We start from the raw sequence: 101,703 nt of genomic DNA, 5'->3' as shown, positions 1-101,703 counted from the left end.
CCAGCGGACAAAGAAATGGTTATGCCAGGCGATAACGTGTCGATCACCGTCAAGCTGATCAACCCGATCGCAATGGAAGAAGGTCTGCGCTTCGCGATCCGCGAAGGTGGCCGTACTGTTGGCGCCGGCGTTGTAGCAAAGATCATCGCCTAATAGCGATATCGCTGAAATCATTAAATTGCCACCGGGCGCGCGTCCGGTGGTAAAATAATCGATTCCACTGAAGTTTTACGTAGGGACGTAGCTCAATTGGCAGAGCGTCGGTCTCCAAAACCGAAGGTTGGGGGTTCGATGCCCTCCGTCCCTGCCACCGTTCTGGTGCAGGGCACCGAAAGTAAAAAAAGTATGTCTAATCAATCCGTGCAAACCGTCAGCACGTCGAACGACAAGATTAAAGTCGCACTGGCAGTAGTTGCCGCGATTGCAGGCGTAGTCGGGTTCTTTTACCTGAAAGGCCAGAATAAACCAGCTTTGATGTGCGCAGGCGCACTCGTGGCTGGTTTGGTTTTTGCCGTCCTGCTTTTGTGGACCTCCGCTACGGGCCGCGATTTCTTGAACTTCGCCAAAGAATCCGTGCGCGAGACCAAGAAGGTCGTTTGGCCGTCGCATAAAGAAGCCCGTCAGATCACCCTGATCGTGTTCGGCTTCGTGCTGATCATGGCGTTGTTCCTCTGGGGCACGGATCAGATTCTCCAAAAAGTGTTGTACGACTGGATCCTGGGCTGGAAATAAGATGAGCGAAAATGTGAAAGACGATGCAGCCGGTGACGACGTCCCGGCTCAAGACGCTTCCGCAGCGCTGAGCGTGCCAGTCAGCAATAAGCGTTGGTATGTCGTGCACGCCTATTCCGGTATGGAAAAGAGCGTCATGCGTGCACTGACCGAGCGCGTCGAACGCGCCGGCATGCAAGACCAGTTCGGCCGCATCCTGGTGCCGGTCGAAGAAGTTGTAGAAGTCAAGAATGGCCAGAAGTCGGTCACCGAACGTCGTTTCTTCCCTGGCTATGTGCTGGTCGAGATGGAAATGACTGACGAAACCTGGCACCTGGTGAAAAACACCAGCAAGGTCACCGGTTTCATTGGCGGTAAATCGAACAAGCCGACCCCGATTCCTGCGCGCGAGATCGACAAGATCATGCAGCAAATGCAGGAAGGTGTCGAAAAGCCACGTCCAAAAGTGCTGTACGAAGTGGGCGAGCAAGTGCGTATCAAGGATGGTCCGTTCACCGATTTCAACGGCAATGTCGAAGAAGTCAATTACGAGAAATCCAAAGTGCGTGTTTCGGTCACCATTTTTGGCCGCGCAACGCCAGTCGAACTCGAGTTCGGCCAGGTAGAGAAAGTTTAAGTACAGCAGGAGCAGAGCCAACATCGTCCTCGCGAAAGCGGGGACCCATGCTGAGCTTGCATGCTATAGGCCGCGAGGCGTCGCACCGCCGCCTTCACGAGGGCGATGAATCAGAAGTCAACGCGTAATTAAGGCGTCGCAAGTAAGTAAGCGGAACTTAATAAGAGGAGCCCTGCCATGCTTGTACCGGCGGGGCGCTACTACTCATCCAAGATAGGAGCCATCATGGCAAAGAAAATCATTGGTTTTATCAAGCTGCAAGTGCCAGCTGGTAAAGCAAACCCATCCCCACCGATTGGCCCAGCACTGGGTCAGCGCGGTTTGAACATCATGGAATTCTGCAAGGCCTTCAACGCTCAGACTCAAGGTCAAGAGCCAGGCATGCCAATTCCTGTCGTGATCACCGCTTTCGCGGACAAGTCCTTCACCTTCGTGATGAAGACGCCTCCTGCGACCTACCTGATCAAGAAATTCGCCGGCATCACCAAAGGTTCGCCAACGCCACATACCACCAAGGTAGGCAAGCTGACCCGCGCGCAAGCTGAAGAAATCGCAAAAATCAAACAGCCGGATCTGACCGCTGCCGACATGGATGCCGCAGTGCGCATCATCGCCGGTTCCGCTCGTTCGATCGGCATCACGGTAGAGGGTGTGTAATGGCTAAGATCTCCAAACGCGTAAAAGCAATGAAGGCCAAAGTTGACCGTAACAAGTCCTACGCCTTCGACAATGCAGTTGCTCTGATCAAAGAGTTCGCAACCGCCAAGTTCAACGAATCGATCGACGTGTCGGTTCAGCTGGGCGTGGATCCGAAGAAATCGGACCAGGTTGTTCGTGGTTCCGTCGTGCTGCCAGCTGGCACCGGCAAGACCGTTCGCGTTGCTGTGTTCGCAACGGGCGACAAGGCTGAGCAGGCTAAAGCTGCTGGCGCCGACATCGTTGGTATGGAAGACCTGGCTGAGATGGTTAAAGCCGGCAACATGCCTTTCGACATCGTGATCGCTTCGCCAGACACCATGCGTATCGTTGGTACCCTGGGTCAGATCCTGGGCCCACGCGGCCTGATGCCTAACCCGAAAGTCGGCACGGTTACCCCTGACGTCGCTACCGCTGTGAAAAACGCGAAAGCTGGTCAAGTTCAGTACCGTACCGACAAGGCAGGTATCATCCACGCAACGATCGGCCGCAAGTCGTTCGCTGATGCGGATCTGAAAGCCAACCTGGTTGCGCTGATCGAAGCGCTGAACAAGGCCAAGCCAGCATCGTCGAAAGGTGTTTACCTGCGTAAGGTTGCCATTTCGTCGACCATGGGCGCCGGTGTTCGCGTCGACCAGGGTTCCCTGGCTGCTTAAGAATTAAGTCCTCGACGAAAGTCGGGGCGAATCTTTGGGATGTCCGGTTGCAAGACCGGGCAGACAATCAAAGACCGTTGGGCTGAAGGCAGCAGGCAGGCCGGAGGTTAATACATCACCCAACGCAGATGGTGCACCCGAACAAGTTTTGTTAGTCCCGCTGCGTGAATTCATCCGCCCAGTTGTACTTCTAAACTTCGGACGCCGTTGTTCGAACCGATGCAAGGCATTTGCCGCGCATCATTTTAGGAGGTTGACCGTGGGTCTCAATCTGAATGACAAAAAGGCCGTCGTCGCCGAAGTTTCCGCAAAAGTAGCAACTGCGCAAACCATCGTCGTGGCCGAATATCGTGGCATCCAGGTTGGTCACTTGACGCAACTTCGTGCCAAAGCGCGTGCTCAGGGTGTGTACCTGCGTGTTCTGAAGAACACGCTGGCGCGCAAATCCGTAGAGGGTACGCAGTTTGCCGGCCTCGCCGATTCCATGTCCGGTCCGTTGATCTACTCGATCTCGGATGATGCCGTTGCAGCAGCTAAAGTCATCGCTGACTTCGCTAAAACCAACGACAAACTGGTCATCACGGCAGGTAACTACGCAGGCAAGCAGCTGGATAAAGCAGCTGTTGTCGCGTTGGCAAGCATCCCGTCCCGCGAAGTCCTCATCGCCCAGATCATGGGTCTGATGCTGACGCCGGTATCGAGCTTTGCACGTGGTCTGGCTGCTCTGGCAGCCAAAAAGAGCGAAGGCGCTGCTCCTGCAGAAGCACCAGCAGAAGAAGCCCCAGCAGCTGCTTAATAGCGCTGCCGCTTTTTTAGTCAAAACCAATCTATACAAAAATCTTAGGAGTTTCAAATGGCAATTAGCAAAGACGACATCCTGGCAGCAGTTGGCGAAATGTCCGTAATGGACCTGAACGACCTGGTCAAGGCATTCGAAGAGAAGTTCGGCGTATCGGCAGCTGCAGTAGCAGTTGCTGGCGGCGCTGCTGCAGGTCCTGCAGCTGCTGCTGAAGAGCAGACCGAATTCAACCTGATCCTGGCTGATTTCGGCGCAAACAAAGTTGGCGTCATCAAAGCAGTTCGCGAAATCACCGGTCTGGGCCTGAAAGAAGCCAAAGATCTGGTCGATGGCGCACCGAAGACCCTGAAAGAAGCAATTTCGAAAGCAGACGCAGAAGCCGGCAAGAAAAAGCTGGAAGAAGCTGGCGCGAAAGCCGAAATCAAGTAATTCCGTTGTTGGCGCAAAGTTTCGCGCCGGAGTCAAAGCTTGCGGTCCACTCCCGAAAGGGAGTGGATGCGGCTTTGGCTCTTTTGTCGTCCCTGTAACATAAGTAACGCTTAAGTTCTAAGCGGTAGTATTAGCAGTTCTTCTTATCATCTGGCTGGAAGTTCGAGACTTGAGGGCTTGCGTGTGGTTGGTCGCACTGGCAATTCCTGAATTCTCATCCTTTCTGTCACTCACGGAGTGTCCATGCACTACTCATTTACTGAGAAGAAACGCATTCGCAAATCATTCGCGAAGCGCGCCAACGTTCACAACGTTCCCTTCCTTCTGGCTACCCAGCTCGAATCATACGAGAACTTCTTGCAGGCCGATACCGGTCCTTCGACCCGCAAGAATGACGGCCTGCAGTCGGCTTTCACCTCGATTTTCCCTATCGTGTCGCACAATGGTTTTGCGCGCCTCGAGTTCCTGTCGTATGTCCTGGGTGACCCGGCTTTCGATGTCAAGGAATGCCAACAACGTGGTCTGACGTTCGCGTCGCCACTCCGTGCCAAGGTGCGCCTGGTGATTCTGGATAAGGAATCGCCAACCAAGCCTGTGGTAAAAGAAATGAAGGAACAGGAAGTCTACATGGGCGAATTGCCGCTCATGACGACCACTGGCTCGTTCGTCATCAACGGTACCGAGCGCGTGATCGTCTCGCAGCTGCACCGTTCGCCTGGCGTCTTCTTTGAGCATGATCGCGGCAAGACCCACTCCTCGGGCAAGCTGCTGTTCTCGGCCCGTATCATTCCTTACCGTGGCTCGTGGCTGGACTTCGAGTTCGACCCGAAAGACATCCTGTTCTTCCGCGTCGACCGTCGCCGCAAGATGCCTGTGACGATCCTGCTGAAAGCCATCGGCATGTCGCACGAGCAGATCCTCGCGAACTTCTTCGTGTTCGACAATTTCAACCTGCGCTCCGAAGGCGCGGAAATGGAATTTGTCGCCGAGCGCCTGCGTGGCGAAGTTGCGCGTTTCGACATCGTCGACAAGTCCGGCAAAACGCTGGTCCTGAAAGACAAGCGTATCAACGCCAAACATGTACGCGATATCGAAGCAGCTGGCATCAAGCACATTTCCGTGCCTGAAGACTACCTGCTGGGCCGCGTGCTGGCCAAGAACATCGTTGACGCGGAGACCGGCGAAGTTGTCGCGTCCGCCAATGATGAACTGACCGAAGACGTGCTGGGCCGCCTGCGCGAAGCCAACATCACCGAAATCCAGACGCTCTACACGAACGACCTGGATCAGGGTGGCTACATCTCGCAAACCCTGCGTATCGACGATACCGCCGACCAGATGGCTGCCAAAGTGGCCATCTACCGCATGATGCGTCCAGGCGAGCCGCCAACCGAAGACTCGGTCGAAGCCCTGTTCAACGGCCTGTTCTACAGCCCTGAGCGCTACGACCTGTCGGCTGTCGGCCGCATGAAGTTCAACCGCCGCATTGGCCGCGATGAACTGACCGGCATGATGACGCTGTCGAACGAAGACGTCCTGGCTGTGATCAAGATCTTGGTGGAACTGCGCAATGGCCGCGGCGAAGTCGACGATATCGATCACCTGGGTAACCGTCGCGTCCGTTGCGTGGGCGAACTGGCTGAGAACCAGTTCCGCGCCGGCCTGGTGCGCGTTGAGCGCGCTGTCAAGGAACGCCTCGGCCAGGCCGAAGCGGACAACCTGATGCCGCACGACCTGATCAACAGCAAGCCGATCTCGGCCGCGATCCGTGAATTCTTCGGTTCGTCGCAGCTGTCGCAGTTCATGGACCAGACCAACCCGCTGTCGGAAATCACCCACAAGCGCCGTGTTTCCGCTCTGGGCCCTGGTGGTCTGACGCGTGAACGCGCCGGCTTCGAGGTACGTGACGTGCACCCGACCCACTACGGCCGTGTGTGCCCGATCGAAACGCCTGAGGGACCAAACATTGGTCTGATCAACTCGCTGGCTCTGTTTGCCCGCCTGAACGAATACGGCTTCCTCGAGACCCCGTACCGCAAGGTGGAAAACAGCGTGGTGACCGACAAGATCGATTACCTGTCCGCCATCGAAGAAGGCCGCTACATCATCGCCCAGGCGAATGCGACCATCTCCGAAAAAGGTACGCTCTCCGACGAGCTGGTTTCGGCCCGTGAAGCTGGCGAAACGATCCTGGTATCCCCAGAGCGCATCCAGTACATGGACGTGGCGCCTGGCCAGATCGTCTCGGTGGCAGCCTCGCTGATTCCGTTCCTCGAACACGATGATGCGAACCGCGCATTGATGGGTGCCAACATGCAGCGCCAGGCCGTACCTTGCCTGCGCCCAGAGAAAGCCTTCGTCGGTACCGGTATCGAACGCACCGTGGCCGTTGACTCGGGTACCACCGTGCAAGCACTGCGCGGCGGTGTGGTCGATTACATCGATGCAGGCCGTGTGGTGATTCGCGTCAACGACGACGAAGCGCAAGCAGGCGAAGTCGGTGTGGACATCTACAACCTGATCAAGTACACCCGTTCGAACCAGAACACCAACATCAACCAGCGTCCTATCGTGCAGGTTGGTGACCGCGTCGCCAAGCGCGACGTGATCGCCGACGGCGCATCGACCGACCTGGGCGAACTGGCTCTGGGTCAGAACATGCTCGTGGCCTTCATGCCATGGAATGGTCTGAACTTCGAAGATTCGATCCTGATCTCGGAAAACGTTGTAAAAGACGACCGCTACACCTCGATTCACATCGAAGAGCTGTCCGTCGTTGCACGCGATACCAAGCTGGGCGCGGAAGAAATCACCCGCGACATCTCGAACCTGGCTGAGAACCAGCTGGCTCGTCTGGATGAGTCCGGTATCGTCTACATCGGCGCAGAAGTGCAGGCCGGCGACACCCTGGTTGGTAAAGTCACGCCAAAAGGCGAGACCCAGCTGACCCCGGAAGAAAAGCTGCTGCGCGCCATCTTCGGCGAAAAAGCGTCGGATGTGAAAGACACCTCGCTGCGCGTGCCTTCGGGCATGGTCGGCACCGTGATCGACGTGCAAGTGTTCACCCGTGAAGGCATCGTCCGCGACAAGCGCGCCCAGCAGATCATCGATGATGAACTCAAGCGCTTCCGCCTCGACCTGAACGACCAGATGCGTATTGTGGAAGGCGATGCCTTCCAGCGTCTGGAAAAAATGCTGATCGGTAAAGTTGTCAACGGCGGTCCGAAAAAGCTGGCCAAGGGCGCCAAGATCACCAAGGATTACCTGGACGATCTGGACAAATACCACTGGTTCGACATCCGTCCTGCCGACGACGATGCTGCTACCGCTCTGGAAGCGATCAAGGAATCGATCGCCGAGAAGCGTCACCAGTTCGACCTGGCCTTCGAAGAGAAGCGCAAGAAGTTGACCCAGGGCGACGAGCTGCAGCCTGGCGTGCAGAAGATGGTCAAGGTCTACCTGGCCGTCAAGCGCCGCCTGCAGTCGGGCGACAAGATGGCAGGCCGTCACGGTAACAAGGGTGTGGTTTCCCGTATCGTGCCAGTTGAAGACATGCCATACATGGCCGACGGTACGCCAGCTGACATCGTGCTGAACCCGCTGGGTGTGCCTTCCCGTATGAACGTGGGGCAGATTCTCGAGACCCACCTCGGCTGGGCAGCCAAGGGCCTGGGCCTGCGCATCGGCGAAATGCTGAAAGCGCAAGCCAAGGTTGCTGAACTGCGCAAGTTCCTGGCGCAGATCTACAACGAGACCGGCAAGTCGGAAGACCTGGACAGCTTCAGCGATGACGAGATCATGACGCTGGCGGACAACCTGAAAAAAGGTGTGCCGTTCGCTACGCCAGTGTTTGACGGTGCGCACGAGTCCGAGATCAAGCGCATGCTCGATCTGGCTTACCCGGAACCGATTGCCAAGCAACTGGGCATGACGCCGTCGAAGAACCAGGTGACCATGTATGACGGTCGCACCGGTGAATCGTTCGAGCGCAAGGTCACGGTTGGCTACATGCACGTACTGAAACTGCATCACCTGGTGGACGACAAGATGCACGCGCGTTCGACCGGTCCATACTCGCTCGTCACGCAGCAGCCACTGGGCGGTAAAGCCCAGTTCGGTGGTCAGCGCTTCGGTGAGATGGAGGTGTGGGCACTGGAAGCGTACGGCGCATCGTACGTGCTGCAAGAGATGTTGACTGTCAAGTCGGATGACGTGAACGGCCGTACCAAAGTGTACGAAAACCTGGTCAAAGGCGACCATGTGATCGACGCCGGTATGCCTGAGTCGTTCAACGTGCTGGTGAAAGAGATTCGTTCCCTGGGTATCGATATCGACCTGGAACGTAATTAAGTAGCCGGTAACGGCACCGCTGCCGACATCGTTCCCGCGCAGGCGGGAACCCATAGCACATCAGATCTGCCGTGCCATGGGTCCCCGCCTCCGCGAGGACGATGTCAGGGGTGCTGTTAGAGTTAGACGTAATTAGAAATTCAATCACCTGGAGTGATACATGAAAGCTCTGCTCGATCTATTCAAGCAAGTGCAGCAAAACGAGACGTTTGACGCGATTAAGATCGGTCTGGCGTCGCCTGAAAAAATCCGTTCGTGGTCCTACGGCGAAGTTAAAAAGCCGGAAACCATCAACTATCGTACCTTCAAGCCAGAGCGCGACGGTCTGTTCTGCGCCAAGATCTTTGGCCCGATCAAGGACTACGAATGCCTGTGCGGCAAGTACAAGCGCCTCAAGCACCGCGGTGTCATCTGCGAAAAGTGCGGCGTTGAAGTTACCCTGGCAAAAGTGCGTCGTGAGCGCATGGGCCACATCGAACTGGCGTCGCCAACTGCGCACATCTGGTTCCTGAAATCGCTGCCGTCGCGTCTGGGCATGGTCCTGGACATGACCCTGCGGGATATCGAACGCGTGTTGTACTTCGAAGCATATGTCGTGACCGATCCAGGCATGACCCCGCTGAAGAAGTGCCAGATCATGTCGGAAGACGATTACGCCGCCAAGTACGAAGAGTACGGCGACGACTTCACCGCCTTCATGGGCGCGGAAGGTATCCGTGAACTGCTGCGCTCGATCGACATCCACCGCGATGCCGAAGCCCTGCGCGTGGAACTGAAGGAATCGAAGTCCGAAGCGAAGATCAAGAAATACGCCAAGCGCCTGAAAGTGCTTGAAGCGTTCCAGCGTTCGGGCATCAAGCCGGACTGGATGATCATGGAAGTGCTGCCAGTGTTGCCGCCGGAATTGCGTCCGCTGGTACCACTGGACGGCGGCCGCTTTGCGACCTCCGATCTGAACGATCTGTATCGCCGCGTCATCAACCGTAATAACCGTCTGAAGCGCCTGATGGAACTGCGCGCGCCGGAAATCATTACGCGTAACGAAAAGCGCATGCTGCAAGAAGCGGTTGACTCGCTGCTGGACAACGGCCGTCGCGGCAAAGCGATGACCGGCGCCAACAAGCGTCCGCTCAAGTCGCTGGCTGAAATGATCAAAGGTAAGGGCGGCCGTTTCCGTCAGAACTTGCTGGGCAAGCGCGTCGACTACTCGGGCCGTTCGGTCATCGTGGTTGGTCCGCAGCTGAAACTGCACCAGTGCGGTCTGCCGAAGCTGATGGCGCTGGAACTGTTCAAGCCATTCATCTTCAACAAGCTCGAACTGATGGGCCTGGCAACCACGATCAAGGCTGCTAAAAAGCTGGTCGAGATCCAGGAACCGGTCGTGTGGGACATTCTGGAAGACGTGATCCGTGAACACCCGGTCATGCTCAACCGTGCGCCGACGCTGCACCGTCTGGGTATCCAGGCTTTCGAGCCAGTCCTGATTGAAGGCAAGGCCATTCAGCTGCACCCACTCGTCTGCGCGGCATTCAACGCCGACTTCGACGGTGACCAGATGGCTGTCCACGTCCCGCTGTCGATCGAAGCACAGATGGAAGCGCGCACGCTGATGCTGGCGTCGAACAACATTCTGTTCCCGTCGAACGGCGAACCGTCGATCGTGCCTTCCCAGGATATCGTGTTGGGTCTGTACTACGCGACCCGCGAAGCGATCAACGCCAAGAACGAAGGTATGCTGTTCCCTGACGTGTCGGAAGTCATTCGTGCCTACGACAACAAGGAAGTGGAACTGACGACCCGCATCACGGTGCGTATCGTCGAGCATCCAAAAGATGCCACGACTGGCGAGTTCGTCCGTACGGTCACCCGTTACGAAACGACCGTTGGCCGCGCCATCCTGTCCGAGATTCTGCCGAAGGGCCTGCCGTTCAGCGTGCTGAACCGTGCTCTGAAGAAGAAAGAAATCTCGAAGCTGATCAACACGTCGTTCCGCAAGTGCGGTCTGCGTGCCACCGTCGTGTTCGCCGACAAGCTGATGCAGTCCGGTTTCCGTCTCGCGACGCGCGCCGGTATCTCGATCTGCGTCGACGACATGCTGGTACCACCACAAAAAGTGACCCTGATTTCGGCAGCGGAATCGGAAGTCAAGCAGATCGAGCAGCAGTACGCTTCGGGTCTGGTCACTGCAGGCGAGCGTTACAACAAGGTCGTCGACATCTGGGGCAAGACCTCGGACGAAGTCGGCAAGGCCATGATGGACCAGCTGAAAGTGGAAGATGTCGTCAAGCGCGACGGCACCAAGTCGACCCAGGAATCGTTCAACGCGATTTACATGATGGCCGACTCGGGTGCGCGCGGTTCGGCAGCCCAGATTCGCCAGTTGGCTGGTATGCGAGGCCTGATGGCCAAGCCGGACGGTTCGATTATCGAAACCCCGATTACCGCGAACTTCCGCGAAGGTCTGAACGTTTTGCAGTACTTCATTTCGACCCACGGCGCTCGTAAAGGTCTGGCCGATACGGCGCTGAAAACGGCAAACTCGGGTTACCTGACCCGCCGTCTGGTGGACGTGACCCAGGATCTGGTGGTCATTGAAGACGACTGCGGCACCACCAACGGCGCGCTGATGAAGGCGATGGTCGAAGGCGGTGAAGTGATCGAGCCATTGCGCGACCGTATCCTCGGCCGTGTGAACGTGCACGACGTCGTCAATCCGGAAACGCAAGCAACCCTGTACGAAGCCGGCACGCTGCTGGACGAAGACATGGTCGAAGAAATCGAACGCCTGTCGATCGACGAAGTCAAAGTACGTACCCCGCTGACCTGCGACACGCGCTTCGGCTTGTGCGCCAAGTGCTACGGCCGCGACCTGGGCCGTGGCCTGCTGGTCAACGCTGGTGAAGCAGTTGGTGTGGTGGCAGCGCAGTCGATTGGTGAGCCTGGTACCCAGCTGACCATGCGTACCTTCCACATCGGTGGTGCGGCATCGCGTGCAGCAGTGGCATCGTCGGTGGAAGCGAAGTCGAACGGTACCATCCGTTTCACCGCGACCATGCGTTACGTTACCAATGGCAAGGGCGCCCAGATCGTCATTTCCCGTTCCGGCGAAGTGCTGATCACGGACGACCACGGCCGTGAACGTGAGCGTCATAAAGTGCCGTACGGCGCGACGCTGATCGTCAAGGATGGCATGGTCATCAAGGCCGGTACGGCCCTGGCAACCTGGGATCCGCTGACCCGTCCGATCATCACCGAGTACGCTGGTACGGTGCGTTTCGAGAACGTCGAAGAAGGCGTGACCGTGGCCCGTCAGGTCGACGAAGTGACTGGTCTGGCAACGCTGGTGGCGATCGATGCCAAGCGTCGCGGTTCGCTGACCAAGACTCTGCGTCCACAGGTCAAGCTGTTGAACGAAGCTGGCGAAGAAGTCAAGATCGCCGGTACCGAGCACTCGGTGGCCATTGGCTTCCAGGTTGGCGCGCTGATCATGGTCAAAGATGGTCAGGCAGTGTCGGTCGGTGAAGTGCTGGCGCGTATCCCAACCGAATCGCAAAAAACGCGCGACATTACCGGTGGTCTGCCACGGGTTGCCGAGCTGTTCGAAGCGCGTTCGCCGAAGGATGCCGGTATGCTGGCGGAAGTCACCGGTACGGTTGCGTTCGGTAAAGAGACCAAGGGCAAGCAGCGTCTGGAAATCACGGACATGGACGGCAACAAGCACGAGTTCTTGATCACCAAGGACAAGCAAGTGCTGGTACACGACGGCCAGGTAGTGAACAAGGGCGAGATGATCGTGGACGGCCCGGCCGATCCGCAAGACATCCTGCGCCTGCTGGGTATCGAAGCGCTGGCGCGTTACATCGTTGACGAAGTGCAGGACGTGTACCGTCTGCAAGGCGTGAAGATTAACGACAAGCACATCGAAGTGATCGTGCGTCAGATGCTGCGCCGTGTGCAGATCGTGGAAGCAGGCGATGCCAACTACATCGTCGGCGAACAGGTCGAGCGTTCGGAACTGCTGGACGAAAACGACCGCGTGATCGCGCTGGGCAAGATCCCTGCGACCTACGAGAACGTACTGCTGGGTATTACCAAGGCATCGCTGTCGACCGATTCGTTCATCTCGGCCGCATCGTTCCAGGAAACCACCCGCGTGCTGACCGAAGCGGCGATCATGGGCAAGCGCGATTCGCTGCGCGGCCTGAAGGAAAACGTCATTGTCGGCCGCCTGATTCCTGGCGGTACCGGTCTGGCCTTCCATCGCGCCAAGAAGGAAAAAGAAGCGTGGGAAGTCGAAGAGCGCAAGGCACTGCTCGATGCGGAGAAAGCATCGATGTCGGCTGACCTGCAATCGCTCGAAGACAGCACCGCGATTCAGAACCACGGCGGCGACGAAGCGTAACTCGCCAGTCACGCACATGAAAACGGCACCGAGGAGCAATCCCGGTGCCGTTTTTGTTTGTCCAATCGCACGTTCCCAGCCTGCAGAGACGAAGCAAAAGGATGAAGGCTAGCAAATTTCACTTTAATAAATCGTTGTGTTAAATTGGGAATCTATATTTTCCCTGGATAACAAATGGCCAATCTAAGTCGCCCCGTAATTGCATTCGCACTATTGCGCCACTGCGGCGATTTAGTCCAGACAGATTTATTAGGGGGCGTCGCGGTTCTAATTCGTCCGTTAATATCAGATCTTACGGGGCAAATATACGACGCGGCAAACCTCGCAGAGCGACTTGCTAAAGCATATGGCATTTCGCTCCCCGCTTCCGCACTCGAGGACTTCACTTCGAGGTTGGCTAGTGCGGGGATCTTAACTATTGAGGAAGGCGGTGCTGGGCTCAGCCGAGCGATATACGCTCCGGTGCCTGAAAGTGATTCTGAGGATGAGAAGGATGAAACGCTTTTTCAGGGAATTATTGATGATTTCGTCGCACATGCGACTAATCGTTTAGTAGTAACTTCAATGCACATATCACAGGATGATTTGATCGGCGGTTTTCTTCGGCGGTTATGCACGTTGGATTTCTCTTCGTTGCGGGCGCGACCATTGATTGTAGAAGGACAGGGTACAACCACTCTACTCGGTCCCGCGGCGAAAGAAGCACGGGCGTTGAGTCAGCAGTTGAGCAGTGAGGCCGCACTTGATGCGCTTGTGGCGTCATATATTGGACATCTTCAGGCTAAAAATGCGGACTGGCTCAAGGTCCTTTCAGAGGTTGCGGATGGCGCGTTAGGCTTGGAACTCGTGCTCGATTTGCAGGCCCCGACTTCGGTGCCACGCCTGACTTCCACGACTGCAGTTATTGATACCCCGATTCTCCTATCATATTTGGACCTGTCTTCGAAACAACAGCATGACGCGGCTGTATCCCTTATCGAACAGTTGTCACAGTCTGGGATGAAAATTGCAGCGTTTCAGCATTCAATTGAGGAGGCAGAATCTGTCTTACATGCAATTGACACTGCGCGCCAACTGGGACACGCATACGGCCCTACTGTCGCACGAATGTCGAGCCCTACATATAGAGCGTTCTTTGAGACAATGCGGGGCCGAATTGCACATAGCTGGCAGCAAAAACATAACTTCGAATTGATTCAAGAGACTGCCGTGCAGTTCTACAAGAATTTCACCGAGGAGGACGAGGTTGAACTTATTCGACGAATCCGTACCAATATTGTCGATCGCTATCTAACAAGTGAACGCGACGCGAAGTCTGTCGCAGAGACAATGCGTCGGCTGGGCGGCAGCCATACTTCAATCGGAAACATCGCCAGCTGCAAGTATGTCTTCGTTACCAGTAATTCTAGCGTTCAGCGTCGGTCGGCCTCTTTCCTCCGAGACAATGGCTTTGTGAATCGAGGAGAACTAGTACCGATAATGACTGATAGGTATGCTGCAGGCTTGTGTTGGCTGATATCGGGGGGGCGTGCCGCGAATTCACCCACGACTGCGAGACTTCTCGCGAACTGCGCGGTCGCTCTGCGCTCGCGCCCCGAACTCATCGCACGGACAAAGCGGTTCCTTGCGGAGCTAGATGCAGAGAAGGCCCTCCACTTTGAGGCGCTGATGACAAATGAACGGGCATCGCAGTTTTTGATGGAAGTGACTTTGGGAAATCTCGACGTAATAACAGCGAATAATGTCGAAGAAATTTTTTCCGAGGCCCAACGTCGTGCTGCGGAAACGGTATCGAAAGAAAAAGATGCCCATTACGGCGCGCAAGTGGCTGACCTCGCAATGCAGGTTGAAGCCAGTGCGGAGGAACTTGCAAAACTTCAGGACCAGTTGCAGCAAGCCGCACTTGATAACGAAGCCAAACAAATAACTGAAGTGAAATTGCAACAGGAAACGGTTGCGCTCACGCAGCAAGTCGAAGAGCAAAGAATAGTTGCTGCGGCGCAGGCCGGCAAGCTCGCCGCAATGGAGGCAAGCATTGCTGCTCTGACGGAGGTCGCATCCAACGCAATTGTCGACAGCGCGGCCAAGAAGAATCAAGCGATTGCGATCGCGACACGGTTTGTAGACCGTCGGATGAAAATGCTACGAATTGGCGGCGCAGTTTCGTCGCTGAGCGCGATGCTCCTACTTGCCTTGGCAGATAAGTTCCTGGTTCCCTCGCTCCGAATAGAATTGCAATCCTATGCGAATCTTGTCTTGATCGGTATCCAACTCCTGCTCGGCGGGATTGGACTATCGTTGATTTCGGAAAAGATTTTCGAAATTCCAATGCAGCGGTGGGGGGCGAAATTGTATGCCGAAAAGCTTAGCGAATTGGGATACTCTTAAGGTCCGTCTTAAATGTCGTTAAGCACGAAATAACCGGCGAACTGCTGAACGTACGACGGGGTGTTAAATGAGCGAGATACGCTCTCGCACGGCCTTGCCACCTAAGATTCCACTGCGTTTGGCAGTCTAGCGAATTGTGGAGCATTCTACGCGGACAAATAAAGTCTAGCTACGAAGAAGGGGTATCATGCTTTGGACCGTCCCAAACTCGTCATTAACCATATTGGGGTCGGTTCATGTTTCGAACATTCCGTTGACACTGTCAGAGGCGGCACAGCGATCGATTGACGCGGCGAACGTTTTCGCGTTTGAAGCGAATTTCGATGCGGCGCTTGAGCTCGCGTTTACCCGCTATCCGGCCGGCGCCCAGCTCCGAGGCAATATAAACGAAGATCTGTACGACGATGCGAAGTCGCTTTGGACCCGCCTCGATTGTAGCGAAGATGACTTCGATGGGCATTTCCCATGGTGGATTGCATTTGTGCTGATGAATAAATTGTCTTCGCAGCGGGGATTTACGTCGACCAATGGGATAGACCGCAAAGTGCTAGAGATAGCAAAGCAAAAGAAGAAATCCCTTTTTTTTCTTGAATCACTTAGTGCTGGTCTAATGCCATTTGCGAATGCCCCAGTGCGGGAGCAAGAATTTTTTCTTGCTCGAATTGCTCAGCATACGGACGAATGTTTGGCCGAAATTGAAGCTTTAGTAGGAGCATGGCAGTGCAGCGACTTGCGAGCCTTTGCCCGGCTTTCTACGAAGTCCATTGGTTTGATGCCCAAGTCCTACGGGGCCGCTCTTGGTGGTCGGAACTATGCTTGGAGAAAAGGTCTCCTCCGGCTTGCAAGATCGAATAAAAAATCCATCGTTATTGTCGGAGCCCTCCATATGGTGGGAGTCGACAGCGTGCCGCAGCTGTTGGCAAAGGAGGGTTACGAGTGCATCTACGCCGGCGATTAATGCACGAAAGTCTGAAGAAGACCGAATTCCATTGAACTAGCAAGAAGCATCGCGGTCAGCTGACCAAGACCCTATGTCCACCGGTCAAGCTGTTGAACGAAGCTGGCGAAGAAGTCAAGATCGCCGGTACCGAGCACTCGGTAGCGATCGGCTTCCAGGTTGGCGCGCTGATCATGGTCAAAGATGGTCAGGCGCAGATGCTGCGCCGTGTGCAAATCGTGGAAGCTGGCGATGCCAACTACATCGTCGGCGAACAGGTCGAGCGTTCGGAACTGCTGGACGAAAACGACCGCGTGATCGCTCTGGGCAAGATCCCTGCGACCTACGAGAACGTACTGCTGGGTATTACCAAGGCATCGCTGTCGACCGATTCGTTCATCTCGGCCGCATCGTTCCAGGAAACCACCCGCGTGCTGACCGAAGCGGCGATCATGGGCAAGCGCGATTCGCTGCGCGGCCTGAAGGAAAACGTCATTGTCGGCCGCCTGATTCCTGGCGGTACCGGTCTGGCCTTCCATCGCGCCAAGAAGGAAAAAGAAGCGTGGGAAGTCGAAGAGCGCAAGGCACTGCTCGATGCGGAGAAAGCATCGATGTGGGCTGACCTGCAATCGCTCGAAGACAGCACCGCGATTCAGAACCACGGCGGCGACGAAGCGTAATTCGCCAGTCACGCACATGAAAACGGCACCGAGGAGCAATCCCGGTGCCGTTTTTTTGGGGTTGAAGCTGACTGAATGCGCCGGGGGAACATTGCAATGGATAGGGACTACCTGAAGAGGCGCGATGATCTTTGAAAGCGGTGGGCACGGTGTCACAGAATCCATGTCTTTTATCGCTAGACATTGGATCATTCTTTGCCGATAGTCTTGAACTTTCTTTAACATCTGGCGGAATCTGGGAAATTGGTCCCATGCGCTGAGCAAGGACTGTCCGAAATAATGGAAATTCAAACGACGGTGGGAATCTTTCTCGTGTCACTGGGCTCGGTGGCAATGCTCCTATGCCTGCGCGAAATGATGCTGGCCGTCAGGAGCAAGCGTTGGCAGCAAGTGGAAGGCGTCTTTCGCGAAGTGGACCTCGAGCCGGACGACGGCGACCAAGGCCGCTACCATGCGACGGTCACCTACGCCTACCGTATCAACGGCCAGGAGTTCTGCGCCTCCAGGCTACGTTTCGGTTCCGTGAGCAGTTTCGGCGAAAAGGCAGATGCACAACTGCATCTGGAACATCTGCGGATCGGTCATCCTTGCACCGTCTACGTCGATCCTGCGCAGCCGGCCCGAGCCGTGTTGCTGCCCGGGCTGACCGGCGGGTCGTTTGTCCCTCCCATCGTTCCATGCATTCTCATTGGCATGGGCGTCCAGGCTTTGCTTCAGATATCGTCGTGACGACATGATGACCCGATTCCGCATCCTCCTTTTCTTCGCGCTGTGCCTTGGCGTCCTCGGCGGTGCCCGTGCGACCTCATGTCGTGCAATGGATAACCGCTTTTTCTTTGCATGCGATGCCGAACAGTGCGTCGAGATGTTCAGCGTGCGCGATGTCGCCGCGTTCAGCGCTTGCGCGCGCCACCAGCAAGTCGAAGCAATTGATACCCGCGTCCTGGCCCGCGCCGCTGAACTTGTCGCGAAAGATCGACCAGTCGGATCGGCCGGAATTTTTGAGTTAAAAATGACGCAGGCATACTGGGGAGCCAGTAACGAGGACCCTCTGGACTGGATCGGTGCCAACGTGGTGGCGACAGTGAGCAAGATTGGCCCCGACGCCTCGCCAGCGGCGATTGCAGCGCTGCGTTTCCAATTCGAATCGGCGGCGCGCAAGGCATACTGGTCCGATCGATTGTCCCAGCTCGCTTATTGGGGCAGTGCCGCCACTGCGTTCCTGCTGCTGATCCACTCAGTACAACGGTTTTCAACTATCTTTATCGCGGAGCCGTGCCAAGAACCTGGGGACCGCTGCTGGTGCCCATGGCAGTCCAGTTGCTGTTGATGGGTGGCAGTGCTGCCCTGCTTTTCAGATCATTCATCGGCGAATTCTGGCCCGGCCTGCTGCTCGTCGAAGCGGTACCGCTGATCCTCGCTTGCGAAGGCTGGAGCTGGTTTCTTCTGGCGCGGGACGCGCGCCGCGCACGGCAATAGACCTCACGCGCTGCAAACGGCTCAGCGCTTCCTTGTGTGATAAGTCAGCGCAGCAGCCAGACACATACTCACGGCATCCTCGTGAAGTTAGTCCGCGACGTCAAAGACGATGGCGCGATTGCCCTCGTAATGAAATTCATCCGGCAGCGCAAGCCGGAACGAAGCAATCAAATCTGTCTGACAATTGAAGTACAGGGCGTACCGTGCTGGCATCTTGCTGTTCCAGCCAAGCCGGATGGTGCTGCCGCTTTTGCTGACCGCCGTCAGATACGCCGGTTCGCCCCATTTCAATGTCTCCTGCAGCGGGCCGACATGCTCCAGCGCAGCCGCTGTCGTGAAAATGAGCGCGCGCAGTTGCAGCAGCCGTGCGCGGGCCGGCGCCGGCATCCCGTCAAAGATGGCCTTCACAGCTGGATCGGAAAACGCGTGCATGCTCCCCCTCAGAAAACCGCGGATCGAAATCACCGCCATTCATATACACTGGGAACTGCGGTATGCGAATATTAAACCTTCAGGGAGCAAGGCAGCATGGGCGCATGGTCACACGAACCTTTCGGCAATGACACTGCGGCAGACTGGGCCTACGGCCTGCACGACAGCGAGGACCTGGCCTACGTCGAGCACGCGCTTGACGCGGTGCTAGAAGCCGGGGACGACTATCTCGATTCCGATCTTGCTACCGAGGCCATTGCCGCAGTCGATGTCATGGCCCGCACTCTGGGCCGAGGCTTTCCGTCCAACGCATATAGCGAAGCGGCAGACAGCTGGATTGAGCGGGTCAAGCCAGTGCTGTCCCCGGCGCTGCGGCAAAAAGCAATGCATGCTCTCACGCGGATTGGCGGCGACGATTCCGAGCTAAATGAGCTATGGGCCGATTCAGACCATTTCGCCGCCTGGCAGCAAACCCTGACCGTCTTGCGGCTGGCCATGCATGACTGAGGCTATCACGCGCAGTGCATCGTGCCAGTGCGGCCAGCTGCGTATCGAGGTCGAAGGCGAGCCACTCGGCGTGGGCGTGTGTCACTGTCTGGCATGTCAGCGCCGCACTGGCAGCGTGTTTGCGGCGCTGGCCCGCTTCGCCCCGCCGTATCACGTCGAGGGTACGGCCACCGAGTATTTGCGCCGTGGCGATCAGGGCGCACTGTTCCGGTTCCGGTTTTGTCCTCTGTGCGGCAGCAATCTTTTTCATACGGAAGAGGGCGTGGACAGCTCTGTATCGGTCGCAGTGGGCGCCTTCGCCGATCCGGCTTTTCCTGCGCCCAGCGTCTCGGTCTACGATTGCCGGCGGCACCCTTGGGTGGCATTGCCAAACGCGCTCAAAAGCTTCGATACCGATCCCGGCTAACCGTACAGGTGGCGTCTGGAGCAGTTTGCTTCTCCCTGGGCGCCTATGCATCATGCAAATAATTTATTTCTGAACAATGATTTTCGATTAACATGATTGCGATAAAGTTAATCGACCGCCGATAGCCGCTGATGGCGCGTGGTCTTGAATTCAGAAAGTTCGCAGCATGTTGACAGTGGCGCTGATGTTCTTGTGGTTGCTTGCCGGCGGATCTTGCGGCGTCTCCATTGTGTATAGCCGAAGAAATCAAGCTGCCGGGCCACCTTATACCGGCGCCTGGTTGGTGTACGCGCTGGCAATGCTATTGTGCATAGGCGCACTGGGAGTGATTTGGGAGATTGAACAACTGCTTGGCGACAGTCTGATCCGCAATGCCGCCAGTTTGACCATCTTTGTTGCTGCCTTTTTTACGCCCATCGTGCTCGGCTACAAGCGACAGCAGTAGGCGGGGCAACATGAAGTAATTCTATATCTATCTCATTGGCGTTGCCGTGCTCGGCGCGGTGTCGGGCTACTTTCCAGACATTTTCCGCGATCCGATGCGATTCGCTCTCGCCGCACTCTACTTGATACTGCTGCACCTGTTCGCGGAAAAATTCGGCAGGCCTTGAAGGGCTGCGTTTGTGCCGGAACCAATGCTGCGCAGTGCAGCGCTTTCCTCGCGTCCCCGCTATCAATTAAAGTACTTTAACCAGCGCATCGCAGCCTTTATGGAAAGAACTGGACCTGGCATAGTCAAGCGCGGTTTTTCCTTCTTCATTTCTGATATTGAGCGCGGCGCCGTGTTTCAGCAGCAGTTGAGCCGCAGCCACCTGGCAAAACTTGGCGGCCTTGATCAAGGCGGTATCGCCACGGCTCAAGTCGGTGACGTCGGTGCCTATCTTTTTACTCAGATAAGTCTGGAGCATCCCCAGGTCGCCGGTCGAGGCGGCATTGTGGAACTGCGTGATGTCCTGATCGCCGAATGACGCTTTGCTGCACTGGCCCTTCTTGAAGCGCATGGTGCTGCCGCGCTTGAGTTCCATCTCGCTCGCGCCGAGGTGCACCACAGTGTGTTTCCCGACTTTGCTCATTTCCAGCACTTGATCGGACAGCGTCCAGCCGCCTGTCTGTTCGAATTCGCCTTCGCGCCAGACGTAGCTGCGATCTGGCATAAACGTGATATCCACTTTTTCCTTGACCGTATTGCCGCCATCGCTCTGCTCATAAAAGCACCAGGCGCCAATCAGCGCATCCTGCGGTGCGGCAAGCGCGGACGTGGTGCAGGCCACCATGGCGGCCAGAACGATGAAGCGCGCGCTTTGAATTAAGTTGCTCATATTTTCTCCAGTTCTCGTCGGCAAGGTAGGCATTCATGAGCGGCTTGTCAAGCCGCGAGACGACATCAGCAGCAATCCTTGCCGTGCCGCTCTTACTCTATACTGGCTGATATGTCTTCCAAGTCACCAGTCAGAATAGAATCAATCGGCGCGACGCTGATGGCAAGGGAGCACCGCGATTGAACTACCTGGCGCACATATTTCTAGCTCGTTACAGCGACGACGCCATGCTGGGCGCGTTGCTGGGTGATTTCGTCAAACCACACAGCGCTCTTGCGTTCAGTGCTGAAGTGGAAAGGGAAATTGTGATTCACCGGAAGGTGGACGCTTTCACCGACAGCCACCCGCTTGTGTTGCATGCCAAGACGCTGTTTCCAGGTCCCAGCCGGCGCTTTGCCGGCATTTTGCTCGACGTGTTCTACGACCATCTGCTGGCGGCCAACTGGGCACAGTATGCCGAAGTGCCGATGGCGCCATTTATCGATCAGTTTTACATGACGCTCCAGCGTAACATCGATATATTGCCACCCCGGCTGGCCCAGGCAGCACCCTACATGATCAGGCAGGATTGGCTGGGCTCATATGTTCAATACGCAGGCGTGGAAATTGCCATTCGCCGGATGTCGACGCGCTTGTCGAAAAATGGGGACCTGATGTGCGCTGGCCTGGACGACCTGGCGGCCAACTACGAAGCGCTGGCATCCGGCTTCCATGCCTTTTTCCCGCAACTCATCGCGTTTACGAATCAGACGCGCGCGCAATCAGGCGGCTAGGCGTTCATCGGGGAGTCGTTCTCAGTGTGGCCCTCGCCTAGCCAGAATCGTGGATCCCAGGGGTAGCTGCGTTCCAACGGCAAGAGCGCTTGCGCTTCATCGAACCGGCCGTCCAGCACAAGGGCATGAACCGCATGCGCCAGCGGGGTTACATCCTCGATCTTGCAAATCCAGTCGTGCACATAGCGCTTGACAGCTTCGCCAGAAATGCCAATCTGGATCGCGCGGTAATCGAGCCGCTGCAGCTGCAAATCACGCTCCGGATCCCATTGAATTCGAACTGGCGCGGCCGCCTTCATGGTCTTCCATTGCGCCGCCGTGAGTGCTGCATCCGGGTGGCTGAGGCAGCTGTTTGCCAGCGCCCATTCAAATCCTTCGCGCGTGATGTCGATGGCGAGAATGCGCTTCTGGCCTTGATCCTTCAATCCCCATCCGGCCCGGTACATCATCCACAGAAAAGAGGGCTTTATCCAGGTCATGCGTGACATCGAAAATGGTGGTGCGACGAAGGTGCCCTGCGCCAGCGCAGTGTCCGCGATTGGGTCGGAATAAGCCTGGTACACGCGGATCGTGGTGGCGTCGTAGACGGCGCGAATTTCGTGTTGTGCTTGTATTGTGTTCCTCATGTTTGTTCTTGTTTGGTGTTAGTTGTAAGGGCGCTTACTTATCGAGCGCACCAGTTTTTATTGCCTGTACATGACATCCGTACGCAGTACATATTTGGTCCCGCTGCACACTGCCGCGCCCTGATGCAGCAAACGGTGCGGAAAAATCAAGGCCATGCCGGCCGCCGGTGTGACGACCCCGGATTTGAACTCGGTGTCCCCGCCTTCGAAGCCGTCATTCAGATAGATCATGAAGGTAAGCAAACTGGCCACCTCGGGCGAGGGCGCGAATGAACCGTCCCGATGCCATTTGAAGTACTCGTTCGGCCCGTAACGATAGAAACGCATACGCTCGTTAAATCCATGCAGCCGGCAATCGCCTATCTGTTCGGGCAATAGCGGACGGGCGCGCTCGAACAAGCGGCTTGCCAGTGTCGGGTCATCGTAAAGGACGCGGTCATTGTTGCGGATTTCCTCGGCACGGCGCGAGCCGCCCGGCAGATTGACTTCAGACGGTACGTAACCGATCGTCTCGCCATGGTCGATATAGCGCTGGCACTCGGCCGCCGTAAGAAAATTTTCGATTGTGATGACGCCGGAATCGAGCCGGGTGACGTGCAAGGCGGTGGTCATATCAAATACCGTAATTAGATGAAAAAGCGATTGCTGCCCAAATCATATTCTACTTAGTGTTTAATCACAACTAACTTAGTTCTCAATTGCCATTAACTCGCTGATGGACGTACAATCCAAGCCTGACGTAGCGAGAGCGAACATGCAAAAGAAGGCGGCAAGCGAACAGGAATTCCTGCGCACCTACAATATCCACGACTTCGACGTGCCCCTGACCAGTGTCGATCTGGTGATTTTCACTTTGCGCGATCAAGCCCTGCATGTGCTGTTGATTGAGCGTGGCGAACACCCGTCCAAGGGCAAGTGGGCGCTGCCAGGCGGATTTATCGATATGCGTCAGGATGCCGATCTCGACGCCACGGCATTACGCAAGCTGCGCGAAAAGACGGGCGTGGCCGCGCCTTACATCGAGCAATTGCAGGGCTTCGGCAGTGCGACCCGCGATCCACGGGGCTGGTCCGCAACATTTGCCTATTTCGCGCTGATCGATTCGGCAGACGTGCAACTGGTGCCGGGAAGCGGCAGCACCGCTGCCGTGTGGCAGCCTGTGGCGGGCCTGAGCGAGGCAGTCGATCTGGCCTTTGATCACGCTGTGATTATTGAAACCGCCTTGCAACGCCTGCGCAGCAAGGTCGAATATACGTCGCTGCCCGTGCACTTGCTGGCCCCCGAATTTACCCTCTCCGATTTGCAGCAGGTATTTGAACTTATTCTGGGCCGCCAGGTAGACAAGAGTGCTTTCCGCAAGCGGATCAAGGAAGGCGACTTTCTGGAGCCCGTAGCGGGCAAACAGCGCCACGGCAGCAACCGGCCAGCGCAGATTTACCGCATCCGGCAAGACCGGCCCCTGGTGTATTTCAATCGGGCGATGGCCGCACCCATCTAAGCGCGCGGCTTGTCTCAAGCAGAAAGGAAGACATGAAGTCGTATCTCAAAGGTGTTGTAAGCACCTTGGCGGTAGTTGCCGTGTGTGCGGTGTTCGCCCCCTTGTATACCGATTTCCGCGCGCGCGCGGAGACGGTTGCGTGGCTGGCCCAACTCGAACCAGTTCAGCGCGCGATCGAAAAAAATGAAGCGATTTCTCAGCCCGAATTCAAGGATAGCAAAGTCACCCTATACAGGGCTGATAAACGGGGGCTGATTTTGTTAAAAGGCGGGAACAACGGACGCATGCTCGTGTTAACCCTGTCGGTCAATTCGGGAAAACCGGTATGGGAGTGCGTCGGTGCGCCTGCCAGGGATATGCCCATCAAATGTCGCAGCTAAGCTTTGAACTGAAAGACGTAATGACCCAAACCGTGATCCCACAACTGCGCATTACCAATGCCAAGCGCAGCCGCGCTTTCTATATCGATGGCTTAGGTTTTACTGTCGATTGGGAGCACCAATTCGAACCTGGCTTCCCGCTGTTCCTGCAAATAACGCGCGCCGGCCAGACCTTGTTTTTGACCGAGCATGCAGGCGATTGCCAGGTCGGGGGCGCGGTTTACTTGTTAATACCGGATGCCCTGGCTTGCTATGCCGACTTCGCCAGCAAGGGTGTGGTGGCCGATCAGCCGCCGACGCCGACGCCCTGGGACACAATCGAGTTCGTGCTCACTGATCCGGACGGCAACCGGCTGCGCTTCGCACAAGAACAATAACGCACCCTACCAACCTGAAAATTCCCATGTCCCCATCCATGCAGCCTACGTCGTCAGCGACGTCCGCATCCTCGCGCGTACCGCGCATTCTTCTTACCTGCTTAATTTTTTTCGTCGGGTTGGCCCTGTCGGTTTTTGTGGCCTGGGCTCCACCGCATGTGCTGCCCGCTTTTCAGGAAGTGCAATCGGGTTTTGGCATGGATCAGCCGCTGCTCACGCGGCTGGTCATGCAATACCACTCCGGCTATTGGCTGCTGCCAGTGCTGGTGCTGCTGATGGCCCTTGTGCGCGGCCCAAGACAAGGCGGCTGGTTCGGTATGGCCGGCGCCTTGCTGGTGTTTTTGTTGACCGCGATTGCCGCATATTGGCCCGTCATCGCCGCAGGGACGGTCGTGTGATTAATCTGCCGGCTTCCTGCTGGCCCGTGCGGCTGCAATATTCAAGCCCGTAATAAAGGCATCGAGCCGCGCCCGCATGAATGCGGGGCGCAAGCTGTCTTCGGTGCCGATTTCAAGCGCCATGGCGCGCAGGCGGCCATCCTGTTCCCACCCGATCGCGCCGTCCGGTTTTTTACTGGCCGCGAACTGAAACCAGCGGTTCCCCACGCGTTGTTCCACCGCCAGATCAGCCGCCGTGGCAGGACCGCCAAGACAATCGCACGCGGCGGTCGTACCCATCACGAATGGCACCTCACCGCCGTGGCCAACACCATCGGCGTTTGGTGAGGCGGTGGCGCCGTGACTAAAATAGTAGCGCCAGGTGGGCGACGTTTTGCTGTGCAGATAAGCGATGCGGCGCGCAAACGCGCTGAACACGACATCGCGCGCGACTTCCCGCCCCAATTGGCGATCATCATTGACGCCGGGATACAGCGGCTTGACCAGCACACGTGCCTTGCCCAACTGCTTGATCAGGTCCGCCGGGTCGATGCCAAAGGCCAGCGCGACGCTGGCATCATTGCTGGTATTGCCAATGATAAGCGGCACCTTCGCTTCGCGGCCTTGCTGAAACGCTTGCAAGATGGGGACCGGTACCGCGGCATCGCCGACAATAAAGCCGGGCGCCAGCGACAAGCCCTTGCCCTCCAGGGCCGCCAGGCGTTCGGCCGGGATCGCCTTCAGTGCGGCGACGCTGGTTTGCGCGCCAGGCAAGCCAAGCGCGCTGGCAACAGCATTGCCGCTGGCGAGCGCTTTCGCACGCTTATTGCTGGGAACGCCGTACGGGCTTTGCGCAATGGCGCCACTGAACAAATTCTTTGCCAGCGGCGAGGCCATCAAGGCCAGCACACTCTGCGCGCCTGCCGACTGGCCAAACACGGTCACTCTGGCCGGATCGCCGCCAAAGGCGGCAATGTTCTTCTGTACCCACTGCAGCGCCGCTATCTGGTCGAGCAGGCCGAAATTGACCGAACCGCCAGGCCGCTGACGCTCCAGGGCAGGATGGGCAAAAAAGCCCAATGGGCCCAGGCGGTAATTGATGGTCACGACGACCGCACCACGGCGCGCCAGCGCACTGCCGTCGTACAGCGGCAAACTGCCGGCCCCGAAGATCAGCGCACCACCATGGATCCAGACCATGACAGGCATCCTGGCAGCCGGATCGGGGTTCTTGCTGAACACGTTCAGATAGAGACAATCTTCAGAGAGCTGACCGGGGTCGCCGCCCCCTTCCAGTGACAGACCAGGCTTCTGGTAGCAAGCGGGGCGGGACGTTCCCGCCTCGCGCACCGCGGTCCATGGCGCGGGCGGCTGGGGCGCTTCCCAGCGCAGCGCGCCCACTGGCGGGGCCGCAAAGGGCAGGCCGCGAAAGATTGCGATCTCGTTCTGCAGTACGCCTTGCACCGGGCCGCTGCCGGTGTCAATCACGCCTGTCTGGGCAAGGCTGGCAAGCGGCAGGGCCAGCAAGGTCAAGAGCGGCAAGGCACTCCGGTTCGGCACGCGAAACATCAGTCACCTCCAGGACGATTTGCGCATTACGGCCAAGGACAGATTCTGCCCTGCTGCCAATGTTGTTCAAATATAATGAACACGGCAGCTCTTGTCCAATGCATTCCAAGGATCTCATGTCGATCACCCCCACGCTGGCAGACCGGCTGGCGCAAAACCGTGCGAACGGCCAAGTGTCAGTTAGCAAACAGGCCCTCTTTTCCCGGCGCGCCTTGCCAACCTGGGCACAGCTCGGTCTGACGCCTTATCTCTGCGTTTTTGGCGCTTGTTTTAGCTTGTATCTGATTTCGCTGGTCCTTGTATGGGACCAGTTCATGGCGGTGCGCCCCTTCTTCAGCGGTGACCTTAGACATCTTGGACTTGCCATCGCACTCAACTATTTGGTGCTGATGTGGAGCGCCTGCATCATCCAGTACAAATTGCAGAGCGCGGGCTTGCAACGGTCCGGCTGGGGCGTGACGGTCATTTGTTTTATCCTCCTCAATCCGCTGATACTCGGCTGGGCAGTCGCCATCGTTGTTCTGTGGCGCGCCGTCGCCGCCTACCATTTGCTGCAAGCGGAGGCGACAGAAAAAGCACAATGAGGCTTGGCATTCGCGCGTCGGAAGCAGGAAACTGCTGCTGTAAAATGGCAACTATCATTTCCATATTTGCATGAATCGACTCGCACGCACATGATCGAAAAAAACGAAAAGTTTCCCAACGCCTTAGAAGGCGTGATGCTGATGGCGGCGCTGATGCTGGTCGAGTACATCATCGGCAGCGCCATGTACGATATGCGCGGCGCGATGGGGCTGGAACCCCGTGATATCGCGGGGATGATGATGATCGTCAGCAATGGGCTGATTTTCACCTTCCTCATGGAATACAAGGGGCTGAGCTACCGCGAACTGTTTCACTCATCGGCGTCCCAGGCTGGCGCATCGCTGGCGCTGATAGTGCCGGCCATCCTGCTGACGGTGCCGGCCCTGATCATGGTGGTCGGCTTTCTGCTCGAGATCGTGGTCCGGCTGTTTCCCCTGTCGCCATCCCAGATGGACATGTTCAAGGAGATGGGGTCGGGCAGCGTCGGTTCCATCATCATCACCTGCCTGCTGGCGCCGGTTCTTGAAGAGATGCTGTTTCGCGGCATCATCTTGCGCAGCTTCCTGTTGCAATATCCGCGCTGGATTTCAATTTTTGCTTCGGCAGCCATTTTCGGCGCCGCCCACATGAACGTGTACCAATTCACGGCCGCCTTCATTCTGGGTCTGTTCCTGGCCTGGCTGTATCAACGCACCAAATCGCTCGTGCCTTGCATCGTGCTGCACGCGGTCTACAACAGCTTGCTGCTGGCAATTGGATTAACCGGGGCAGAATGGGCCGATGCAGCCATCAGCGGCAACGCCGCGTTCACCCTGGCTGCCTGTTTCCTGTTGGCGGGCGCGGGTATGTACGTGCTGCGGCGCGTGTTGCCGGCCAAATGAGCGACATTGTCGAGCACTGGTTCGGCACCGCTTTCCAGCAACTGCATCCCTTGCTGCAGCGCTTGCACCGCACTGGTGGCGTGCTGTCGGGCCCGGTTCAGATCCGCTTCGGCAGCGGTCTTGCAGGCATGCTGGGACGGCGCATCGCGCACCGCACAGGCGTGCCCACGTCCGGTGCGGACCATCATCTCCGCGTCGCGATCCATGCCCGCGATGGCGTGCTGCACTGGGAGCGCAGCTTCGATGGGCAGTCGAGCTTCAGTTCGCTATTTCTTCCGGTCGGGCACTATCCAACAGGCCACTGGCTCGAACAGACCGGGCCAGTGGCGTTGCGGCTAGGCGTGGACATTGTCGACGGCGGCTGGCACTGGCAGCACCGCGACAGCCGCATTCGTGGCCTGCCGCTGCCAGCCTGGTGTCTGCCCCGCCTGATCGCCAGCAAGTGCGTTGAGGGCAGCGGCTACCGGTTTGCGGTGTGCATGTCGCTGCCGCTGCTCGGCTTCGCGTTTGCGTATGCCGGTACGCTGGCACTGTCGCTTGACGAGGCCGCCTAGGACCGCTTACTGCGCTTTCAGATACGCGCGAATGGCCTCACGCACTTGTTGCGGCTGATCGATCATGGCGAAATGCCGCGCTGGCGACACCGTCACCACCTGCAGCTTCGGCGTACCTGCCAGCAAGCCTTTGTAGTACGCAGCCTTGTCGGCCGCGCGCATGGGCATGCCGGCAGCGATCATGTCCGCCTCGTGAAACGGCGCAATCATCAACACCGGCACGCGAATCTTCGGCAAGCCGCTGCGCAGGTCAAGCGCCACGACTTGTGCCATGTATTCGGTCACGGCGGCGGGATCGCTGAGCGCGCTGCTGGCGGCGAGACGGTCGGCATTGGCACTGTCCATCACCCCGAACGGGCTATGCATGAACGACTTCTGCTGCGCTGCAAAGCTGTCGCGGGTGACGCCGGCCATGCGCGCGCGCATGCCGTTGGCCATGGCGGGGCGCTGTGCCAGCTGCAAATTCTCTGTGCCCGGCATGACTGGCAGGCCGTCAATGGCGATCACGCCGCCGATTTGCTCAGCATGATTTTCTGCATAGGCAAACGAGAACGTGGCGCCCAGGCTGTGACCGACAAGAATTGGTTTGACGAGTTTGCGGGTCGCAATCAATTCGCCCAACCAGGTATCGACGCCAGCAACCAGGTCGCCGCCCACGGCGCTCTGACCGTGAAAGCCTGGCAGCGTGACCAGATAGAGCACATGTTCCTTGCCGAATTCGCGCACCAGATCGTCCCACACGTAAGGGCCGCTGGACAGGCCGGGAATGAGAATCATCGGACTGCCGGTGCTGCCGTGGCGTTCGACCAGCATGGGGCCAACGGTAAATTTTTCCGCTGACTTAGCGCTGGCGCTGGCAGTCACTGGCGGGATCGCTTCAGTGGCGATGCCAGACAGCGGTGCGAACAGGGCGAGCATGGCGGCAATCAAGATGGTGCGGTGCATACAGTCTCCTTGGGTGGTCTTATTTTGAATCGGAAAAAATCGCTTCGATCGGCTGGGCAAACAGCCGGGCAATACTGAACGCCAGCGGCAGACTGGGGTCGTACTTGCCGGTCTCGATCGCATTGATGGTCTGGCGCGACACTTCCAGCAGGTCGGCCAGGTGAGCCTGGCTCCAGCCCCGTTCGGCGCGCAATTCGCGGACGGTGTTTTTCATCGGTTCAGCACGCGGCGCAGAATCACCACCACACCCCACACTGCGCCCATCAGGGGCCAGACCGTGAACATCGATAACCTCGGCATGCCCGTGTTTTCCAGAAAGCCGTAGGTAAAGGTCAGGCCGGCCGTCACGGCGGCGGCAATGGCGACCGCCTCCAGCGTGCGCAGCCGAATATATTCGTCGCTGCGGGCCAGCTGGCGTGCAATGGCGCGCACGCCCAGGCCGAAGCCAATCATCGGGCTCACCATCAGCGCGATGCGCAACATGCCTTCGGGCAGGGCCGCGCTGTAACGCAGCGCCACCACCAGCAGCACGGTATAAATCGCCAGCCCTGAAAACAATTCAATGTGATACAGCCGGTAGGCTTCCTTTTCGCGCATTGCATTTCTCCTGTGTGTAAAGTATGCTTGACATGGTAGTCAGGCGAATTCGCAATGTCAAGGAAACTTTACAAGTATTTTTGAACGCGGGTGCTACCATCGTTCTCCCAGCTTATTGTCAGGAGAATTGCGATGAAGATCTTATTTGCCGCTGCATGCGCCGCCTTGGCCTGTTCCACTTCGATCGCGGCAGCCCCGCCGCAGTCGCTCGACATGAAGGTGGCCACTGCCACCGGTGCCGGTGCAGCGCTGGGCACGGTGACCATCGAAGAAACGGCGTATGGCGTGGTGTTCACACCGGCCCTGAACGGCCTAGAACCTGGCATCCACGGCTTCCACGTGCACGAAAAAGGCAATTGCGGCCCTGACATGAAAGATGGCAAACCGGTGCCAGCGCTGGCCGCGGGCGGACACTACGATCCCGATAACAGCAAGCAGCACGGCCTGCCCTGGGGCAGCGGCCACCGTGGCGACTTGCCGCCGCTGGTCGTCGATGCCAAAGGCAATGCGACGCTGGCGGTGCTGGCGCCGCGCCTGAAACTGGCTGAACTGAGCGGCAAGGCCTTAATGATTCACGTCGGTGGCGACAACCATTCTGACCATCCCATGCCGCTGGGTGGTGGTGGTGCCCGCATGGCATGCGCAGTCATTAAATAGTCGGGTATGTATTGAATTTTGGATAAGTTGGCTTGCTATAATCGATAGATGATTTTCGCTAAGCAAGCCGCATGACGGCCACTGGCCGCCAGGCGGCCTTTGTGCTGATTCTGGCGTTCCACATTCTTGCAATCTGGCTGCTGCCGCAGCGCACGCGGCTGGACGATGTCCGCACTGCCGCCACCCCGCTGCAGATCACCTTTGTGCGCCCTGTCGCGCCTGCGCCGGCGCCGGTGGTCAGCCTTCCTTCTCCGGTACGCAACAGCAAGAGCGTGCCGCGCCAGCCCAAGCCTGTGCGCGCAGTGCCAGAATCGCCGCCAGCCATGGTGCTGATTCCCGCGCCGCCAGTCGATCAGGCACCGGCAGCACCAAGCGCCCACGACATCCTGCAGCGCGCGCGTGCCGATCTGGGCAGGATTGACCGCGCCATACGCATACAAAGTCCGGACCCGGGGGCGCGCAGTATCAGGGCGCAGACACCCAGGCTGGAGGCGGCCATGGCCAGTGCGTTTCGCGAACGGGGCCCTGCCCGCATCGAAGAGCTGGTGCTGGCCGACGGCACCCGTGTAAGCAAGGTGGGCAATATGTGTGCATTCAAAGAGTCCAACAGCCTGACCGGCGGCCGTGACGTGTTCAAGGACGGCATCAAGACACGCTGGCAAACCTGCCCTAAATGAAAGTGATTCCAAGGTGAAGAAAACCACCGCGCTCCTCCTGGCCCTTGCCACCGCCGCCCTGGTGGCTGGCGTAACGATCAGGTTGAACCAGCCAGCCAGTAACGCTGTCAAATTTGTGCAGGGAAAAGCACGGGGCGGCTACACCATCGCCGAGCGCCTCAACGAGTTCGGCCCGCTCGTGCAAAGCCGCATGCAGCCGCACTTCCGCGCCGCAGGCGTGGCCTATCCACCGCAAGACCTGGCCTACCTCGCGTTCAAGGACCAGCGCGTACTGCAAGTTTATGCGCGCAATCAGGGCGATGCAGCCTGGCGCTTCGTAAAGCAGTATCCGGTCTTGCGCGCCAGCGGTATGCCCGGGCCAAAACTGATGGAAGGTGACAAGCAGGTGCCGGAAGGGGTCTACCGCGCCGAGTCGCTCAATCCCAATAGCCGCTTTCACCTGTCAATTCGGCTCGATTACCCGAATGCCTTCGACCGCCGCATGGCGCAACAGGACCAGCGCAGCCGCTTGGGGGGCGACATCATGATCCACGGCAGCGACGTGTCGATTGGCTGTCTGGCCATGGGCGACGAGGCCGCCGAAGATTTGTTCATCATGGGGGCGCTGGCAACAAAAGAACGGGTGCGCATCGTCGTCAGCCCGACCGATTTTCGGGTACCCCATGCGCTAGCACCCAAGCTGAGCTCAGCCTGGGCGGGCGCCTTGTACACCAGTCTGCGCGATGAACTGCGGCAGTTTCCCGCCGCACCGGCAGCGCACTAGCTTAGTGTTGCGCCTTCCTGCCGCCGTCGTGGTCGGGAATCATCACCAGCTTGCACGTGCCTTTCACCAGATCGCCGCGCGGTGTTTTCATTTCCACAGCGGTGCCAGGGGCTTTGCCTTTGCACACTTCCAGTGCTTCCGGTGGCGGACCTCGGCGCTGTTCGCCATTGCCGGGGCCGCCCTCACCGGGCCGCTGATTGGGCGGCGCGGCCATGGCGGCTGCGCTGCTGACTATGAGGGTAAGGATCAAAGTGGTTCGCATGGTTCCTCCTGTTAAAGTGAACCCATGATGCGCCGCAATTGTGCAGGAAGTTTGAAGGCGGTGAAAAAACTGCACCGCCGCCTGCAGCAGGGCGGCGGTGGCGCGGTATTTATTTGGCCGCGCGTACTTTGCCGAATGCATCGCCTGGTTTCCAGCCAGGCAAGCGCGGCGCGTCTGCAATCTTGCGGCCCAGGTTCAGGGTGAACTGGGCCTGCTGCACCATGCCCGATAAATCCCAGCTCGGGTCGTATTCGTCACCCACCTGGTGGTATTTGGCGCGATAGCTTGCCGCCTTGACCTTGGCCCCGTCCGGATCTTTGGTGTAGTCCTTGCCCCCCTTGATCGAGAACGAAGGTACGCCCGCCTTGGCGAAACTGAAATGATCGCTGCGGAAATAGCCGCCGGCCAGATCCGGTTCGGCTGGTGTGACTGTCATGCCCATGCTCTTGGCAGAGGCAGCGGCCATGTCGCCCAGGTCGCTGCGCTCGGCGCCGCGGGTGTCGATATCGCGCGTGGTGCCGATGAAATTGAGGCTGTCGAGGTTCAGGTTGGCTGCGGTTTTGTCCAGCGGCCACAGGGGGTTGGCCGCATAGGCTGCGCTGCCCAGCAAGCCTTGCTCTTCCGCCGCCACGAACAGGAACATTTGTGAGCGCTTGGCGGGCGCCTTGACCGCTTCCTGTGCCATTGCCAGCAAGCCCGCGATGCCCGACGCATTGTCCACCGCGCCGTTGTAGATATTGTCGGCACCGTTGCCCTGCTTGCCGAGATGGTCCCAGTGACCGGTGTAGACCACCAGCTCGCTCTTGAGCTTGGGGTCGGTGCCTGGCACGATGCCGGCCACATTGAATTGCTCGAGGTTGCGGACGGTCGCCTTCATTTCGCCTTTGACGCGGGCGTTCAGCGCCACGGGCTTGAACCCCTTGACTTCAGCGGCGGCGCGCAGCGCGTCGAGATCCTGGCCGGCGGCCGTGAACAGCTTGCGTGCGGCGGCGTCGGTCAGCCAGCCTTGCATGCCGGCGCCCAGTTTGTCTTCGGACAGCTGGAACGTTTCGTTGACCCAGCTGTTTTGCACCACGCTCCAGCCGTATGAGGCGGACGCGTCGGTATGGATCAGCAGGACGCCGGCCGCACCCTGGCGCGCTGCTTCCTCGAACTTGTAGGTCCAGCGGCCGTAGTAAGTAAGGCCCTTGCCGTTGAAGCGCGCCGGCTCCGCCGCCGTGGGCGCCGGATCATTGACCATCACCACCACGACTTTACCTTTGACGTCGAGGTCTTTGTAATCGTTCCATCCTTCTTCGGCCGCCACGATGCCGTAGCCGACAAACACCATCTCCGCATCGAACTGGTGGGCTGCCTTGGCGTCGCCCGGTCCCCACACCCAGTCACTGCCGAAGGCGAGCGTCTGCGCCTGGCCCGCGGCCACCACACCAATGCTGCTGGCAGCCGGATCGGCTTTGACACCGGCAATCTTGACCGCCTGGCGATAGCTGCTGCCATTGGCTGGCTGCAGTCCGATGGCCATTGCCTGGGTCTCGAGATACGCCACCGTCAGGTCGGCGCCGCGCTGGCCGGTGCCACGGCCTTCGAGTACATCGCTCGAGAGGAAGGCCAGATGGGCGCGCAAGGGCGCTTCCTTGACCACGGGAGCGGCGTTGGCTGCTGCGACAGCTTGTGCCGGAAATGCCAGGGCCAGGCTGGTCGCCAGTGCCGTGACGGTGATGGAGGAAAGCATCTTTTGCATGGGTTCCTGTTTCAATGTCGGGTTGGATAAATACCGTGCGCGCGGGTAGGCGGCCCGAGCATTGTATGCCATGCGCCGCGCGGCGCTACAGTGGCTGCAGCTCGAACACGCGGCGCTTGCCGCTGTCGATGTCGGCCTGGGCCTGGCGAAAAGCGGGGATGCTGTTGAACAGCTGCTGAAAGCTGCCGTCCTTGATGGCGCGCCGCAAGCCACGCTCGACGCGCTTGCCCAGGGCCGCGTTCTCCTTGCTGACGAAAAAGTAGAACGGCACGTGATAATGCAGGAAAATGGTTTGTTCCACGGCCAGTGCCTGTTCCGGATTGGCGCGCGCTTCGTTGGCAGCTTCGTACACGCCGCGCGGCAGGTAGTCAAAGCGTTTTGCGCGCAGCATCGGGAACAGATATTCGTAGGCGATGGATGTGACAACCGGCAGCTGATTGGCGCGCAGAATGTCCGTCGATGGCCAATTCACGCCAGCGCCTGCCTTCAGCGCGCGCAGCTCGTCGAGGCTGCGAATGGCGGAAAACCGGGGCTGGTCTTCAGCGCGGATCAGAAATAGCCGGTAATCATGCAAGTGGCGCAGCAGCGACACCCGCACCGGCCATAGATCTGCCTCGCGCTGTTTATCCGAGCCATCCCACATCAGGTTGATGATGCCGTTATTCTTGATCTCGGTGGCCTGGCGCGGGCTGGTCAGCTGCTGGTCGATCTGGACGATCTCGAACGGCCCCTCGTTCCGGGTTTTTTCCAGCGCCAGGCGCAACAGACGGGGAAAGTAAATGGCGTGGCTGGCGGCGCTCGGATGCAGGCCGGGCGTGACCACGCGCAGCGTCACCGGCGCGGCCGGGGCAGCCGTGCAGAACAGCAGGGCGAAGGCAACTACAAGCAGACGCATGCGGAGAAGGGCGGTGGCAGCAATGGAGCCCATACTACCGCAGTGCTGGTATCGCAACAATATCCTGGGGGCGGCAGTCTAGCGCACACACACGGCGCGAGCGGGCAGCGGTGCCGACCAGCGGTACCACCAGCTGGCAAGCAAGGTGCCGCCCGTCGCCAGCGCTGCCGCCATGGTCAGCATCAGCACGGCGCTGTGCTGCGGCGTTGACCAGCTGGCCAGCTGCGCGAGTGCGGGCGCGAGCAGCAGTGGCGCCGGTGTGCCGCCCGCTGCCAGAATCAGCAGGCGCGCCGGCGCGCCGCCGTTTGCCAGAGACAAGCGATACAGCGCGCCGTAGGCGAACAGAGCGCCCAGCAAGGGCCATGCCAGCAAGTAGCTCACGCCAGGCAGCACGGCGCTGCTCAGCAGCAAGGTCAGTACCAGCACGAGTTTGGCGCCGAGCACAGTCGCCGGCAAGCCGATGCGCGTGACGAGCTGGCGCTGCGCTGCGGCAAACAGCGCGCTACCCAGCGCCATGCAAGCGAGCAGATACCAGCGCTCCCAAGCTTGCGCCTCGGACATGGGCAGCTCGCCCGCACGCAAGAAAAGCAGTTGCTGATGCATGCCCACGGCAATCAGCACCATCGTCGCGGCAACGGCGACAAACACGAGCGCACCCACGCCCAGCGAGCGCAAGGGCATGCCTGAGCGGCGCATTGCCAGCGCGCCCACCACCACGAACAAGAAACTGGTGAACAGCGTCAGCAGCCAGGCGAACTGGGCACTGTAGCTGAGCTGGCCCAGCAACGGCAGCTCGAAGTGGACGCTATCGCCGTCCCTGAGCGATGCCAGCGGCACGCTGCCGAAGTGACGCACCAGCGCCAGCATGCGCTCACCCACCTGCTGCAAGGTGGCCGCATCGATCTGGCCGGGTGCGTCGCCGCCCGGCGTGGCAAATTGCAGCCGCGCGTAGTCAAGCTGGTCCGGCGGTGCGGACCGTTCAAGATCCGGTGTGAGCGCAGCCACAAGGGCCAGCGCGGCGTTGCCAGGCGGTGGGGGCGGCGCGGCGTTCGAGGCGTCCATCAGCGCGCCATTGCCGCCGCGGCTTGTGCTCAGCAGGAGCGGACCACGGTTGCCGATCGCATCGAACTGCAGCACGAGGCCGACTGTGCTAGCCCAGGGATGTTGGTGCACAAATGCCCGCGCACCTGGCGGCCTCGCCCTGTCTGCGCCTGCAAACAGGAACACCATGTCGTTCTCCTGCGGTGCGTGAAAACGCAATGCACGCAGGGTTTCCAGCATGGCGGCCACAGCGAGCTGCTCACCCGGCCTGTCGTAATGTACAGCGAGGAGCAGGGCGGGCCGGCGGCGGCGATCAATCGCGCTGCCCTTGATGCGTACCAACACATCGTGTGTCGTGGCCAGCGCCGCACGGGACGCGGCGCGCACGCTCGGAACGGTCAGCGCGGTTTGCGTTGCCGCGCCGGTCTGCATGTCGGGTGTCAGGCCCAGTTCATGCAAGCGGGCCACGATCGCGGCGCGCCCGATTTGCTTGGCGCCGCCAGACACCGTCCGCAGCGCGCGCAGGGCGGAAAACTGGGCGGGCGCTGCGCTGGCAGTCCGTGGTTCGGGTAGGGGCGCAGTTTGCAGAGAAAGCCAGGCCAGGCCAGCCAGCACAAGCGTGGCAATGGCCAGACCCGCCAGGCTGGATCGTTCCAGCTGGTGGGGCAAGGTTGACATCAGGTCGTCCCGGTAGCGCCTGCGTGCTGGCGCCGCGGCGTCGTTCTAATGAGGCAAGCGGCGCAGGTCAGTGCCCGCGCCGCTTGCAAGTGGGTACAAACTCAGTCCAGGCGCCAGACGTAGGCGATCTGTCCCCAGGCTGGCTCTGCCACGCCATTGCTGGTCGCTGGCTTGAACTTGCACATCCGCAAAGCGTCGATGGCGGCGCGATCGAGTTCGCGGTGGCCGCTCGATTTTTGTACCCGGCTGTCGCTCACTTCGCCGTTGGCGCCAATCAGCAATGCCAGGCTGACGGTGCCGGTATAACCATTGCGGGCAGCCGTCGCCGGATAGTCGGGCAATGCGCAGTCCTTGGCATTGGCCAGGGCGGCGACAAACACCTTTTCCTTTTTGATGTCGCCGGTGCCGCCACCGGCGCCAGCACCACCGTCATCTTTTTTCCCTTGCACGACGGTTTCGCCCGGCACGGTTGGCTCGGACTTTTCCTCGATCTTGCGGCTGACCACGTCATCTTGCTTGATGTCGACGATTTCCGTGAAGGGCACGACGATCTCCGGCGGTTTCGTCCTGGTCGTGAGGTCGGGATCGGTTCTGATCGGCGGCGGCGGCAGCGGCAAGGGCGGCACGGCAATCGTCGGCCCCGGCTTTTCCGGCGGCACCACGATTTTCATGTTGAGCGCCGCAATGGCGAACGCAAGATGTAATCCCGCGACGATGGCAATTTTGCCGAACTTGCTGCCCTGGTCTCCAAACTGTGCTGCATGCATATTGTTCTCCCGGTTGTAATGTGTTTTTGCACTGCCGTGGAGTTAATATATGCTAGGACATAGCAAAACAAAAGCTATTTGATAGTACTTTCGAATGCCTGTTGTTTTTCGCAACACGCCGAGAACTGCCTGGAAAGAAAAACGCCCCGCCTGGCTGCAGCCGGGCGGGGCGTCGATGAGGGTGACTGGCGTTTATTCGAGCGTCCACACGTAGGCAATCTGACCCCACGCCGACTGCGGCGCGCCATTTGCCATGGCCGGCTTGAATTTGCACAGGCGCAATGCCGCGACAGCTGCCCGGTCCAGCTCGCGGGAGCCGCTCGAGTGCTGAATCTTCGAGTCGCTCACGCGGCCGTCGGGCCCGATCAGCAATGCCATCTTGACGGTACCGGTTTCGCCATTACGCGCGGCGCTGGCAGGGTAATCCGGCTTGGCGCAATCGCTGGCGTTGGCCAGGGCCGCACTGAACATTTCGCCGGTATTGGTCGAGTTCGATGGAGGCGCTTCCGGCGCGACCGGGCCTGGCTCTGCTGGCACCGGATCGGCAATGGTGGTGGCCTGGACTGCTTCCGGCGGTGGCTCTTGCGCCACTTCAACTTCCACTGGGGGTGTGAATACTTTTGGGGGCGTCACGGCCTTTTGTTTCGGCTGTGGCGGCTCCGGCGGTGGTGGCGGCGGTTTTGGCGCTTCAATATTGAACATGATGATTTCTTCCACCGCTTTCGGCATCGGGAACACCTTGGCATCCATGTTGTGGATCAGGGCGGCGCCGACGGCCAGGTGCAGCGCGCTGACGATGGCGATCTTGGTAAATTTTGTGCCTTGGCCTTCCTGCATGTCTGAGAAATGCATCGCGTTCTCCTGGTTGGTTTGTCTTTTTCGCACTACTTGAGAACCACTATATGCTATGTCCTAGCAATTTATAAGCGATTCAGTAGCAAATCTTGTTGCCAAATGTATCTGGCGAGGGGCGCTGCGTCCTGCTGGCCCGAGAGGGCGGGGCGCTCGCGTCGCGCTCCGATGTGTGAAATAATCTCATTCGACCCTGCTCACTTCCGTTCGCTCCCACACATTGATGCCATTCAATGGTAAGCAGATGTAAGCGAGCGCAGCCGTATCCACTGGAGAATCAAACGTGCAGACTGAGCAAAAAACGATTCGCGTCATGCTGGCCGACGATCATCCGATCGTGATGACCGGCTTTGCCATGTCGCTGGCCGGTGAGGGAATGGATGTGGTGGGCCAGGCCAAGACGCCGGACGAAGCAGCTGCCATGTTTGCGGAGCTGCGGCCGGACGTGATGGTCATCGATATTCGCTTTGGCACCGAACTGACCGGGCTGGACGCCGCGGAGGATATCCTCAAAAAATTCCCTAAGGCAAATATCGTCTTCCTCAGCCAGTTCGATCAGGACAGTTTGATCAAGGAAACCTACCGCCTCGGCGCGCGTGCCTTTGTCACCAAGGATTGCGATCCGGCCGACCTGGCCACTGCCGTGCGGCATGCTGCTGAGGGCAAGCTGTATTTCCTGCCGCAAATTGCCGAGCGGCTTGCGAATCTTTCCGTCCGCGGCGACGCTTCGCCCCAATCCCAGCTCGACCAGCGTGGCCTGGAAATTTTCAAGCTGATGGCCGAAGGCTTGACCAATGCCGAAATTGCCGAAAAGCTGAACCTGTCGACCAAGACCATCAGCAACATCAGTCAGTCGGTCAAGGAAAAGCTCGGTGTGCACCGTCAGGCCTACATCACCAAGCTGGCCGTCAAGCACGGTCTGATCGAGCCCTAGTGATGCAGCCGCGCAGCCCCTGGCGGCGGCGCCTGTTCGCGCTGGCCATGCTCTGTCTGCTGGGCGGGCGCGCCGGCGCGGCGCCAGACGATTCCCCAGAAAGCCTGGGCTTTCGCTTCCAGATTGTGACGGGCGACGAATCGACCGTCACGCGCCATATCGCCGAAGACCTGTACAAGCGTCTGGTGCCTATTTTCAGCGGCTTTCGCACCGAGCTGGCGCAGCGCCGCCGCATGGTGTACGTGACCATTGGTCCGGTGGCGCTGCGCAATACCGCCGCGCGCAAATGCGATTGCGTGATCATTGCCGCATATACGTCCAGCCAGGTGTGGCGCACCATTACGTCCGAGCTGCCGCGTTCGCGGGTGCTGAACATGACGGCCATTTACGCCGAGCCGGCGCCGGCCGACCAGCTCAAACTGGTCTCGCTGCTGTACAAGCGCCCGGTGCGCGTGGCTGCCATCGTGAGCCGTGAAACGGGCTTTCTCAAGCCCCTGCTGGACGGCGCCAATCCCGTCGAGATCGAGGACTACACGGCCGGCGCCGACATCAACTACGCGCTCAACCGGGTGGGCCAGGCGCAGGTGCTGCTGGCCATGCCCGACCGCACCGTGTATTCGGCTGAAAATTTCCGCAATATCCTGCTCTCGACCTACCGCCACAACCAGGGCGTGATCGGTTTTTCGGCCGACATGGTGCGCGCCGGCGCGCTGGCAACCACCTATTCGAACATCGAACATATCAACGCCCACGTGGCCGATCTGGCCAACGACTTTGTCGCCACTGGCGAATTGGCGGCGCCGCAGTTTCCGCGTTATTTCCGCACCATCGTCAACGAAGGCGTGGCGCGCTCGCTGCAAGTGGCAGTCAGCGACGACGCGCGCAAATTCGGACGTGACCCACATCCAAGGCGGCCATGAAAAAACTACGATTCTGGCAAAGCTGGAGCATCGGTACCCGCATGGCCTTCATCACCATGCTGCCGGTGGCGTTTCTGTTCACGTCCTTCGTGGGCTACTCCTGGTATTCGCACCGCGCCCAGGTGGCCGAGGAACTGGCCGAACGGGGCAAGATCCTGGCCAAGGCGCTGGCCGAAACAAGCGAATACAACGTCATCTCCGGCAATCTGGCCGACCTGCGCCTGACCATCAATGGCCTGGTCCAGTCAGACAAAAGCATCTACCGCATCGACGTGGTCGACGCCAATCAAAAAATCGCCATCACGGTGGCGTCGCAGGCGGCGGTCGACGCCGAGAATCGCTATTACGAAGCGCCCATCATGAAGCAGGTTACGTGGATCAACCTGTTTTCGGATAACGGGGTGCCCCACGTGACCGGTTCGAGCGATACCAAGCCGCCCACCTTCCCGACCGAGCTGGTAGGGTATGTGCGGGTGACGATGTCGCCTTCGAACATGCTCGACAAGCAGGCGCGCCGCTTCCAGATCGAGCTGGCCATGGCGGCGCTGGCGCTGATGGTCTCCGGTGCCCTGGCGTACTTCCTGGCGCGCAGCCTGACCATGCCGCTCAATTCTTCGATCGGCGCCTTGCGTGAAATCCGTGGCGGGAATTACCGCGTGTCGCTGCCCGTCACCACTGGTGGCGAGGTAGGCGAGCTGCAGGAGTCGATCACCGAAATGTCGGTCGCTTTGGGCCAGTCGCGTGAGGAACTTGAGAACAAGGTTGCCGAACGCACCAAGGACCTGGTCGAGTCGCGCAATGAGGCGCTGCGCGCCGATGCCGACAAGCGCAAACTGATTCAGAAGGTGAACTCGATCGTGGAAGATGAGCGCAAGAGCATCGCCATTGAAATTCACGATGAGCTCAATGCCTCGCTGATTGCCGCGCGCCTTGAATCGCAAAGTATTCTGCACCTGGCGAGCAAGGCCGAGCCGGGTCCGGCGGTGGAAGAAATCAAGCTCAAATCGCAGGCGATCACCAAGCTCACGCTCGACCTGTATGCCAGCGGGCGGCGCCTGGTGCGGCGCCTGCGTCCGGAAGTGCTGGACATGCTGGGCCTGCACGGCGCAGTCGAGGAAATGATCCGTCACTACGACACCAGCCACCCGGAGTGCCACTTCGAATTCCATTCCGAAGGCGACTTTTCCGGCCTGGGCAACGAGCTGGCCATTTCCGCCTACCGCATCATTCAGGAAGCGCTGTCGAATGTGCTCAAGCACGCTGGCGCCACGCACGCCGAGGTGTCGCTCATGCTGTCCGACGCGGGCGACATGCTGCACATCGAAATCGACGACGATGGCGCCGGCTTCAGCACCGGTACCGCATCGAGCGGCATCGGCATTATCGGCATGCGCGAACGCGTGTATGCGCTGGGCGGCAAAATCGCCTTCAGCTCCGAGCCAGACCATGGCACCGTGATTTCGATCACGCTGCCGATTGAAACCGAAGTCACGACTTAAACAACACCACCATGACCCAAGAACTGCGCACGCCCTACGAGCAGGGCAACAAGAATCAGACCACCACCCTGGCCGAATGCATCGCCTGGTACCAGGATCTGGCGCAACGCTATCCGAGCGTGCTGCGCTTCGAAGTGGTGGGCACCTCCGACGCCGGCTTGCCGATTTATGCCGGCGTGGTCACGGCCGATGGCGTGTTCGATCGCGCCCAGCTCAAGCGCGAAGGCCGGCCGGTCTTCTTCAACAATAACGGCATCCACCCTGGTGAACCGGAAGGCGTGGACGCCTGCATGGCGCTGGTGCGCGACTTCTGCCTGCAGCCGGCGCGCCTGGCCGCACTGGGCAAGACGGTCTTCCTGTTCGTCCCCCTGTACAACGTTGACGGCAGCATCAACCGCGCCAATACCTCGCGCGTGAACCAGGACGGGCCGGAGCAGTTTGGCTTCCGCGGCAATGCGCGACACCTGGACTTGAATCGCGACTTCGTCAAATGCGACACGCTGACCGCCCAGGTATTCAACAAGCTGTTTACCGCCTGGGACCCGGACGTGATGGTCGACACGCACACCTCCAACGGTGCCGACTACCCCTACACCATGACCCTGATCCACACCCAGACCGACAAACTCGGTGGTGCGCTGGGCAGCTTCCTGCAGCAGACCATGCTGCCGCATCTGTTTGCCGAGATGGCAAAACGCGGCTGGCCCACCTGCCCGTACGTCAATCCGGTCAAGGACAGCCCGGACCACGGGATCGCCGAGTTCCTCGAAACGCCACGCTTCTCGACCGGCTTCGCGGCCCTGCACCACACGATCGGCTTCATGCCCGAGACGCACATGCTCAAGCCCTTCGCCGACCGCTATGAGTCCATGCGCGCGCTGGTCGAGACGGTGCTTGACTTCACCATCGCCAACGCCACCACCATCCAGGAACTGCGCCGCGCCGCGCGCGAGGCAGGCAAGGCGCGCCACGAATGGCCGGTGCACTGGTCCATGGACGAGAGCAAGCCGTCCAGCTTCCGCTTCAGCGGCTATGCAGCCAAATACAGCGCCAGCGTGCTGGGGAACTATCAGCGTCTGTCATACGACCGCAGCGAACCCTGGGAACGAGATATCGCCTACTTCAACCACTTCCCGGCCGATATTCACGTAACTGTGCCGCGCGCCTACGTGGTGCCGCAGGCATGGCGTGAAGTCGTCGAGCGTCTGCAGTGGAATGGCGTGGCGATGGAGCGTATCGACGCCGACAAGGTCGTCGAGGTCCAGTACTACCATATCAAGTCGGTGGTATCGCGCCCGGGTGCCTATGAAGGGCACATGTTCCATGACGACGTACAGCTTGAAAAACGCACAGCGAATTTGCTGCTGCGCGCCGGTGACTGGTGGGTGCCACTGGATCAGGATCAGGCGCGCTACGCGATTGAGACGCTGGAACCGCAGGGCCACGACAGCTTCTTCCGCTGGGGCTTCTTCAACAGCGTGCTGGAAAAGAAAGAGGCGTATTCGGATTACGTGTTTGAAGACCACGCCGTCGAATTGCTGCGCGATGAACCAGCCTTGCGCGAGAAGTTCGAACAGTGGAAGACGGCCAATCCGGCGCTGCTGTCGAACCAGGAAGCCGTGCTTGATTTTATCTTTGCGAACTGCCAGCGCTATGTCGAACCGGAATGGCGCCGCTATCCGGTGCTGTCGGTCATGTAAAAGCCACCCTACATCGTCCTCGCGAAGGCGGGGACCTATTCCACGTAAAACAACTTCGGTAACGTGGAATCGGTCCCCGCCTCCGCGCGGACGATGTCGGTTTACTGCACCTGCGCCTTCACAATCCAGCGATCCACTTCTTCTCCAGCAGTGCCAATGGCAGCGTGCCATTTTCCAGCACCACTTTGTAAAAGTCACCACCACATCGTCCTCGCGAAGGCGGGGACCTATTCCACGTTACCGAAGTTGTTTTGCGTGCTATGGGGCTGGCGCATGCGCCAGCACCTCCGCGAGGACGATGTGTGGTTTACTGCACCTGCGCCTTCACAATCCAGCGATCCACCTTCTTCTCCAGCAGCGCCAATGGCAGCGTGCCATTTTCCAGCACCACCTCGTGGAACTTCGGCAGGCTGAACTTGCTGCCCAGTGCGGTCTCCGCGCGCTTGCGCAGCTCCGCGATCTTCAGCGCACCGATCTTGTAGCCCAGCGCCTGACCCGGCCACACCATGTAGCGTTCAATCTCACTCCGGGCCAGTGCTTCCGGATAGCCCAGCGTATCGCGGTAATACTGAATCGCCTGTTCACGCGTCCATCCCTTGGCGTGCATGCCCGTATCGACCACCAGACGCGCCGCGCGCAGCATCTCGTCGTTCAAGTGGCCGAAATAATCTTCCGGCTTGTCGAACAGGCCCATCTCCTTGCCCAGCGTTTCCGCGTACAGCGCCCAGCCTTCGGTATAGGCGTTATTGCCGCCAAACTTGCGGAAGTCAGGCAAGTTCAATTCCTGCAGCAGGGCGATATGGAAGTGGTGGCCAGGCTGGCCTTCGTGCAGGAACAGCGTCACCATACCGGTGCTGCCGTACTGGGTTGGGTCATTCACCACTGACCAGAACACGCCGGGGCGCGAGCCGTCAGCCGCAGGCGCAGTGTAATGGTCGGACGCGGTGGCGCGGCTCAGCTCAGGCTCCAGGCGCAGGTCCAGCGGTGCTTTCGGCGTCAGGGTAAACAGCGCGGGCAGCTTGGTGCGCAACACGGCGTCGAGCTTCTTGTACACGTCAATGACTTCCTGCTCGGTCTTGAACGGGCGGTATTTGTCTTGCGCTGCCACCCAGGCTGGCAAACCGGCGGCAGGACCCGTGTAACCCATCTTCGGTCCCACGATCGCGTACTCGCCCTGGATGCGTGCTACTTCCTTCAGGCCGATCGCGTGGATCTGCTCGGGCTTCATGTCAGTGGTGGTTTGCGCTGCCACGTTCAGCTGATACCAGGCGGCGCCGTTCGGCAGCGCACTCCAGCCGGTGCTGGTGCGGGCCTTGGGCAGGTAATCCTGCTCCAGGAAGGCGGCCAGACGTGCCAGCGCCGGATTGAGCTTGATGTCGATCGCGCTGCGGTAGGCCTTGGTCAGCGCCGCCTTGTCCTTCGCGCTGAAGGCGGGCGGCAGCTTTTTGATCGGGGTGTAGAAGATGTTCTCTTCCGCTGTTTTGCTGACCAGCTTCTGGAACTGCGGCAGGGCAGACACCAGCGGCGCCTTTTGCATCACCACGCCAGTGCGCATCCCTTCGCGCATGTTCACGATGGCCTGATCTATCCAGGCCGGCAACTGGTTCAGCCGGTTCAGGTACGCCTTGTATTCCTTCACCGTGGTGAGGCGCTGGCCGGCTTCGCCACCGGCGTAGTTGGCCAGGGTGACGGGCATGCTCGACATCTGATTGATCGGCAGCAGGTGGTCTGGAATGTGTTCAAAGCTGAGCGCTGAATTGAGTTCGAAGTCCAGCACGTCGTAATTGGTTTGCGCACCCAGGTCCAGCGTCATGCGGTCGATTGCGTGCAGGCGCTTCTGGAAGCTGCGGTACAGCGCGAACTGGCGCGCACGCATGGTCGGCGAAATGCTCATGCCGATTTGGTCATCGAAGCGGTTGTCGCCATTTTCGGTGGCGCCCACGGGCTCGAAACGCGCCAGGGCCTGGTAATACTGGTCGGCGATCTGGTCCAGCTGCTGGCGGGCCTGGTCGGCCACGGCGCCAGAGACCTTGCCCGCCGGCGGCGCGCTGGTGGCGGTCGCGGGAGCAAATGCAAAAGTCAGGGCCGCGCACAAGGCGCTCAGGGTAAGGCTTTTCTTCATGCGGTTTTCCGGGTTGAGTAAGGAAGCGGCCACTAGGATACGCGATTCCGCGCAAGTTGGAATGCGATAGCCTTGGCTTATGGAATCGGGGCGGTCCGATTGATATTTTCGCTGTCGAACAGCCAAAACGAGGCGTATTATTTGCCAGGTATTTTTGTATTAACTTCTTCCTAGCCGGCAAGCTTGTTTAAACATGCCGTCAGGACCCGGCAAGCCGGGCTTTGTAGCGCGCCGCGCTGAAGCCATGCGCCTCTGCCATTAAAGCCGCTCCCTTCTGGGGCGGCTTTTTTATGTGCAGATTAATAGAAGCGCCAGCCAGGCTTGAAATCGCGTGGGATGGTCTCGCCTTTCAAGCGCGCCCGGACCAGTTCCTGCGGCAGCATGCCGCCCATCAGAATCTGGTCATGGAAGTCAAGCAGGCTCATCTTGCCTGTATCGACCAGCTCGCGCTTCATGGCACGCAGCTGCAGCGCGCCAATCATGTAGCCGGCCTGGTACAGCGGCGGGTAGTCGCCATTGAAGGAGCGGCGCACTTCGGCGCGGGCATTGTCCGGCTCGTGCCCAACCCGCTTGATCAGCATGTCCACCGCCTGTTCAGGCGTGATTTTGCCCATGTGGAAACCAAGCGAGAACAGGATGCGTGCGGCACGGTGGTTGCGCCAGAACATCATCCCGATGCGGTCTTCCGGCTTGACCGCAAATTTGCGCTCGTACAGCAGCATTTCCCAGTACACGGCCCAGCCTTCGACAAAGAAGGGGGAGTCGAAGGCGCGCCGTTGCGGCTGGTAGCGGTCAGCCATGAACATTTGCAGGTGGTGGCCGGGAATCAGTTCGTGGTGCACGGTCGCGCGCGAGAAGTGCGGGTTGTTGCCGCGCATCGTCATCAGCTTTTGCTCGTGCGTCATGCCGTCGGTGGGGTAGGACACCAGAATCGTGTCGCCGCCCAGGAAGAAGGGGCTGATCAGCTGCGCTTCGGGCGACAGCATATCCATGCGCCAGCTGCGCCGCGCCACTTCCGGAATCGTCACCAGCTTGTTCGCATCGAGGTAGTCGACCGCCTCTTGTGCCAGTCCGCGCACCATGGCGGTCTGCTCGCCCGGCGCCACGTACATGGTCTTGACCTTCTCCATGGCCGCGTGCCAGTCGTTCCCGTATCCCATTTCGGCAGCGGCCGAACGCAGTTCCGCCTCGCCCCACGCCAGTTCCTTCTCGGCCAGCGCCATCAGTTCTTCCGGCGTGTACGGGATCATTTCGCGCTGCAGTGCGCTGACCAGGCCATCGCGCCCAATCGGATCGCCCGTCACGTTCAGGCGCTGCGCGCTCTCTTTGCCGACCAGCCTTTCCTTCAGGCTGGCCGCATAATCGGTCATGGCCTTGTCCAGGTCCGCATACGGCCGCTTGACCCACCAGCTCAAGGTCGGATCGTAACCCTCGTAATAGGTATGCCATTCCTTCAGGTCGCGCGACAGGGTCGCGATGATCTGCAACGCGCGGTTGGCCACGCTACGCGAGGCCATCGGCTTGGCCGCGTTGATGTCGGCGCCGGCCAGCAAAGCATCGTGCGCCTGCTTGACGGTGGCCAGGCTCGCTTGCAGCAGGGCTGCGGCCTGCTGCCCGTTCTGCGCGCGCATCATGCGGCGCGCCTCGGCCAGTTCAATCAGGGGTCGCGCAAATGGCACCAGTGGCGCCGCCTCGGCATAGCGCTTGGTGCGCGCGCTGAGTTCGCGCAGTTCGAAGTCGATCTGGTTGCGCAGCATGACGTAGTCGATGCGGTCTTCCACGCCATAGCTGTCGAATGGCAGACCGTCGAGCGCCTTGCGCCATTGCTGGTAAAACTCGCCCAGCTCCGCTTCGCGCGCAACGCCGTTGGCGACGGTGTACTTGTGATCCAGGCTGGCGTAATCGAGCTGGTAGCGCTGGATCACGGCTGGCATGGCTTGTGCCTGCACCGCGAAATGCGCCAGCGGCGGAATCATTGAGGTGTTGGCCGCCGGTGCGGCAAGCGCGCACGGGAAGGCGGCGGCCAGTGCGGCCGCAAGCAGCAGGGGCGCGCGCATCAGTAGGTCGCCAGGGCGACCGGGGCGCCATTCTTGAAGGTGTAAATCGTCACCGCCGACTTAAGCATGTTACCGGCCGCGTCGTAGGCATAGTTGCCCACCACGCCCTTGTAGCTGCTGGCGTGCATGGCGGTGCCAACGACAGACGGGTCGATCGAATTGGCCGACTTCATCGACTGCGCAATGAACATGGTCTGGTCGTAGAACACGGCGGCATACACGTCCGGCGCCTGCTTGAAGCGTTCCTGGTAGCGTTTCTGGAAGGCCGGGCCGGCAGCCTGGCGTTCGAGGATCGCACCGCCTTGCGCGCACAGGACGTTTTCGCCCACGGCGTCGCCACCCAGCTTGACCATCTCCGGGCTGCACAGGGTGTCGCCGCCGAGCAGTTTGACATCCTTCAGACCCAGCGCGCGCATCTGGCGCACCATGGGCGCGCCTTGCGGCGCATAGCCGCCGAAGAAAATCGCATCGACTTTCTTGGCCTTGAGCGCGGTCAGGATGGCGGCAAAGTCAGTCGCCTTGTCGGTTGTGAATTCATGGCCCGCCACGGTCAGCCCGGCCGCCTTGGCCTGCTTGGCAAACTCCATTGCCACGCCCTGGCCGAAGGCGGTGCGGTCGTCGATCACGCCGACCGTCTTGAGTTTGAGCTGCTTGACGGCGTAGCCTGCCATGGCGCCGCCCAGCTGGTTGTCGCTGGCGACCATGCGAAATACATTCTTGTAGCCGCCTTGTGTCACCTTGGGATTGGTGCCCACCGTCGACATGATGATGCCGGAATCGTTATAGATGCGCGAGGCGGGAATCGCCACACCCGAGTTGTATGGTCCCAGCACAAAGCGCACGCCGGCATCGGCCAGTTTCTGCGCCACGTTCACACCGGCTTTCGGATCGCCCTGGTCGTCCTCGGACACCAGTTCGAAGCGCAGCTGCTTGCCGCCCACCGTCATCTTTTTCGCATTGAGCTCCTCGACTGCGAGGCGCACGCCGTTTTCGTTGTCCTTGCCGGCAAACGCGTTCGCGCCCGACAGCGGTCCGCTCACGCCAATCTTGACCACTTGCTCCTGCGCGCTGGCAGCCTGGGAAGCCAGCAGCATGGCAGCTGCGGCGATCGTCATTACGGTTTGATGCGACGGCATACGAGGTCTCTCCTGTGATCTGTACCAAAGGGCAATCATCGCACGATTTCCGGGTTCTTTTGTGCGGTTTTAGGCACCCGCGCCATGCGAAATCAGTTCAAGCGGCAATGCTGTAGTGAACTTTATTTGCTCCATAGAAAACGCCGAGGATACGCCCGACAGGTTGGCCGCCTTGATCAGCTTCTTGTAAAAGCGGTCGTAGCCGCCAATGTCAGTGGTGACCACCTTGAGCAGGTAGTCGACATTGCCGCTCATGCGGTGAAACTCCTGCACTTCGGGCAGGGCGACCACAGCCGCAGCAAAGCGGTTTAGCCATTTCTCGTCATGTTCGGTGGTTTTGATGCTCACGAAAACGGTGACCGGCAGCCCCACCTTGTGGCGGTTGACGATCGCGACCCGGCTTTCGATATAGCCATCGTCCTCCAGCCGTTTCAGGCGTTTCCAGCACGGTGTGGAGGATAAACCTACTTTCGCACTGAGCGCCGCGATGGACAGCGTGCCGTCGCTCTGCAGGGCGGCCAGGATGGCGCAGTCAAACTTGTCGAGATCGTGCATTCTGTTTTTGTGCAGTATAGGGAATGAATGTGCTGAATATACCCATATTGGAAGGAGATTTGGTAACTATTTTCCCTTTCCGGCCATTACCATATTGGCCATGATGAATGAAATTTACCTCGACGCCAACGCCACCTCGCCCGTGCTGCCCGCCGCCATTGCTGCTGCCGAGGCCGCAATGCGCGAAGGCTTTGGCAACCCCAGCAGCAGCCATTGCACTGGTCTCAAGGCCAAGGCCATGCTGGCTGCAGTGCGCGCCCGTGCCTGCCGCCTGCTGGGCGTGGGCGATGGCCAGCTGACCTTTACCAGCGGCGCCACCGAAGGCATCCAGACCGCGGTGCTGTCGGCACTGTGCGCGATTCGCGAGCGGCGCGCGCGCGGCGAAGCCACCGGCGACCTGCTCCTATATGGCGCCACCGAACACAAAGCCGTGCCGGAAACGCTGGCGCACTGGAACCGCATTCTTGGCACCGGGCTGGAGCTGCGCGTGCTGCCCGTGGATGGATACGGGCGCCACCAGCTCGATGTGCTGCGCGAACTGGCGCCGCGCGCCGCCATGGTCTGCACCATGGCCGCCAACAATGAAACCGGCGTCATCTCCGATCTCGATGGCATCGCTGCCGTCCTGTGCGCCTCGGCCAGCCCGGCCTACTGGATGGTTGACAGCGTGCAGGCGCTTGGCAAGCTGCAGCTCGACCTGGCCACCACGCGCATCGATTACGCGCCGTTCTCGGGGCACAAACTGTATGCGCCCAAAGGGATCGGCATGCTGTATGTGCGGCGCGGCGCGCCCTACACCCCCTTGATGTGTGGCGGCGGCCAGGAAGCGGGCCAGCGTGCCGGCACCGAAAACATGGCGGGTGTGGCGGCCCTGGGCGCCGTGCTCGAAGCACTGGAAGCAGGCGGCGTGTTGCGCACCCACGAAGAACTGTTTGATTTCCGGGCACGCCTGGCCGACGCCCTGCGCGCCGCCTTGCCTGGCATCGTCTTCAATGCGCCGTTCGGCAACGCGCTGGCCACCACGCTCAATTTTTCGGTGCCCGGCTTTTCCAGCAAGGAGCTGCTTGACCTGTTCGACGCGGCCGGTGTGCGCGTCAGCGCCGGCTCGGCCTGTTCGTCGGCCAAGGCCGCGCCCAGCTACGTGCTCGAAGCGATGCATTTGCCGCACTGGCGCTGCGCCGCCGCAGTGCGCATGTCCTTCGGGCCGATGGCGGATCAGGCCTTTATTGACGCAGCCTGCGCGCGCATTGCCCACTGCGGCGAAGCGTTGCGCAAGACCTGCCTGATTCCTTCCGCAGGTCAGGGCGAAACCAGCGACGGCATTGTGCAACTGAGCGTCGACGGCGCCTCCAGCTGGCTTATTTTCGATGCAGCCAGCGCGAGCTGCGCGGTGATCGACCCGCTCGCGCCCCTGGCACCGCGCATTGCCGATCTGATTCGCTGCCAGAACGTCCAGGTGCGGGCGGTGCTCGATACCGGCGCCGATGGCAGCGGCCGCGCTGCCTTGTTGCCGCTGCTGGAAGGCCATCTCGCGATGGCGTCCACCGCCAGCGCCATGCTGGGTCAACAAATACTGGTCCCTGCGCCGCACAGCGATGGCCTGGCCTATCTGTTTGGCGACGCCGCGGCCGATGGCACCCTGCCGGCACAGGCGGTGCGGTTTGCATTTGTGGGCAGCGCGCTGGCGCTCGACTTGGGCGGCCTGGTCAATGAGAGCACCATTGTGTGCGGCGCGCATGACACCGGTGCGGTGTCGACCTATGCCGGCGCCGGCAACGAGGCGGAAACGCGCTGGCATGGTCTCGATGAAAGCGCGCTCGACGCGTTCCTCAGCGCGCACCCGGCAGCCATGTTGATTGACGTGCGCGAACCGTTCGAGCATGTGGCGGCAGGCGCTGGCACCTGGCACGGGCGCCCGGCCTGCAGCGTGCCGCTGTCGCGGCTGGCAGACAGGGTAGGCGAGTGGCTGCGCAGCGACCAGCGTCCGTTGGTGTTTTTCTGCCGCAGCGGCGCCCGCAGCGAAAAGGCGGCGCGCTGTCTGCAGCGGCTCGGATATCGCAATGCCTACCATGTGGCCGGGAACCTTTCCTTGAACTGATTGTCTTAGTCAGCTCAATTCCGTTGGCGGTCTGTCCTTCCCGGGCAGACCGTTTTTTTTCGCTTGCCGCGCGCTGGAGGACCCTGATGTGTTTGCTTGAATCAAGCATCCTTTCCCGCCGGATATTTATGCCAGCTTCTTTCCGTTTCCTGGGCTTGTAGGACTGTTCTGTGTTCGTTGGCGCACAGTCGCGACGGGGGTGTCGTTTTACTATGGAAACAGCCGTCCCACCCGGCCGCAACTCGCTGTCACCGCAGTGTGTTGGCTATTCACGCCCACGCGAGGTCCCTGTTGAACGACGAAAAAACCATCCTGGCGGACACGCTCCATACCTGGGGCAACCCCCTCGATGCAGACGCTGATCCTGCCGAAGAATTCCCCCTGCGCTCGGAACTGTTCAGCGCGGCGCAGATGGCTGCCCACGGCAAACATCTGGCCAGCCGCCACGTGCTGAGCAACAAAGGCGGCCCGGACAAGCTGCTGTCGCGCCTGAGCGAAAACGCCACCATCATTTGCGACACTTGTCACGAGCTGACCGCCGCCATCAAGGCCGGGCGACAGATCACCCCGGCATCCGAGTGGCTGCTGGACAATTTCTATCTGATCGAAGAGCAAATCCGTACCGCGCGCAGGCACTTGCCGAAGGACTACAGTAAAGAGCTGCCGCGCCTGTCGAATGAGGATGCCGACGGCACCCCGCGCGTGTACCAGATCGCGCTTGAAATCATTTCGCACGGCGATGGCCGGGTCGATCCAGAGAGCCTGTCGCGCTTTGTGGAAGCCTATCAGGATCACGCCACGCTCAAGCTGGGCGAGCTGTGGGCCATTCCGATCATGCTGCGCCTGGCGCTGATTGAAAACCTGCGCCGGGTGGCCGCGCGCGTGTATGACAACCGCACCCAGCGCGACCGCGCTAACACCTGGGCCGATCAGATGACGGAAACGGCCGAAAAGAATCCGAGCGATCTGATTTTGCTGGTGGCTGATATGGCCCGTTCCGGCCAGCCGATGAACAGCGGCTTCGTGGCCGAACTGGCGCGCCGTCTGCAGGGCCAGAGCCCTTCGCTGACGCTGGCGCTGCAGTGGGTGACCACGCGCCTGGCCGACGCCGGCCTCACCATCGAGCAGCAGATCCAGGCCGAAATCGGCCAGCAGGCGGCCGACCAGGTTTCGATCAGTAACAGCATCGGCAGCTTGCGCTTCCTGAGCACGATGGACTGGCAGGAATTCGTCGAAACCATGAGCGCGGTCGAGCACACCTTGCGCCAGGACCCGGCCGACACCTACGGCAAGATGGATTTCGCCACGCGCGACAACTACCGCCACGTGATCGAGAAGCTGGCCAAGCACTGCGAATTCACCGAGGTGCAGGTAGCGGAACAAGCACTGGCGCTGGCCATGGAAAACCGCGAGCCGGCGGCCGGCGGCCTTGATGAACGTACCCGCCATGTGGGCTACTACCTGATCGGCAAAGGCTTGCGCACCCTCACGCGCCGTCTCAAGGTCAGGAACGATCCCGGTGAAGCAGTGCGCATGAACGCGCGCGCCGCGCCCTTGTCGACCTATCTCGGTGCGATCGTCCTGTTCACGGCCTTGTTTACCGCCAGCGTGGTGCGCCATGCCTACCTGAGCGATGTCGACGGCCTTTTGCTGGTCGTGATTGGCGTGCTGGCCGCATTCGGATCGAGCCAGCTGGCGCTGGCGCTGGTGAACCTGATGGCGACCCAGCTCACGCGCCCGCATCCGCTGCCGCGCATGGACTTCAAAGAAGGCATTCCGTCGGACGCGCGCAGCATCGTGGTGGTGCCAACGCTGCTGTACAGCCGCGACAACGTTACCTCGCTTGTGGAAGGCATCGAGGTACGCTACCTGGCCAACCGCGACCCGAACCTGCGCTTTTGCCTGCTGACCGATTTTGCTGACGCCGACAAAGAACACATGCCTGGCGACGCCGAATTGGTGGGGCTGGCCAGCGAGTTGATCACTGAACTGAACGAAAAATACGGGCAGGTGGTCCAGCCGGACATCGTGGCTGACAATGTTGAGCCGCGCGTTGCCAATGAACGTTACGAACCCTTCCTGCTGCTGCATCGCCCGCGTAAATGGAATGCGCGCGAAAATGCCTGGATCGGCGAAGAGCGCAAGCGCGGCAAGCTTGGCGACCTGAATGCGTTCCTGCGCGGCGGTGCGCGCGACCGCTTCGCTGCCGTGGTGGGCGATTTGAACGGCCTGGCCAACATCCGCTACGTGATCACGCTCGATACCGACACCCAGCTGCCGCGCGACGCAGCGCGCAAATTCATCGCGACCATGGTGCATCCGCTCAATCGCCCGCAGATCGATCTGCAGGAGCGCCGCGTGGTGGAAGGCTACGGCATTCTGCAGCCGCGCGTGACCGCTTCGCTGCCGGGCGAAAACGCCTCGCGCTACGAAACGCTGTGCGGCGGCGAGCCGGGCATCGATCCCTATACCCGTACCGTATCCGACGTCTACCAGGACGTGTTCTACGAAGGCTCGTTCGTCGGCAAAGGCATTTACGATATCGATACCTTCGAAACCGTGCTGGCCAACCGCTTCCCGGATAACCAGATTCTCAGCCACGATCTGCTGGAAGGCTGCTACCTGCGTGCGGGCTTGCTGAGCGACGCCCAGCTGTACGAAGAATACCCGGCCCGCTACAGCGACGACGTCGCGCGGCGCCATCGCTGGACCCGCGGCGACTGGCAGGTGGCCGGTTGGCTGTTTGGGGCCGTGCGCGGCGCCAGCGGCAAGCGTGAACCGAATCCGCTGACCGCGCTGTCGCGCTGGAAGCTGTTTGACAATCTGCGCCGCAGCCTGGTGCCGGTGATGCTGACCACCATGCTGCTGGTGTGCTGGGCACTCATGCCAAAAACCCTGTTCTGGACCACTGCCGTGCTGGCCGTGATCTTCTTGCCGACCCTGATCAGCGCAGTGTGGGACCTGACCGAGAAGCCGCACGACGTGCTGTGGCGCCAGCATGTGTCCACCTCGTTCAAGAGCACGCGCCTGATGCTGGGGCACGCGATTCTGACCCTGGCCTTCCTGCCCTACGAGGCGTACTTCAGCATGGACGCCATTGTGCGCGCGCTGTGGCGCATGCTGGTCACCCGGCGTCACCTGCTGGAATGGAAGGCGTCCGGGCTGCACCGCTCCAGCACCGACATGGCCAGCAACTGGCGCAGCATGTGGTTTGCGCCTGCCCTGGCCGCGGCCACGGCGGTGCTGCTGGCGCTGTACCGTCCAGAAGCCCTGCCTGCCGCCGTGCCCGTGCTGCTGCTCTGGATCTTTTCACCGGTGGTGGCATGGTGGATCAGTTTGCCCGTTGAACGCGCGGCGGCCCAGCTGGAGTCGCCGCAGAAGGTGTTCCTGCAAACGCTGGCCCGCAAGACCTGGAGCTTCTTCGAAACCTTCGTGGTGGAAGACGACAACTGGCTCGCGCCCGACAACATGCAGGAGCATCCGACCCGCGTGATTGCGCACCGGACCTCGCCCACCAATATCGGCATGGCCTTGCTGGCCAACCTGACGGCCTGGGACTTTGGCTTCATTACGGTCGGCCAGGTGCTGCAGCGCTGCGAAGACACCTTGCGCACCATGGCGCGCATGGAACGCTACCAGGGCCACTTCTACAACTGGTACGACACCCAGACCCTGGCCCCGTTGCATCCGATGTATGTGTCCACCGTCGACAGCGGCAATCTGGCCGGCCACTTGCTGACGCTCGCGCCTGGCCTGAACGCCCTGGCCGATCAGCCGGTGGTCAGCAAGCAGACCGTGGACGGTATCTGCATCACCTTGCGCGTGGTGCAGGAGCATGCCAATGACGCCAGTGCCGGCGTCAAGAGCGCGATTGAAGCCATGCAGGCGCAGTTTGCCAGCGACAAACAGGGCGCCACCGACACGCTGCCCGGCATTGTCAATCTGCTGACCCGCCTGAGCGCGGGCGCCGACGCCATTGTCGATGCGATGAAGCCGGTGGGGGAACCGAATCTGCAATGGTGGGCCGACAAGCTTGCCGAGCAGTGCCGCGTGGCCCGCGCCGAGCTGCTGGAACTGACGCCGTGGATGACGACCTCCCAGGACAGCGTGGTCGACTCCAGCCTGACCCGCATTCCGACCCTGCGCGAACTGGCCAGCTTCTCGCTTGCCAGCAGCCCGGAATCGGACCTGGCGCCAAGCGAGCGTGAACGCCAGCAAGCGCTCAATGAATTGATCCGGCGCGGCAGCGAACGCGCTCAGCGCCGCATGGAGCAGATTGCCCGCCTGAGCGACGAGGCGCGCGCATTTGCCAACATGGACTTCCGCTTCCTGTACAACCAGACCACCGACCTGCTGGCCATTGGCTACAACGTGTCGGACCGGCGTCTGGACGCGGCCTGCTACGACTTGCTGGCCTCGGAAGTGCGGCTGTGCAGCTTTGTCGGCATCGCCCAGGGCCAGTTCCCGCAAGAGCACTGGTTTGCACTGGGCCGCCAGCTGTGCATCATCGGCGGCGAGCAGCTGCTGCTGTCGTGGAGCGGGTCGATGTTCGAATATCTGATGCCGCTGCTGGTCATGCCGACCTATCAGAACACGCTGCTGGACCAGACCTACCGCTCGATCGTCAACGCGCAGATCGACTACGCGCGCCAGCGCGACGTACCGTGGGGGATTTCGGAGTCGGGCTACAACACGGTCGACGCCAACATGAACTATCAGTACCGCGCCTTTGGCGTGCCCGGTACCGGCATGAAGCGCGGTCTGGCCGACGACCTGGTGATTGCGCCGTACGCCACCATGCTCGGCTTGATGGTGCATCCCGAAGCAGCCGTGGAAAACCTGCAGCGCATGGCCGAACTGGGCTTCATGGGCAAGCACGGCTTCTTTGAGGCGATCGATTACACGCCATCGCGCCTGCCGCGCGGGCAGAACTTTGCCGTGATCCGCTCCTTCATGGCGCACCACCAGGGCATGGGCTTCCTGGCCATGAGCTACCTGCTGCACGACCGTCCGATGCAGCGCCGCTTCGAGTCCGACCCGCTGTTCCAGTCCACCTTGCTGGTACTGCAGGAACGCGTACCGCGCGCCGGCGCCTTCTATTCCAACACGGCCGAACTGGCCGCGCTGCGGGCGCCCGAGCAGGAAGTGGTGATGCCAATGCGGATCATCACCCAAACCACGACGGTACAGCCGGAAGTGCAGCTGCTGTCGAATGGCCGCTACCACGTGATGGTCACCAGCGCCGGCGGCAGCTACAGCCGCTGGAAAGACCTGGCCGTAACGCGCTGGCGCGAAGATGCCACCTCGGACAACTGGGGAACCTTCTGCTATGTGCGCGATGTGGACAGTGGCCAGTTCTGGTCCACAGCGTACCAGCCGACTATGGTCGAGCCGAAGAAATACGAAGTCATCTTCTCGGAAGGGCGGGCCGAGTTCCGCCGTCACGACCGCGGCCTCGACCTGTACACCGAAATCGTGGTGTCGCCGGAAGACGATATCGAAATGCGGCGTACCCGCATTACCAACAAGTCGAGCGTAAAACGCACGATTGAATTCACCAGCTATGCCGAAGTGGTGATGGCGCCGGCAGCAGCAGATTCTGCCCACCCCGCGTTCCAGAAGCTGTTCGTGCAGACTGAAATTCTGCGCAACGAGAATGCCATTCTGTGCACCCGCCGTCCGCGCGCCAAGGATGAGCAGATGCCGTGGCTGCTGAACCTGATGACGGTGCACGATGGTGCACTTCTAGATGTGTCGTTTGAAACCAGCCGCAGCGAGTTCCTCGGCCGCGGCAACAGCACGGTCGCGCCCCGTGCGATGCAGGAAGCGGCGCCGCTCGGTGGCATGGAAGGCTCGGTGCTCGACCCGATCGTGGCGATACGCTACAAGGTCACGCTGGAGCCGGATCAGGTGGTGACGCTGGACGTGGTGACCGGTATGACCGAAACGCGCGAAGCGGCGCTGCACCTGATCGACAAGTATCAGGACCGCCACCTGGCCGACCGCGTGTTCGAACTGGCCTGGACGCACAGCCAGGTGGTGCTGCGCCAGCTCAACGCCACCGAATCGGACGCTCAGCTGTACAGCCGTCTGGCCAGCACCGTGATCTACCCGAATGCCACGCTGCGCGCCGAACCGGCGATTTTGATTCGCAACCAGCGCGGCCAGTCCGGGCTGTGGGCGTACGCCATTTCGGGCGACCTGCCGATTGTGCTCATGCAGATCAAGGATCCGGCCAATATCGATCTGGCGCGCCAGATGGTGCAGGCGCACGCTTACTGGCGCCTGAAGGGGCTGGTGGTGGATCTGGTGATCTGGTACGAAGACCAGTCGGGCTACCGCCAGGCCTTGCACGACCAGATCATGGGGCTGATCGCGTCCGGCATCGATGCGCAGGCAATTGACCGTCCGGGTGGCATTTTCGTGCGCCTGCTCGATCAGATTTCGCCGGAAGACCGGATCCTGATGCAATCGGTAGCGCGGGCAATCCTGTCCGATAGCCGGGGCACCCTGGCCGACCAGATCAAGCGCGCCACGCCGATATCGCCGAAACTGGCGCTGCTGGTGCCGGAAACGCGCAGCGAGTCGTATCAGCTGCGCAGCGACCGTCCGCTGCTGCAGCGCGAGCTGATTCTCGATAACGGCCTCGGTGGCTTCACTGCCGACGGCCGTGAATATGTCATTCACACCAATGCAGGCACGCGTACGCCGGCCCCGTGGGTCAATGTGCTGGCCAATCCCAACTTCGGCAGCGTGGTGTCCGAAAGCGGCCAGGCCTACACCTGGAGCGAAAACGCGCACGAGTTCCGGCTCACGCCATGGGACAACGACCCGGTCAGTGACCGCAGCGGCGAAGCGTTCTACATTCGCGATGAACAGACCGGCAAGTTCTGGTCGCCCACCGCACTGCCGGTGCCCGCCAGCGGCGACTACGTCACCCGGCACGGCTTTGGCTACAGCGTGTTCGAGCACAGCGAGGAGGGCATCTTCAGCGAGCTGTGTACCTTCGTCGCGCTGGACGCGGCCATCAAGTATTCGGTCATCAAGCTGCGCAACGACAGCACGGTGCCGCGCCGCCTGTCGACCACGGGCTATGTGGAATGGGTGCTGGGCGACCTGCGCCACAAGACCGGCATGCACGTGACGAGTGAAATCGATCCCGTCAGCGGCGCCCTGTTTGCACGCAACCAGTACAACACCGAGTTTGCCGGCCGCGTGGGCTTCTTCCATGTGGAAGCGCAGAACCGTACCATCACCTGCGACCGCACCGAATTCATCGGCCGCAACCGCACCCTGGCCAACCCGGCGGCCATGACGCGGGCGCGATTGTCGGGCAAACTGGGCGCCGCTCTGGACCCATGCGCGGCGATCCAGGTGACGCTGGAACTGCAGCCTGGCGAGGAGCGCGAACTGGTCTTCATGCTGGGTGTAGGCGGGCGCCGCAACGCGGATGCCAGCGGCACCGTGCAGCAGTACAACGGCAGCGCGGCCGCTGCCGCCGCGCTCGACAAGGTACGCCGCCACTGGGACCACACCCTGGGCGCGGTGCGGGTGCATACGCCCGATCCGTCGCTGGACGTGATTGCCAACGGCTGGCTGATGTACCAGACCATTGCCTGCCGCCTGTGGGCACGCAGCGGCTACTACCAGTCCGGTGGCGCGTTTGGCTTCCGCGATCAGCTGCAGGACGCCATGGCGATGATCCACACCGAGCCGCACCTGCTGCGCGAGCACTTGCTGCTGTGCGCGGCCCACCAGTTCGTTGAAGGCGACGTGCAGCACTGGTGGCATCCGCCATCGGACCGTGGCGTGCGTACCCACTGCTCGGACGACTTCCTGTGGCTGCCGCTGGCAACCCACCGTTATGTGATCGGCACGGGCGACCGCAGCGTGCTGACCGAGCCGGCACCGTTCCTGGAAGGGCGCATGCTCAAGCAGGAAGAGGAGTCCTATTACGACATGCCGGGGCGATCCAGCCAGCAGGGCGATTTGTACGAACACTGCGTGCGCGCCATCAAACGCGGGCTGCGCTTTGGCGAACATGGTCTGCCGCTGATTGGTACCTGTGACTGGAACGATGGGATGGACCGGGTCGGCAACGAAGGCAAGGGCGAGAGCGTGTGGCTGGCTTTCTTCCTGTATGAAGTACTGCAGCGCTTTGCCGAAGTGGCCACCGTGTACGGCGACCACGCATTCGCCACCACCTGCCAGAACGAAGCCGTAACGCTGGCGCGCAACGTGGAGCAGCATGCCTGGGACGGCCAGTGGTACCGCCGCGCCTACTTCGACGATGGCACGCCACTCGGCTCGCACACCAATGACGAATGCCAGATCGATTCGATCTCGCAAAGCTGGGGTGTGATCTCGGGCGCGGCCGATCCGGCCCGCACGGCGTCGGCCATGAAGGCGGTTGACGAGCGCCTGGTGCGGCGCGACTACGGTCTGGTGCAGCTGCTCGACCCACCGTTCGATGACGGTGTGCTCAACCCGGGTTACATCCGCGGCTACGTGCCGGGCGTGCGTGAAAACGGCGGACAGTACACCCACGCCGCGATATGGACTGCGATGGCATTTGCCAAAATGGGCGACACCGAGCGTGCCTGGGAGCTGCTGCGCATGATCAATCCGGTGCAGCACGGATCAACCCCGAACGGCGCTGCCTTGTACAAGGTGGAGCCCTACGTGGTGGCGGCCGACGTGTATGCCGTATCGCCCCACATCGGGCGCGGCGGCTGGACCTGGTACACCGGTTCGTCCGGCTGGATGTACCGCCTGATCGTCGAATCCCTGCTTGGCATTGGCCTGGCTGGCAACCGTTTGTCGCTGGCGCCACGCCTGCCGGCGGACTGGCCTGGCTTCGGGCTGGACTACCGCTTCCGCGAAACGGTGTACAGCATTACCGTCACGGCCGGCGCCAGCGCCTCGCTGACTGTGGACGGGCAGCGCATCGACGGCAATGTCATCACCATGGAAGACGACAAGCAGGTGCACAAGGTGGAGCTGCAGGTCGTGCGCAGCTAGTAATTACCCTTAGAAAATGGTGAAAATGTTCATTTATAGACATTTTCATCATTTCCACCACATGCTGCCAAATACCCTTCCGGAATTCTCACCCAATTCTCACATCCGCAGAAGACCCGCGGGCAAACCCCTCCCTAGTACGTCTGATTGCCCACTGGGAATTTAGATTCCCGTAGGCTTAATTTATATCAATTTAATATCAATTTGAAAGGTAATTCGAATTTGTACGTCATATCCCCGTCACGCATAGTTGGGACAATTTTCAGATGTCATTACAACTCTAACGAACTCGGGGAAAACATGCGTAATAACAACGGTCGAACTCTATTGCCACAATGTGCCGTCTTCCTGGCCTTAACCGCCAGCAATCTCGGCTTTGCCGCAGAGATCGACCATCGTGAATTTGAAGCCACCCTGCACGTGCCCTACAAGGCCGACAGCATGGTGGCGGCAGCCAAAAGCGAAGCGCGTACATTTACCCTCGAGTTCGATTATCCCTACGTCGCCAACGCCCAAAATGTATCGTGGCGACTGGAGCTGGTGGGCCCAGGCGGCCAGGTGGTGCAGCACTGGACTGGCGTGCAGCGCCTGTACAAAAAACCCGTGACCGTGAAGGTGCGCTGGGCCGGCCGCAGCGACAGCATCAGCATGCCTGACGGCCAGTACCAGGTGCGCATGCGCGCCGTGGCGCACGACGCTGCTCAGGGCGCGGCTGACAACTCGGAAGCCGCGGTCGATCAAGCGCTGGCTGCCGGTGGCGACGAGATCGTCGAGCAGGCATGGGAGCTGGCGATTGGCAAGACGGCCGCGCCGGCCATGCCTTTCTTCCAGCCCTTGCAGACGACGCAGCCTGCCCCGCACATGGCCAGCCAGGCCGCGCCGGGCTTTACGGTGCAGTCGGCCGCGCCCGCGCCAGCCTCGTTGCCGTACACGGTATACCAGGCCAACCTGCATAGTCAGACAAACCATAGTGATGGTGGTTCGGCCGTCACCAGCTGCACCGGCGCAGCGGAACCCTTGAAAGCGCCGTTCGGCCCGGCCGATGCCTTTGCCTACGCCAAGAACCGCGGCCTCGATATCCTGATGGCATCCGAGCACAACCACATGTTCGACGGTTCCTCGGGCACCAATGCCGCCGCCAATCCCACTACGGCCAAGGCGCTGTATCAGTCCGGCCTGACCACGGCGGCCGACTTCAATGCCGCCAATCCCGGCTTCCTGGCCGTGTACGGCATGGAATGGGGCGTCATCAACAATGGCGGCCACATGAACATCTTCAACTCGGACGAGTTGCTTGGATGGGAATACAACAGCGGCGGCCAATTGCTGGCAGACACCTTCACTGACAAGCCCGATTATTCGGCGCTGTACACCCTGATGCGCCAGCGCGGCTGGGTCGGCCAGTTCAACCATCCGTCCTCCAGTGGCCAGTTTTTGGTCAATGGCGTTCCACTGGGCTATTCCGCTGATGGCGATCAGGCCATGGCCTTGTGCGAAGTGCTCAACACCTCGGCTTTCTCGACCAACACGACCGAAACCGAAACCGGGCGCAGCACCTACGAAGGCGCGTGCAACAAGGCACTGGAAGCCGGCTTCCACATTGCCTTCAGCACCAATCAGGACAATCACTGCGCCAACTGGGGCGCGTCCTACACCAACCGGACCGGCATTCTGATTCCAATCGGTACCCCGCTGACCCAGGCCAGCTTTGTCGCGGCTCTGAAGGCGCGGCGCGTGTTTGCCTCGATGGACAAGAATTCGCAACTGGTGCTGACCGCCAACGGCCACATCATGGGTGAGCGCTTCACCAACAGCGGCCCCCTGAATCTGGTGGCCAATTACGCCAGCACCGGCGGACAGTCGGTCGCGACGGTATCGATCGTGGAGGGAGTACCGGGCCGCAATGGCACGCCAAGCCAGCTCGCTGCCACGGCCAGCACCACCATCACGCCGTCGGTAGGCGAGCATTATTACTACGCCAAGGTCACCCAGGGTGACGGCAAGATTTTGTGGTCGGCGCCAATTTGGGTAACCCAGACCAACAGCAGCGACGCCGTCGCACCGACCGTCTCGGCCAGCGAATCCGGCAGCAGCGGCAACATCAGCGTTGCTGCAACGGCCACCGACAACGTGGGCGTGTCCATGGTCGAGTTCTATATCGACAATCTCTTGAAGGCCACGAGCAATGTCGCGCCGTATGCTGCCGTCATTAACTCAACCACCCTGTCGAACGGTAGCCACAGCCTGGTCGCGCGCGCCTACGATGCGGCTGGCAATGTCGGCTTCTCCACCCCGCTGACCTTTAGCGTCAGCAACAACACGGGCGGCGACACCAGCGCCCCGGCCGTGACGGCCAGTGCCAGTGGCAGCAGTGGCAGCATCACCTTGTCGGCCAACGCCAGCGACAATGTTGGCGTGAGCAAGGTGGAGTTCTATGTCGACAATGCTCTCAAGGGAACGGACACAACGGCGCCGTACAGCCTTGCACTTGACTCGACCACGCTGAGCAACAGCAGCCATGCACTGACCGCCAAAGCCTTCGATGCGGCAGGCAACAGCACCGTTTCCGGACCGGTCAGCTTCACGGTCAGCAACAACACGGCAATGCAACGCATGCTCAACACCGGCTTCGAATCAGGCGCAACTTCCTGGACAGCCACCAGCGGCGTGATCAGCAACGCCAGCGGGCAGGCAGCGCGTACTGGCAACTGGAAAGCGTGGCTCAATGGCTATGGCGCGGCTCACACCGATTCGGTCTACCAAAGCGTGGCAATTCCGGCCACGGTCAGCAGTGCCACGCTTAAATTCTGGTTGAAAATTGTCTCCAGCGAAACCACCACGACGAACGCTTACGACACGCTCAAAGTGCAGGTGCGCAACAGCAGCGGGGCTGTACTGGCGACGCTGGCAACGTTCTCGAATCTCAATAAAGGCACGACCTTCCAGGAGCAAAGCTACAACCTGAGCGCCTACAAGGGCCAGACCGTGCGGATCCATTTTGAAGGGATCGAGGGTTCGACCGTGGCCACTTCATTCGTCATTGATGACGTGACGCTGACCACGCAATAAGGCAATGCGGCTCTTTACAGGCCCGCTTTGGCGGGCCTTTTTTCTTTAAAAGCCGAGCTTGGCGCCCGCACCCAGCAGGGTGGCAATGCCGAGGACGGCGAAGATGGCAGCGGCAATACCGTGCACCAGCTTGAGCGGTATTTTTCCGGCAATGCGCTCACCCAGGTACACGGCTGGCACGTTGGCCAGCATCATGCCCAGCGTTGTGCCGGCGACCACGGCGACAATGGCGTCAAAACGCGCTGCCAGCGCCACGGTGGCCACCTGGGTTTTGTCGCCCATTTCGGCCAAAAAGAAGGCAATCAGCGTGGCCAAAAATACCCCGTAGCGGCCAAGGCTGGTTTCTTCGTCGTCGATTTTGTCGGGAATCAGGGTCCAGGCGGCCATGGCGATGAACGACACGCCCAAAATCCAGCGCATCGCTTCCGGTCCCAGCACGCTGCTGATCCAGGCGCCCACGGCCGCCGCGAGCGCGTGATTGGCCAGCGTGGCCACCAGAATGCCAAACACGATCGGCAGCGGGCGCCGGAATTTGGCGGCCAGCAGAAACGCCAGCAACTGGGTCTTGTCGCCGATTTCGGCCAGCGCCACAATCCCGGTCGATAAAAGGAAGGCTTCCATATGCATACACCTTGAAATGAGGGCCCGATGATAGCAGAGGCGGAACGCGGCACGCTTGCCACACGCCTCGTCAATACGGGCGCCGCGCGCTTTCGCTGGCTAGCCTAAAGTGCTATTCTGCGTTCGCCTATTACGGAGACCACATGTTCAAACTTACCATCCTGCGCGCCGCTGCCTGCGTCGTCCTCAGTCAGTGCAGCGCTCTGGCTTTCGCCCTGGATCCATTAAGCTACGCACGCTACGATCAGGTCAAAACGACCGACCTGCACATGAATCTGAAGGCCGATTTCGGCAAAAAGACGCTGTCCGGTTTTGCCGAACTGTCGCTTGACTGGCTCGATAAATCGGCGCGCACGCTGGACCTTGATACGCGCGAATTGTCGATCAGCCGGATCCAGGCGCAGGATGCCAAGGGCAAGTGGGTCACTGTGCCATTCACGCTGGACAAGGCCGACGAAGAAAAAGGCCAGGCGCTGCACATTACGCTGGCGGCCCAGCCAAACAAGGTGCGCATTTACTATCGCACCGCACCGACCGCCAGCGCGCTCCAATGGCTGACGCCAGCGCAAACCATGTCGGGCAAGCGTCCCTTCATGTTCAGTCAGTCGCAGTCGATCGACGCGCGTTCCTGGGTGCCGGTGCAGGATACGCCGGCCGTGCGCTTTACGTACAGCGCCCATATCGATGCGCCAGCCGGCCTGCGGGTGGTCATGAGCGCCGATAACGACCCCAAGGCCACCGGCAAAGGTGGCTGGAACTTCAAGATGCCGCAAGTGATTCCATCGTACCTGCTGGCGATCGGCATCGGCGAGCTGGAAGCGCGGCCGCTGGGCGCGCGCAGCGGCGTGTATGCCGAGCCGAAGCGGATCAAGGCCGCCGAATACGAATTTGGCGACACCGAAAAAATGATCGCTGCCGCCGAGGCGCTGTATGGGCCTTACCGCTGGGGGCGTTACGACATGCTGGTCCTGCCGCCGTCGTTCCCGTTTGGCGGCATGGAAAATCCGCGCCTGACCTTCCTGTCGCCGACCATGATCGCGGGCGACCGCAGTCTGAATGATCTGATTGCGCACGAACTGGCGCACAGTTGGTCGGGCAACCTGGTCACCAACGCCTCGTGGAAGCACTTCTGGCTCAATGAAGGCTTTACCGAATACGTCACAGCGCGCATCACGGAATCGCTGTACGGGGCCGATGTGGCGACCATGAAGCTGCAGCTGGAGCAGGAAGAAGCACTTGCCTCGCTGGCCAAGATCGAACCGGCCAAGCAGATCCTGATCACCAAAAGCGCCGATACCTCGTCCGCCGAGTATGCCGACGAGGGGCTGGTGTATCCGAAGGGCGCCTGGCTGCTGCGCACACTGGAAACCCGGGCCGGCCGCGCGGTCTTCGATCCTTTCCTGCGTGGCTGGTTCGATCAGCATGCCTTCCAGAGCGTGACCACCGAACAGTTTGTCGACTATTTGCAGAAAAATCTGCTGGCCGCCCATCCTGATCTGATGAGCGCTGCCGAACTGGAAGAATGGCTGCATGCGCCTGGTATTCCTGCCAGCGCACCACGCGTCACCTCGCCGCGTCTGACCGCGCTCGACACGCTGCGCGCTGCCTGGCTCAAGGGCGAGGTGCCAACGGCCAAACTCGAGACGAAAACATGGACCGCCACCGAGTGGATGAAATTCCTGAATGATATCGACAACAAGGCGACTGCTGCCCAGCTCAAGGAGCTGGACGATGCCTTCGCGGTCGGTAAAACGGGGAACAACGAAGTCGCCTTCCGCTTTTATCGTGCTTCGATTCACGCCGGCTATCGCGGCATTCGCGAACCGCTCAACGCCTTCCTGATGAGCGTCGGCCGTCAAAAATTTGTCGTTCCCCTGTACACGGCGCTGCGCCAGAATCCCGAAGACAAGGCGTTTGCAGAAGCAGTCTTCAAGAAAGCGCGCGAACGCTATCACCCTGCGACCCAGAAGACCGTGGGCAAGGCGATGGAAGCGCAATGAAGATCGTGACTATGCCTGTGATGCGCTGTGTCGCTTTGTCCGTGCTGCTTCCGCTCAGCGCCGCCAGCGTCAACGCGCAAGTTGCCGCGCCAGTCGCCGTGTCGGCGCAAGCCGCGGTGGCGCCCGATCTGGATGCGGATGTGGCGCGCATTCTGAGCACCTTCGATGTTCCTGGCATGGCCGTAGCCATCGTCAAGGATGGCAAAGTGCTTGCAACGCGCGGCTTCGGCGTGCGCAAGCTGGGCGAAGCGGCGCCGGTCGACGACAAAACGCTGTTTGCAATTGCCTCCAACTCCAAGGCGTTCACCGCCGTTGCGCTCGCGATGCTGGTTGATGAAGGCAAGCTGGCCTGGGATGATCCTGTCACCAAGCATTTGCCCGACTTCCAGATGTACGACCCTTACGTCACGCGCGAAATGACGGTGCGCGACCTGCTGGTGCATCGCAGCGGTCTGGGTCTGGGCGCTGGCGACTTGCTGTGGTGGCCCGATACCACCTTCACGCCCGACGAAATCATTGCACGTCTGCGCTATGTGAAGCCGGCCACCAGTTTCCGCGACAAGTACGCGTACGACAATCTGCTTTATATCGTCGCCGGCAAGATCATTGCGCAAAAGTCGGGCAAGTCCTGGGGCGAAACGGTACGCGAGCGCATTCTTGCACCACTGGGGATGGACACGACGACCACCAGCATTGCAGCCAACGCGGGTAAGCCGGATGTGGCCCACGCGCACAGCAAGATCAATGGCAAGGCGGCTCCCGTGAAGACGATGGCAGTGGCGAACGCCGACGGTGCTGTCGGCATCAACTCCAACGCGCAAGACATGGCGCGCTGGATGATCGCGCAGCTCGACGGCGGCGTGATTGACAAGGACCGCCGCCTGTATTCGGCCAAACAGGCAGCCGAAATGTGGTCCGTGCAAACGCCGATGGAAATCAAGGATCCGCCGGCTGCCCTGGCAGCAACCAAGCCGAATTTTCTGGCCTATGGCCTGGGCATCCAGCTGCGCGATTACAAGGGCATGAAGATTGCCACCCATAGTGGCGCGCTGCAGGGGTTCTATTCGCGCGTGACCATGGTGCCGGAAGCGAAACTGGGGATCGCGATTTTGACGAACGCCGAAAACGGCAGCGCCATGCAGGCCTTGCAATACCGTCTGCTCGACCATTATCTAGGTGCGGCGCCAACTGACTGGATTTCGCTGTACCGCGACGACGAAGCCAGACGGCACGCGAAAGACCTGGCCGCGCAGAAGACTGCCAACGCCACGCGGGCGGCAAAGTCGGTGCCGTCGCTACCGCTGTCGGCCTACGACGGCGAGTATCAGGATGCCTGGTATGGCAAAGTCTCAATCAAGCAGGTGGGCAAAAAGCGCGTGCTCAGTTTTGGCCGCACTGCCGACCTGACGGGGCAGCTGGAGCACTTTCAGCACAATACCTTCATCGTGCGCTGGGACCAGCGCAACCTGAACGCCGATGCGTATGTCACCTTTGACCTGAACCCGGACGGCAGCATCGAGCGGATGAAGATGGCCAAGGTATCGGACGAAACGGACTTCAGCTACGACTATCAGGATCTGGTGTTCACGCCAGTGGCGAAGCCGAAGTAAGCGAGGAATCGGTCAGCACCAGGCGGTGCTGTTCGAAGAAGCGGAAATGGGGTGCGGGCATGGCGCCCAGATCAACCTGCACTGTGTCGTTGAGCGGCGTGGGCGCCGGGTCGTCCGATGCCCATGCATCGATACAGTCAAGTTGTGCACCGCTCGCCAGGATCGATCGAAACGCCGCGACGACCTGCGCTGTGGCTGCGACGTGGTCTGCGTGTTCAGGGAACCAGTCTTCAGGTGCGCCAAAACCGAGGGTGACACTTTCCCCCGACAGGTGACGAAAGCTGCAGCTGCAGCCTTCGCTGGAGGCCAGATACCAGTGATGAGCGTGCGTCAGATACACTGTCTCTGCGACCCGGGGCATCTCCCTCGAAAAGGCGAACAGGCTGCTGCTGAGACGTGTGAGGTCAAAGTCGGTATCTGTACTGAGCACGATCATGTAGCACATGGGGCCGGCCTCATACCTTTCGACTGCCAATTTTTTTCATTTCTTCTTGTCCCAGATATCCATCATGTCCTTCGAACCCTGCATGCGGATGCCGTTATCGGACAAGATCGATTCGGTCGCCTCCAGCATGTCCTTGCGGCGCAAGACCATGTTCTCGCCGCCGCGCTGGTCGAAGTGAATCACGATCAGTTCATCTTTCGAGTCGCGCAGCAGTGTGACCAGATGCGCCAGACTGCGCACCGGTACCTTGTTGATCGAATAGATCACCGAGCCGAAACGGCTGCTGTAGCCGGTCACCAGCTTGTGCGGGAAAAACGGTGAGCTGACCACCACCAGCTCCTGGCGCTCAGGTGTCGGCGGGCTGGCGCGGTGGGTGACCAGCGGGCTGCCAATGAAGCCATAGGCGTTGAGCACACCTGCATTGCCCGACATGAAGGACAGGAATTCGGCGCTGGCACGCGAAAACACAATCGGGCCATAGATGAAGTAAGAAGGGTAGCCGCCATCCAGATCAGTAATGAGCAGTTTGCGGCCCATGGATAGCGGCGCATCGACCTTCAATTCCTGTCCACCCCTCACGATCGTCAGCGGCACTTTGCCATTCTTGGCGAGCTGCTGGACCCGATACTGGAAGCGCACGCGCAAGTTCGAGCCAAGCGCAATCATGCCCTGGTTGTCGACCGGGGAATCGCCGATCTTGGTGATCACATCCCATTCCTTGAGCGGGTAGCCGGGCGTTTCCGCACCGGGGCTTTGCACGACCGCGCCAGCCACTGATTTGTCGAGTTTGAGGAAGGTGCGCAAGACAGGGTTTTCCAGCGTCTGGGTTTCATCAAGCAGCGCCGGTTTGCCATCATAGCGGCCATCGGCGACGTCTTTCAGGAACAGCTCAACTTCTTCGTTGGGAATGATGTAGCCGATATTCTGGGCATTGGTGGCAGTGCCAAATGCCAGGCCCACCATGGTGTCGCCCGCGATCGCCGGGCCGCCGCTGTTGCCAGGGTTGATCGCAGCGTCAATCTGAATGCGCAGCCCGGCCGTATCAAGGCTGTAATTGACAAACTCGATACGGGAGACAATCCCCTTGGTGATCGAGAGCGAAGTGCCACCGGTCGGGTAGCCATACGCGAATACCTGGTCGCGCACATTCGGCAGCACGCTTGCGCGGGCCACCGGTGCGTGGGTGTCGAAGAAGCTTTCGTCGTCGAGTTTGAGGATGGCCAGGTCCATGTCGCGCGCCACGGCAACCACTGTGGCCGACACCTTGTCGCCAGCCTGGTTGGCCTGAATTTGTACCTGGCTGGCGTAGCCGACCACGTGCGCATTGGTCAGAATCCGCTTGCCCTCGATGACCACACCAGAACCGGTGATGTCCGTCGGTGCCGCTTTGCTCCACGGCTTGAACGGGTCCGGGCGGCGCAGGGTGGAAAACACCTTGACCACCGAATTCTCCAGATTGGCCGGGATCGGCGGCGCGGGCGCGGGCGCAACCGCACTTGCGGGAACGCTGGCCTCTTTGGGGGCTTCCTGGGCAGTCGCCAGCAGGCTGGCGGCAGACAATGTCAATGCCGCGATGAGTCGCAATGTGGTCATGTTTTTCTTAAGGGGGAGGGGACGTTACCGCAAATATACACGCTGCAGCAAGCGCAGGGACTTAAGGCTGCATTAAAAGCCGGCCCATTGCGGGCCGGCCGGCATCTTGAGGATTGCGCTTTTCATGCGCAAAGCATGATGCTTACTGCTTGATGAACTTGAGCGTCATGCGGTCGCTTTCGCCAATGGCGATGTATTTTTCGCGGTCCACGTCCTTGTTGGCCAGAACCGGTGGCAGCGACCATACGCCCTTGTTGTGGTCCGCCTTGTCTTTCGGGTTGGCGTTCACTTCCGACTTGGCGGCCAGCTTGAAGCCTGCTGCCTCGATCATTTTGATGACGGCTGCTTCATGCAGGTAGCCGCTGTCGGCCACGACTGGCTTATCGGCCGGCATGCGGTGATCGACTACACCAAACACGCCGCCCGGTTTCAGTGCGGTGTGCACCGACTTGAAGATCTCGCGCACCTTGTCGTCGCCAAGGCCGGTCCAGTTATGGATATTGCGGAAGGTGACTACCATGTCGACGCTGCCAGGCGCCGCGTAGTTGTACTCGCGCGGCGGCTCGAATACGCCACGCTGCACTTTGCCGAACATGGCGGGATTGGCGTCGATTTTTTTGGTCAGGTTGTCGGCGTAACGGCGTGCGCCTTCGCTGGTCGACTTGGGCGATTCGCCCGCTGCAATCAGCTTGCCTTTTTCGCGCAGGTAGGGCGCGAGAATTTCGGTGTACCAGCCGCCGCCGGGCGACAGTTCAACCACCGTCATGGTCGGCTTGATGCCGAAGAAGCCCAGGGTTTCATACGGATGGCGTGCGCCATCGCGGGCCACGTTGGCCGGGGTGCGCTCCTTGCTGGCGATGGCTGCTTTGAGTGCGTCGTCGGCATGTGCGGCGCCGGCCATGCCGGTGGCCAGCAGGGCGGCCAGAATCAGTTTTTTCATGTATGCATATCTCCTTGAGTGGATCGGGACTGCGAGTTTGGTACGCGGTTTTTGTGCCATGCCGATGATGGGATATGCACGTGCCCCGGTCAAGCGCTTTTCTCATATGTACATCGTGTCCGCCAGAGCTGCCGGACACCGGATCGGACAGCCCGGACACCGGCTTCGGACACCCTGCGTTGTCAAAATCAACGACTTAGACAGTGGCACAAACTTTGCGTATTCAAGTCCCAATTTTGCTGATATCGTTTCAGCAGATTTTTATCGGCCCTGCATATGCATGGGCTGTTCCAGATAGTGGTGTAAATATGCGCGGCCACCTTTGCTGGCGGACCGCCTTCTTCGGCGTGAGTGTTAGGAGATACAATGGAACGACGTGCTTTTCTCAATATCAGCGGCCTGGCTTTGGGCACGATGCTGGTCCCGGTTTTCGGCAATGCGATCGCAGCCGAAGAGCTGCTCAACCCCCTCGCTGCGAAATTAAAAAAGACGCTCGCCGACACGGCCCTGACCGCCGCCACCCAGGCTGGCGCGAGCTACTGCGATGTACGCATCGGCCGTTACCTGAATCAGTTCATCACCACGCGCGATCTGAACGTTGAGAACGTCGTCAACACGGAATCGGCCGGCGTCGGCGTTCGTGTGATCTGCAATGGTGCGTACGGCTTTGCCGCCACCAGCGACATGTCGCCCGACTCGGTGGCATCGGCCGCGCGTCAGGCCGTGGCAATCGCCAAGGCCAACGCCAAGCTGCAGGTCGAGCCAGTGCGTCTGGCGCCAGTCAAGGGTATGGGCGAAGTCTCCTGGGCCACGCCGATCAAGAAGGATTGGCGCAACGTGCCGATCAAGGAAAAGGCCGACCTGCTGATCGCTGCCAACAAGGCCGGTCTGGACGGCGGCGCGAGCTTCATGCAGTCGCTCATGTTCCAGGTCAACCAGCAGAAGTATTTCGCCTCCACCGACGGTTCGTATATCGATCAGGACATCCATCGCATGTGGATGCCGGTGTTTGCCACCGCAGTCGACAAGGCCACCAACAAATTCCGTTCGCGCCAGGGTTTGTCCACGCCGGTGGGTATGGGCTACGAATACCTGGATGCCAATCCAAAGCACAAACTCAAGGCGGCCGGCGGCGTGTGCACGCTGTACACCGATTCGTACGACCTGATCGAAGACGCACGCGCCTGCGGCCGCGACGCCAAGCAGAAGCTCACGGCCAAGTCTGTGGTGCCGGGCAAATACGATCTGGTGCTCTCGCCGGAGCATATGTACCTGACCATCCACGAATCAGTGGGCCACCCGACAGAGCTCGACCGTGTGCTCGGCTACGAGGCAAACTACGCCGGTACCAGCTTTGCCACGCTCGACAAATGGGAAACCAAAAAATTCAAGTACGGTTCCGAGCGCGTCAACATCATTGCGGACAAGACCATCCCTGGTTCTCTGGGCGCGGTCGGCTACGACGATGAAGGCGTCAAGTGCAAAACCTGGGACATCATCAAGGACGGCATTCTGGTCAACTACCAGGCCACGCGCGACCAGGCCCACATCATCGGCGAGAAAGAGTCGCATGGCTGTTCGTACGCCGACAGTTGGAGCAGTGTGCAGTTCCAGCGCATGCCCAACATCTCCCTCGCGGCAGGCAAGAAGAAGCTGACCCCGGACCAGATGGTTGCCGACGTCAAGAAGGGCATCTACATCGTGGGTGCCGGTTCGTTCTCGATCGACCAGCAGCGCTACAACTTCCAGTTTGGCGGCCAGCTGTTCTTCGAAATCGTCAACGGCAAAATCGGCGCGCCGCTCGAAGACGTGGCCTATCAGTCCAACACCCAGGAATTCTGGAATGCCTGCAGCGCCATCTGCGATGAAAGCGACTGGCGCATGGGCGGTTCGTTCTTTGACGGCAAAGGCCAGCCTAGCCAGGTCAGTACCGTGTCGCACGGTTCAAGCACCTCGCGCTTCAATGGCATTAACGTCATCAACACCGCACGCAAAATCGGCTAAGCCAGGAGAGCGCACATGAAAATCATGACCCAGGAAGAAACGCGCCGCATCTGTGACAAGGTAATGTCGCTGACCAAAGCCGATGAGTGCAGTGTCTTCATCAATGGCGGGCGTACCGGTAACATCCGCTACGCGCGCAACAATGTGTCGACTGCCGGTCTGGTGGAATCGAACCAGCTTGGCGTGCAGGTCGCCTATGGTAAAAAGCAGGGCACCGCCACCATTACCGAGTTTGATGACAAGTCGCTGGAAAAGGTGGTCCGCATCGCCGAGCAGCTGGCCAAGCTGGCGCCGGAGAATCCGGAGTTCATGCCCGCCGTCGAAAAGCAGGCCTATAAACAGACCGAAACCTTCAACAAGAAAACTGCTGCGATTGATCCGGATTTCCGCGCGCAGACTGCCGCCTACAGCATTGAGGCCAGCCGCAAGAACAAGCTGATTGCTGCCGGCTTCTTTACCGACAATACTTCGTTCAACACCATCGCCAATTCGAACGGCGTGTTCGGTCACCAGGAAAGCACCGGTGTGGAATTCACCTGCACCGTGCGCACCGAAGACGGCCGCGGCTCGGGCTGGGTCAAGCGCTCGGCCACCGATGTGTCCAAATTCGACGCGCGCGAAGCATCTGACGTCGCCATCGAAAAGGCATTGCGTTCGGTGGAAGCGAAGGCGCTGGAACCTGGCCGCTACACGGTCATTCTGGAGCCGGCCGCCACCTCGGACCTGATTGGCTTCATGCTCGGCGGCTTTGATGCACGCCAGGCTGACGAAGGGCGCAGCTTCCTTTCCAAAAAGGGCGGCGGCAACCGTCTGGGTGAAAAACTGTTCGACCAGCAGGTCAATATCTGGTGCGATCCCTGGAATCCGGATGCCGCCGTGCTGCCGTGGGACGGCGGCACCGGACTGGCGCGCGAGCGTATGGACATCATCAAGGATGGCCGCGTTTCTGCGCTCGACTATTCGCTGTACTGGGCCAAGAAACAAGGCGTGCGCGCCATCGGCTCGCCAGGCAATATGATCATGGCCGGCACCAGCAAATCGACCCAGGAACTGATCGCCAACACCAAAAAGGGTGTCCTGGTCACGCGTACCTGGTACATCCGCCTGGTGGATCCGCAGTCGGTGCTGCTCACTGGACTCACGCGTGACGGCACCTTCTATATCGAGAATGGCAAGATCAAGCACCCGATCAAGAACTTCCGTTTCAACGAGAGCCCGGTGACGATGCTGAACAATATCGAAGAAATCGGCAAGCCGCAGATCATCGCCGGTGACGAAGTGCCGTATTCGATGCTGATCCCGCCGATGAAGGTCCGCGACTTCAATTTCACGTCGCTGTCCGACGCGGTCTGACAATCTAGCTGGAGACAGAGTGGAAAGACGTACCTTCCTTAAAATCAGCGGCGGCGCCGCCGGCGCCATCATGGTGCCGGTGTTTGGCAATGCCGTCGCTGCCGAAGCGCTGACCAATCCGGTCGGCGCCGCGTTCAAAAAGGCGCTGGCCGATGTTGCACTGGAGGCGGCCACCAAGGCCGGCGCCAGCTACTGCGACGTGCGCATCGGTCGCTACCTGAATCAGTTCATCACCACGCGCGACCTGAACGTCGAAAATGTGGTCAATACCGAGTCCAGCGGCGTTGGCGTGCGTGTGATCGCAAACGGCGCCTACGGCTTCGCTTCCACCAACGACATGTCGCGCGACAGCATTGCCGCTGCCGCACGCCAGGCGGTCGCGATCGCGCGCGCCAACGCCAAACTGCAGGCCGAGCCGCTGCAACTGGCGCCTGTCAAAGGCGTGGGTGAAGTCAGCTGGGCCACACCGTTCACGAAGGACTGGCGCACGGTGCCGGTCAAGGACAAGGCCGAGATGCTGATCGCGGCCAACAAGGCCGGTCTGGATGCGGGCGCCAGCTTCATGACGTCGAATCTGTTCCAGGTGAACCAGCAGAAGTACTTTGCTTCCACCGATGGCTCGTACATCGACCAGGACATTCACCGCCTCTGGTCGCCAATGACGGCGACCGCGGTCGACAAGGCCAGCAACCGCTTCCGCACGCGCGACGGCCTGGCTTCGCCCGCAGGCATGGGCTACGAATACTTTGACGCCCGCAAGGAAGACAAGGTGCAAGCTGCCGGCGGCGTAGCCACCCTGTACACCAAGTCGTACGACATCGTTGAAGACGCGCGCGCGGCAGCAAAAGATGCGCGCGCCAAGCTCACGGCCAAATCGGTCGAACCGGGCAAGTATGATCTGGTGCTCAGCCCGGAACACCTGTTCCTGACGATTCACGAGTCGGTGGGCCACCCTACGGAACTGGACCGCGTGCTCGGTTACGAAGCCAATTATGCAGGCACTAGTTTTGCCACGCTGGATAAATGGCAGACCAAAAAATTCAAGTTTGGCGCCGACCGCGTCAATTTCATCGCCGACAAAAACGAGCCGCGTTCGCTCGGCGCAGTCGGGTACGACGACGAAGGCGTGCCGGCCAAGCGCTGGGACATTATCCGCGACGGCATTCTGGTCAATTACCAGGCCACGCGCGACCAGGCTCACATCATTGGCGAGAAAGAGTCGCACGGCTGCTCGTATGCCGACAGCTGGAACAGCGTGCAATTCCAGCGCATGCCCAACGTCTCGCTCGCGCCAGGCAAGGCATCGCTCACGCCAGACCAGATGATCAAGGACGTCAAGAAGGGCATCTACATCCTGGGCCGCGGTTCGTATTCGATTGACCAGCAGCGTTACAACTTCCAGTTCGGCGGGCAGCTGTACTTCGAAATCAAGGACGGCAAAATCACCGGCCCAATCGAAGACGTGGCCTACCAGTCCAATACCCAGGACTTCTGGAATGCCTGCAGCGCGATCTGCGACAAGCGCGACTGGCGCATGGGCGGCTCGTTCTTTGACGGTAAAGGCCAGCCTTCGCAGGTCAGCGCGGTATCGCACGGGTCCAGTACGACCCGCTTCAACGGCATTAACGTGATCAACACAGCCCGCAAAATCGGGTAAAGGACCAACACAATGAAATTGTTGAACCAGGAAGAAGCAAAGCGCGTCTGCGACCGTGTGATCGGCTTTTCCAAGGCCGATGAGTGCTCCGTCAATGTCAGTGGTACCCGTACCGGCAATATCCGCTATGCGCAAAACAGCGTCTCCACCGCTGGCCTGAACGAAAACATGCAGATCGCCGTGACGGTATCCTTCGGAAAACGCCAGGGTACCGCCACCATCAATGAGTTTGACGAAAAATCGCTGGAAAAAGTGGTGCGCCGCGCGGAAGACGTGGCCCGTCTGGCGCCCGAGAATCCAGAGTTCATGCCCGCCGTGACGAAGCAGGAATACCGCCCTTCGGCCGAATTTGCCGAGGCCACCGCCGCCATCGATCCCGAGTTTCGCGCCCAGGTCGCGTCGCACAGCATTTTGTCGGCGCGCGACAAGAAACTGGTCACCGCCGGCTTCTTCATCGATACCACCGGCTTTGAGGCGATTGCCAATTCCAACGGTGTGTTTGGCTACCGGACTTTCACCGATCTCAATTTCACCTGCACTGCGCGGACCGAAGACGGGCGCGGTTCGGGCTGGGTGACGCGGTCAGCCAACGATGCGAAGCGCTTCGATGCGCGTGAAGCGTCCAACGTCGCCATTGACAAGGCGCTGCGTTCAGTCGATGCGAAAGCACTTGAGCCAGGCCGCTATACCGTGATTCTGGAACCGGCCGCCGCTTCCGGCCTGCTGAACTTCATGTTTAACGGCTTCGATGCGCGCCGTGCCGACGAAGGCCGCAGCTTCCTTGCCAAAAAAGGTGGTGGTAACCGCCTCGGTGAAAAGCTGTTCGATGAGCAGGTCAATGTATGGGCCGACCCATGGGACAAGGACGTACCGGTCAGCCCTTGGGATACCCAGAACATGCTGCCACGCGAGCGCGTGGACATCATCAAGAACGGCAAAGTCGCTTCGCTCGACTACTCGCGCTTCTGGGCGCAGAAGCAGAAGGCACGCGCGATCGGCCAGCCGGGCAACATCATCATGGCGGGCGGCACCAAGTCGCTGGAAGAACTGATCGCATCAACCAAGAAGGGCGTGCTGGTCACGCGCACCTGGTACATCCGTTCGGTCGATCCGCAATCGGTTCTGCTGACCGGCCTGACGCGCGACGGCACCTTCTATATCGAGAACGGCAAAATCAAGCATCCGGTCAAGAACTTCCGCTTCAATGAAAGCCCGGTCACGATGCTCAACAATGTGGAAGAACTGGGGCGCTCGCAGATCATTGGCAGCGAAGGCAATGGTCTGACCATGATGGTGCCCGCCATGAAACTGCGCGACTTTAACTTTACGTCGCTGTCGGACGCGGTATAAACAGCAGTGGCAAAGCGTAGTTACGATTTCTACTTTACGCGCCTGATGTACGACTCGGGCGACTGGGATGTGGATATCCGCATGCCCAGCAACGTGCTCAACTCGCTGGTCGAATACACCACCCTCAAGGTGGATCCGGCCGAGCGGGTGGTCGCCCTGTCGGACCCGAAGATGCTGGAAGCGCCGTTCTGCTATCTGGCAGGGCACAAGCTGGTGCAGTTCACCCCGGCCGAGCGCAAGAACTTCGAGCGCTATGTGCGCGGCGGCGGTTTTGTGTTTGTGGACGACTGCAACCATGACATCGACGGGCTGTTTGCCAAGTCGTTCGAGGCCGAGCTGGCGCGCATGTTCGGCCCCAAGGCGCTGCACAAGATCCCGAATAACCATCCGGTGTATTCGAGCTTCTTCCAGTTCGACGGGCCGCCCAACACCGGCAATGAGCTCAACGGCTGGGGCGACGATCTGGTGCACGACTACCTGAAGGCGATCGAGTTCGACGGCCGCGTGCGGGTACTGTATTCGAACAAGGATTACGGCTGCGAGTGGGACTACGATTTCCGCAACAAGCGTTGGCTGGTCATCGACAATACCCGCTTTGCGGTCAATATTATTCAGTATGCTTTGGGAGCTTGATTGTGTCGGAACGTGATGTGGTGGCGTGGGATGAAAAAGAGATTGCCGACCTGACGGCCAAAGTCGGCGCCCTGCGCGCCAGCATGGCCAGGGTGATCATCGGTCAGGACGAGGTGGTCGAGTCGCTCATTATCTGTCTGCTGGCCGGTGGCCACGCGCTGGTCGAAGGTGTGCCTGGTCTTGGCAAGACGCTGCTGGTCAAGTCCCTCGCGCAAGCGACCGACATGCAGTTCCGCCGGGTGCAGTTCACGCCCGACCTGATGCCGTCCGACATTGTCGGCACCGAGATTCTGGAAGAAGACAGCAGCACGCGCCAGCGCGTGTTCCGCTTCCAGCAGGGACCAGTGTTCACCCAGGTGCTGCTGGCCGACGAAATCAATCGCGCGCCGCCCAAAACCCAGTCCGCGCTGCTCGAAGCCATGCAGGAACGCAGCGTGACGTTTGCTGGCCAAACCCACAAGCTGCCGCAGCCATTCTTTGTACTGGCCACGCAAAATCCGATCGAACAAGCCGGTACCTATCCGCTGCCAGAAGCGCAGCTTGACCGTTTCCTGCTACGCATCGACGTTGGTTATCCAACCGAAGACGAGGAAATGGCAATGGTCTCGCGTACCACGCACGCAGGCTTGCAAGACGCGGTGGCCGCAATGGATGTGGCCAGCTTGCTGCGCTTGCAAATGCTGGTGCGCGATATCGAGATCGGCGAGCATCTGCTGCGCTATGCAACGCGCCTGGTACGCGCCACGCGCCCGCAGGATTCCAGGGTGGCCAGCGTGATCAAGCATGTCGGCTGGGGCGCAGGGCCACGTGCCGGTCAGGCCCTGGTACTGGCGTCCAAGGCGCGCGCCCTGATGCACGGCCGGCTGGCCGTCACCCGCGATGATATTGGCGCGATGCTGTTGCCAGTGCTGGCACACCGGGTTTTACGCAATTTCGAGGCCGAGGCCGACGGTGTGGCCATCGCCGATATCCTGCTCGCGCTGCGCAACGACATCAAGGTCGATTGAGACTGCTTTGCCGACGCTGGATACGCCCGCGCTGATCGCGCAAACCACCGACCTTGAGCTGATCATCCGCCACGTGCTGGCCGGTCTTGGCCATGGCATGCACGCGGGTCGCGAGCGCGGCGCCGGGGTTGAGTTTTCCGAATACCGTGCGTACGCGCCCGGCGACGAGTGGCGCCGCGTGGACTGGAAGCTGATGGCGCGCGCCGATCGCTATTACGTGCGCGAAGCGGAGCGCGACAGCCACGTGGCCATCTGGCTCTGGCTGGATGCGACCGCCTCGATGGATGAGCCTAGCCGCAAAGTGGAAGGATTGACCAAGCTTCAGTACGCGCGAGCGATCCTTGCCTGCGTGGCCGGAATCGCGCAGCGCCAGGGCGACGCGTTTGGGCTGGTGGTCTGCACTGCTGGCCGGGTGCAGTTCACCCAGGCGTCGCGTGGCCCGCGCCAGATGCACCGCATGCTGGCGCAGTTGAACAAGGCAAAAGCTGAAGGTGCGTTGCCCGACACTGACGCCTTGCGCGCCAGCCTGCATTTTGCGCGTGCGCCCAGTCTGATTTTTGCGGTCAGCGATTTTCTGGATTGGCCCTCGGCCCAGTCCGAAGCCTTGCTGCGGCTGCGCCGCATGCGGCACGATGTGCGCGCACTGTGCTTGCAGACCGAGGCCGAGCGCGACGCCAGTTTTCCGCTGGACGTCGCCTGGCGCGATCCTGAGCAGAACGATGGCGTCTACCGGCTGGCTGCGGACACGCTTGGCCAGTACCGCCAGGCGCGTGAAGCGCATTTCGAGCGGGTGCTGACGCAGTGCCGCCAGCAGGATCTGCCGGCACTGGCCGCATGCATCGAAGACGGGGTGCCGTCGGTGCTGCGTAGCTGGCTGCGCCGGGCCGGGCGGGCATCATGAGCTTGTGGTGGCTGGCCACGCCGGTACTGCTGCTGCCGATCTGGTGGCACCGGCAAAAACGCGAGCGGGCCGCGGTCAAGCCACTGGCAACCGCGCGCTTTCTTCCCCGATCCATTCCGCTGCACAAGCGCGTGTGGCGCTGGCACGACCGCAGCTTGCTGCTGCTGCGTTGCCTGCTGCTTGCCACCGTTATCGCGTGGCTGGCCGACCCGGCATTCCCCTGGCGCGGCGATGCGGTGATGATCGTTCCGGGCACGGATTCGGCATGGGCGGACAAGCAGATTCGCGAGGCCGGTTTGAGCGATGCAAGCCGGATCGCATTGCCGCACGCCGATGCCTTCGCCTGGCTGGCCCAGCACGAGCGCGAATGGCGCGCGGGGGCGCGCTTGCTGGTGGTCGGCAATGTCCCAATGCCGGCAAGCCGGCCCCGGCTCGCGCACAGCGTCATTGTGCGAACAGCGCCCGCGCTATTGGTGAAAAGCGAACATCGGGTGGCGATCATCAGCAAACGCGCGGACCAGTGGCGTGCCATGTTTGCAGCCATCGAGGGCCCGCAGCGCTATGTATTGCAGGACGCGCCGGATGCGGGTACGGAGCTCATTGTGTGGGACCTGCCCGAGACGCCACCCGAAGCGATGCGCGCGCCGCTGTGGTGGGCTGGCGAACGCAGCGCCTTCCCGGAATTGAAGAATGCACCAGCCGCACATGGGCTGCACTACGCTGACAGTGCGCATGGCCGTTTGTGGTGGTCGGCCAACTGGCCACCGGGCGATGCGCAGGCCGCACGCGCCCAGTTCGAGACCTGGCAACGTTTGCACTATCCACCCCTTGCCTGGACAACGCCCTCGCAGACGCTGGCAGCCGACCCGGCCTCTCATGCGCCGGCAGGCGGCGCGCTGCACTATCTGATGACCATTGCCTTGCTGGTCTTGTTCGCGCTTGAACGGATGCTGAGCCATGCAAAACGGCGCTGACATTATTGCGCGCCTGCTGCGCCGCGCACTCTGGCGCAAGGTGCCATTCTGGGCAGCACTCCTGTTGCCATGGGTGCTGCTCGCGTCGATCCCTGGTGCAGTGCTTGCGCTGGCCTGGATAGCCTGGGACTGCGTGCGCCTGCGCGCCCGCATTGCCGCCGGATGGCCACGCTGGCTCGACGGCGCCATTCCCGCGTTGGAAGACAGCAGTGCGTTGCTGGAGGACGCTGCCACGCCACTGGGCCGCCTTCAGCAGCAGCGCCTGATGGGGCGCGTGCAGAGCCTGTTAAGCGATGACATGATTGCCCAGGTTGTCGCTCAGCGCACACGGCTGCACTGGCTTGCGCTCGTGCTTAGCGCCGTGCTGGCGACAGGCCTGTTCGCGTGGCGCCATGTGCATGCCGATCAGCCGCCCGTGCGCACGGTCGCTGTCGCCGAGGTACCGGTGCAGCCGGCCGCGCTGATGCTGCGCGTGACCCCGCCCGAATATACCAAACTGGCACGTTTCGACACGGCGCCGCGCGAGCTGCAGGTGCCGTTGCATAGTCAGATCGAATGGTGTCTCACTAAGGCGCAGACCGATGCGCCGCCCGTGGAGCTGAGCGATGGCCAGCTGCTCAAGCTGGACGCGGGTTGTGCACGCTGGCGCGCGACGGAATCGGTGTTCTGGCGCTGGCAGGGCAAGCGCTACAAGCTGCGCGTGATTCCCGACGAGGCGCCGGTGGTCACGTTCGCGCTGCCGCGCGATATGCTCTCGGTGCTCCCCGCAACCGCGACCAACGCCACCATGACTGTCGCCGTCAAGGATGACTATGCTGTCAAACGCGCCGTCCTGCACATGACACTGGCGCGCGGTAGTGGTGAAAACATCCGCTTCAGCGACCGTGAAGTGCCGCTGCCGGAGTCCAGCGACCCACGCACGCGCAGCTGGTCGAAGCAATGGTCACTCAGCGAGCTTGGTATGGAGCCGGGCGACGAACTGTACTTCTTTGTGCGTGCGAGCGACAATGCCGAGCCTCCGCATGCCACCGTTTCACCTACCTACACGCTGCGCTTGCCCGGGCCCGTTGCGAGCGACGATGAATCGACGGCGCTGCCAATGCTGGCCAAACCCGAGAATCTGCGCAGCCAGCGCCAAATCATCATCGACACCGAGCAGCTGATCGCGGACCTGAAAGCCAAGCCGTCGCTGGAGCCAGCGACAGTGCGCAGCCGCAGCGAAGCAATCGCCAGCGACCAGGCCATGCTGCGCCGCCGCTATGGCCAGTTCCTGGGTGAGGAATCGAGCCTGTTTGGCGACGAACATGAGGATCACGGGGGCAAAGAGGACCTGGTGAAGGAGTATGGCCACAAGCACGACCAGGAAGAAAACGCGACCTTGTTCGACGAATCGACCAAGAAGGTGCTTCGGCGCGCCCTGTCTGCCATGTGGGACGCGGAAAAGTCGCTGCGGGCAATCACGCCAAAAGCAGCGCTGCCCCCGGAATACAAGGCGCTGGAAGCTATCAAGGAACTGCAGCAGGCGGACCGCATTTATCTGCACAAGACCGCGTTCGTGCCACCCCCAATCAAGGAAGAGATTCGCATGACAGGCGACGTTGTCGGAACCAGGAGCTATCGCCGTGCACAGGGCGGTCCCGGCGAGGGCGTGCCGCAGGATCTGCAAGTGCTGCTGCAGGCACTCGATGGCAATGGCGCCTTGCCAGCACTGTGGAGCCGCACAGCACAAGACTGGATCCGCTCGCGGATTCCCGGCGACGAGCAGCGTCTCGAAGCCCAGCGCGCCGTGCAGGATGTGGCGGATGGCTGTGAAAAATGCCGCCCGGCGTTACGTGCCTGGCTGCGTGGCGCCATCAACGACGCGCCGATTTTGCTGCAGGCGACGCCGCAGGCCAATACGCCATTTGCCCGTGCCTGGCGCAAGGGAGGCAAGCCATGATCGCTGCGATTCTGGCGTTCGTCATCGGCCTGGCCAGCGCCCTTGGCTATCTGCTGCGGCGCAAGTGGCTCGATGCGGTGCTCGCGGCCGTGGCAGCGGCATCATTGGGAGCGCTGCTGTTGAATCTGACCTTGCCCGGCAATGCCGGTGGTGCGGTGTCGATCAGCGCAAACGATCTTGCGCCTGCTATTGGCAGCGCGGACGCGGTGCGTGTCAGTGGCGACGGTCTGCCCGCATCGCAGTGGCAGGATCTGCCCGCGCGCAAGCTCGAATGGACAGCGCCAGATGGCGGGGCGCTGGCGCTTGATTTTCCGCGTACCCTTCAGTTGGGACGCATGTTCAAACTGAGCGTCACCATGCGGCAAGGCGCGGCTCGCAAGCTGCAGCTGTTAGCAGAGAATGGTCAGCTCGTCGCTGAGAATGCCAGCAGCGGCACCACACTGTCGGTGCAATGGCTGCCGCCAGTCGCGGAAAAACTGGTATTCACGGCGCGCCTGCTGGACGCGGGCGGCAAAACCATCGCGCAGGGACCCGTGCCGTTCGAGGTGCTGGCGCCGGTGCCGCTGCAGGTGCATGGACGCTTCTCAGCGCCGTCATTCGATGCCCGCGCACTCAATCAGTTGCTCGCGCAGAGTAATGCAGTACTTGATTGGCAAGTCACCCTGGGCAAGGTTGTCACGCGCAGCGAGGCCCCGCGCGTCGCACTGGCGCAGACCGACTTATTCGTGGTCGATGCCAGCTACCTCGAAAGCTTGCCTGACGCTGCGCGCGCCAGTTTGCTGGTGCAGGTGGCCGAGGGCAGGCCGCTGCTGATTCTTGGCGCCAGCGCGAGCGAGCCAGCCAAGTGGTCGCGCATGTTCAAGCTGGAGCTGCGCGAGCAGCCCGAGACCAAACCGGCCGGCAGCCCGCTGGCATTGGCCAGCGCTGCCTACCAGCCGCAGACTAAAAATGCCGGCGGCTGGGTGGCCGCCGGAGACCGCATCTGGACCCGTCCTTGGGAAAAGGGCCGCATCACATGGCTGGGCGTCGGCGAATGGCACCGCTACGCCATTGCCGAGCCGCGCGCGCTGGCGGCGTGGTGGCAGGACGTGCTGGACGCGTCCGGGGTGCAGCGCACCACGGACGTCAATCTGATCGATCCCGAAGAAATGCCGCTACCCGGCCAAAGGCTGGCAATTTGCGGTCAAGGTCTGAGCGGCGCCGTGAGCTTCCCCGCATTGCAGCAAACGCTAACCTGGCAACGCAGGCCGGACCGCGCCGACGCCGCGTGCGTGGCAGTGTGGCCGACAGTACCGGGCTGGCTCGAATTCACGTGGGGCGGCGCCAGGCCGCAGTCCGGCCGGGTATATGTGTATGCGAAGGACGACTGGCCGCAGTGGCAAAAGGCGCAGCGGCGCGAGGCCACGCTCGACTACGGCGCGCGCACCCCCGGCAAGCCGGCCCGTACACCGGCGCCCGTGCCGGCATGGCCTTTCGCTCTCTTGTTTGGTGCCGCAATGCTGCTGCTGTGGTGGCGAGAACGTCGCTGAGGCCAGCCTGTAAAATAGTGGTATGACCACTCCGACACTGCGCCCCGCGACGACCCGTAACCGTCCTTTTGCCATGGCTGTTGGCCTGTTGGTCGCGATCTTTGGCTTGATCGCGTCATACGCGTTGGCGGCCCAGCTATGGGGCTTGTGGGGCACGCTGACGTATCTGCCGGCGCAGGCACAGGTTCAGCAAGTGGAGCACTACACTGTGCCCGGCAGACGCGGCGCGGTGTATCGCAGCACGATTCACTACCATTACGAGGCAGACGGGCGTCGGATCGAGGCAAGTGCTGATATCGCAGGCAGGGCCATTCAGACCGGTACGACCATCCCTGTCTGGTTCGACCCAAACACCCCCCGGCAGAACGTGCTGACACGGCAGTTCGACTGGCTGCTGTTGCTGCTTTTCGCGCTCGCCACTGGCTTTCCCACGCTTGCGGTTGCCGCCGCCATCGGGCGCAGCGATGACCTCACCGTCCCGGCGCGCGGCCGCCTGCTGCGGGCCGATCCAGACAACAGCCGCGTGCTGGCCGTATTTGCTGTCATCATGAATCTGTGGACATGGCCGATGGCATGCCTTGCCACGGTATTGCTGGCGTTGGGCGAGGGTTCGGCCTGGACACTGGTGGTGTTTGGCTTGCTCGCCATTGCGATGACGCTGGCCAGGACGGGGTGGCGCAAGCTGCGCACCCGTCAGCGGCTGGGCACACCTTTACTCGAAATTATTCCTTCAGCGCCAGGGCAGTTCAAGGGGCGCTTGCATTTCCAGCCTCCCCTGGGGATGCGTTGTGAACCGCAGGTAGAGCAGATTTTCGTTCAGATTCAGGTAGGGCAGGTCCAGATGGCCCCCCGCAACGGGCATGCCGCGGCGCGGCTGATATGGGCGCACCGGATTGAGGCGACGCTTGCGCGCGGCTGTGCGCACGCCGATTTCAGTCTTGCGGTGCCCGAGTGGCCAAGGCCACAGCGCGGCGTGAAGCCCGCGTGCTGGAAAATTTCGGTGATGGCGCTGGAGGCGACGGCCCATTTCAGGCTCGCGCCGGAACTCATTCGTGGTGATCCTGCATCCACGACTTGAGCCCATTCACCCATTTTTTCGCGGGCAGATTCATGCTCTTTTTGATCATGCCGGCACGCTCGTACAGAACGCTGAAGTCAATTTGCGGCGCCGTCTTGAACGCAACCACAACGATGTTCGCGTCATGGACTTCGGGCAGCCACACCACCGCATCAAACACCAGTTCCATGTTCTGCAGGTTCTTGTCGTAGTTGGAAAAGTCGCCAAACACATTGGTGGTCATGATGCCATTCTCGCTCAGGCAGTCAAAGCAGGCCTGGTAGAACTCGGGCGAATCGAGTACCGGGCCGCGCGCTTCTTCGTCGTACAGGTCGACCTGCAGCACATCGACGCTGTTGTGGTTGCGCGCATCGAGAACGAAGTCCATCGCGTCCATTTCTCGCACATCGAGCCGCTCGTCGTTGGACGGCAGGCCGAACATGGCGCGGCAGATGGCGATTACATTGGGATTGAGTTCGGCGACGGTGACTTTGGCGGAAGGGAAACGGTGGTAGCTGAATTTGGTCAGCGCGGCACTGCCCAGTCCCAGCTGGACGATGTGGCGTGGCTTGTCCAGAAACAGCATCCACATCATCATCATCTGCACGTATTCCAGCTCGATATTGTCGGGCTTGGAAAGACGCATCGCGCCCTGCACCCAGGAGGTACCAAGGTGCAAAGAGCGCACGCCCTGGTATTCCGTGGTGGTGGCGGGCGGATAGCCAGGGGCGGAAAAGCGGGAAGAGGAATCGGACATGGTCCGAATTTTACAGCGTTGGCACCAAAGGCAGGATCATGGTGACCATCAGACCGCCGCCATCGCGGTTGCCCAGCGTAATGCGGCCACCGTGCGCTTCGGCGATTTCGCGGGCCAGCGCCAGGCCCAGACCGGTGCCGGCGCGCTTGGTCGAATAGAAGGGGACTAGCGCATTGGTCAGCACAGCGTCGTTCATGCCCTGGCCGCGGTCCATCACTTCGATGCGCAGCATGCCCATTGCGGCCTTGATGTGCAATTCCACTTCGTCTGGCGGCGAGCCCGATTCGTGTGCATTCTTGAGCAGGTTGAGCAGGGCCTGTTCCATCTGGGCCGGATCAAAATGGACGGCTTCGGCCGGCAACGGCGCGGCCAGGCGGAACGACACCTCGGCCGCCAGCCGCTGGGTGAATACCGTCCAGTCGCAAGCTTCCACGCGCGGGGTCGGCAGCTTGGCAAAGCGCGCGTAGCCAAGGATGAAGGTTTCCAGGTGACGGGTACGCTCTTCGATGGTTTCCAGGATTTGCGGCAGGCGCTCGGTCTGGCCCCGCCTGACCAGCTCGGCACCAGAATGGGCCAGGGAAGTCAGCGGCGCGAGCGAATTGTTCAGTTCATGGCTGATCACGCGGATGACTTTTTTCCAGGTCTGCACTTCCTGGCGGCGCAGTTCCTGGGTCAGCTGGCGCAGCAGCAGCAGTTCGTGCCGGCGCCCGTTGAGCATGAAGCTGCGGCGCGCCAGGTGGTACACCTCTTCGTCCTCGCTGTCGCCGGCGGTGAACAAGCCGTCGCCGCCACGGGCGAGTGCCTCCTCCAGCGCGGGCGAGGACTGGGCGACGATTTCTTCGAGGGCGTGACCTTCCAGCCGGCGGCCCTGGTTGAGCAGCTGGCGCGCCGCCACATTGGCGTACACAATGGCTGCATCGCCCACCAGCAGCATGGCCACGGGCGTATTTTGAACCATGGTGTCGAGCAGAAGTTCGCGCTGCACCAGCGCCAGGCGCTGTTCGCGCAGCACGTGGCCCAGCGCGTTATGGGCACGAACCAGATCGGCCAGCTCGTCGTTCTGCGGCCAGTGCAGGCTGAAGGAAAAATCGCCATCCTTGTAGCTGGTGACGGTGCCCTCCAGCGCGCGAAACAGCGACAGAATTGGCTGAATCTGCGCGCGCATGGTGATCGCCGCAATCGGCACCACCAGGGCAAGGCAAATGGCGCCGACCAGCAGCGGACGCGCTGGTAAAAAGTGATTGAGCACCAGCGCCATCACAATGCCCATTGCGAGCAGCGTGGCCACCAGTGCCGTCCAGCGTGTTACCAGCGACAGGCGCATCGCCATCAGGGCCGCGCGATGCCCAGCCGTTCCATGCGCCGGTACAGCGCCTGGCGCGACAAGCCCAGTTCGGCCGCTGCCTGGGCCACCACGCCATGGGCGCGCGCCAGTGCCTGGACGATGGCGTCGCGGTCCGGCTCAGCCTCGGTGCTGGCCACGGCGGCGAGCGGCAAACCGAGGTCGGTCGCCTTGATGGCGTCGCCCGCCGCCAGCAGGCTGGCGCGCGCCATCACGTTTTTGAGTTCACGTACATTGCCCGGCCAGGCATGGGCCAGCAGGGCGGCCTGGGCACAGTGGTCCAGCCGCTTGCCGGGCGCCAGGAAGCTGCCCGCCAGCGGCAAAATGTCGGCTGGCCGCGCGGACAGGGGCGGCAGCCGCAGTTCGATCACGTTCAGGCGGTAGAACAGGTCTTCGCGGAAGGTGCCGGCGCGGATCATGGCGCCCAGGTCGGCGTTGGTGGCGCTGATCACGCGCACTTTGACCTGGCGCTCGCGGTTCGATCCCAACCGCTCGAAGCGGCCCGTTTCCAGTACCCGCAACAGCTTCATCTGACCGGCCAGGGGCAGGTTGCCGATTTCGTCGAGGAACAGGGTGCCGCCGTCGGCAGCTTCGAACTTGCCTTCGCGTGCCTTGGACGCGCCGGTGTAGGCACCGGCATCGGCGCCAAACAGCTCCGCTTCAATCAGTTCGGCTGGCAGGGCGCCGCAGTTCAGGACCACGAAGGGACCGTTACGGACGGCCGAATTGGCCTGGATGATCTCGGCAATGCGCTCCTTGCCGGTCCCATTGGGACCACTGATCAGCACCGGCACGTCGGCGCGTGCAACCTGGCAGGCCAGATGCAAGATGCGTTCGGTGGCGGGATCCTGCCACACCATGCCGCGCAGATCGAAGCCTTGTTCCAGGTCGCGCCGCTGGCGCCGTTCGCGCTGTGCGTGCTGGGCCAGTGCGCGATTGGCCTGACCCAGTTCGATCAGGTTGGTCACGGTGGCGATCAGGCGGTCGTCTTTCCAGGGCTTGGACAGATAGTCGGCCGCGCCGGACTTGACCAGGTCCACCGCCGCATCCAGGTGGGTCCAGGCCGTGAGCAGAATCACCGGCAGATCGGGATACAGGGCGCGGATCTGGCGAAACAGCGCGGTGCCTTCTTCGCCCGAGGTGGTGTCGGCGGTGAAGTTCATGTCCTGGATGACCAGGTCGATCGGGGTTTTTCCCAGGATCGCCAGCCCTTCTTCGGGCGAGGCGGCGCGCACGGCATCGATATCGTGCAGCGAGAACAGGACTTCGAGGGCGATCGCGACCGCGGCGTTGTCGTCAATTATCAATACGGTTGGCATGGGCGCTAGCATAGCATTGAGCGAGGCATGCCGGGGCCCTTGCCCCGGCCTATTGCCGTCATGCGCTGCGGGTCGCCAGCGCGGGCGAGATGGTCGCCGCTTTCCATGCGGGGCCATACACCGCGACGACGCCGAGCAGGTAGAACACGGCGCCCCCGCCAATCAGGTAGGGCAGGGGCAGGCGCGCCATTTCCAGCTTGCTGACCAGGAGCTGATTGAGGCCCACCGCCAGCAGCACGCCGCTGGCGACGCCCAGGCTGGTGATCATGACGTTTTCGGAAATGAAGTAGCGCAGAATGTCTGCCCGCCGCGCGCCCAGCGCACGGCGCACGCCGATTTGCTTGCGGCGCTGGGTTACCCACAGGCTGGCCATGCCGACAATGCCGCTGGCGGTAATGATCAACAGCAGAACGCTGACCGTGATCAGCATCCACGACAAGGCCACATCGGCGCGGTAGCGCTGCTTGCGGTCTTCGCTCGTGCTTTTGGACTTGATGATGACCGGGGTGGCGGTTGCCTTGCGCAGGATTTCTTCGGCTTCTTTCATGATGCGGTCGCGCTGACCCGGTTCCGTGCGCACGGTGTACGAGGAGCCGGGCGTGGTGCCCAGACTGCGCATCGGCAAAATGGTCGAGTATTCGGCCGACTCGTCCACCGGCGCCCAGGGCGACTGCAGGCGCTCGACAACGCCGATGATCTGGGTCGCGTCAGCCGTGTCTCCCGTGCCGAACAACATGGTCTTGCCAATCACGCTGGCCTGGCCCGGCCATAGCTTGTCAGCCAGCGCCTGGGTGATGATCACTGTCTTGGGCTGCTCGGTGCTGGTCACCATGTCCAGTTCCAGGACGTCGGCCGCTGTGAAGTCGCGCCCTTGCACCAGGCGCAGGCCCCATGCAGCCACCAGGGAGTCGCCGGTTTCGTACATGGCCGTGCTGGCGGACTCGTTGACCTGTTTGCGGTCAATCGCCACACTGGTGCTGCTGCCCGAATTGGACAACGGCATCTGGTTGGTGCTGGCCACGCCAAGCACGCCCGGAATGGCGCGCAGCAGCGCCGTCTCGCGCTTTTGCACGGCCAGGTCGAAGGCCGCGTTTTCCTTGCGCAGCCAGCGCGTGCTGATGTTAAAGGTGGACACTTCGTCCACCAGGCCGCTCGGCCGGGCGGCCACGCCCTGGCGCACATTCACAATGTGCAGGGCGTTGGCCAGGATCGCCAGGCTGATGGCCACCTGCACCGCCACCAGAATCGCGCCGGTCTTGTTGCGCAACAGCGCAGAAAGAATAGGATGCATCGTGTTCTCCGCTTACTGTGATTTGAGCTGGATGGCCGGTGTGACCTGGCAGGCACGCCAGGTTGGCAGCAGGCCCGCCACGATGGCGGCAAACACCGACATCACAAAGGTAAATATCAGCATGGTCCAGTCCATGTGCGCGATGGTCGCCATCTGCTTGGACTGCATCGCGATCAGGGCCAGCGCCCCCAGTGCCAGCACCAGGCCAAGCAAGCCGCCGGCCAGACCCACGACCGCGCTCTCGACCAGGAACTGACGGAAAATCTCGCGCCGCGACGCGCCCAGTGCACGCCGAATGCCCACTTCCGATGCGCGCACCGAAAACTTGGCCAGCAGCAGACCGATTGTATTGACCAGGCAAAGCAGCAGGAAACCAAACGCCAGCCAGGCCGACAGACGGCTGTCATTGCTGACCACCTTCATTTTTACCAGCCACTCCTGCACGTCATACAGCTTGTTGGGTGAATTGCGCTTCATGCGCCCAAGCTTGCGCTGCTCGCTGGCGTAGCTGTCGATGTAGGTTTGCAGTTGCGCACGTTCGGCGGCGGTTTTGGTTTCGAACCAGACCTGGATCCAGGTACAGTTCGAGGCCAGGATCCCGGCAAAGCCAGGGTCGCGGTTGGCGCTGCAGTTCATGTTCCCCTGCGGGTTCGCTTCCAGGCGGATGGCGGTGGAAAAAGGAATGAACAATTCGTCGCCGTCACCAAAGGCGCTGGCGCCGATCAAGCGGTAATAGCGCGGCAGCGGGGCCCAGGTGTCCAGCACCCCGACGATCTGGAATTGCTGGCTCATGATGGTCATGCGCTGGCCGACCGGGCTGGCATTGCCATACAGTTTTTCAGCGATGGCGCGGCTGAGTACCACCACTTGCGCGCCTGCTTTGTCTTCTGCTTCGGTCCAGCTCTGGCCGTGCCGGAAGGGCGCCTCGAACATGCTGAAGAAATCGCTGGTGAGCGCCAGGCCGTTGGCGGGAAATACGCCAATGTCGGTGCGGGCAGGCTCGATCGGGGCGGATATGCCAAAGATCGCCGTGCGCCGCTCGCCCTGGCCGCTTTTGAGGAAATTGGACGCTTCGGTATAGCTCATCTGGAAGTCGTTCGGCTCTTCGCCTGGCGTATAGCCTTCCACGGGACCGACGTCCAGCACGGGCACGAACAGGCGGTCGCTCTTGTGCGGAATGGGATTGCCCGACATGACCTGCAAAATGGTCAGAGTCGAAATGCTCGCTGCCACGCCAATGGCCAGCGTGAGCACCATCAAGGCGGTCAGCGCGGGGTTACGGCGCAGGCTGCGCAGCCCGAGCATGAAGTAATACTGGAACATCGCGCTCTCCTCAGGCAGGGTGGCTGGCGCCAGCGGTCTTGGCGTCGAACAGGGTGGGCGCCTTGCGCACCAGGTCCGACACCTGGCCGTCGATGATGTGCACATTGCGCTGCGAGCGCACCGCCAGTTCCGGATCGTGGGTGACCATCAAAATGGTGGTGCCCTGGGCGTTGATTTCCTCCAGCAGCTCCATCACGCCGCGTGCCATTTGCGTATCGAGGTTGCCGGTCGGTTCATCGGCCAGCAAGAGCTTGGGCGAACCTGCCAGTGCGCGCGCGATGGCCACGCGCTGCTGCTGGCCGCCCGATAGCTCGGCCGGATAATGCTTCATGCGCGAGGCCAGGCCCACTTTGGCGAGCGCGTCTTCGATCCGCTCCTTGCGCTCGGCCGCGTTGAAGCCACGGTAGCGCAGCGGTACGTCGACATTGTCGAACAGCGACAGGTCGGGAATCAGGTTGAAGCCCTGGAAAATGAAGCCCAGCTTCTCGTTGCGCAGGCGCGAGCGCGCGTTGTCATCCATGCCCTTGACGTTGATGCCGTCCAAAACGTATTCGCCATCGTTGAATTCTTCCAGCAGGCCGGCGATGTTCAAAAAGCTGGTCTTGCCGGAACCGGAAGGACCGGTCACGGTGACGAACTCGCCCTGGTTGACCTGGATCTCGAACCCGCGCAGCGCGTGGGTTTCGATCATGTGGGTACGGTACACCTTGCTCAGATTGGTCATGCGCAGCATGGAAGGTCCTTTCGGTAGTTTTATTTATTGATGGAGACGCGCGCCGCATTGGCAAACGTGTCGGTGCCTGCAATGACAAGCTTGTCGCCCGGCTGGACGCCGGACAGAATTTCAACGCTGCCGACGCTGGTCGCGCCCAGCGTGATCGGGGTGCGCACGGCCACGCCGTCGCGCACCACGTAGGCAAAGCGGCCGCCTTCGGATTCCACAAACGGTCCGCGCGCCACCAGCATCACGTTTGGTTTTTCTTCGATCAGCAGCCGCGCCGTCACGCGCTGGCTCTGGCGCAAACCCTTGGGCTGGGCGCCGTCAAAGCGCACCCGTGCCAGCACCTGGTTGCGCACCACTTCCGGCGACAGCGCCGAGAGTTTGCCGGTTGCGGTGGCGGCGCCCAGCTGGATTTCGGCGCTCATGCCCAGGCCCATGTCGGCCACATAGCTTTCCGGTACTTCCAGCTCGACCTCAAGGCGCGACAGATCGACCAGCGTCATAAGCGCGGTGTTGGCCGCCACCACGCTGCGGTTCTGCACTGACAGCGTGCCGATGAAGCCGTCCACCGGCGCGCGCACGCTCAATTCGTCCACGCGGCGCTGGGCGTTGGCCATGGACAGGCGCTGGCGGTCCAGTTCATTGACCTTGGTCTTGAGGGCCAGGCCCACGTCGTCGCCCTCGAGGGCGGCAGCCTTGGCGGCGTGGCGCGCGCGGATCTCGGCCGAGGCCACGGCATCCTTGGCTTTCTGGAAGTCGATCTTGGCGATCACGCCTTCGTTGGCCACGGCCTGGTAGCGTTCCAGCGTGCGCTGGGCCGACAGGCGGTCGATTTCGGCGGTGTCGGCTTCGCGCTGGGCCAGCAGCTTCTGCTTGCGCGCCAGGATCTGCTGGCGTGCCACTTCCGCTTCCAGCTGCTGGTAGCTGGACTGCTCGCGTTTCAGCGCGTCCGACAGGTCGGGCGACTCCAGCACGGCCAGGACCTGACCGCGCTTGACGGTGTCGCCCGCAGCCACTTTCAGGGTGACCGTCGAGGGCGCGGTGGAGTACAGCGTGGGGCTGACGGCAGCGACGATGCGGCCATTGACGGCGGCGTCGCGCACCAGGGTGCCGCGCGTGACCTCGGCAATGCGCAAGCGTGCGCCGTTGACCGATGCCTCGCTTGAACGCCAGCCCGCGACGGCCATAAAGGCCAATGCAAGCACGGCCAGCGCGCCGCCGCCGAACAGCGCGCGGCGCTTGAATGCTTGCCCGCGCGGGGCCTGGATCACAGCATCTTGAGAAGAGGTATCGCGGATCATGGTGGTGTACGTTGACGACAATACCACCACTGATGCACGAACCGTGCCACTTGCAAGAGCCTTGATTATTAAGGAAGTTTGTATGGACGAACACGTGTCCGCAGCGTCCGGCCGGACTGTTTGCGCGGTGTTGGCGGACACTTGTTATTTGTATCAATGTCCACATATGGCGCGGTAGCTTCCCGCTCCCGTCCGGGGGTCAAGAAAGGTTTCATGCCATTTGCATCCGCGGTCCGCTTGCTGCGTGCCCTGTTCGATATCCCCGCGCGCGAGCCGGCCGACTATCCCTTTGTGGAAAGCGATCAGGCCAGGCTTCAGCAGCTGTGCCATGAACCCGGCAGGCACGCTGTTGATGATGCCACCTGGTCCGACCTGATGCTGGGCCAGTACCACGCGGTCCTGTCGCAGGAAGTGAGCATATTCGGTCAGCAGGCGCTTTATCAGCGTTTGCGCGAAGGCGCTGGCGCCGATGCGGGGCGCTCCTTGCGTTCACTGGTGGATGCGCCAGCGCAGATCGATGCGCAGCACCTGGCCTGCAAGCCGCTGCGCCACGCCGACCAGGAAATCGCGACGCTGCTGTTCGCCCCTGAGCCAACGAGCTTGCCCATCTGGGCGGGCAAAACCTGGTGCGTACCGTTTCTGCTTCTGGGGTCGATGGCGGCGGCGATACTTTGGTCGCCGCTGGCCTGGCTCGGCACCGGCGCGCTGCTGTTTTTCCTGATGTCGAATCAGGTCCGTTATGGCCAGCAGGTCGAGCAATGGCAGCGCACCATGCTGGCCTTGCAAATGTTGCTGCGTGTGGCCAGTGAAACCAGCCACCGCGATGCCGCCGAGGCGGCGCGAGTGAACCGTGCCCTCACGCGCGCGCCAGCCAGTTTATTGGTACCGGGTCTGCGCAGCTACCAGGACTGGTTCGCCCTGACGAATGTGAATCACTATTTTCACTGCACGCAGGTGGTGCAGGCCCATTTGCCGCTGCTGCGGGCCACCATGCTGCGCATCGCCGACTGGGAAGCCGACATTGCACTGGCGCGCCATCTGCGCGCCACGCCCCGGTTTTGCTGGGCCGAGCGCGCCAGCCACACGGCACTGACGCTGCGTGGCATGGTCCATCCTTTGCTGCCGGCCGCACAGGCGCTCAGTCTTGAACTGGCGGGAAAGGGCGCATTCATCTCCGGGCAGAACGGGATTGGCAAGAGTACCTTGCTGCGCACTGCCGGCTTGAATCTGATCGCCGCGCGCGCCTTCGGTTTCTGCTACGCCGAAACGGCCCGGGTCCCGGATTTGCCGATTTACTGCAGTATGCAGAACGACGACTCGCTGCTGCGCGGCGAAAGCCTGTACATCGCCGAACTGCGCCGCGCCAGCGAGCTGCTTGCCGCCGCCGACGGTCCGCATCCGGGCATCTGCATTATTGACGAAATTTTCAGAGGTACCAATCACCTCGAATCAGTGTCCGCCGCCGCATCGGTACTGGACGTGCTGGCGCAGCGTTCACTGGTGCTGGTCTCGTCTCACAATCTGGTATTGGCAAGTCTGCTGCAGCACCGGCTCGATCCGCTGTGCGTCAGCCGCGAGGACGGCGCCCTGACACTGTCCCCGGGCGTACTGGCGCATACCAACGGCATTCGTTTGCTGGCGGAGCGCGGATTCGGGCCCGCAGTGCAAAGCAATGCGGGCAAAGTGTTCGACTGGCTGAATGGCTATCTGGCTCACCCGGCCGACAGCGCTGGCGTGCTGGGCTGACCACGCCAGCGCGTCCATGCCACCGTCAAACCGTACATCAGCGCCAGAATCGCCGCCCAGGCCAGGTACACCACTGGCAGCGAATGCACGTAGCCATCCGGCCAGGTGGCCACGCCGTTGGCAAACACCGGGCCACCGCCATAACGCAGATCGAAGTACAGATTGCCCAGGAAGTGAATCAGCGCGATGTGAATCACGTAGAAGAACATGGGCGTGCGGCCAAACAGCATCAGCACCCGGTTTTCGCGGATCCGCTCGAACAGCGCCAATAGCAGCATGCCGATACCGACCGTCACCAGCAGGTACAGCAGCGAGGGCGGATACTTCGACACGCGCACGAATGACATCAGGTCGAACATCGCGCCGCGCGGCTGGGGCGACCAGTGGCTTGCGTCGCCGTAGATGTTAAAGCCGCGCAGTATCAGGAAAGCCGTCAGCAGGACTGCCGCTGCCGTGAGCCAGAAGCGCATGCGGCGCGCCGCCTCCCACTGAAACACGGGCCCCAGCGCATAGCCGGCGGCCATCAAGCCGACCCAGGGCATGAGCGGGTAGCGAATCACCAGGCCCTGCATGCCCAGGCTGTCGCCCATCGGGAAAAAGCCGCCCTGGTGCCAGGCGCCCCACAGCAGGCTGGTGGAGGTGTAGCCATCAAACGCGTTGTGGGTCAGGATCAGGGCCGCGCCGATGGCGCCAATGGCCACGCGCGGCAACCACACCAGCAGCGCCATGATCAGCATCGATGCGCCAATGGCCCAGATCACCTGCAAGATAGTGACCTGGTAGCCGAACTGCCAGCTGAAGCTGATCCAGGTCGCTTCCAGCACGATCAGCATGGCGCCGCGCGTGGCCAGGTAGCGCGACAGCGCAGGGATGCCGGTTTTTTGCCCGCGCAGATAGGCCGAACTGCCGGCCAGCAGCACGAACACCGTTGCGCACAAATGGGTGATCCAGCGTGTCCAGAACCAGGCTGGCTCGGTGGTGGCGAGATCCTCCGGGTCGAAGCGGGTGTAGCCGAAGAAGTCGCGCGTGTGGTCCAGCGCCATGAGGGCGATGACGAAGCCGCGCAACATGTCGATGGCGGGGACTCGGGCAGGCTTGGTCATGCGGCGCATCCTTCTGGCTGGCTGTGGATGTTGCCAAGAATATACGCGAACTGGGGGAATAGCTAGATGCACCACATCGCCCTCGCGAAGGCGGGGGGCCATACCACGTTGAACAACTTCGCCGAAGTGGTATGGGCCCCCGCCTTCGCGAGGGCGATGTCTTGCTACAGGTTATGCCAAGCAACCGGACGCGCTATTTCTCGCGTTTGAGCGGCGTGCCTTTGTCCATGATTTCACGGCAGTCGCCCTTGAGCGTGGCGTTGTCGTAATCGGACCAGCCATAGCTGTCGACGTAGCGCGTGTGCGGCTGGAACGCCGGATTGACAAAACTCCAGTCCAGCCGTTCGCCAGGGTAATGAATGTCCGCCAGGTCGAGCAAGGTGTGGAACATGTTTTCGGTGCCCAGGCGCGCTGTGCGGTGGCGCGCCAGTTCGGCGATCTTGTCCGGGCGGCTGGCCTGGAACTGGTCGGAATACCAGAGCAGGGCGGGCACGTGGAAGTCGAACTGGGTGTTATGCCCGTGGAAAGCCAGCTTGCAACTGTTGTCGTACAGCGATTGGCCGTGGTCGGACACGTACACCATGGCGCTGCGCTGGGCGGCGCCCCTGAGCTGGCCGATCACCTGGGCCAGGAACCAGTCTGTATACAGCACGCTGTTGTCGTAACTGTTGTTCATCAGCGGCTTGATGGCGGTGTTGGTGACGACCGGCTTGTCGATGCCGAACAAAGATGGCTGCCAGTGGTCGAACTCTTTCGGGTGGCGCTGGCTGTAGTTCCAGTGGCTGCCCAGGGTGTGCAGCACAATCAGCTTGCGCGGCGCAGGGTCGGCCAGGGCATTGCGCAGAGGGCCCAGCAAAATCTGGTCAAAATTCGAATGATTGGTAAAGCCGCCCAGGTTCATGAACTGGATCACGTCGGCTTCCTTGGCAAACACCGAGACCGGCGTGTCGAATTTGCCGAACGAAACCTGGTTCGACAGCCAGTAGGTTTTGAAGCCCGCCTCTTTATAGGCGGTCAGGAAGGATTTTTCGGCAAAGCCATCTTTCAGGCTCTGCATCGGTGGCTTGCGTGAAATCATCACCGGCACCGACAGGCGCGTGGCCGACACGGGCGTAATCACGTCCGGCAGCACCACCAGGTTCTTTTCCTGGCTGAGCAGGGGATTGGTGGCGCGTTCATAGCCGTTCAACTGCCAGCGGTCGTAGCGGGACGATTCGCCAATCACCATGACCATAGTCTGCGCAGCGCCATCCTGGTTGGCCTGACTGGCCTGGAAGCGGAACTGGCTGTTGCGTTCGCCCAGCTCCGCCAGATGCTGGCGTTCATTATAAAAGTCGATCCCGCGCCAAACCAGCCCAAACGGCCAGGAGCGTGCCAGGGCCTCCAGCTCGACTGGCACGCGGGCTTCGTGCGGCAGCGGCGGCAAGCTGAGCCCGGTCCAGCTGGCGCCTGCCACGGCAGACGGCGCGCTCTTGCTGGCCGTGGCAGCGGGCGTGATACCGAATTCCACCCCATATGCCAGCACGGCCGCAGCGGCGCCAAGGCCGGCCAGGGCAATCCAGCGCGAGGCGTCGTTCCAGTCCAGCTCACGGTCGGCCAGGGCAATGCGCCAGGTGGCCGCCCACCAGGCAATCACCGCGAGCGTCACGGCCAGCATCAGCCAGACTGTGTTTCCCAGAAACTCCATCGCTTCCTTGGGGCTGGTTTCGACAATGATGCCCAGGTGATGGGTGGAAATCGGCTGACCATAATAGGTATACAGATACAGCTCGGTCGGCAGCGCCAGAAAGGCAGGGATCAGCAGCCAGTGAAACCAGGCTGGCCGCTTGAACACCGCCCATATGGCCACCCAGGCGATCACTTCCACCCCCAGCAATTGCCAGGGCTGCTCTACGGTCTTGCCAAAAAGCAAAGGAAAGAAGGGCACGAGGGACAATGCCAGGTAGGTCAGCAGAAGAAACAGCTTCGCGGGGCGCAGCACAGCGGTCATGGGGCAGGGCAATGTCGGGGAAGCGCGTATTATCGCGGCGTTTGGCGTCAGCGGGCGTTTTTTAAATGCAGTGTGGATAGCCCCTGAACGGTAAACAAGTTGACCTCAGGCTCGGCCAGGCTTATACTCGCGAGTTCTCGAATTTATTCTGCACATCGTGTGCGTACCACAGCCGCTCCCTTGCGAGTGGCTTTCGGCGCCTCTGTTGTCAGTGAACGCGGGACAAAGTTTCAGTTTTAGTCCCCGGGCAATCGCCCGGGTTATTCATGTTGTAATTTTGTTGGATTAATAACGATGCCAACCATCAATCAACTGATTCGCAGCCCACGCGTCGCTCTGACCGTGAAAAGCAAATCGCCGGCGCTGGAAAACAGCCCGCAAAAACGTGGTGTTTGCACCCGTGTATATACGACGACCCCAAAGAAGCCAAACTCGGCTCTGCGTAAAGTCGCCAAAGTTCGCCTGACCAACGGTTTCGAAGTCATTTCGTACATCGGCGGTGAAGGCCACAACCTGCAAGAACACAGTGTCGTGCTGCTGCGCGGCGGTCGTGTAAAAGATTTGCCGGGTGTGCGTTACCACATGGTTCGCGGTGCACTGGATACCCAGGGCGTTAAAGACCGTAAGCAAGCTCGTTCGAAGTACGGTACGAAGCGCGCTAAAGCTGGTAAGAAGTAATTTTCTTACCCATTAAAAGTTAGTTGAACCGACCAGAACCGGTCGAGTAAGTGGATGGCTATGATGGCCACCGCGAGTGCGCTAAGCGCGCTCAACTGAAGACTGAAAGGAATTGAAATGCCACGTCGTCGTGAAGTCCCCAAACGCGAGATCCTGCCTGATCCAAAATTCGGCAATACGGATGTCGCAAAATTCGTCAACGTTTTGATGCTGTCCGGTAAAAAATCGGTCGCAGAAAACATCATCTACGGTGCATTCGAGCACATCAAGCAAAAGTCCGGCAAGGACCCGCTCGAAGTGTTTGCAACCGCGATCAACAATGCCAAACCGATGGTCGAGGTAAAATCCCGCCGCGTCGGTGGTGCCAACTACCAGGTGCCAGTTGAAGTTCGTCCGGTTCGTCGTATGGCGCTGTCCATGCGTTGGTTGCGCGAAGCCGCAAACAAGCGCAGCGAAAAATCCATGCCGCAACGCCTGGGTGGTGAGTTGATGGAAGCCGCAGAAATGCGCGGCGGTGCTATGAAGAAGCGTGACGAAGTTCACCGCATGGCTGAAGCGAACAAGGCATTCTCGCACTTCCGCTTCTAATCAAGTGGCCAACCCCTGCGAGGGGCGCGGCCATGCATCCGTTGTTCGAGGCCGGGCTCATTTTGTTCACAAAATGCCGCTCGGTTTTGTCCATTAAAAGATTTAGGAATAATTATGGCACGCAAGACCCCCATTGAGCGCTACCGCAATATCGGTATCTCCGCTCACATCGATGCTGGCAAGACCACCACGACCGAGCGCGTCCTGTTCTACACGGGCGTGAACCACAAGATCGGCGAAGTGCATGATGGCGCGGCCACCATGGACTGGATGGAGCAAGAGCAGGAACGCGGCATCACCATTACCTCGGCAGCGACGACCTGCTTCTGGAAGGGCATGGCGAACAACTTCCCTGAGCACCACATCAACATCATCGACACCCCGGGCCACGTTGACTTCACCATTGAAGTTGAACGCTCGATGCGCGTGCTCGACGGCGCTTGCATGGTTTACTGCGCAGTCGGCGGCGTACAGCCACAGTCGGAAACCGTATGGCGTCAGGCCAACAAGTACAAAGTGCCACGTCTGGCCTTCGTCAACAAGATGGACCGTACCGGTGCGAACTTCTTCAAGGTCTACGAACAAATGCGTTCGCGCCTGAAGGCCAACCCGATTCCACTGCAAATTCCTATCGGCGCTGAAGACAACTTCAAAGGCGTGGTCGATCTGGTCAAGATGAAAGCCATCTACTGGGACGACGCATCGCAAGGCATGAAGTTCGACTACCGCGACATCCCGGCAGAACTGCAAGAGCAGGCTGCTGAATGGCGTCTGAAGATGGTCGAAACCGCTGCTGAAGCGAACGACGAACTGATGAACAAGTACCTGGAAGAAGGCGATCTGTCGGAAGAAGAGATCAAGGCCGCTCTGCGTCAGCGCACCATCGCTTCGGAAATCGTGCCAATGATGTGCGGTACCGCGTTCAAGAACAAGGGCGTGCAAGCCATGCTCGACGGCGTGATCGAATACCTGCCATCGCCAATCGACATTCCACCAGTCGGCGGCATGGACGAAGACGACCAGCCTACCACCCGTAAAGCAGCTGACGACGAGAAATTCGCCGCGCTGGCGTTCAAGATCATGACCGACCCGTTCGTGGGCCAGCTGATCTTCTTCCGCGTCTATTCGGGCACGATCAATTCGGGCGACACCGTCTACAATCCGATCAAGGGCAAGAAAGAACGCCTTGGCCGTATTCTGCAGATGCACGCGAATCAGCGCGAAGAAATCAAAGAAGTGCGCGCCGGCGACATCGCCGCAGCGGTGGGCCTGAAAGATGCAACCACGGGCGAAACCCTGTGCGACCCATCGGCCATCATCACCCTGGAAAAAATGGTCTTCCCTGAGCCAGTGATTCAACAGGCTGTTGAGCCTAAGACCAAGGCTGACCAGGAAAAAATGGGCCTGGCGCTGAACCGCCTGGCACAGGAAGATCCTTCGTTCCGCGTCAAGACCGATGAAGAATCGGGCCAGACCATCATTGGTGGTATGGGCGAGCTGCACCTGGAAATTATCGTTGACCGCATGAAGCGCGAATTCGGCGTGGAAGCAACCGTCGGCAAGCCACAGGTTGCCTACCGCGAAACGATCCGCAAGACCTGCGAAGAATCCGAAGGCAAGTTCGTCAAGCAGTCGGGTGGTCGTGGTCAGTACGGTCACGTGGTTCTGAAGATCGAGCCGCAAGAACCGGGCAAGGGCTTCGAATTCGTTGACGCCATCAAGGGCGGTACCGTTCCACGCGAATACATCCCTGCAGTTGAAAAGGGTGTGCGCGGTACGCTCAACACCGGTGTGTTGGCTGGCTACCCAGTCGTTGACGTCAAGGTTACGCTGTTCTTCGGTTCGTACCACGATGTGGACTCGAACGAAAACGCGTTCCAGATGGCAGCTTCGATGGCCTTCAAAGACGGCTGCCGCAAAGCATCGCCAGTCATCCTCGAGCCAATGATGGCCGTGGAAGTGGAAACGCCGGAAGACTACGCCGGTACCGTGATGGGCGACTTGTCGTCCCGCCGCGGTATGGTGCAGGGCATGGACGAGATCCCAGGCGGCGGTGGCAAGATCATCAAAGCTGAAGTGCCTCTGTCGGAAATGTTCGGTTACTCGACCTCGCTGCGTTCCGCAACGCAAGGCCGTGCAACTTACACGATGGAATTCAAGCACTACTCGGAAGCGCCTAAGCACGTTACCGACGCAATCGTTACTGCTAAAGCTAAATAACAAATTGGGCGACAGTGCCGGATATCGCGCAGCGATGTTCGGTCCTGTTGCCAACTGACTAGTAAATTTAAAGGAAGATCAAAATGGCAAAAGGTAAATTCGAACGGACCAAACCGCACGTCAACGTCGGTACCATCGGTCACGTCGACCACGGCAAAACCACGCTGACGGCTGCAATCGCAACCGTTCTGTCGAAGAAATTCGGCGGCGAAGCTAAAGCATACGACCAGATCGATGCAGCACCAGAAGAAAAAGCACGCGGCATTACCATCAACAC

The 101,703-nt window shown here is 60.7% G+C and carries 82 protein-coding genes, 1 tRNA gene and 3 pseudogenes; 55 read left to right on the top strand and 31 right to left on the bottom strand.

Annotation, left to right across the window (positions count from 1 at the left end):
- The 16 genes and pseudogenes from BUC24_RS25500 to BUC24_RS27050 all read left to right on the top strand — a co-directional run.
- Window positions 1-153 (top strand): annotated as a pseudogene (locus tag BUC24_RS25500) (elongation factor Tu); the annotation flags it as partial.
- An 81-nt stretch (window positions 154-234) separates the two neighbouring features.
- A tRNA-Trp gene (locus tag BUC24_RS25495) sits at window positions 235-310 on the top strand.
- Window positions 311-345: 35 nt separating this feature from the next.
- Window positions 346-732 (top strand): preprotein translocase subunit SecE, encoded by a 387-nt coding sequence (secE, locus tag BUC24_RS25490; RefSeq protein ID WP_073223429.1) that lies wholly within the window; start codon window positions 346-348, stop codon window positions 730-732.
- A gap of 1 nt (window position 733) precedes the next feature.
- Window positions 734-1,348, top strand: a complete 615-nt coding sequence (gene nusG / locus BUC24_RS25485) for a transcription termination/antitermination protein NusG (protein ID WP_073223397.1) — start codon at window positions 734-736, stop codon at window positions 1,346-1,348.
- 225 nt (window positions 1,349-1,573) lie between these two features.
- A complete protein-coding gene (rplK, locus tag BUC24_RS25480; RefSeq protein WP_073223395.1) occupies window positions 1,574-2,005 on the top strand; it encodes a 50S ribosomal protein L11 in 432 nt (143 codons plus the stop codon).
- On the top strand, window positions 2,005-2,700 hold the full coding sequence (gene rplA / locus BUC24_RS25475) for a 50S ribosomal protein L1 (RefSeq protein WP_073223393.1): 696 nt from the start codon (window positions 2,005-2,007) through the stop codon (window positions 2,698-2,700). Before rplK ends, rplA begins: the two co-directional genes overlap by 1 nt.
- A gap of 259 nt (window positions 2,701-2,959) precedes the next feature.
- Complete coding sequence (rplJ, locus tag BUC24_RS25470; protein WP_073223427.1) at window positions 2,960-3,496, top strand: 50S ribosomal protein L10; 537 nt, start codon at window positions 2,960-2,962, stop codon at window positions 3,494-3,496.
- A 57-nt stretch (window positions 3,497-3,553) separates the two neighbouring features.
- Complete coding sequence (gene rplL, locus BUC24_RS25465; RefSeq protein ID WP_073223391.1) at window positions 3,554-3,928, top strand: 50S ribosomal protein L7/L12; 375 nt, start codon at window positions 3,554-3,556, stop codon at window positions 3,926-3,928.
- A 243-nt stretch (window positions 3,929-4,171) separates the two neighbouring features.
- Window positions 4,172-8,278: a DNA-directed RNA polymerase subunit beta gene (rpoB, locus tag BUC24_RS25460; RefSeq protein ID WP_073223389.1), complete on the top strand. Its 4,107-nt coding sequence runs from the start codon at window positions 4,172-4,174 to the stop codon at window positions 8,276-8,278.
- 160 nt (window positions 8,279-8,438) lie between these two features.
- On the top strand, window positions 8,439-12,680 hold the full coding sequence (gene rpoC / locus BUC24_RS25455; RefSeq protein ID WP_073223387.1) for a DNA-directed RNA polymerase subunit beta': 4,242 nt from the start codon (window positions 8,439-8,441) through the stop codon (window positions 12,678-12,680).
- Window positions 12,681-12,854: 174 nt separating this feature from the next.
- On the top strand, window positions 12,855-15,068 hold the full coding sequence (locus tag BUC24_RS25450; protein WP_073223385.1) for a hypothetical protein: 2,214 nt from the start codon (window positions 12,855-12,857) through the stop codon (window positions 15,066-15,068).
- A gap of 187 nt (window positions 15,069-15,255) precedes the next feature.
- Window positions 15,256-16,026 carry a TraB/GumN family protein gene (locus BUC24_RS25445; RefSeq protein ID WP_073223384.1) on the top strand — a complete coding sequence of 257 codons (771 nt, stop codon included), beginning with the start codon at window positions 15,256-15,258 and terminating at the stop codon, window positions 16,024-16,026.
- A gap of 44 nt (window positions 16,027-16,070) precedes the next feature.
- Window positions 16,071-16,685, top strand: a pseudogene (locus tag BUC24_RS25440) (hypothetical protein); the annotation flags it as partial.
- 279 nt (window positions 16,686-16,964) lie between these two features.
- Window positions 16,965-17,414 carry a DUF3592 domain-containing protein gene (locus tag BUC24_RS25435; protein WP_073223381.1) on the top strand — a complete coding sequence of 150 codons (450 nt, stop codon included), beginning with the start codon at window positions 16,965-16,967 and terminating at the stop codon, window positions 17,412-17,414.
- Between the two features lie 4 nt (window positions 17,415-17,418).
- Complete coding sequence (locus BUC24_RS25430) at window positions 17,419-18,015, top strand: hypothetical protein (RefSeq protein ID WP_073223379.1); 597 nt, start codon at window positions 17,419-17,421, stop codon at window positions 18,013-18,015.
- Window positions 17,994-18,164, top strand: coding sequence for a hypothetical protein (locus tag BUC24_RS27050; RefSeq protein WP_178372622.1), 171 nt, complete (start codon window positions 17,994-17,996; stop codon window positions 18,162-18,164). Before BUC24_RS25430 ends, BUC24_RS27050 begins: the two co-directional genes overlap by 22 nt.
- Window positions 18,165-18,251: 87 nt before the next feature.
- Here the strand turns inward: BUC24_RS27050 and BUC24_RS25425 are convergent, their stop codons facing one another.
- Complete coding sequence (locus BUC24_RS25425) at window positions 18,252-18,635, bottom strand: DUF1801 domain-containing protein (protein WP_229448804.1); 384 nt, start codon at window positions 18,633-18,635, stop codon at window positions 18,252-18,254.
- 57 nt (window positions 18,636-18,692) lie between these two features.
- Between BUC24_RS25425 and BUC24_RS25420 the strand changes: the two genes are divergently transcribed.
- The 3 genes from BUC24_RS25420 (at window position 18,693) to BUC24_RS26790 (ending at window position 19,954) form a co-directional block, all read left to right on the top strand.
- Window positions 18,693-19,103 (top strand): DUF4259 domain-containing protein, encoded by a 411-nt coding sequence (locus BUC24_RS25420; RefSeq protein ID WP_073223377.1) that lies wholly within the window; start codon window positions 18,693-18,695, stop codon window positions 19,101-19,103.
- On the top strand, window positions 19,096-19,509 hold the full coding sequence (locus BUC24_RS25415; protein WP_073223376.1) for a GFA family protein: 414 nt from the start codon (window positions 19,096-19,098) through the stop codon (window positions 19,507-19,509). The genes BUC24_RS25420 and BUC24_RS25415 overlap by 8 nt, the downstream gene beginning before the upstream one ends.
- A gap of 166 nt (window positions 19,510-19,675) precedes the next feature.
- A complete protein-coding gene (locus BUC24_RS26790; protein ID WP_143167661.1) occupies window positions 19,676-19,954 on the top strand; it encodes a hypothetical protein in 279 nt (92 codons plus the stop codon).
- 232 nt (window positions 19,955-20,186) lie between these two features.
- Here BUC24_RS26790 and BUC24_RS25410 read toward each other — a convergent pair whose 3' ends face one another.
- Window positions 20,187-20,861 (bottom strand): ankyrin repeat domain-containing protein, encoded by a 675-nt coding sequence (locus tag BUC24_RS25410; RefSeq protein ID WP_083599156.1) that lies wholly within the window; start codon window positions 20,859-20,861, stop codon window positions 20,187-20,189.
- A gap of 194 nt (window positions 20,862-21,055) precedes the next feature.
- Between BUC24_RS25410 and BUC24_RS25405 the strand changes: the two genes are divergently transcribed.
- Complete coding sequence (locus BUC24_RS25405; RefSeq protein ID WP_218606543.1) at window positions 21,056-21,601, top strand: acyl carrier protein phosphodiesterase; 546 nt, start codon at window positions 21,056-21,058, stop codon at window positions 21,599-21,601.
- Here BUC24_RS25405 and BUC24_RS25400 read toward each other — a convergent pair.
- On the bottom strand, window positions 21,598-22,227 hold the full coding sequence (locus tag BUC24_RS25400; RefSeq protein WP_073223371.1) for a DUF4291 domain-containing protein: 630 nt from the start codon (window positions 22,225-22,227) through the stop codon (window positions 21,598-21,600). The genes BUC24_RS25405 and BUC24_RS25400 overlap by 4 nt on opposite strands.
- Before the next feature lie 57 nt (window positions 22,228-22,284).
- Window positions 22,285-22,839 (bottom strand): 2OG-Fe(II) oxygenase, encoded by a 555-nt coding sequence (locus tag BUC24_RS25395; protein WP_073223369.1) that lies wholly within the window; start codon window positions 22,837-22,839, stop codon window positions 22,285-22,287.
- 142 nt (window positions 22,840-22,981) lie between these two features.
- Here BUC24_RS25395 and BUC24_RS25390 point away from each other — a divergent pair, with 142 nt between their 5' ends.
- Genes BUC24_RS25390 through BUC24_RS25375 form a run of 4 tightly spaced genes read left to right on the top strand, consistent with a single transcriptional unit; the run spans window position 22,982 to window position 24,880 of the window.
- Window positions 22,982-23,725: an NUDIX hydrolase gene (locus tag BUC24_RS25390; RefSeq protein ID WP_073223368.1), complete on the top strand. Its 744-nt coding sequence runs from the start codon at window positions 22,982-22,984 to the stop codon at window positions 23,723-23,725.
- Between the two features lie 32 nt (window positions 23,726-23,757).
- A complete protein-coding gene (locus BUC24_RS25385; RefSeq protein ID WP_073223366.1) occupies window positions 23,758-24,105 on the top strand; it encodes a hypothetical protein in 348 nt (115 codons plus the stop codon).
- A 20-nt stretch (window positions 24,106-24,125) separates the two neighbouring features.
- Window positions 24,126-24,482 carry a bleomycin resistance protein gene (locus tag BUC24_RS25380; RefSeq protein WP_073223365.1) on the top strand — a complete coding sequence of 119 codons (357 nt, stop codon included), beginning with the start codon at window positions 24,126-24,128 and terminating at the stop codon, window positions 24,480-24,482.
- A 26-nt stretch (window positions 24,483-24,508) separates the two neighbouring features.
- Window positions 24,509-24,880 (top strand): hypothetical protein, encoded by a 372-nt coding sequence (locus tag BUC24_RS25375; protein WP_143167660.1) that lies wholly within the window; start codon window positions 24,509-24,511, stop codon window positions 24,878-24,880.
- On the opposite strand, the gene BUC24_RS25370 is transcribed toward BUC24_RS25375, so the two are convergent.
- Window positions 24,881-26,428 carry a carboxylesterase/lipase family protein gene (locus BUC24_RS25370; protein ID WP_083599155.1) on the bottom strand — a complete coding sequence of 516 codons (1,548 nt, stop codon included), beginning with the start codon at window positions 26,426-26,428 and terminating at the stop codon, window positions 24,881-24,883.
- Between the two features lie 116 nt (window positions 26,429-26,544).
- On the opposite strand from BUC24_RS25370, the gene BUC24_RS25365 reads away from it, so the two are divergent.
- The 3 genes from BUC24_RS25365 (at window position 26,545) to BUC24_RS25355 (ending at window position 28,448) form a co-directional block, all read left to right on the top strand.
- Window positions 26,545-27,012 carry a hypothetical protein gene (locus BUC24_RS25365; RefSeq protein WP_143167659.1) on the top strand — a complete coding sequence of 156 codons (468 nt, stop codon included), beginning with the start codon at window positions 26,545-26,547 and terminating at the stop codon, window positions 27,010-27,012.
- A 90-nt stretch (window positions 27,013-27,102) separates the two neighbouring features.
- Entirely contained in the window at window positions 27,103-27,894 is a 792-nt protein-coding gene (locus BUC24_RS25360; RefSeq protein ID WP_073223361.1) for a CPBP family intramembrane glutamic endopeptidase, read from the top strand.
- Entirely contained in the window at window positions 27,891-28,448 is a 558-nt protein-coding gene (locus BUC24_RS25355; RefSeq protein WP_073223359.1) for a DUF4166 domain-containing protein, read from the top strand. Before BUC24_RS25360 ends, BUC24_RS25355 begins: the two co-directional genes overlap by 4 nt.
- A 6-nt stretch (window positions 28,449-28,454) precedes the next feature.
- On the opposite strand, the gene BUC24_RS25350 is transcribed toward BUC24_RS25355, so the two are convergent.
- Genes BUC24_RS25350 through BUC24_RS25340 form a run of 3 tightly spaced genes read right to left on the bottom strand, consistent with a single transcriptional unit; the run spans window position 28,455 to window position 29,990 of the window.
- Window positions 28,455-29,393 (bottom strand): alpha/beta fold hydrolase, encoded by a 939-nt coding sequence (locus tag BUC24_RS25350; RefSeq protein ID WP_073223357.1) that lies wholly within the window; start codon window positions 29,391-29,393, stop codon window positions 28,455-28,457.
- 19 nt (window positions 29,394-29,412) lie between these two features.
- Entirely contained in the window at window positions 29,413-29,607 is a 195-nt protein-coding gene (locus tag BUC24_RS25345; protein WP_073223355.1) for a helix-turn-helix transcriptional regulator, read from the bottom strand.
- Window positions 29,604-29,990 (bottom strand): hypothetical protein, encoded by a 387-nt coding sequence (locus BUC24_RS25340; protein WP_073223353.1) that lies wholly within the window; start codon window positions 29,988-29,990, stop codon window positions 29,604-29,606. The genes BUC24_RS25345 and BUC24_RS25340 overlap by 4 nt, the downstream gene beginning before the upstream one ends.
- A 132-nt stretch (window positions 29,991-30,122) precedes the next feature.
- Here BUC24_RS25340 and sodC point away from each other — a divergent pair, with 132 nt between their 5' ends.
- From sodC to BUC24_RS25325, 3 genes are all read left to right on the top strand, one after another.
- Complete coding sequence (sodC, locus tag BUC24_RS25335; protein WP_073223352.1) at window positions 30,123-30,647, top strand: superoxide dismutase family protein; 525 nt, start codon at window positions 30,123-30,125, stop codon at window positions 30,645-30,647.
- A gap of 71 nt (window positions 30,648-30,718) precedes the next feature.
- Complete coding sequence (locus BUC24_RS25330; protein ID WP_073223350.1) at window positions 30,719-31,324, top strand: hypothetical protein; 606 nt, start codon at window positions 30,719-30,721, stop codon at window positions 31,322-31,324.
- 13 nt (window positions 31,325-31,337) lie between these two features.
- On the top strand, window positions 31,338-32,087 hold the full coding sequence (locus tag BUC24_RS25325; protein WP_073223348.1) for a L,D-transpeptidase family protein: 750 nt from the start codon (window positions 31,338-31,340) through the stop codon (window positions 32,085-32,087).
- Window position 32,088: 1 nt separating this feature from the next.
- On the opposite strand, the gene BUC24_RS25320 is transcribed toward BUC24_RS25325, so the two are convergent.
- The 6 genes from BUC24_RS25320 to BUC24_RS25295 form a co-directional block, all read right to left on the bottom strand.
- Window positions 32,089-32,349: a hypothetical protein gene (locus tag BUC24_RS25320; RefSeq protein ID WP_143167658.1), complete on the bottom strand. Its 261-nt coding sequence runs from the start codon at window positions 32,347-32,349 to the stop codon at window positions 32,089-32,091.
- 109 nt (window positions 32,350-32,458) lie between these two features.
- Complete coding sequence (locus BUC24_RS25315; protein WP_073223344.1) at window positions 32,459-34,090, bottom strand: M28 family peptidase; 1,632 nt, start codon at window positions 34,088-34,090, stop codon at window positions 32,459-32,461.
- A gap of 85 nt (window positions 34,091-34,175) precedes the next feature.
- Entirely contained in the window at window positions 34,176-34,985 is an 810-nt protein-coding gene (locus BUC24_RS25310; RefSeq protein ID WP_178372621.1) for a type 2 periplasmic-binding domain-containing protein, read from the bottom strand.
- Between the two features lie 78 nt (window positions 34,986-35,063).
- Complete coding sequence (locus tag BUC24_RS25305) at window positions 35,064-36,704, bottom strand: M28 family peptidase (RefSeq protein ID WP_073223340.1); 1,641 nt, start codon at window positions 36,702-36,704, stop codon at window positions 35,064-35,066.
- A 101-nt stretch (window positions 36,705-36,805) separates the two neighbouring features.
- On the bottom strand, window positions 36,806-37,471 hold the full coding sequence (locus tag BUC24_RS25300; RefSeq protein WP_073223338.1) for an energy transducer TonB: 666 nt from the start codon (window positions 37,469-37,471) through the stop codon (window positions 36,806-36,808).
- 192 nt (window positions 37,472-37,663) lie between these two features.
- Window positions 37,664-38,323: an energy transducer TonB gene (locus BUC24_RS25295; RefSeq protein ID WP_073223336.1), complete on the bottom strand. Its 660-nt coding sequence runs from the start codon at window positions 38,321-38,323 to the stop codon at window positions 37,664-37,666.
- A gap of 283 nt (window positions 38,324-38,606) precedes the next feature.
- Here BUC24_RS25295 and BUC24_RS25290 point away from each other — a divergent pair, with 283 nt between their 5' ends.
- From BUC24_RS25290 to BUC24_RS25275, 4 genes are read left to right on the top strand one after another with little or no spacing between them, the layout of a single operon-like run.
- Entirely contained in the window at window positions 38,607-39,257 is a 651-nt protein-coding gene (locus BUC24_RS25290; RefSeq protein ID WP_229448795.1) for a response regulator transcription factor, read from the top strand.
- A gap of 2 nt (window positions 39,258-39,259) precedes the next feature.
- Entirely contained in the window at window positions 39,260-40,177 is a 918-nt protein-coding gene (locus tag BUC24_RS25285) for a hypothetical protein (protein ID WP_073223334.1), read from the top strand.
- A complete protein-coding gene (locus BUC24_RS25280) occupies window positions 40,174-41,676 on the top strand; it encodes a sensor histidine kinase (protein WP_073223332.1) in 1,503 nt (500 codons plus the stop codon). The genes BUC24_RS25285 and BUC24_RS25280 overlap by 4 nt, the downstream gene beginning before the upstream one ends.
- An 11-nt stretch (window positions 41,677-41,687) precedes the next feature.
- Entirely contained in the window at window positions 41,688-43,376 is a 1,689-nt protein-coding gene (locus BUC24_RS25275) for a M14 family zinc carboxypeptidase (RefSeq protein WP_073223330.1), read from the top strand.
- Between the two features lie 307 nt (window positions 43,377-43,683).
- Here BUC24_RS25275 and BUC24_RS25270 read toward each other — a convergent pair whose 3' ends face one another.
- From BUC24_RS25270 to BUC24_RS25255, 4 genes are all read right to left on the bottom strand, one after another.
- Window positions 43,684-45,498 (bottom strand): DUF885 domain-containing protein, encoded by a 1,815-nt coding sequence (locus BUC24_RS25270; RefSeq protein ID WP_073223328.1) that lies wholly within the window; start codon window positions 45,496-45,498, stop codon window positions 43,684-43,686.
- A gap of 299 nt (window positions 45,499-45,797) precedes the next feature.
- A complete protein-coding gene (locus BUC24_RS25265; RefSeq protein WP_083599152.1) occupies window positions 45,798-47,555 on the bottom strand; it encodes a DUF885 family protein in 1,758 nt (585 codons plus the stop codon).
- Complete coding sequence (locus BUC24_RS25260) at window positions 47,555-48,691, bottom strand: branched-chain amino acid ABC transporter substrate-binding protein (protein WP_073223327.1); 1,137 nt, start codon at window positions 48,689-48,691, stop codon at window positions 47,555-47,557. The genes BUC24_RS25265 and BUC24_RS25260 overlap by 1 nt, the downstream gene beginning before the upstream one ends.
- Window positions 48,692-48,760: 69 nt before the next feature.
- The gene (locus BUC24_RS25255; RefSeq protein WP_073223325.1) at window positions 48,761-49,246 is read right to left on the bottom strand and encodes an Lrp/AsnC family transcriptional regulator; all 486 of its coding nucleotides are present in this window, start codon (window positions 49,244-49,246) and stop codon (window positions 48,761-48,763) included.
- 100 nt (window positions 49,247-49,346) lie between these two features.
- On the opposite strand from BUC24_RS25255, the gene BUC24_RS25250 reads away from it, so the two are divergent.
- From BUC24_RS25250 to BUC24_RS25240, 3 genes are all read left to right on the top strand, one after another.
- On the top strand, window positions 49,347-51,344 hold the full coding sequence (locus tag BUC24_RS25250; protein WP_073223410.1) for an aminotransferase class V-fold PLP-dependent enzyme: 1,998 nt from the start codon (window positions 49,347-49,349) through the stop codon (window positions 51,342-51,344).
- Window positions 51,345-51,635: 291 nt separating this feature from the next.
- Window positions 51,636-60,365 carry a glycoside hydrolase family 94 protein gene (locus tag BUC24_RS25245; protein WP_307188478.1) on the top strand — a complete coding sequence of 2,910 codons (8,730 nt, stop codon included), beginning with the start codon at window positions 51,636-51,638 and terminating at the stop codon, window positions 60,363-60,365.
- A 441-nt stretch (window positions 60,366-60,806) separates the two neighbouring features.
- Window positions 60,807-63,434, top strand: a complete 2,628-nt coding sequence (locus BUC24_RS25240; protein WP_229448815.1) for a CehA/McbA family metallohydrolase — start codon at window positions 60,807-60,809, stop codon at window positions 63,432-63,434.
- Between the two features lie 45 nt (window positions 63,435-63,479).
- Here BUC24_RS25240 and BUC24_RS25235 read toward each other — a convergent pair whose 3' ends face one another.
- Window positions 63,480-64,055 (bottom strand): TMEM165/GDT1 family protein, encoded by a 576-nt coding sequence (locus BUC24_RS25235; RefSeq protein ID WP_073223321.1) that lies wholly within the window; start codon window positions 64,053-64,055, stop codon window positions 63,480-63,482.
- A gap of 143 nt (window positions 64,056-64,198) precedes the next feature.
- Here BUC24_RS25235 and BUC24_RS25230 point away from each other — a divergent pair, with 143 nt between their 5' ends.
- Both BUC24_RS25230 and BUC24_RS25225 read left to right on the top strand, forming a co-directional pair.
- A complete protein-coding gene (locus tag BUC24_RS25230; protein ID WP_073223319.1) occupies window positions 64,199-66,055 on the top strand; it encodes a M1 family metallopeptidase in 1,857 nt (618 codons plus the stop codon).
- Window positions 66,052-67,665 carry a serine hydrolase gene (locus tag BUC24_RS25225; RefSeq protein WP_229448786.1) on the top strand — a complete coding sequence of 538 codons (1,614 nt, stop codon included), beginning with the start codon at window positions 66,052-66,054 and terminating at the stop codon, window positions 67,663-67,665. Before BUC24_RS25230 ends, BUC24_RS25225 begins: the two co-directional genes overlap by 4 nt.
- Here BUC24_RS25225 and BUC24_RS25220 read toward each other — a convergent pair.
- The 3 genes from BUC24_RS25220 to BUC24_RS25210 form a co-directional block, all read right to left on the bottom strand.
- Window positions 67,640-68,110, bottom strand: a complete 471-nt coding sequence (locus BUC24_RS25220) for a hypothetical protein (RefSeq protein WP_073223317.1) — start codon at window positions 68,108-68,110, stop codon at window positions 67,640-67,642. The genes BUC24_RS25225 and BUC24_RS25220 overlap by 26 nt on opposite strands.
- A 36-nt stretch (window positions 68,111-68,146) precedes the next feature.
- Window positions 68,147-69,703 carry a S1C family serine protease gene (locus BUC24_RS25215; protein ID WP_073223315.1) on the bottom strand — a complete coding sequence of 519 codons (1,557 nt, stop codon included), beginning with the start codon at window positions 69,701-69,703 and terminating at the stop codon, window positions 68,147-68,149.
- Between the two features lie 142 nt (window positions 69,704-69,845).
- Complete coding sequence (locus tag BUC24_RS25210; RefSeq protein WP_073223313.1) at window positions 69,846-70,643, bottom strand: class I SAM-dependent methyltransferase; 798 nt, start codon at window positions 70,641-70,643, stop codon at window positions 69,846-69,848.
- Between the two features lie 366 nt (window positions 70,644-71,009).
- Here BUC24_RS25210 and BUC24_RS25205 point away from each other — a divergent pair, with 366 nt between their 5' ends.
- The 11 genes from BUC24_RS25205 to BUC24_RS25155 are packed head-to-tail and all read left to right on the top strand — an operon-like array spanning window position 71,010 to window position 85,068.
- Window positions 71,010-72,647: a TldD/PmbA family protein gene (locus BUC24_RS25205; protein WP_073223311.1), complete on the top strand. Its 1,638-nt coding sequence runs from the start codon at window positions 71,010-71,012 to the stop codon at window positions 72,645-72,647.
- Window positions 72,648-72,662: 15 nt separating this feature from the next.
- A complete protein-coding gene (locus BUC24_RS25200) occupies window positions 72,663-74,000 on the top strand; it encodes a TldD/PmbA family protein (protein ID WP_073223309.1) in 1,338 nt (445 codons plus the stop codon).
- A gap of 19 nt (window positions 74,001-74,019) precedes the next feature.
- Window positions 74,020-75,657: a TldD/PmbA family protein gene (locus tag BUC24_RS25195; protein WP_073223307.1), complete on the top strand. Its 1,638-nt coding sequence runs from the start codon at window positions 74,020-74,022 to the stop codon at window positions 75,655-75,657.
- A gap of 12 nt (window positions 75,658-75,669) precedes the next feature.
- Window positions 75,670-77,007, top strand: a complete 1,338-nt coding sequence (locus BUC24_RS25190; RefSeq protein WP_073223305.1) for a TldD/PmbA family protein — start codon at window positions 75,670-75,672, stop codon at window positions 77,005-77,007.
- A gap of 6 nt (window positions 77,008-77,013) precedes the next feature.
- The gene (locus BUC24_RS25185) at window positions 77,014-77,640 is read left to right on the top strand and encodes a DUF4159 domain-containing protein (RefSeq protein WP_073223303.1); all 627 of its coding nucleotides are present in this window, start codon (window positions 77,014-77,016) and stop codon (window positions 77,638-77,640) included.
- A 2-nt stretch (window positions 77,641-77,642) separates the two neighbouring features.
- Window positions 77,643-78,647: an AAA family ATPase gene (locus tag BUC24_RS25180; RefSeq protein WP_178372620.1), complete on the top strand. Its 1,005-nt coding sequence runs from the start codon at window positions 77,643-77,645 to the stop codon at window positions 78,645-78,647.
- A gap of 7 nt (window positions 78,648-78,654) precedes the next feature.
- Window positions 78,655-79,548 carry a DUF58 domain-containing protein gene (locus BUC24_RS25175; RefSeq protein WP_073223301.1) on the top strand — a complete coding sequence of 298 codons (894 nt, stop codon included), beginning with the start codon at window positions 78,655-78,657 and terminating at the stop codon, window positions 79,546-79,548.
- Entirely contained in the window at window positions 79,545-80,522 is a 978-nt protein-coding gene (locus BUC24_RS25170; protein WP_073223299.1) for a hypothetical protein, read from the top strand. Before BUC24_RS25175 ends, BUC24_RS25170 begins: the two co-directional genes overlap by 4 nt.
- Window positions 80,506-82,461 (top strand): DUF4175 family protein, encoded by a 1,956-nt coding sequence (locus BUC24_RS25165; protein WP_073223297.1) that lies wholly within the window; start codon window positions 80,506-80,508, stop codon window positions 82,459-82,461. The genes BUC24_RS25170 and BUC24_RS25165 overlap by 17 nt, the downstream gene beginning before the upstream one ends.
- Window positions 82,458-83,990, top strand: coding sequence for a hypothetical protein (locus tag BUC24_RS25160; RefSeq protein ID WP_073223295.1), 1,533 nt, complete (start codon window positions 82,458-82,460; stop codon window positions 83,988-83,990). The genes BUC24_RS25165 and BUC24_RS25160 overlap by 4 nt, the downstream gene beginning before the upstream one ends.
- A 22-nt stretch (window positions 83,991-84,012) precedes the next feature.
- A complete protein-coding gene (locus tag BUC24_RS25155; RefSeq protein ID WP_073223293.1) occupies window positions 84,013-85,068 on the top strand; it encodes a DUF3592 domain-containing protein in 1,056 nt (351 codons plus the stop codon).
- Here the strand turns inward: BUC24_RS25155 and BUC24_RS25150 are convergent.
- The 7 genes from BUC24_RS25150 to BUC24_RS25120 are packed head-to-tail and all read right to left on the bottom strand — an operon-like array spanning window position 85,037 to window position 93,101.
- Window positions 85,037-85,804 carry a spermine/spermidine synthase domain-containing protein gene (locus BUC24_RS25150; RefSeq protein WP_073223291.1) on the bottom strand — a complete coding sequence of 256 codons (768 nt, stop codon included), beginning with the start codon at window positions 85,802-85,804 and terminating at the stop codon, window positions 85,037-85,039. The genes BUC24_RS25155 and BUC24_RS25150 overlap by 32 nt on opposite strands.
- Window positions 85,805-85,814: 10 nt before the next feature.
- Complete coding sequence (locus BUC24_RS25145; RefSeq protein ID WP_143167657.1) at window positions 85,815-87,134, bottom strand: sensor histidine kinase; 1,320 nt, start codon at window positions 87,132-87,134, stop codon at window positions 85,815-85,817.
- Window positions 87,134-88,465: a sigma-54-dependent transcriptional regulator gene (locus tag BUC24_RS25140; RefSeq protein ID WP_073223289.1), complete on the bottom strand. Its 1,332-nt coding sequence runs from the start codon at window positions 88,463-88,465 to the stop codon at window positions 87,134-87,136. The genes BUC24_RS25145 and BUC24_RS25140 overlap by 1 nt, the downstream gene beginning before the upstream one ends.
- A gap of 58 nt (window positions 88,466-88,523) precedes the next feature.
- Entirely contained in the window at window positions 88,524-89,756 is a 1,233-nt protein-coding gene (locus tag BUC24_RS25135) for an ABC transporter permease (protein WP_073223287.1), read from the bottom strand.
- 12 nt (window positions 89,757-89,768) lie between these two features.
- Window positions 89,769-91,079, bottom strand: a complete 1,311-nt coding sequence (locus tag BUC24_RS25130) for an ABC transporter permease (RefSeq protein ID WP_073223285.1) — start codon at window positions 91,077-91,079, stop codon at window positions 89,769-89,771.
- A gap of 10 nt (window positions 91,080-91,089) precedes the next feature.
- Window positions 91,090-91,812 (bottom strand): ABC transporter ATP-binding protein, encoded by a 723-nt coding sequence (locus tag BUC24_RS25125; RefSeq protein WP_073223284.1) that lies wholly within the window; start codon window positions 91,810-91,812, stop codon window positions 91,090-91,092.
- A gap of 20 nt (window positions 91,813-91,832) precedes the next feature.
- Window positions 91,833-93,101, bottom strand: a complete 1,269-nt coding sequence (locus BUC24_RS25120) for an efflux RND transporter periplasmic adaptor subunit (protein WP_073223401.1) — start codon at window positions 93,099-93,101, stop codon at window positions 91,833-91,835.
- A 213-nt stretch (window positions 93,102-93,314) separates the two neighbouring features.
- Here BUC24_RS25120 and BUC24_RS25115 point away from each other — a divergent pair, with 213 nt between their 5' ends.
- Window positions 93,315-94,847, top strand: a complete 1,533-nt coding sequence (locus tag BUC24_RS25115) for a MutS-related protein (protein ID WP_073223282.1) — start codon at window positions 93,315-93,317, stop codon at window positions 94,845-94,847.
- A gap of 446 nt (window positions 94,848-95,293) precedes the next feature.
- On the opposite strand, the pseudogene BUC24_RS27590 reads toward BUC24_RS25115, so the two are convergent.
- Together BUC24_RS27590 and BUC24_RS25105 are read right to left on the bottom strand one after the other, a co-directional pair.
- Window positions 95,294-95,950, bottom strand: a pseudogene (locus BUC24_RS27590) (DUF1624 domain-containing protein); the annotation flags it as partial.
- Between the two features lie 193 nt (window positions 95,951-96,143).
- Window positions 96,144-97,940 carry a phosphoethanolamine transferase gene (locus BUC24_RS25105; RefSeq protein WP_073223280.1) on the bottom strand — a complete coding sequence of 599 codons (1,797 nt, stop codon included), beginning with the start codon at window positions 97,938-97,940 and terminating at the stop codon, window positions 96,144-96,146.
- 294 nt (window positions 97,941-98,234) lie between these two features.
- Between BUC24_RS25105 and rpsL the strand changes: the two genes are divergently transcribed.
- From rpsL to BUC24_RS25085, 4 genes are all read left to right on the top strand, one after another.
- Window positions 98,235-98,618, top strand: coding sequence for a 30S ribosomal protein S12 (gene rpsL / locus BUC24_RS25100; RefSeq protein ID WP_073223278.1), 384 nt, complete (start codon window positions 98,235-98,237; stop codon window positions 98,616-98,618).
- Window positions 98,619-98,735: 117 nt separating this feature from the next.
- Window positions 98,736-99,206, top strand: coding sequence for a 30S ribosomal protein S7 (rpsG, locus tag BUC24_RS25095; protein ID WP_025603542.1), 471 nt, complete (start codon window positions 98,736-98,738; stop codon window positions 99,204-99,206).
- A gap of 114 nt (window positions 99,207-99,320) precedes the next feature.
- The gene (gene fusA, locus BUC24_RS25090) at window positions 99,321-101,426 is read left to right on the top strand and encodes an elongation factor G (protein ID WP_073223276.1); all 2,106 of its coding nucleotides are present in this window, start codon (window positions 99,321-99,323) and stop codon (window positions 101,424-101,426) included.
- A gap of 83 nt (window positions 101,427-101,509) precedes the next feature.
- Window positions 101,510-101,703 (top strand): GTP-binding protein (locus BUC24_RS25085; protein ID WP_229448425.1); only part of this gene is annotated, 194 nt, incomplete at its 3' end.

It is taken from the genome of Massilia sp. CF038 (genome assembly GCF_900129765.1).
GTDB lineage: Bacteria > Pseudomonadota > Gammaproteobacteria > Burkholderiales > Burkholderiaceae_D > Telluria_A.
Note: the sequence above shows the minus strand (reverse complement) of the source record. Positions and strands in the feature narration are given on the sequence as shown.

Bases quoted from the DNA above. Each gene is read 5' to 3' on its own strand.
- BUC24_RS25215 (WP_073223315.1), bottom strand. From the start codon at position 69,703: ATGACCACATTGCGACTCATCGCGGCATTGACATTGTCTGCCGCCAGC.
- rpsG (WP_025603542.1), top strand. From the start codon at position 98,736: ATGCCACGTCGTCGTGAAGTCCCCAAACGCGAGATCCTGCCTGATCCA.
- BUC24_RS25170 (WP_073223299.1), top strand. From the start codon at position 79,545: ATGAGCTTGTGGTGGCTGGCCACGCCGGTACTGCTGCTGCCGATCTGG.
- BUC24_RS25380 (WP_073223365.1), top strand. From the start codon at position 24,126: ATGACCCAAACCGTGATCCCACAACTGCGCATTACCAATGCCAAGCGC.
- BUC24_RS25225 (WP_229448786.1), top strand. From the start codon at position 66,052: ATGAAGATCGTGACTATGCCTGTGATGCGCTGTGTCGCTTTGTCCGTG.
- BUC24_RS25450 (WP_073223385.1), top strand. From the start codon at position 12,855: ATGGCCAATCTAAGTCGCCCCGTAATTGCATTCGCACTATTGCGCCAC.
- nusG (WP_073223397.1), top strand. From the start codon at position 734: ATGAGCGAAAATGTGAAAGACGATGCAGCCGGTGACGACGTCCCGGCT.
- BUC24_RS25140 (WP_073223289.1), bottom strand. From the start codon at position 88,465: ATGCCAACCGTATTGATAATTGACGACAACGCCGCGGTCGCGATCGCC.
- BUC24_RS25360 (WP_073223361.1), top strand. From the start codon at position 27,103: ATGATCGAAAAAAACGAAAAGTTTCCCAACGCCTTAGAAGGCGTGATG.
- BUC24_RS25305 (WP_073223340.1), bottom strand. From the start codon at position 36,704: ATGTCAACCTTGCCCCACCAGCTGGAACGATCCAGCCTGGCGGGTCTG.
- BUC24_RS25155 (WP_073223293.1), top strand. From the start codon at position 84,013: ATGACCACTCCGACACTGCGCCCCGCGACGACCCGTAACCGTCCTTTT.
- BUC24_RS25160 (WP_073223295.1), top strand. From the start codon at position 82,458: ATGATCGCTGCGATTCTGGCGTTCGTCATCGGCCTGGCCAGCGCCCTT.
- BUC24_RS25355 (WP_073223359.1), top strand. From the start codon at position 27,891: ATGAGCGACATTGTCGAGCACTGGTTCGGCACCGCTTTCCAGCAACTG.
- BUC24_RS25365 (WP_143167659.1), top strand. From the start codon at position 26,545: ATGTCGATCACCCCCACGCTGGCAGACCGGCTGGCGCAAAACCGTGCG.
- rpoB (WP_073223389.1), top strand. From the start codon at position 4,172: ATGCACTACTCATTTACTGAGAAGAAACGCATTCGCAAATCATTCGCG.
- rpoC (WP_073223387.1), top strand. From the start codon at position 8,439: ATGAAAGCTCTGCTCGATCTATTCAAGCAAGTGCAGCAAAACGAGACG.
- BUC24_RS25345 (WP_073223355.1), bottom strand. From the start codon at position 29,607: ATGAAAAACACCGTCCGCGAATTGCGCGCCGAACGGGGCTGGAGCCAG.
- BUC24_RS25390 (WP_073223368.1), top strand. From the start codon at position 22,982: ATGCAAAAGAAGGCGGCAAGCGAACAGGAATTCCTGCGCACCTACAAT.
- BUC24_RS25375 (WP_143167660.1), top strand. From the start codon at position 24,509: ATGTCCCCATCCATGCAGCCTACGTCGTCAGCGACGTCCGCATCCTCG.
- BUC24_RS25260 (WP_073223327.1), bottom strand. From the start codon at position 48,691: ATGCCGTCGCATCAAACCGTAATGACGATCGCCGCAGCTGCCATGCTG.
- fusA (WP_073223276.1), top strand. From the start codon at position 99,321: ATGGCACGCAAGACCCCCATTGAGCGCTACCGCAATATCGGTATCTCC.
- BUC24_RS25255 (WP_073223325.1), bottom strand. From the start codon at position 49,246: ATGCACGATCTCGACAAGTTTGACTGCGCCATCCTGGCCGCCCTGCAG.
- BUC24_RS25145 (WP_143167657.1), bottom strand. From the start codon at position 87,134: ATGGCGATGCGCCTGTCGCTGGTAACACGCTGGACGGCACTGGTGGCC.
- BUC24_RS25250 (WP_073223410.1), top strand. From the start codon at position 49,347: ATGATGAATGAAATTTACCTCGACGCCAACGCCACCTCGCCCGTGCTG.
- secE (WP_073223429.1), top strand. From the start codon at position 346: ATGTCTAATCAATCCGTGCAAACCGTCAGCACGTCGAACGACAAGATT.
- rpsL (WP_073223278.1), top strand. From the start codon at position 98,235: ATGCCAACCATCAATCAACTGATTCGCAGCCCACGCGTCGCTCTGACC.
- BUC24_RS25165 (WP_073223297.1), top strand. From the start codon at position 80,506: ATGCAAAACGGCGCTGACATTATTGCGCGCCTGCTGCGCCGCGCACTC.
- BUC24_RS25265 (WP_083599152.1), bottom strand. From the start codon at position 47,555: ATGCGCGCGCCCCTGCTGCTTGCGGCCGCACTGGCCGCCGCCTTCCCG.
- BUC24_RS25320 (WP_143167658.1), bottom strand. From the start codon at position 32,349: ATGCGAACCACTTTGATCCTTACCCTCATAGTCAGCAGCGCAGCCGCC.
- BUC24_RS25130 (WP_073223285.1), bottom strand. From the start codon at position 91,079: ATGTTCCAGTATTACTTCATGCTCGGGCTGCGCAGCCTGCGCCGTAAC.
- BUC24_RS25445 (WP_073223384.1), top strand. From the start codon at position 15,256: ATGCTTTGGACCGTCCCAAACTCGTCATTAACCATATTGGGGTCGGTT.
- BUC24_RS25200 (WP_073223309.1), top strand. From the start codon at position 72,663: ATGAAAATCATGACCCAGGAAGAAACGCGCCGCATCTGTGACAAGGTA.
- BUC24_RS25420 (WP_073223377.1), top strand. From the start codon at position 18,693: ATGGGCGCATGGTCACACGAACCTTTCGGCAATGACACTGCGGCAGAC.
- BUC24_RS25125 (WP_073223284.1), bottom strand. From the start codon at position 91,812: ATGCTGCGCATGACCAATCTGAGCAAGGTGTACCGTACCCACATGATC.
- BUC24_RS25230 (WP_073223319.1), top strand. From the start codon at position 64,199: ATGTTCAAACTTACCATCCTGCGCGCCGCTGCCTGCGTCGTCCTCAGT.
- BUC24_RS25205 (WP_073223311.1), top strand. From the start codon at position 71,010: ATGGAACGACGTGCTTTTCTCAATATCAGCGGCCTGGCTTTGGGCACG.
- BUC24_RS25435 (WP_073223381.1), top strand. From the start codon at position 16,965: ATGGAAATTCAAACGACGGTGGGAATCTTTCTCGTGTCACTGGGCTCG.
- BUC24_RS25150 (WP_073223291.1), bottom strand. From the start codon at position 85,804: ATGTCCGATTCCTCTTCCCGCTTTTCCGCCCCTGGCTATCCGCCCGCC.
- BUC24_RS25340 (WP_073223353.1), bottom strand. From the start codon at position 29,990: ATGCGCGAAAAGGAAGCCTACCGGCTGTATCACATTGAATTGTTTTCA.
- rplK (WP_073223395.1), top strand. From the start codon at position 1,574: ATGGCAAAGAAAATCATTGGTTTTATCAAGCTGCAAGTGCCAGCTGGT.
- rplL (WP_073223391.1), top strand. From the start codon at position 3,554: ATGGCAATTAGCAAAGACGACATCCTGGCAGCAGTTGGCGAAATGTCC.
- BUC24_RS25190 (WP_073223305.1), top strand. From the start codon at position 75,670: ATGAAATTGTTGAACCAGGAAGAAGCAAAGCGCGTCTGCGACCGTGTG.
- BUC24_RS25395 (WP_073223369.1), bottom strand. From the start codon at position 22,839: ATGACCACCGCCTTGCACGTCACCCGGCTCGATTCCGGCGTCATCACA.
- BUC24_RS25135 (WP_073223287.1), bottom strand. From the start codon at position 89,756: ATGCATCCTATTCTTTCTGCGCTGTTGCGCAACAAGACCGGCGCGATT.
- BUC24_RS25220 (WP_073223317.1), bottom strand. From the start codon at position 68,110: ATGTGCTACATGATCGTGCTCAGTACAGATACCGACTTTGACCTCACA.
- BUC24_RS25295 (WP_073223336.1), bottom strand. From the start codon at position 38,323: ATGCATTTCTCAGACATGCAGGAAGGCCAAGGCACAAAATTTACCAAG.
- BUC24_RS25370 (WP_083599155.1), bottom strand. From the start codon at position 26,428: ATGTTTCGCGTGCCGAACCGGAGTGCCTTGCCGCTCTTGACCTTGCTG.
- BUC24_RS25105 (WP_073223280.1), bottom strand. From the start codon at position 97,940: ATGACCGCTGTGCTGCGCCCCGCGAAGCTGTTTCTTCTGCTGACCTAC.
- BUC24_RS25415 (WP_073223376.1), top strand. From the start codon at position 19,096: ATGACTGAGGCTATCACGCGCAGTGCATCGTGCCAGTGCGGCCAGCTG.
- BUC24_RS27050 (WP_178372622.1), top strand. From the start codon at position 17,994: ATGGCAGTCCAGTTGCTGTTGATGGGTGGCAGTGCTGCCCTGCTTTTC.
- BUC24_RS25285 (WP_073223334.1), top strand. From the start codon at position 39,260: ATGCAGCCGCGCAGCCCCTGGCGGCGGCGCCTGTTCGCGCTGGCCATG.
- BUC24_RS25280 (WP_073223332.1), top strand. From the start codon at position 40,174: ATGAAAAAACTACGATTCTGGCAAAGCTGGAGCATCGGTACCCGCATG.
- BUC24_RS25400 (WP_073223371.1), bottom strand. From the start codon at position 22,227: ATGAGGAACACAATACAAGCACAACACGAAATTCGCGCCGTCTACGAC.
- BUC24_RS25300 (WP_073223338.1), bottom strand. From the start codon at position 37,471: ATGCATGCAGCACAGTTTGGAGACCAGGGCAGCAAGTTCGGCAAAATT.
- BUC24_RS25120 (WP_073223401.1), bottom strand. From the start codon at position 93,101: ATGATCCGCGATACCTCTTCTCAAGATGCTGTGATCCAGGCCCCGCGC.
- BUC24_RS25115 (WP_073223282.1), top strand. From the start codon at position 93,315: ATGCCATTTGCATCCGCGGTCCGCTTGCTGCGTGCCCTGTTCGATATC.
- BUC24_RS25425 (WP_229448804.1), bottom strand. From the start codon at position 18,635: ATGGCGGTGATTTCGATCCGCGGTTTTCTGAGGGGGAGCATGCACGCG.
- BUC24_RS26790 (WP_143167661.1), top strand. From the start codon at position 19,676: ATGTTGACAGTGGCGCTGATGTTCTTGTGGTTGCTTGCCGGCGGATCT.
- BUC24_RS25240 (WP_229448815.1), top strand. From the start codon at position 60,807: ATGGTGGCGGCAGCCAAAAGCGAAGCGCGTACATTTACCCTCGAGTTC.
- BUC24_RS25270 (WP_073223328.1), bottom strand. From the start codon at position 45,498: ATGAAGAAAAGCCTTACCCTGAGCGCCTTGTGCGCGGCCCTGACTTTT.
- BUC24_RS25315 (WP_073223344.1), bottom strand. From the start codon at position 34,090: ATGCAAAAGATGCTTTCCTCCATCACCGTCACGGCACTGGCGACCAGC.
- BUC24_RS25385 (WP_073223366.1), top strand. From the start codon at position 23,758: ATGAAGTCGTATCTCAAAGGTGTTGTAAGCACCTTGGCGGTAGTTGCC.
- BUC24_RS25275 (WP_073223330.1), top strand. From the start codon at position 41,688: ATGACCCAAGAACTGCGCACGCCCTACGAGCAGGGCAACAAGAATCAG.
- sodC (WP_073223352.1), top strand. From the start codon at position 30,123: ATGAAGATCTTATTTGCCGCTGCATGCGCCGCCTTGGCCTGTTCCACT.
- BUC24_RS25410 (WP_083599156.1), bottom strand. From the start codon at position 20,861: ATGCCTACCTTGCCGACGAGAACTGGAGAAAATATGAGCAACTTAATT.
- BUC24_RS25330 (WP_073223350.1), top strand. From the start codon at position 30,719: ATGACGGCCACTGGCCGCCAGGCGGCCTTTGTGCTGATTCTGGCGTTC.
- BUC24_RS25210 (WP_073223313.1), bottom strand. From the start codon at position 70,643: ATGAAAAAACTGATTCTGGCCGCCCTGCTGGCCACCGGCATGGCCGGC.
- BUC24_RS25405 (WP_218606543.1), top strand. From the start codon at position 21,056: ATGCTGGGCGCGTTGCTGGGTGATTTCGTCAAACCACACAGCGCTCTT.
- BUC24_RS25430 (WP_073223379.1), top strand. From the start codon at position 17,419: ATGATGACCCGATTCCGCATCCTCCTTTTCTTCGCGCTGTGCCTTGGC.
- BUC24_RS25310 (WP_178372621.1), bottom strand. From the start codon at position 34,985: ATGCGTCTGCTTGTAGTTGCCTTCGCCCTGCTGTTCTGCACGGCTGCC.
- BUC24_RS25350 (WP_073223357.1), bottom strand. From the start codon at position 29,393: ATGCACCGCACCATCTTGATTGCCGCCATGCTCGCCCTGTTCGCACCG.
- rplA (WP_073223393.1), top strand. From the start codon at position 2,005: ATGGCTAAGATCTCCAAACGCGTAAAAGCAATGAAGGCCAAAGTTGAC.
- BUC24_RS25235 (WP_073223321.1), bottom strand. From the start codon at position 64,055: ATGGAAGCCTTCCTTTTATCGACCGGGATTGTGGCGCTGGCCGAAATC.